We start from the raw sequence: 111,131 nt of genomic DNA, 5'->3' as shown, positions 1-111,131 counted from the left end.
GGGGCCCGCATAGACGTGGAGGTTGCGCATCTGCCGGCGGCCGAGCGGGCCGCGGGTGATCATGCGCTCCACCGCCTTCTCGATGACGCGCTCCGGGTGCGCGCTCTCCAGCCGCTGGCGGAGGGTGCGGCCCTTGATGCCGCCGGGGTAGCCGGTGTGCCAGTAGAACACCGACTGGTCCGCCTTCCTGCCGGTGACGCGCACCTTGCGGGCGTTGATGACGACGACGTGGTCGCCGCAATCCACGTGCGGGGTGAATTGCGGCTTGTGCTTGCCGCGGAGGCGGTTGGCGACGATCGAGGCGAGCCGGCCGAGCACGAGCCCGTCGGCGTCGATCACCACCCAGTCCTTCTGCACCTCCGCCGGCTTGAGCGAGCGGGTCTGTATGGAGAGCATGTTGTCCGGACGCTGCTGGAACGGGCGCGTCTTATGGCCGCGACCGGCGGGAAGGTCAAGCCGGAACGCGGCCTCGGGCCCTGTGGTATCCAGTTACCACATTGCCCGCCGCCCCCGCCGCCCCCTAGGCTGGCCCTGACAGGAGGGCCCGCGCCATGGACGACGCGACCAGCAGCAACCAGCCGCCCCGCGGCCTCGGCCGCAACGCGGCGAACTACGGCGACCGCGACTTCGCGCTCTACCTCCGCCGCAGCTTCGCCAAGTCCATGGGCTATTCCCAGGCGATGCTCGACCGCCCCGTGATCGGCATCGCCGACACCGGCAGCGACTTCAACAACTGCCACCGCACCGCGCCCGAGCTGGTCGAGGCCGTCAAGCGCGGCGTGCTGGCCGCCGGCGGCCTGCCGCTCGCCTTCCCGACCGTCTCGCTCTGCGAGCCCTTCCTGCACCCCTGCTCCATGCACTACCGCAACCTGATGGCGCTGGACACGGAGGCGCTGCTGAGGGCGCAGCCGATGGACTCCGCCGTGCTGGTCGGCGGCTGCGACAAGACCGTGCCGGCGCAGCTCATGGCCGCGGTCAGCGCCGACATCCCGGCGGTGCAGCTCGTCGTCGGCCCGATGCTCGCGACCAGGTTCGAGGGCGAGCGGCTCTCCGCCTGCACCGACTGCCGGCGCTACTGGGCGCGCTACCGCGCGGGCGAGGTGGACGCGGCGCGGATCGGCCGGATCGAGGGCAACCTCGCCACCACCGCCGGCACCTGCGGCGTGATGGGCACCGCCTCCACCATGGCCTGCCTCGCCGCGACGCTCGGCTTCATGCCGCTCGAGGCGGCGAGCGTGCCGGCGGTGCACGCCGACCGGCTGCGCCTCGCCGAGGAGGCCGGCGCGCTCGCGGTGCGGCTGATCGCGCAGCCGGTGCGCCCGCGCGAGATCGTCACGCCCGAGAGCGTGGAGAACGCGCTCCGCGTGCTGCTCGCCCTCGGCGGCTCGACCAACGCGCTGATCCACCTGACCGCGATCGCCGGGCGCTGCGGCGTGAAGGTGGACCTGCGCCGGCTCGACGCGCTGTCCGAGGAGACGCCGGTGCTGGTGGACCTCAAGCCCACCGGCGAGGGCTACATGGAGGACTTCCACGCCGCCGGCGGCCTGCGCGCCCTGCTGCGCGAACTGCGCGACCTGCTGCACCTCGGCTGCAAGGACCTCTACGGCCGCACGTTGGAGCAGCGGATCGCCGAGGGCCCGGAGTTCGTGGACCGCGCGATCATCCGCGCACGGGCCGAGCCGGTCAGCCCGGTCGGCGGCCTCGTCGCGCTGTTCGGCTCGCTCGCCCCGGCGGGGGCGATCCTCAAGCGCAGCGCGGCGACGCCCGCCCTGTTCGAGACCGAGGCCCGCTGCGTCGTCTTCGACGGCCTCGAGGACCTCGCCGCGCGCATCGACGACGAGGCGCTGGACGTGACGCCCCGCGACATCCTCGTGCTGAAGAACGCGGGCCCCAGGACGCCGGCGGGGATGCCCGAGGCCGGCTACCTGCCGATCCCGCGCAAGCTCGCGCGCGCCGGCGTGAAGGACATGGTGCGGATCAGCGACTGCCGCATGAGCGGCACCGCCTTCGGGACCATCGTCCTGCACGTGGCGCCGGAGGCCGCGGCCGGCGGTCCGCTGGCGCTGGCCCGCACCGGCGACCGCATCCGCCTCAGCGTCCGCGAGCGCCGGCTGGACCTGCTGGTGGAGGAGAGCGAACTGGCGCGCCGCCGCGAAGAGTGGCGCCCGCCGCCGGCGCCGGCGCGCGGCTGGGACCGGCTGGTGCACGAGCAGGTGCTGCAGGCGACGGAAGGCGCCGACCTCGCCTTCCTGCGGCCGGAAGGGCGGTAGCGGCGCCGTCGTGATCGCCGTCCTCGGCGCCTCCGGCCGCTCCGGCGCCGCGCTCTGCCGCGCCCTCGCCGCCGCCGGCGAGGCCTACGTCCCGGTGGTGCGCGATGCCGCGAAGTGGGCCGCCCTCGGCCTCGGCGCCGCGCCGCGCGTCGCCGACCTGCGCGACCCCGAACGCCTGCGCGCCGCGCTCGCCGGCGCGCGGCGCGTCGTCTCCTGCGCCCACGCCCGCTGGGCGCCCGCGATCCTCGCCGCCGCGCCGGCCGAGGCGCGCCTCGTCCTCATGGGCTCCACGCGCCGCTTCTCGCGCTGGCCGGACGCGCATGGCGACGGCGTGCGCGCGGGCGAGGCGGCCTTCCTCGCCGGCCACCGCCCCGGCGTCATGCTGCACCCGACGATGATCTACGGCGCCGAGGGCGAGGACAACGTGCAGCGCCTCGCCGCCCTGCTGCGCCGCCTGCCCGTCGCGCCTTTGCCGGGCGGCGGCCGCGCCCTGGTGCAGCCGATCCACCAGGAGGACGTCACGCGCTGCCTCCTCGCCGCGCTGCGCCACCCCTGGCGGCGGGCGGAGGCCATCGTGATCGCGGGGCCGGAGCCCCTGCCCTACCGCGACTTCCTCGCCGCCGTCGCGCGCGCCGCGGGGCTGCGGCCGCCGCCCGTGCTGGCGGTGCCGGGCGCGCCGCTGCGCCTGCTCGCGCCGCTGACGCGCCTCCTTCCCGGCGTCCCGCGCATCCGCGCGGACGAGGTGCGCCGCCTGCTGGAGGACAAGGCCTTCGACATCGGCCCGATGCGCCGCACCCTGGGCGTGACGCCGATGCCGCTCGCGGAAGGGCTTGCGCGCACCTTCGTCGCGGCCCGTTGAGGCGATGGGGCGGGAAGCGCATCCGGCCGCCGCGCGCCGAGCGCGACGCCGCGGCAGGCCCCACCGGGAACGCGAGCCGGCCGGCCTCCGCATAGAGCTCGGCACGCGTCCGGCCTCCGCCATCGCCGCCGCGACCGCGCCGGCCGCGCCGGCGCGGTCGCGCGCCTTGGTCCGCGCCAGGTTGCGGCGGTCGCACGCCTGGCCCTCCTCGCGCATGGCGATGGCGATCGCCTGTTTCGGGTTGCGCGCCTTCCGCATGCCGCGCGCGGTGCGCAGTTCGCCGTGCTTGAACTCGTGCATGACCCGCTGGACGGTCTTGCGCTGGCCGGGGCTCTGTTCCGGACACGATGCCATGGCGCGGCTCCTCGCTGTGGCCATCCATCGCCGCGCGAAGCGCGCGGCGCGGCCATGCGTTCCCGGGGCGGCGGCGGTTCCGGGAATCGCCCCATCGCTCAGCCGCGTCGCGCGGCCGAGGCCTCCTTCAGCAGCGCCACGACCTCCGCGTCGTCGAGCTGGTGGAAGTCGCGGTAGTAGGCGCCGACGGCGCCAAGCGCCTGCGGCTCGGACAGGGCGACGAGTTCCGTCCCCTCGGCGCGGAACCGCGCGGCGGCGTCGGCCGCGATGACGGGCACCGCCAGCACCGCGCGCGCGACCCCCGCGCGGCGCAGCCCGGCAAGGGCCGCCGCGGCGGTCGCGCCGGTGGCCACGCCGTCGTCCACCACGATCGCCACGCGACCGGCAAGGGGCGGCGGAACGGCCCCCGGCGCCGCGCCGAGAAGCGCCGCGCGGCGGCGCTCGATCTCGGCAAGCTGGCGCTGACGCTCACGCTCGATCGTCTCCTCGTCCACGCGGAGCGCGGCTATGATGTCGCGGTTCAGCACCGTCTGCGGCGGCGTGCCGTCGACCACGGCGCCGATCGCCAGCTCCGGATTGACCGGCGCGCCGAGCTTGCGGACCAGGAGCAACGCCAGGGGCGCGTCGAGGGCGCGCGCGATCGGCGCCGCCACCGGCACCCCGCCGCGCGGCAGGGCCAGCACCACCGGCCGCTCGGGTGCCAGTTGGACGAGGCGCTCGGCGAGCCACGCGCCGGCCTCCTCGCGGTTCCGGAAGATCCTGGTTCCCTTGAACATGTGCGCCATCGCTTGCCGTCCGCTCTCCCGCGCGCAGGGTCCGCGCGCCGATCCGACCTGGCGGCGGCGCCCGGGGCGTGCCGCTCCGGCGGCACGCCGCGGAGCCGCGTCCGGGCCGCGGCGTTCGCGCGCTGCCGCGCGCACGCTCCGCATACGGTCCCGGCGCCGTTGCGTCCGTCGCGCGACACGCGTACGGCGAGCCCGGCCCGGAACCATGGAACACCCCCGGATGGCCAGGCGCCAGGGCGTTCACGCATCGCGCCGCGGTCGTTCCCGGAACGCGCCGGACCGGGCGGCAGGCCGGGACGCGGCCGTGCGATCTCAGGGCCGTGGTGGCGCCGCCTCGAGCGCGCCGATCAGCAGGTCCAGCGCGGCGATCGCGAAGGCGCGCATGTTGGCGACCCGGTCCGCGCTGCCGGTCTCCAGCGTGATCGCGCGCGCCCCGCCGGGGCCGGCGACCGCGATGCAACCGTGCCCCGCGGGATCGCCATAGCGGTTGCCGGTCGGTCCCGTCGCTCCGCTCTCGCCGAGGCCCCAGACGCTGCCGCCCATCCGCTCCCGCGCGCGCTCCGCGAGCAGCACGGCGTAGCGCTCGGTCGAGGGGCGGAACCCGGCGAGGTCCGCATCCCCGATCCCGAGCAGCCCGGCGCGCGCCGGGCGCGTATAGATCACGCCGCCGCCACGGAAGTAGGCCGAGGCCCCGGGCTGGGCGAGCAGCGCGGCGGAGATCAGCCCGCCGGTCGAGGACTCGGCCACGGCAAGCGTCTCGCCGCGCGCCTTGAGCAGCGCAGCGGCCTTCGCGGCGCGGGGCAGCAGGATCTCCATCGGCGACGTTCCTCCTCGGTCACTGCGGTTCGACGGTCCGGACGGGGACGATGCGGGTCCGGGGAGCGCCTCCGGGCCAGCAGCGGGCAGGGTACACGTGGCTCCCCGGCGGTCGTGGCCGACCGGCCGCTTGGGCGTCGGCGGCGAGCGTCCGCCCGTTGCGGCCGCTCCGTCGCGCACGCGGCCCTTCTCCCCGCATTCGTGCACCAGCTTACGCCCCGCGGCACGCGGGCGGTCAACGGCCCCGTCGGTGCAGCGCTTGACTTGCCCTGCAGCCGCTTCCCATGTTCCATGCGGCGAGCGCCCGCTCCCAAGGGCGCCATGCGGAGGAGGAACGTCGAGCGATGTCGAGCACGCCAGCGCGCCGCGCGGGCGCGGTCTTCCTGCACCGGCGCGACCTCGCCGTGCTGCTCGCCGGGGGCGCCGCGTTCGGCGCGAGGCCGCGCGCAGGGCACGCCCAGGCGGCGAACTATCCCACCCGTCCCGTGCGGATCGTCGTCCCCTTCGGGCCGGGAGGTCCGACCGACGTGATGGGCCGCGTCGTCGCCAACGGGCTGAACGCGGCGCTCGGTCAGCCGGTGGTGGTGGAGAACCGCCCGGGCGGCGGCGGGAATGTCGGCGTCTCCTACGTCGCGCGCCAGGCGCCGGACGGCCACACGCTGCTCGTCACCTCCACCGGCTTCGTCGTCAACGTCAGCCTGTTCCGCAACCCGGGCTACGACCCGGTCCGCGACTTCGCGCCGATCACCGAGCTCGGCGCCTCGCCCAACGTCATCCTCGCGCATCCCGGCTCCGGCATCCGCACCATGGAGGAGCTGATCGCCAAGGCGAAGGCGACGCCGGAGAAGCTCAACTTCGCCAATCCCGGGCTCGGCTCCACGCCGCACCTCACGGCGGAGCTTCTGCAGATCCGCGCCGGCATCGAGTTCGTGCAGATCCCCCACAACAGCGCCGCCCTGGCGATCCAGTCGCTGCTCAGCGGCACGACGCCGGTCGGCGTCACCGCGCTGCCGCCGGCACACCCGCAGATCCGCTCCGGCGCGCTGCGCGCCCTCGCGGTCACCGGCGAACAGCGCTGGCACGACCTGCCGGACGTGCCGACGATGCTGGAACTCGGCTATCCCGGCTTCGTCTCGGAGACCTTCCAGGGCCTGCTCGCGCCCGCCGGCACGCCCGCCCCGATCGTCGACCGCCTGGCGCGCGAGACGATCGCCGCGCTCAACGAGCCGGCGACGCGGACGCGGCTGCTCAACGCCGGCTTCGAAATCCGCGCCGCGGGCCCGGCAGCCCTCGCCGAGCGGATCGCGCGCGAGGTGCCGATGTGGCGCGACCTGATCCAGCGTGCCGGCATTCCGATGGAGGGATAGCGGCGCGGCCACCCGCGCCGCTCAGGCCGCGGTCGTCTCCTCCGGGGGGAAGTTCAGCTCGACCGCGACGCCGTCGGGATCGTGGAGGAAGAGCTGGGTCTGGCGGTCGCGCGGGATCACCCGCTCCTCGAACCTCACATCGTTCTTGCGCAGCCTTTCGCGAATCTCCGCGAGGCCCGTGCACGAGAAGGCGATGTGGTCGAGCAGCCCGGTCTCGCCCGGCCGGCGCGGCGGTCTGCCCTCGTCCTGCGCGCGCGGACCGATCAGGTGCACCGTCGGCTGGCCGCCGCAGTACAGCCAGTAGCCGGGGAAGGCGAGCGGCGGGCGGTAGCCGACCTCGAGGCCGAGGACCTCGACGTAGAAATTCTTCGTCCGCTCCAGGTCCGCCGGCCGGATCGTGTAGTGGTTCAGCGCGTTGAGGCCCATCGCGACCTCCTTCCTCCCCTCGTCGGCATCACAGGAACCGCATGCGGGGCGTGAGCCCCACGAAGTACTGGCCGCACAGCTCGATGTGCGCGGTGCGCCCCTGGAGCTGCTGCGCCGCGGCGTGCATGTCGCGCATGCGGCGCTCGAACGGGTTGTCCTCGAAGATCGCCGTCGCCCCCGCCTCGTGGTAGGCGACCTCCGCCACCTCCTTGGCGCGGTGGATGGCGGAGGTGGAGGAAAGGCGGATCATCACCCGCCGCTCGAGCGAGAGCTCCTCGCCGCGCTCGGCCTCCTCCCAGGCCTCGCGCAGCGCCTCCTGCAGGAAGGCGCGGGCGGAGCGGAGCTTGGCCTCGCACTCGGCGATCTGGTGGCGCAGCACCTCGCTGTCGCGTAGCAGGCGGCGGGTGACGCGCGGCGTCTTCTCCCGCGCCAGCGCGATCAGCGCATCGAGCATGCCGCGCGCGATGCCGAGCGCGACGCCGGCGAAGCCGGAGCAGTAGAGATGCGTCGAGGTGAACTTGTAGAGCGGGTTCGGCAGCACCCGCTCCTCCGGCAGGTCGCGCCCGACCGAGTATTCCTCCGGCACGAACAGGTCCTTGACCGAATAGGTGTCGCTGCCGGTGCCGCGCAGCCCGACGACGCGCCAGACGTCCTTGAGCGGCGCCGTGCCGGCGGGGAACATCATGGTGCGCTCGATCGGCACGCCGTCCTCGCCGAGGCGGAGCGAGCCGTCGGGCTCGCGCAGGTGGCAGTGGCCGCCGAACCAGGTGGCGTGGTGGCCGCCGCTCGCGAAGTGCCAGGTGCCGGTGACGCGGTAGCCGCCGGGGACCGGCACCGCGATCGCATCGCCGAACTGCGCCCCCCAGGCGACGACGGCATCCGGCGGCCCCCAGATCTCGCGCGCGATCTCCGGCCGCATGTAGGCCGCGGCGAGGGAGCAGCCGGAGGCCTGGCCGATGCACCAGGCGGTGGAGGCGTCGGCGCTCGCGATCGCCTCGGTGATCCGCACGTACTCGTGCGGCGGCAGTTCGTCGCCGCCGAGGCCGCGCGGCAGCAGGGTGCGGAACAGCCCGTTCTCGTGCAGCGCGGCGAGCAGGTCCGGCGGCAGGCGCCGCTCGGCCTCGATGCGCGGCGCGGCGGCCGCGATCGCGGGCAGCAGGGCGCGCGTGCGTTCCATTGCGTGGGGCCGCGCCCGTGCGGCGGCTGCGGCCACCGCTGCGCGGGCTCCGCCGAGTTCGCGTACGGCGCTCATCCTCGCCCTGCCTCCCTGTCGCACGGCATGGGGCCGCCCATGCCGCGGCCCCGAAATCTAGATCAGGCGACCGACCAAGAATCGGGCGGCCGCCGCACGCCTGTCAAGCGGCAAGGCCTCCCCGCGCCTCCGGACGCGGCGCGGCGCGGATTGTGCCGCTTCGTCGCGCCGACTAAGGTCGCACCGATCACGCGAACGCGCGCGGCCGAGTGCAGGGAAGGAAGGGCGACAGGGGTGAAGGCGAGCGCTGAGACCGCGCCGAGCGTGCGCGACCGCATCCTCGCCGTCGCCCAGACGCTGTTCGCGGAGCAGGGCTACGCCGCCACCTCCACCCGCGCCATCGCCCAGGGCGCGGGCGTGAACCTCGCCCAGGTCCACTACTACTTCGGATCGAAGCGCGAACTCTACATCGCCGCCTACCGTCGCGGCGCCGAGCCGGTGACCGAGGCCCGCCGCCGCGCGCTGGAGGAGGCCAAGGCGCGCTGGCCCGAGGGCGACATCCCGCTCGAGGTCCTGGTGCGCGCCTTCGTCACGCCCTTCATGCTCAACGGCCGCACGCCCGAGGGCCGCGCCACCATGGGCATGCACGCCCGCCTGCACACCGAGCCCGACGACATCGCCCGCGAGGTGCTGAGCCAGGTCTACGACGCGACCACCCTCGCCTACACCGAGGCGTTCCGCCGCGCCCTGCCGCACCTGCCGCCGGAGACGCTGTACTGGCGCCTCTACTTCATGATGGGCGCCTACCGCTACACGCTGCTGCGCACCGGACGGCTGGAGGCGATGTCGGGCGGCGCCTGCGACTCGGGCGATTTCGAGACGGCGGTGGAGCGGATCGTGCCGTTCCTCTGCGCCGGCCTGTCGGCCCCCGCGTGAGGGCGGCACGCCGCCCTTGCCCTTCCCCGCGCGACGCGGAAGGCTTGCGCCGCGAGGCGCGGCACCGCGCCAGCCGCTGACAGGAGCATCCGGCCCATGACCCTGCCGCCCGGCCGCGCGCGGCCCGAGCCCACGCCCGAGACGAGGCACTTCTGGGAGGGCACGCGCGCCGGCGAGATCCGCCTGCAGCGCTGCGCCGACTGCGCGCGGCCCTACTTCCCGCCGCGCCCCTTCTGCCCGGCCTGCGGCTCGCGCAAGGTGGAGGTCTTCGCCGCGAGCGGCCGCGCGCGCCTTTTCAGCTACGTCATCCACCACCGCCCGGTGCCCGGCTTCACGCCGCCCTACGCCATCGCCGTGGTGGAGCTGGAGGAGGGGCCGCGGATGATGACCAACATCGTGGACTGCCCGCAGACGCCGGAGGCGCTGGTCCTCGACATGCCGCTCGAGGCGGTCTTCGTGCCGATGGACGAGACCATCACCCTGCCGCTGTTCCGCCCCGCCAGGGACGCCGCCCCCCGATGATCCCGCCCGGCTCCATCGCCATCGTCGGCGCCGCCGAGACCACGGAGCTCGGCGTCATCCCCCACCTCTCGGAGATCGGCCTGCACGCCGACGCCGCGCTGAACGCGATGGCGGAGACGGGGCTGAGGCCGGGGGACATAGACGGCCTCGCCTGCGTCGGCCCGATGCGGCCGCAGATGCTCGCGCACTACCTCGGCCTCACGCCGAGATGGGTGGACGGCACCGGCGTCGGCGGCTGCTCCTTCATGCTGCATGTCCGCCACGCGGCGGCGGCGATCCACGCCGGCTACTGCTCCACCGTGCTGATCACGCATGGCGAGAGCGGCCGCTCGCGCGTCGCGGCGATGCCCCGCCTCATCGAGCCCGGCAGCCTCGCGGGGCAGTTCGAGATGCCCTTCGGCCCGATGGGCCCGCCGACGCTCTTCCCCATCCCCGTGCTGCGCTACATGAAGACCTACGGCGTCACGCACGAGCAGCTCGCCATGGTCGCCGTGATCCAGCGCGAATGGGCGGCGCGGAACCCGCGCGCCATGTACCGCGACCCGATCACGGTCGAGGACGTGCTGAACTCGCGCATGATCGCCTACCCCTTCCGCCTGCTGCAGTGCTGCCTGGTCACCGACGGCGGCGGCGCGCTGATCCTGACGAGCGCGGACCGCGCCAGGGACTTCCCGACGCGGCCGGTGTACATCCTCGGCTCCGGCGAGAGCGTCGAGACGCCGATGGTGAGCCAGATGCAGGACTTCACCTCCTCCCGCGCCTTCCGCGTCGCGGGGCCGGAGGCCTTCCGCACGGCCGGCATCGCGCACAGGGACGTGGACCACCTGATGATCTACGACGCCTTCGCGCACCTGCCGCTCTACGGGCTCGAGGACCTCGGCTTCGTCCCGCGCGGCGAGGCGGCGCGCTTCATCTGGGACCGCAACACCGCGCCCGGCGGCAGGCTGCCGGTCAACACCAACGGCGGCGGCCTCAGCTACACCCACACCGGCATGTACGGGATGTTCGCCCTGCAGGAGAGCGTCCGCCAGGTGCGCGGCACCGCGCCGGCGCAGGTGCCGGGCGTGCGCATCAGCGTCTGCCACGGCGTGGGCGGCATGTTCGGCGCCAGCGGCACGATCGTGCTCGGCCGCGAGCGGCCCTGAGCGGGCGGGCGCCGCGCCCTACCCGATGCGGATGCCCGCCTGGCGGATCACCTCGCGCCACATCGGCACCTCGCGCTCCACGCGGGCGCGCAGCGCCGCGGGGCCGCCGCCGGTGACGGGCGTCCCGGTCTGGCGGAAGCGTTCGCGGATCGCCGGGCGGCGCAGGATCGCCTCGACCTCGTTCGCCAGCCGGACGAGAATCGGCTGCGGCGTCCCCGCGACGGCGAAGAGGGCGAGGAAGGTCTCCGACACCGCGTCGCGGATGCCGAGCTCGCCGAGGGTCGGCACGTCGGAGAGGTCCTCCATGCGCTGCGCGCCGGTCTGCGCCAGCACGCGGAGCTGGCCCGCGCGCACCTGCTGGCCGATCGAGCCGAAGGCGGTGAAGTAGATCGGCACCGTGCCGGCGAGCACCGCCTGCGTCGCCGGCCCCGCGCCCGAGAAGGGCACGTGCTCCATCTCGATCCCGGTGCGCAGCTTGAACACCTCGCCGGCGAGATGCGGCGTCGTGCCGACGCCGGAGGTGGTGAAGTTCAGCTTGCCCGGGTTGGCGCGCGCATGGGCGATGATGTCGGCGACGCTCGCGAAGGGCGAATCCGGCCGCACCGCGATCACGTTCGGCGCCGCGCCGAGCTCGCCGATCGGCGCGAAGTCGCGGAACGGATCGTAGGGCGTGTTGGGATAGAGGCTCGGGTTGACGACGTAGGCGCTGGAGGTGGCGAGGAGGGTGTAGCCGTCCGGCGCCTGGCGCGCGACGTAGCCCATGCCGATGTTGCCGCCCGCGCCGCCGCGGTTCTCCACCACCACGGGCTTGCCGAGGGCCTCGCCGAGCGGCTGGGCGACGATGCGCGCGAGGATGTCGGTCGCCCCGCCCGGCGGGAAGCAGACGACGATGGTGACGGGGCGCTCCGGCCAGTTCCCCTGCGCGTGGCCGCGGCGCGCGGCAGCCAGACCGATGCCCGTGGCGGCGGCAAGCATCGCCCGGCGCGTGAGCCGTTGCGCCATCGTCCGTTCCTCCCCGATTGCGATGGCGGCAACGATGCGAAGACCGCGCAGCGGCTGTCAAGCAGCCGAGGCTCAGGGCGAAGCTTGCAGCGCCTCCCGCTGCGCCAGCAGGTGCCGCGCCGCCTCCAGCCGCGTTCCGGTCCAGACTTCCTCCGGCGCGGCGGCGCGCACGCGGCGCATGATCTCGTCGAACACCCAGGCGCCGGCCGGGCGGCCGTACACATGCGCGTGGATCGTCACGTCGAGCATCGCCGGCCGCGTCTCGCGCCCGATCAGCGCCGCGAAGGCGTCCTCGAACGCCTCCAGCATCGCGCGCGCGGTGTTGCCGTAGCGGACCGCGCTGGGGAGGTCGTTGACGTCCATCGTCAGCGGCACCCCGACGATCTCCGCCCCGCCCCCGAATCGCTCCAGGTGCGGCAGGTCGTCGTCGTTGCAGTCGCCGTGGTGCAGGTAGCCGGCCTCGGCGAGCAGCCGCGCATGGATGGCGCTGCCGGTGCCGCGCGGGCTGATCCAGCCCCGCGGCGCCTCGCCGGTGAGGTCGGCGATCAGCCCGGTGGTGCGGCGGATGTTCTCGCGCTGCTGCGCCTCGTCGAGATAGGCGGGGATCACGTCCATCCCGTAGGAGTGCGCGACGACCTCGTGGCCCGCGCGGTGGATCGCGCGCACCGTCTCGGGCCACTTCTCGGCGAGCACCCCGTTGGTCATGACGGAGAGCCGCACGCCGTGGCGCGCCGCGATCTCCAGCCCGCGCCAGATCCCCTTCACCGGTCCGTAGAGCGCCCAGGAGGCGGCGTTGGCGTCGAACACGCCGGGCCGCAGCGGATTGCCCATCGGCCCGATCCCCGGCGCCTGGCCCTCCGACCAGCCCTCATAGGCGACGTTGAAGACGATCGCGACGCGCGCCCCGCCGGGCCAGCGGAACGCCTCCGTGGGGCGCAGGACGCGGTCGGCCTCGACCGTCATCGCGGCGGCAGCGGCGCGAGCGGCGGCGCCACCCCCTCCGGCAGCGGCACCTGGGCGACGTTCAGCACCATCGCCACCGCGACGTAGTAGCCGCTGACCCCGATCAGGTCCACCACGCCCTGCTCGCCGAACCGCGCCTTGGCGCGCTCGAAGGTCGCGTCCGAGACGGTGCGGGTGCGGTGCAGCTCGGTGCAGAAGTCGTAGACCAGCGCCTCGTCCTCGCTCATCCCCTCGGGGCGGCGCCCCTCGGCCACCGCCTGCGCGATCGCGGGCGACAGGCCGGCCTGCATGGCCAAGCGGTGGTGTGCGTACCACTCGTACTGGGCCGACCACTCGCGCGCCGTGATGAGGATGGCGAACTCGTTGAGTGCGGGGGGGATGGAGCTGTTGAAGCGGAGGTATTCGCCGACGCGCTGGAAGCGGTCGGCCAGCACCGGGCTCCGCAGCAGCGTGTTGAACGGCCCGCGCAGCCCGCCGCGCGGCCCGCCGGCGATCGCCTCGGCCACGCTGCGTTGCTCCGGGCTCATGCGTTCGGGCGGGATCGGCGGGAAACGGCCCTCGGAGGGATTCGGGGCGGCGCTGGCGCTGCTCATGCGGATGTGTCCTCCAACCGCCGCGCCGGGGCGCGGCCGTGCGCCGAGGCTACCCGCCCCTTCCGCGCGCGCCAACCCGACCTCGGGACGGTCCGCCCGGCGGCCGCGCAAGGCGCCGCGCCACCGCGAGCGGCGCATCCGGCGTGCGACCGTGTTCCGCATCCGCCTTGCCGTCGTGCCGGCGACGCTCCGCGTCCTCCTCGGCTTCCTCCTCGGCTTCGTTGGACCCGCCGCCGCTCCCCGCTCCGCTGCGCGATGCGCGCCCAGCACAAAGGCCTCCCCGATGGCTCCGCAGCGGACGCCCTCGCTCGCCCTTTCGGCTGGTCGCGCGCCGGGCCTTCGCGACGACCCCCAGGCGGAAGCAGCGCACCGCGCCGGCCGCGCAGACGACGGCACGGCACCGACGCAAGGGGCGCACGGCGCCTGTCCCGATGAGGCCGCCGAATCGTCCTGCGCTTGGCGGCACGCCGTCCTCGCCCCACATCGCCGCCATGACGCGCCGACGCCCCGCCGCCCTGTCGTTGCTCGTCCCGCTCGCCCTCGCCGCCTGCGCCACGGCGGCCGGGTTCGACGCGCGCATGCGCGCGCTGGTCGGCCTCGAGGAGGCGGAGCTGGTGCGCGCCATCGGCATCCCCGACGGAGAGTACCGCACCCCGGACGGCCGGCGCTTCCTGCAGTACGAGAGGCTCGGCGTGCGCGGGCCGGTGCAGGTCGAGCCGGTCTTCGGCCTCGGCTTCGGCTACGGCTTCGGCGGCTGGCGCGGCACGGGCGTCGGCGTGGGGACGGGCCTCGCCTTCTCGCCCGCCTATATCCACCCGCCCCCCGGCTGCAGCGTGACCTTCGAGATCGCGGGCGGCCGCGTCGCCGGCTACACTTGGCGCGGGGGCGGCTGCGTCGCGGTCCCACCACCGGCCTGATTCGCGTGGCCTCGCGCCGCCGCCGCGTGATAGCGTCGGCCGGCCGGCCACCGGACGGGTCGGAGGGAGGCGCGCCGAGACATGTCCATCTCCCGCCGCACGGCGCTCGCCGCGTCGCTATCGCCCGTCGCCGTCGTGTTGCCGGCCCGGCGCATGGCCCGCACCCAGCCCGCCTTCCCGTCCGGTCCGATCCGCTTCGTCGTCGCGTTTCCGCCCGGCGGACCGACCGACATCCTCGGCCGCATGGTCGCGCAGAAGCTCGCCGAGCTGCGCGGCTGGACCGTGGTGGTGGAGAACCGGAGCGGCGCCTCCGGCCTGATCGGCATGGGCGAGGTCGCGCGCGCCGCGCCCGACGGCCACACCGTCCTGATCAACGCGCAGGCGCAGACGACGTTGCCCGCGACGCACGGGGCGAGGATCGGCTACGACGTCGCGAGCGCCTTCATCCCCGTCACCTCGCTCGGGCGCACGCCGCTCTTCGTCACCGTCACGCCGTCGCTGCCGGTACGCAGCATCGCCGAGCTGCTCGACCATGCGCGCGCCCATCCGGGGCGGCTGAACTACACTGCGGGCTCGCCGGGCGGCGGGCCGCACCTCGCGGCCGAGCAGTTCCGCCTGCTGACCCGCGTGAGCCTCCAGTTCGTGCCCTACCGGGGATCGGGACCGGGGCTGCAGGACCTCGCCGCCGGCAACGTGCAGGTCGGGTTCGATTCCATGACCTCCGCCTCGCCCCTGGTCCGCGGCGGTCAGATCCGGCCCATCGCGGTGACGGCGCCGCGCCGCGTCCCCTCCTTCCCCGACGTCCCGACGGTGGCCGAGACGGTGCCGGGCTTCACCGCCGAGACCTGGGTCGGCGCCTTCCTGCCCGCCCGCACGCCGGAGCCCGTCGTCGCCCGGCTGCACGCCGCGCTGGCCGAGGCCCTCGCCGCTCCCGACCTGCGCGAGCGCATCATCGCCTCCGGCTCGGCGCCCGGCGGCGAGCCGCGCGAGGCCTTCGCCGCCTTCGTCGCCGAGGAGATGGCGACCTGGGCCCGCGTCGTGCGCGAGGCCGGCATCCGCATCGCGTGAGGCTCGGCCGCTACCGGCGGACGAGCGCCAGCGGGAAGCTCCTCAGGTCCCGTTGCGCGGTGCGGAACACCGCGTTCTGCCGGTGCTGCTTCTCCGCCGCGAGCTGCGGCACCCGCCGCGTCACCCACTCGCCGAGCGCGAGCGCGCTCACCCGCCCGTCCGAATCCACCGCCGCCCTGCCGCGCAGCCCCTCCCGCACGGCGTAGGCGAACACCCCGTTGCGGTCGTCGTAGCTGTCCAGCGCTTCCTGGACGCTGGTGCTGGCGGCAAGCAGGAACCGCCCCGTCTCGTTGCCCACGGCGGCGAGCGAATCGACCGCCACCTGGCCCGCATAGCAGGTGTCGATGAACAGGAAGCCGTCGCGCGCGCGGATGCGCGCGAGCGCGGAGACCAGCGTGTCCTCGTCGAGCGAGGCGCGCCGCAGCGCCTCCCAGTTGGACACGTCGCCCACGTTGGAGGGCAGGAAGAGGAACCGCCGGTCCGTGTCCGTCAGCACCCCGTGGCCGGCGAGGTAGAGCACGAAGGTGTCCTCCGGCCGCACGCCCTGCGCCGCCTGCGCCAGCGCCGCCAGCACGCCCTCGCGCGTCGCCTCGCGGTCGGTCAGCAGGGTCACGGACACGTCGCGGAACAGCCCGCGCCCGGCGGTCCGCAGCGTCTCGGCGACGCCGCGCGCGTCCGCCACCGCGAAGCGCAGGTTGAGCCGCTCGTCGGCGTAGCGGTCCACCCCCACGGCGACCATCACCAGGCGCCCGGCCCCGGCGGGCGGTTCGGGATCGCCGGGGCGGCGCAGCTCCAGCGTCGGCCCCTCGGCGAACAGCGTGCGGTCGTCGGCGTAGAGCCGGGTCACGATCCGGTTGGGGCCGGGATCGAGCGGCACCTCCACCTCGGTCTGTCCGGCGCCGGGCGCGGCGCGCACCGCGATGCGGTCGTTCACCATCACGTCGAGCGGCCCGAGGCCGAGGCCCCGGTCCTGCGCCACGAAGGAAAGGCGGAGCGCCGTCGCCTCCGCCGGCAGCATGGTCGCGTCCCAGGCCAGCGGCACGCAGGCGCCGTCCGGCAGCACCGCGCATGCCGCGCCCCCGCGCAGCACCGGCGCGCGGCCGATCCGCGCCCGCACGTCGCCGAGCTGCGCGATCCGCTCGCGCGCCGGCGCGGCGTCGCCGGCGATCCGCGCCCGCACTGCCGCCGGCGCGTAGAGCGCGCGATAGGCCTGGGCGAAGCTCGCCCATTCCGGCGTCTGCGCCCGGCCGTTGTTGAGGTGCACGCCGACCAGCTCCTGCCCGCCCTGCGGCGCATGGTCGAACAGGCCCTCCGGCGTCCACAGCACCCAGCGGCGTCCGTCCGCGTGCACGAACAGCGCCGCGCGCTCGGCGATCTGGCCGCCCACCAGGTCGTACCAGCGCACCGTCCCGTCGCCCTGCATCGTCACCGCCACGGTGCCGACGATGGTCAGCCCCCATACGGCGCCCGAGGTCGGCGCGGCGTCGAGCAGGCGGCCCGCCGCGTCGAACAGCCGCAGATGGTTGTCGGTGCCGATCAGGATGACCTCGTCGCCGGCCGAGATCGCCGCGCTGCGCGCGAACTCCCCGAGGCCGAGCCGCAGCGGGGTCTGGCCGAGCCGCGGACGGTTGGAGTTGCGCCAGTCCGCCAGCGGCAGCCTCGGGCTCTGCGTCCGCGCCGGGATGAAGCCGGCGCCGTCGGCGGCGTCGGGCTCGAGCCGGCCCCAGCCGGCGTCGAATACCAGCGGCGGGGCGTCGGGACGCAGCCGGAAGCGCACGCGCAGCGCGTCCTGCGAGGCGGCGAGCGTCGCCCCCGTGTTGCGGAAGTCCCCGACCGGGGGACGCGGCGCAAGCGCGAGCGTTCCGTCGGGCGCGATCCGCCCCCAGCCCGGATCGGCCGCGGCGAAGGCGAGGCCGCCCTGCGGCAGCGCCAGAAGCTGGGCGATCGCGTCGCGTGCGGCAGGGATGTCGGTCGGCGGGCCGAGGCCGAAATCCGCCCACCGCCGCACCACGAACTGCTGCCCGGCCCCGCCCTGCGCGGCGGCGCGCGTCCCTGCGACGCGCACCGCCCCCCGGGTTCCGCCCTGCGCGGCGGCGGCGCCCGCGGCCTCGCCGCCGCTTCGCGCGTAGCCCGCGGCGTACAGCTGCACGCCTCCCCGCCCGTCGGAGGCCCAGGCGACCGCCGGCAGCCCCTCGCCGCGCAGGCCGGCGACGTCCGGCGCCAGCACGCCGCGCAGGTCGGAGGCGGCGAGGACCTCCACCCGCAACCGGTCCTCGAACCCGACGGCCAGCAGCGTGCCGTCCGGCGACCAGGCGATGCCGAAGGGCCGCGCGCCCTGTGTCGGGGCGCGCTCCGCGGTCTTGCGCCCCTGCGCGTCGTAGATCCGCACGCGCCCGTCCGCCGCGCTGGCGGCGAGACGCCCGCCCGCCTCGAACGCCACCATGCGCACCGGCGCCTCATAGGCGGTGTCCTCGAAGACGAGGCGCCCGGTGCGCGCGTCCCACGCCTTCACGCCCGCGCGCCCGCCCATGGCGGCGGCGAAGCGGCCGCCGTCCGGGGAGACGGCCAGATGCACCACCGGCGCCGGCAGGCCGCCAAGCCGCGCCGTCAGCCGCCCGCCCTGGATGTCGAAGACGTAGATCGCGAAGGCGCCGTCCCAGGCGTGCGCGGTGAAGCCGCCGGCGAAGGCCCGGCTGCCGTCGGGCGAGAGCGCGACGGCGTAGAGTTCGCCCTCCGCCTCGGGGCCGATGGGCGGGCGCAGCACGCCGCGCGGCGTCCCCTCCGGCAACGACCAGAGGCGGAGGGTCTTGTCGTCCGAGACGCTGGCGAGCAGCCGCCCCGCGGCATCGGTGGCGAGCCGCGCCACCGGCGCGATGTGCGCCCCCGCCTCGACGCGCAGGAAGGGCCGCGCCGGCGGCGCGCCGGCGGCGCCCTGCGCCCGCGGCACCCGCGCGGCGGACAGCGCCGGCAACAGCAGGCCGAGCGCCAGGGCGGACCGCCGCGTCAGCCCGGCGGGCAATTCCCCGCCCGCGCCCGCCCGGCCGTCAGATCGCCGTCTCGAAGCCCCGGGTGGCCAGGCTCTCGGCATTGCGGACGCTCTCGATGAAGTTATCGCGCCGCGCGATGTTGGTCGCGGCGAGCGAGCGCAACCGCCCTGCCGGGGCCGCGGCGCCCGCCTCCGGCGCGGCGGCCGCGGGCGCGGCCGCGCCCGGCGGCAGGGCGAAGGGCGAGGCCGGCGCGGCCAGCCGCACCGGCGCTGCCGAACCGGCGCCGCGCGTGGCGAACGCCTCGACCGGCGCGTAGCCGAGCCGCTGCCCGCTCTCCGTCTCCACCACGGCGAAGCCAGGCGTCCGCGCCGGGCGCACCTGCACCGGCTGGCGCGGCGGCACCTGCGCGACGGCCGGCGCGACGGGATCGGGCCGCACGCGCACGGGCACGGGCGCGACCGCCACCGCCGGCACGACGACGGCCTGCGCCGCGGCGTTCGCGCTGGCGACCTGGGGGCGCACCTCCGGCGCCAAGGCGTCGATCGCGGTGTCGAGGTCGCTGCCGCGTTCGCCGACCCGGGCGGTGACGCGCTTCGCCAGCTCCACGTCGCGCCGCGTGCGCTCCTGGATCTCGGCGAGCCGCGCCTGTGCCTCCGGCGCCGGCAGGGCGCCGCTGCGCGCCGCCTCGCGCACCTCCTGCGCGGTGCGCACGCGGCAGTCGAGGAGATCGTCGAAGGCGCGCTGGGCCTGGTCGAGGCCGGCATTCTCCCGCTCGAGATCGCTGGCGACGAGGCGACTGAGCGCCGCCTCATCCTCGCCGGCCTCGCGCCGGCGCTGCTCGAGGTAGCTCCCCACCGCCGCACCCGCCGCCGCGCCCACGCCGGCACCGACGGCAAGCCCGATCAGGGCGCTGATCGGACCGGTGCGCGGGAACGCCGCCGCGGCGCCGGCCCCGGCGGCGGCGCCGAGCGCGGCGCCGGCGATGATCGGCCCGGCGAAGAACTCGCCCGCACTGTCGAACCGCACGAGCTGCGGACGGCAGGCGTCGCGGCCGTCGTCGGGGCCGATCCGCTGCTCGCGCGTCTCGCGCGCCGCCGTCGCGTCGCCGCCGCCCGGCGGATCGGCCTGGGCGCAGGCGTTGAGCACGAGCGCCGCCGCGGCAGCGCAGGCGATGGTCGGTCTACCGCGGCGCGAACGATTCCGCTCCAGGCCTTCGGTCGACATCGAGCACCCCCGTCGTGATTGCGACGGCAGGGTAACAGCGCCCGCGCGGCGTCGCCAACCCGTTCGCGCCCCGGCGCCCGCGCTCCGCTCCGCCGCGCGCTCCGCGGCGGCGTCAGGTCGCGAGCTCGAACCCGCCGCCGCCGCGGAGCGCGGCCTCGGCGGTGCCGACGCTCTCGGCGAAGTTGTCCCGCCGCGCGATGTTGCTGGCCGCGAGGGAGCGCGCATCGGTGGCGCCGGCCGCCGGCGGCGGCACGGGGGGAGCCGCGCCGAGGCGAACCGGCGCGCCGGTGGCGCGCGTGCCGAAGGCGTTCGCCGGCGCGTAGCCGATCACCTGTCCGGACTCGGTCTCGACCTTGGCGAAGCCGGCGGTGGCCGGGCGCAGCCGCACCGGCTCGCGCGCCGCGACGCGGGCGACCTCCGGCGCGTTCGGGTCGGGCCGCAGGCGCACGACCACGGGCTGGCGCGCCTGGGCGCTGACCACGGTGCGCTGCGCGGCCGCCTTGCGCGCCTCGTAGTCGGCCTTGACGTCGGGCGCGATGGTCGCGATCGCGGTGTCGAACTCCGCCCCCCGCGTCGCGATGCGCTGGTTGACCAGGCGCGCCAGCGCGATGTCGGCCTGCGCCTGCTCGCGTAGCCGCGCGAGCTGGGCCTGCGCCGCCGGCGTCGGCAGCGCGCCGCGCCGGTGCGCCTCGCGGATGGCCGCGGCCTGCTGGAAGCGGCAGTCCATCAGGAGGTCGAAGGCGAGCTGGGCGCGCTCGAGCTCCGCGTTCTCGCGCGCGAGGTCGTTGCCGATCAGCGCGGTGAGCTCCGCCTGGTCGCGCGCCTGGCGTTGCCGCGCCGTGAGGTAGCCGCCGACCGCGCCGGCCGCGCCGCCGGCCAGCGCCCCGATCCCGGCGCCCGCCGCGACGTCCCCGCCCCGGCCGCCGCGCGCCGCCGCGATCAGCCCGCCGAGGATCGCCCCGCCGGCCGCGCCGATCACCGCCCCGCGAATGATGTCCTCGGCGAAGAAGTCGCCGGTGCTGTCGAGCTGCACCCGCCGCTGGTAGCAGGCGTCCGAGCCGTCGTCGGCGCCGATCCGCATCTCCCGCGTCGTGCAGGCGGTGAGCAGCAGCGAGGCTGCGGTCAGGGCGGCGAGGGGGCGGCGCAGGCGCGGCATGGGACGCTCCGCTGGGAAGGGGCTCGGCAGAAGGCGCACTCTACCAACGGTTGCGCGTCGCGGCAAAGCGAACGTTGCTTCGCCGGCGCCGGCCGCGATGCGCGGGTCAGCAGGCGGCGCGCGGCCGGCCCCGACGTCGCCCGACGCGGCGGGCAGGCGCCGAGGCGAGGCGGACCCCGGTGCCCCTCCGCCGGCGGGCGACGGTTTGCGCCCTCGCTGCGGGGTGCGTAGTCTCGGCGCATGGAGGACGGCCGCACCGCCACCCTCGTCACCGGCGCGACCCGCGGCATCGGCCGCGCCATCGTCGGCCGCCTGCTGGCGCGCGGCGAAGCGGTGATCGGCGTCGCCAGGAACGCCGACCCGAGCTTCCCGGCGCCGCTGTTCACGGCCGACCTCGCGGACGCCGCGGCAACGGCGGCGATGCTCGCCGCGCTGACGGCGCGCCACCGCGTCACGCGCCTCGTCAACAACGCCGGCCTCAGCGAGATCCAGCCGCTCGGCGAGGTCGCGCTCGACGCCTTCGACCGCGTGGTCGCCGTCAACGCGCGCGCGGCGCTGCAGTGCGCGCAGGCCGTGCTTCCGGCGATGGAGGCGGCGGGAGCGGGGCGCATCGTCAACATCGCGTCGCGCTCGCTGCTCGGCCGCCCGGGCGCCACGTCCTACGCGGGCGCGAAGGCGGCGCTGGTCGGGTTCACCCGCACCTGGGCGCTGGAGCTCGCCGCACGGAACATCACCGTCAACTGCGTCGCGCCCGGACCGGTGGAGACCGCGATGTTCCGCCGCGACAACCCGCCCGACGCGCCGCACACGCGGGCCCTGCTCGCCGCGGTGCCGATGGGCCGCATGGGCCGGCCGGAGGAGGTGGCGGCGGCGGTGGACTACTTCCTGTCCGACGACGCCGCCTTCACCACGGGCCAGACGCTGTTCGTCTGCGGAGGAGCGAGCGCCGGCCAGCTCCACCTCTAGCCGACCCGCGCCCCGAACGAAGGGTAGGAGGGAGGAAACGGATGCGGATCACGCGAAGGGCGCTTGCCGCGGCGATCGGCAGCCTGCCGATCGCCGCGCGGGCGCAGCAGGGCACGGCGAACTGGCCGACGCGGCCGATCCGGATCGTCGTCGGCTACCCGCCCGGCGGCACCACGGACATCCTCGCCCGGCTTCTGGCCGAGCGGCTGCATCCCGCGCTCGGCCAGCCGGTCGTGGTGGAGAACCGCAGCGGCGCCGCCGGCAACATCGGCGCCGAGGCGGTCGCGAAGAGCCCGCCCGACGGCCACACGCTGCAGATGGGCACGGCGGGGAACATGACGATCAACCCCTCCGTCTACGCCAACATGCCGATCGACACGGTGAGGGACTTCCAGGCGATCAGCATGGTCGCCCAGGTGCCGAACGTGATGGTGGTGCATCCCTCGGTTCCGGCGCGCACGGTGCGGGAGTTCATCGACTGGGCCAAGGCGCGGCCGGGGCAGGTGTTCTTCGGCTCCTCCGGCACCGGGAATTCGCCCCACCTTTCCGGGGAGCTGTTCGCCCAGCGGGCGGGGCTGCAGCTCGTGCACGTGCCCTACCGCGGCAGCGGCCCGGCCCTGGCCGCGCTGGTCGCGGCGCAGGGCGTCCAGGTGATGTGGGACAACCTCCCCTCCGCGATCGGCCACATCCGCGACGGCCGCCTGCGGGCCCTCGCGGTGACCGGGCCGCAGCGGGCGGTGGCGCTGCCGGACCTGCCGACCATGCGCGAGGCCGGGCTGCCCGACTACGAGGTGGTGGCCTGGTTCGGCCTGTTCGCCCCCGCCGGCACGCCCCGTCCGATCGTGGACCGCCTCCACCGGGAGACGGTGGCCGCGCTGCGCACGGCCGAGATGCGGGAAAGGATCATCCAGCTCGGCGCCGAGCCGGTCGGGAACACGCCGGAGGAGTTCGCTGCCATCGTGGTGCGCGACATCGAGAAGTGGAGGCCCGTGGTCCGCGCGGCCGGCGTCAGGGTGGAGTAGCCGCGCAAGGCCCGTCCCGCGCGTCGGTCGGCACGGGTCGGTCGGGAAGGGCGGCCGCCGGGGCGTATGACGCTGAGCATGACCCGATCCTGTCGGGCGAAGCGGGCGACCGCGTCAACCCTGCCGGCCGGCCCGCGCCCAGTAGTCCGCCCGGGCCGGTCAGAGCGGCTTCAGGCCGCGCTCGATCTCCGCCCGCCGCGGTTCGAGGAAGGGCGGGAGCGAGAGCCGCTCGCCCAGCGCCTCGAGCGGCTCGTCGGCGGCGAAGCCCGGACCGTCGGTCGCGATCTCGTAGAGGACGCCGTTGGGCTCGCGCACGTAGAGGCTGCGGAACCAGTAGCGGTCCACCGGTCCGCTCGAGCGCACGCCGAGGCGGCGCAGCCGGTCCACCCAGTGGCCGTACTCCTCGTCGCGCGTGCGGAAGGCGACGTGGTGGACGCCGCCCGCGCCGAGCCGCGCCCGCGGCAGGTCCGGCTCGACGCGGAGGTGGAGCTCCGCCGCGGGGCCGCCCTCGCCCATCGCATAGACATGCACCGCAACGTCCGGCGCGTCGGGCGCGGCGAATTGCCGCGCGCGGCGCATCCCCATCACCTCGGTGAGGAAGGCATCGGAGGGCGCGGCATCGGGAACGCTGAGCGTGACCGGCCCGAGGCCGCGGATCTGGTGCGCCTCCGGCACCGGGCTGCGCGCCCAGGGATGGAAGGGGCTGCCACCGGCAGCGCCGTCCGCGTCCGCCACCAGCGCCAGGCGCTGTCCCTCGGGGTCCTCGAAGTCGAGCGACAGCCGCCCGTCCACCTCGCGGGCCGCCCCACGCACCAGGCCGGCCTCGCCGAGGCGGGCACTCCACCAGGCGAGGGCGGCCTCGCCGGGAACCCGCAGGCCGGTGCGCACGATCGCGCCGGTGCCGCGCCGCTCCCGCTCCATCGGCCAGTCGAAGAAGGTGATGTCGGTGCCGGGGCTGCCGGCGCCGTCCGCGTAGAAGAGGTGGTAGGCGGAGACGTCGTCCTGGTTGACGGTCTTCTTGACCAGCCGCAGGCCGAGGATGCGCGTGTAGAAGGCGTGGTTGCCGCGCGCGTCCGCCGTGACCGCGGTGAGGTGGTGGATCCCGTGCAGCTGCATCGCCTCGTCCTCTGCCGGCTGGCGCGCCGGGGGCGCCCCGGCGTGCCGCGGTGGGAATCCCGCCGGGCATGGCAACGCCCGTCGCCCACCCCCGGCTGCCGGCGCGATCGAATTGGGCGCAGGGGCGGGCGACGGGAAGGCGGGGTCGGCGCGGCCGCCGCGGCGCCCTGCCCGCCTCGCGGCGCACCGCGGGCTTGCCCTGCTGGCCGGCAGGGAGCAAGCAATGGCGGGAACGATACGGAGGTCGTCCGGATGAGTCCGCTTCCCTTCCCCCTGCCGCGCCGCGGCCTGCTGGCGGCGGGCGCCGCCGCCGCGCTGGGCGCCGCGCCGCGCCGCTCGCATGCTGCCGCCTGGCCCTCGCGCGACATCACCTTCATCGTGCCCTACGGCCCCGGCGGCTCCACCGACCCGATCAGCCGGGCCTTCTGCGCGCAACTCGAGAAGATCCTCGGCGTCAACATCGCGGTGGAGAACAAGCCGGGCGGCGCCGCCACCATCGGCACCGGCACGGTCATCCGGGCACGGCCGGACGGGCACACGATCGGGCTCGGCTCCAACTCCTCGCTGATGTTCCAGCCCCTGATCAACCAGGGCCTCGCCTGGAGCAGCGCGGACGACTTCACCTCCGTGGTGAAGCTCGTGGACCTGCCCGCCGTGCTCGCCGTGCGCGCCGACGCGCCGTGGCGCAACTTCGAGGAGTTCATGGCGCATGTGCGCGCCAATCCCCGGCGCGTGCGGGCCTCGGTCTCGGGCCTCAGGACGATGCCCGACCTCACCATCCAGCAGCTCAACCGCAAGGCCAACGTGCAGATCTCGACCGTCCCCTTCACCGGCGGCGGCGGCGAGGCGCTGCTCGCGCTGCTCGGCGGACGGGTCGAGGCGAATTGCGGCTACGGCCCCTCGGTCAGGGGACAGGTGGAGGCGGGGAAGGTCCGCGTCCTCGCCGTCTTCCAGCGCGGCAGGTACGAGATGTTCCCGGACGCGGCATCCTCGGTCGAGGCCGGCTACGACGTGACGCTGCCCGCCGCCTACTACGTGATCGCGCCGAAGGGCCTGCCGGCCGAGGTGCAGGAGAAGCTGACCAGGACCTCGCGCGAGGCGGTCGCGACGCCGGAGTTCATCGCCTTCGCGCGCAACAACGGCTACACGCTGGACCCCAAGGTGGGCGACGCGATGAAGGCGGAGCTGGTCGAGTACCACGACACCTTCCGCGAGCTGCTGGCCTTCCTGAACCAGCGCTCCTGATCGGCCGTGACCGCTTTGACGCAGCGCACCGGGCGGGCCGCGATCGGCCTGCTCGGACTGCTGCTGGCGGCCGGCTACACCGCCGCCGGCCTCGGGCTGCCGCTGGGCAGCGCGGACATGCCGGGGCCCGGGCTGTTCCCGCTGGTGGTCGGCCCGCTGCTCGCGCTCGTCGCGCTCGGCCTGCTCAGGGAGGGCTGGGCGATGCGGGACGACGGCACGCCGCTCGACCTGCCGGCCGGCGAGGAGGCGCGGCGGGTCGTGCTCGTGCTTGCCGCGCTTACGCTGCACTTCGTCGCGATGCCCTGGATCGGCCACCTGATCTCGGCCTCGCTCCTCGCCACGGCCGTGATCCGGCTGCTGCGCGGCGGGTGGGCGGCCTCCGCCGTCGCGGGGGTAGCGCTCGCCGTCGCGGCGCAGTTCCTCTTCGTGCGCCTGCTGCAGGTGCCGCTGCCGCGCGGCGAACTCGGCTACTGGTTGGGGATGTAGCGCGATGGGCGCCCTCGAGGGTCTGATCTTCGGCCTCTCCGTCGCGGTGCAGCCGCAGAACCTGATGGCGGCCCTGGCGGGGGCGCTGGCCGGCACGGCGATCGGCGTGCTGCCGGGGCTCGGGCCGGTCGCCGGCGTCGCGCTGGTGCTGCCGCTGACCTTCGCCTTCGATCCGACGACCGGCCTGATCATGATGGCCGGCATCTTCTACGGCTCGATGTACGGCGGCTCGACCACCGCCATCCTGATGAACATCCCGGGCGAGAGCGCCTCCGTCGTCACCGCGATCGACGGCTACAAGCTGACGAAGAAGGGGCGCGCCGGGGCGGTGCTCGCGATCGTCGCCGTGGGGTCCTTCGTCGGCGCGACCCTTGCGATCGTCGGCGTGCTGGTGGCCGCGCCGGTGCTCGCCTCCGTCGCGCTGCTGTTCGGCCCGGCGGAGTTCTTCGCGCTGACCGCCGGCGGGCTGCTGGTGCTCTCGCGCATCTCCGGCGGGTCGTTCGCGGCGGCCGGGTTCTCCTGCCTGCTGGGCGTGGCGCTCGGCACGGTGGGGCAGGAGGCGGTCACCGGCCAGAACCGCTACACCTTCGGCGTCCTGGAGCTGACCGAGGGCATCGGGCTGGTGCCGGTCGTCGTCGGCCTCTACGGCATCGCCGAGATCCTCAACCTGGTCGAGACGTCGCTCCGCCGCCCCGAGCTGGTGAAGGTCCGGTTCCGCGAGCTGTTCCCGCGGCGCGACGAATGGGCGCGGGCGGTGCCGCCCTGGCTGCGCGGCACGGGCGTCGGCTTCTTCTTCGGCCTGATCCCCGGGCCGGCGGCGACCCTGTCCTCCTTCGCCTCCTACCGGCTCGAGCAGGCGGTGAGCCGCCACCGCGCGGAGATCGGCCACGGCGCGATCGAGGGCGCGGCGGGGCCGGAGACGGCCAACAACGCGGCGGCGACCAGCGCCCTGGTGCCGCTGCTCTCGCTCGGCCTCCCCTTCACGCCGATCGGGGCGCTGATGATCTCCGCCATGATGGTGCAGGGGGTGCAGCCGGGGCCGCTCCTCGTGCAGCAGCATCCCGACATCTTCTGGGGCCTGATCGCGAGCCTCTACATCGGCAACGTGATGCTGCTGGTGCTGAACCTGCCGCTGGTCGGCGTGTGGGTCTCGCTGCTGCGCATCCCGGTCTGGTTCTTCGTGCCGATGCTGCTGATCGTGGCGAGCATCGGGGCCTATTCCGTGCACAACAGCATGCTCGACCTGTGGGTGCTGCTGGGCGCGGGGCTGGTGGGCTACGCCTTCAACAAATGCCGGGTCCCGCTGGCGCCGCTGGTCGTGGGGCTGATCCTCGGGCCGGAGGTCGAGAAGCACCTGCGGGAGGGCCTGTTCCTGTCGCAGGGCGACCCCTTCTATTTCCTCGAGGGCCCGATCGCGCCGGCGGTGTGGGGCGTGGCGCTGCTCGTCGCGGTCGTCGGCGCGCTGCGCCGGCGCGGGCGGCCGGAGCCGGCCGTGGCGGACGGGTAGGAAGATCGGAACGCGGGACGCCGGGCAACCGAAGGCGCACCCCCACCGGGTGCGCCGGTCGCGCCGGCCGGCGTCCCCCCGGGAACCTTCGTGGGCCGCCGGGGGCCGACCTGCGACGGCGGGGGTTCGCCGCGCGGTCAGCCTCGCGGCACGCCGGGCCGGGCCTAGATCCCGGCGCGCCGCGGCAGGGAGGCGGCGACGGCGACGCCGAGCGCGTTCCCGGCCACCGCGATCATCACCGCCCCTGCGTAGCCGCCGCTGAGGTCGAACAGGCGGCCGGCGACGACGGGCAGCGTGACCGCCGCCGCGCACCAGGCGACGTAGAGTCGCCCGGCGATCCGGCCGTACTGCGCGGCACCCCAGTACACGGCGACCGCCGCGGCGGTGCTGCCGCTGACGAGGCCGTAGCCCATGCCGATCATGGCCAGCGTCGCGACGGACGCGAGCGCGCCCGGAGCGGCGAGGAGCAGCAGGCCTCCGCACAACGCCAGCACATGCGCCCCGACCATGACCCCCGGCGCGGAGAAGCGGTCGGCGAGCCAGCCGCCCCCGATGCGCGCCGCCGCGATGCAACCGGTGATCGCGGTCGTCGCGAACAGCGCCAGCGCCTTGCTGCCCCCGTAGGCCTCCACCATGCCCGCGGCCTGGCCGAGCACCATGAGGCCGGCGGCGGCGGCGAGGAAGAACGCGGCCCACAGCCGCAGGAAGACGGAGGCCTTGCGTTCGGGCGGCGCGGCGGATCCGCCCGCGGGCGCGGTCACGGCCATGCCGGAGGCGGCGACCAGCGCCGCCGCGACCGCCCCGGCCGCGGCCAGCGCAGCCGCGAGCCCGCCGAGGGTCGCGCGCAGCCCCCAGGCGCCCAGCGCCCAGCCGAACAGCGGCGCCCCGATCATGGCGCCGATCGGGAACAGGCTGACGATGAAGCCGTTGGCGAGTCCCTGGCGGCGGTGGCCGCTCAGCATCAGGTTCACGCCCTGCACCAGCAGCACGTAGGCGCCGCCGCCGCCGAGGCCGAACAGCACGCCGTAGCCGACGGCAAGCCCGGCGGTTCCGGCCGCGGACGCCGCGAGCCCCATGCCGGCGCTCGACACCGCCATGCAGCCGACGACCAGGACCCACGCCGGCGCCAGGCGGTAGAGCGCCGGCGCCAGGTTCATGCCGACGGTGAAGGCGACCAGCGCGAGGCCGAAGACGAAGGAGAGCTCGGCGCGGCTCGCCGCGAGCTCCGCCTCCATCGGCCGCAGGAACACGCTGAAGGCGTAGACCGTGCCGAGCGGCAGGTTCAGCACCACCACCGCGAGCAGGGCGGCGGCGACGTGGCGGCGTGCGGCCGGGGCCGTGCGGGCGCTCATCGCGGGGCGATCGTCGCGAGGCCGAGGACGGCGCGGAGCGGCGCCGTCGCCGGAGGCCGGGGCGAAGCCGCAACGGCGCCGGACCGCGGACGACCGATCGCCCGCGGCGGCGGACTGCGGCGACTCCCGGCCGGTGTCGTCGGGCGCAGTGCTCAGGCGGCCGGCGAGAGGACGTGGATGACGCGGCTGGCGATCATGTCCCTCGTCCTCGCGGCGTAGGCGGCCATGTGCGGCGCCGCGGCGTGGGCCTTCAGCGCCTCCGGGCTCTCCCACTTCTCGATCACCACGAAGGTGTCCGGGCCGAAGCGGGTCTGGAAGCTGCCGATGCCCTCGGCGTCGATCGCGGGACCGTACTCGATGCAGCCCTGCTCGGCGTGGACGGCCGGCATGTTGGCGCGGAATTCCTTCAGGACCGCGTCCCGCATGCCGGGCTTCGCGGTGATGATGGCGATGACGTGGATCACGGCGGACGTCCCTCGGTCGCTGACGGCGCGAGGCCGCCGCGTCGCGGAGCCGCCCCGCGCCCGGTGGCGTGCGGCGGGAAGCATAGGCCGGTCGCCCCGCTTCGCCAACCGCCCGCGCGCGGGCCCCGGCCGCGCGACGCCGCCTGCCGGCGGCGACGCTTGACGGGGCGGGCAGGCCGCGCCGATCGTCCCCGCACAGGAGGCCCGCGCCCATGCTGACGATCTACGGCGTCTATCGCTCCCGCGCGTCGCGCGCCATCTGGCTCGCCTACGAGATCGGCCTGCCCTTCCGGCACGTGCCGGTCATCCAGGCCTACCGGCTCGCCGATCCCGCGGCGCCCGGCGCGCCGCTGAACACGCGCTCGCCCGAGTTCCTCCGGATCAACCCGAACGGCCGCATCCCCTCGATCGAGGACGACGGGCTCGTGCTGCACGAGTCGCTGGCGATCAACCTCTACCTCGCGAAGAAGTACGGCGGCGCGCTCGGCCCCGCCGACCTCGCCGAGGACGGGCGGATGACCATGTGGGCGCTGTGGGCGGCGACGGAGGTCGAGCCGCACGCGCTCCAGGTGCTCTTCCACCGCGCCGCGAGGCCGCCGGCCGAGCGCGACCCCGCCGTCGCGCGGGCCGCGGTCGAGGCGCTGCGCGCGCCCTTCGCCGTGCTGAACCAGGAGCTGGCGGGGAGCGGCTTCCTGGTCGGCGGCCGCTTCACCGTGGCGGACCTCAACGTCGCCGAGGTCGTGCGCTACGCGCTCCCCGCCCCGGAGCTGTTCGAGGCCGCGCCGGCGGTCCGCGCCTGGCTCGAGACGTGCCACGCCCGTCCCGCCTTCAAGCGGATGATGGAGGAGCGCGAGCGCGAGCCGGCCTGAGAGCCGCCGGCGCGCGGCCTGCGCGGCGGCCGGCCCGACGACGGGATGGAGGGGAACGGCGAGGACCATGACAGCATCCGTGCCCGACCGGAGGCCCGTGCCGCTCCCCTCCCCCGCGGCGCGCCGCGCGCCAGGCGGAAGGACGCCGGCATGACGCGCATCTGCTTCCTCGGCGGCGGCGCCATCGGCGGCATCCTCGCCGGCCACCTCGCCACGGTGGAGGGGCTGGAGGTCTCGCTCGTCGGCCGGCGGCCGATGGTCGAGGCGATCCGGCGCGACGGGCTGCGCGTCCTCTCGACGGCGGGCGAGATCCGCTCGCGCCCGCACGCGGTGGAGCGGGCGGAGGAGCTGGGGCCGCAGGACTACGTCTTCCTCACCGTCAAGGCGCAGCAGATGGACGCCGCGCTGCCCTCGCTCGCGCCGCTGCTCGGGCCGGAGACGGTGGTGCTGCCGCCGACCACGGGCATCCCCTACTGGTTCTTCCACGGCGTGGAGGGCGCGTTCCGCGACCGCCGGCTGGCGCGCATCGACCCGGGCGGGCGGCACTGGGCGGCGATCGCGCCGGCGCGCGTGCTCGGCGTCGTCTACTGGACCGCGGCCGAGGTCGTCGCCCCCGGCGTGGTGCGCCACCACCGCGCGCGCCCGAACTGCCCGATCGGCGAGCCGGACGGCAGCCTCTCCGAGCGCGCGCTGCGGCTCGGCCGGGCGCTGGAGGCGGGCGGCGTCGCGGCGCCGGTCAGCCCGCGCATCCGCGACGAGATCTGGATCAAGATGGTCAACAGCCTGTGCTGGAACCCGGTCGCCTGCCTCACCCTGGCGCGCAACCGCGAGATCGCGGCGGCGCCGGAGGCCTTCGCGACGGTGCGGCGCATGATGGAGGAGGCCGACGCGGTCGGCGAGCGCCTCGGCCTGAGCATCCCGGTGCCGATCGAGCAGCGCCTCCGCCACACCGGCGCGACGGAGCATCGCATGTCCATGCTGCAGGACCTGGAACGCGGCCGCCCGCTGGAATTCGACGTGCTGGCGGCGAGCCACGCCGAGATGCGCGACCTCGCCGGGCTGCCGACGCCGACGCTCGATGCCGTCTATGGGCTGATGGCCCTGCGCGCGGCGGCGCACGACCGCGCCCGCGCGGCGCGGGCCGGGGCAGGTTGACGCGCCTCGCTACCTCGCGGGACCCGTGGCGGAGGGCGGCATCGCCGGCGCCGGCTGGGCAGCCGCCCGCCGCCGCCGCTCCGCGGCGACCATGTCGGCGACGGCCCGCAGGACCTCCGGCACCCCCTCCCCGGTCGCGCCGGAGATCAGCATGACCTGCCGCCCGGCGGCGCGCTCCAGCGCCCTGCGCCGGCTGGTCCGGGCCTGCGGCGTCATCGCGTCCACCTTGTTCAGCGCGACGATCTCCGGCTTCTCCGCCAGGCCGTGGCCGTAGCCGGCGAGCTCGGCGCGTACGGTGCGGTAGGCCTTGGCGACGTCGGGCTGGGTGCCGTCCACCAGGTGCAGCAGCACGGCGCAGCGCTCGACGTGGCCGAGGAAGCGGTCGCCGAGGCCCGCGCCTTCGTGCGCGCCCTCGATCAGGCCGGGGATGTCGGCGAGGACGAACTCCTCGCCGGAGCCGAGGCGCACGACGCCGAGCTGGGGGTGCAGAGTGGTGAAGGGATAGTCGGCGATCTTCGGCCGCGCGGCGCTGACAGCGGCGAGGAAGGTGCTCTTGCCGGCGTTCGGCAGGCCGATCAGCCCGGCATCGGCGATCAGCTTGAGGCGCAGCCAGATCCAGCGCTCCTCGCCCGGCCAGCCCTTGTCGGCGCGGCGCGGGGCGCGGTTGGTGCTGGACTTGTAGTGGGCATTGCCGAAGCCGCCGTCGCCGCCGCGCGCGATCACGACGCGCTGGCCCGGCGCGGTGAGGTCTGCGATCAGCGTCCGCCTGTCCTCGGCGAGGATCTGCGTGCCGACCGGGACCTTGAGCACCACGTCGGGCGCGTGCGCGCCGGTGCGGTTGCCGCCCGCGCCGTTGCCCCCCTTGCGGGCGCGGAAATGCTGCGTGTAGCGGTAGTCGATCAGGGTGTTGAGGCCCTCGACCGCCTCGGCGACGACGTCGCCGCCCTTGCCGCCGTCGCCGCCGTCCGGGCCGCCGAACTCGAGGAACTTCTCGCGCCGGAAGGCGACGGCGCCGTCGCCGCCGTCGCCGGCCTTCACCCAGACCTTCGCCTCGTCGAGGAATTTCATCGCAGGGGATCCGCCCGAAACGGCGACGGGGGCCTCGCGGCCCCCGCCCGATCGGTCCGGCGTTGCCGGGCGGCCGCGCTACTCGGCCGCCGCGACGGCGCTCGGCGGGAGCGGGTACACGCTGACCTGGACACGGCCCTCCGCCTTGCGCTCGAAGCGCACATGGCCGTCGATCACCGCGTGCAGCGAGTGCGTGCGTCCGACCAGAACGTTGTGCCCGGGCCGCATCTTGGTGCCGCGCTGCGTGACGATGATGTTGCCGGCCTTCACGAACTGCCCGTCGGAGCGCTTCACGCCGAGCCGCTTGCCCGCCGAATCGCGCCCGTTGCGCGACGAGCCGCCGGCCTTCTTGTGTGCCATCTCTGCTGCCCTCCGATCTCAGGCGGCCGCCGTCGCCCCGCCGCCGTTGATGGCGGCGATGCGCAGCACGGTCTGGTGCTGCCGGTGGCCCTTCTTGCGCCGGTAGTTCTTGCGGCGCTTCTTCTTGAAGACGATGATCTTGTCGCCGCGGTTCTGCTCCACCACGGTCGCGGTGACGGTGGCGCCGGCCACGGTGGGTGCGCCGACGACGAGCGCGCCTTCGCCGCCCACCATCAGCACCTCGTGGAAGGTGACGGTGGCACCGGGCTCGGCCTCGAGCTTCTCGACGGTGAGCACGGCGTCGGGCGTGACGCGGTACTGCTTCCCGCCGGTGCGGATCACTGCGTAGGTCATGGGGTCCTGCGTCGGTCCGGCCGTGCCGGGTATGCACCAAACGACCGCCGGCGGCCCGCAGGGCGGGTCGCCGGAGAGGCGCGGCTATAGCGGGTGCTGGCTCGGGCGTCAACGGCGCGGCCGGGGACCGCGAGGGGGATCGCGCGTGACGGATGCGGATCGGCTGGCCGGGGGAGCGTCCGGCGGACCCGCGCACCGGCGGCGCGACCCGGCACGAGCGGACTTCGCCGGTTCCGCCCGCGGCCGGGAGGCGCCGTTCGCAAGCTCCCCACCCTGGCGCGGGTCAGCCCGCGGAAACGGCCGAGGTCGCGCTCAGAGAAGGAAGTCCGCGGCCTCGAGGCTCGCGGCGGCGACGTTCTTCAGCACGAGCACCATGTTGGCGACGCCGTCGGCGTCGGTGTCGAGCATCACCAACGTATCCGCCTCGACCTGCTGCACGCGCACCTCGCCGCGGGCCGCGCCGGCGCCGGTGAAAGCGGCGGTGCCGATGAAAACGAAGGAGTCGTCGAGCGCCCCGTTCGGCGTGTAGGCATCGACCGGACGCAGGTTGATCCGGTCCATGAACGGTTCCCCCTCGGCCAGGTCCACCGCGAAGTCCGTGATCGTATCGGGCGCCGACGGGGTGCTCTCGCCGGCATTGCGGTACTCGAAGATGTCCCTGCCGCTGCCGCCTGTCAGGATGTCCGCCCCGGGGCCGCCGACGAGCCGGTCGTTGCCGTTGCCGCCCTCCAGGGTGTCGTCGCCTGCCCCACCGAGCAGGGTGTCGGCGCCTCGCCCGCCGAGGAGGAGGTCGGCGCCGGCGCGCCCGTCGAGGCGGTCGGCCTGCAGCGTGCCGAAGAACCGCTCCGCGCCGTCGAAATACGCCTTGCCGCGCAGGATCTGTTCGAAGGCCGGCGGCGCGCCGAGGAGGTCGGAGCCGGCCCCGGCGTGCAGGACCTCGCGGGCCGCGAGCGCCCCGGGGTCGAGGAAGTCGAGCCCGCCCGGGAACTCGGTCCGCGCGACGACGAGGTCCTGGACCGATCTGAAGTAACTGGCCATCTCGTGGGCGCCACCCACGCCGTCGGAGAGGTTCCAGTCGAGCCTGACCACCGCGCCCGACGTCCTGTAGTGCAGCACGCTCTCCAGCGCGATCTCGCCGAGCTCGGCGACGACGGCGCCGAGCGGCAGATAGGCGGTGGCGGCGAGCGCCGCGAGATCGTCGAGCTTGGCGGGGGCGCGGGCGAGGTCCGGCGCGAGCGGCACCGGGTCGTAGATGTGCTCGAAGTGCACCATGCGGGCGTCCGGCGCGTTCGGCTTGGCCCCCGGCGAGCCGAAGGTGACGCCGAGGTAGCGCGGATCGCCCGGGACCGCCTTCTGCATGAACATCTGCGCCATCGCGCCGCCGAGGCTGTGGCCGCTCACCCAGACCTGCTGGATCCTGGCGCCGTCCACGTACCCGCCGTTGTTCACATAGGCCTTCACCGCCTCGATCAGCGGGGCGAAGTTCGCGTAGTGCGTATCGGCGTTCGGCCAGTCCGGGACATCGTCGAGGCCGTCGGTGCCGCGGAAGGCGATCGAGAGCGTCGTCCTGTTGCCGACGACGCCGAACAGCACGTGCGCCGCGGCGTTGCCGGCCGTGTAGACGCCCTCCCGGAACGTCCAGGCCGTGCCGTCCCTGGTGGCGCCCGCCACGTCCATGCCCAGCTCGAGCGCCCGAAGCGGCGCCCAGCCGCGGGCCGTCGCCGCGTTGACGGGGGCCGTGCCAGCATCGACATCGTCGGCGTAGCTGTTCAGCGCCAGCCTCGCCATCTCGAGCACGGGCGGCGCCTTGGCCACCTGGTTGTTGCGCAGCGCGTCGAAGAGGCCGAGCTCGACCTCGTGCAGCTCGAGCGACTGGCCGGCGCCGGAACGGGCGATGGTGGTCCAGCCCTCCGGCCTTCCCGTGCCTTCCACGTCGGCGATCCAATCGGTCCAGGCCCAGTCGGAGGGGCGGCCCGCGAGCCTGATCACGTCCCGGTCGTTGGCGACGGCCCCCCCGAACCGCTGGCCGCCCCAGATGACCTTGTCGCCCGTGGCGTCGCCGATCTCGAACACGTCGTTGCCGGCGCCGCCGACCAGCGAGTCGTCTCCGTCACCGCCGACCAGCAGGTCGTCGCCGGCGCCGCCGAACAGGATGTCCGCGCCCGAGAGGTTCGGCGAGGTCGCGCTGCCGCCATGGAGCGTGTCGGCTCCGTCGCCGCCTTCGAGCCGGTCCGCGCCGCCGCCGCCGGCCAGCAGGTCGTCGCCCGCGCCGCCGAGCAGCGTGTCGCGTCCGCCCCCGCCGGTGAGCGTGTCCCGTCCTTCGCCGCCCCCGATGAGGTCCCGCGCCGCGGAGCCGACGATCGAATCGTCCCCGGCGCCGCCTTCGAAGCCGCGGCTCCTGTCGAACACGACCCCGAAGGGATAGTCCGCGCGGGGCGCGACGAGGACCTCATCGGAGGGCAGCACGACGGTATCGTTGCCGGCGCCCGCGGCGTAGATCCGTTCCGGCGCGCCCTCCACCGCACGCCGCTGGGCGGCGGTGAGCAGGTCGAAGCGGACGCGGTCGGCATCCGGGGTGAACAGCGGCGGCGTCGGCTCCACCGGGATGTCGGCGTCGTCGAAGCGCAGCAGCTCGACACCCCGCAGCCAGTCGAGCCAGTCGATGCCCAGCGCCTGGACCGAGGCGACGCCGCTCGCCTGGATGGCGATCAGGTACTGGCCGCTCATGCCGTCGAACACGGCGATGTCGAAGCCCTCGCCGCCGTCGATCAGGTCGCTGCCCGCGCCGCCCTTCAGCGTGTCGTCGCCCGCGCCGCCGAGCAGCGTGTCGTTGTCGCCCTCGCCGACCAGCACGTCGTTGCCGCCGCGGCCGTTCAGCCAGTCGTCGCCGCTGCCCCCGACCAGGAGGTCGGCACCGGCATCGTAGAGGGGAAGGCCGGCGAAGTGCGCCTGGAGGCCGTTCCGCGCGATGAAGGCGGCGATCTCGGAGGCCGTGGTGTCGTCGAGGCCGGTCAGGGTGTCGTCGCCCTGTCCGCCGTCGACCGCACTGTAGTAGAAGAGCCAGGCGTTGGTGGAATTCCACTGGATCTGCCACTTGCTCTCCAGGGTCTGCCCCACGCCCAGCGGGTCGCGGAAGTCCGCTTCCGAGTATGCCCAGCGGAATTCGACCCAAATGCCGCCCAGGGACTTCACGTTGTAGAATTCAAGCCAAAATTCGCCGTTGCTTACCTGATGGAGCGAGTACTGGCTGATCGGCATGAGCCTGCTCCGGAGGGACCGATGGCGCAACCGGCGCTCGCGGCGCGCCATGCCCGCGAGAAGGGATCGGGAATGACCCAGAGGGTGTCTTGCCGATCGGCAGAGAGCTGCGCCGGCGGCGATGGGCCGAGAAGATCTCGCATGCCGCGCCGAACGTGTCGATATCGAATCCGGATTGCGCTCGGCGCGGGTACGGGATTTCACGGTCGGCCGTGGCGCCGCGCGAGCCCGAAGGGCAGAGCCGGCGGCGCGGGCAGGGACTGCCGCCACAGGCGGGCCTCCCTGCTCGGCGCCGTCCGCCCCGCCCGCGGCGTCGGGCGGGCCTCGCGCGGCCGGCGGCCAACCAGCACGCCATGAACCTGCATCTCGCCGGAATCAGCCGGGGCGCGCCCGCTGCGCGCGCCGTGGCGGTCTTGGACAGTGCGGACCAGGCCCGAAGGCGCCCCCCACATCACCCCGCCCTGCCGCCGCCCCGCGCCGGAGCCGACCCCCGTCGGGAACGTCCGGGCCTTCCGGCGCGCCAACCAGCCCGGCACCCGCGCACTTCACGCCCACAACGACATCGTCAACGCCCGCCGCGGCACACGGAACGGGCCCGCAAGCCGACCACAACGCATCACCGCCGTCGCATCCAGAGCCTGCGCACGGACCGGCATCCGATGCGGGGCGTATCGGCCCCGCGCTCGCTCATGCCGGTAGCGTGACCAGCACGCTCAGGCCGCGTCCGCCGCGGCGGTTGCGCAGCACCACGTCGCCGCCATGCGCGCGCAGGATGTTGCGCGCGATCGGCAGGCCGAGGCCCGCGCCCCCGGTCTCCCGGTTGCGGCTCGTCTCCAGCCGGCGGAAGGGCGCGAAGACATTCTCGAGCTCGCAATCCGGAATGCCGGGCCCCTCGTCCTCGACCGTGAGACGGACCGTGCCGTCCTCGGGCGGCGAGAGCGCGATGCGCGCCGATCCGCCGTAGGCGAGCGCGTTGCGCACCAGGTTGGCGATCGCGCGCTTCAGCGCCACGGGGCGCGCGCGCACCGTCAGCCGCTCCGGCCCCCCGTAGGCGATGCGCTCGGCGGCCTCGGGGTGCGCGTCCGCCGCCTCGTCGAGCACGGTGCGGCAGAGCGCGGCGAGATCCAGCGGCGTCGCCGGCTCGGCCGCCGCGTCGTCGCGGGCGAAGGCGAGGGTCGCCGCGATCATCGCCTCCATCTCGTCGAGGTCGGCGAGCATCTTGCGCCGCTGCTCCTCGTCCTCGAGGAACTCCGCGCGCAGCCTGAGCCGCGTGATCGGCGTGCGCAGGTCGTGGCCGATCGCGGCCAGCATCTGGGTGCGGTCGGCGACAAAGCGGCGGATCCGCTCGGCCATGGTGTTGAAGGCGCGGGCCGCGGTGGCGACCTCGCTCGGCCCGCCCTCGTCGAGCGGCGGGGCGTTCACATCGCGGCCGAGCCGCTCCGCCGCCTCGGCCAGCACCCGCACCGGCCGCATCAGGCGCGCCACCGCCCAGACGATCAGCAGCGCGGCCGCCAGGGTCATGGCGAGGAAGGCGAGGAGGAAGCTCTCCGAGTGCCAGGGCCGCGGCGGCGGCGGCGCCACGCGCAGGTTCAGCCACTCCCCGTCCGGCAGGCGGAGCGAGGCGACGAAGCCGTCCGTCCCGTGTCCCGCCACGCGGATCTCCCGCGGGCGCATCCGCAGCGGGCCGAGGGCGAGGAGGTCCACCCGGAACATCCGGACCACCTGCGGCGAGGGCGGCGGCATCGGCCCGCGCACCAGGGGATGCTCGTCCACCTCCACGCTGAGCCCGACCGGCAGATCGAGGTCGGCGAGCAGCGTCGCCCGCCGATCCGAGGGCGCGAGCAGCGCCGTGCGCCAGGCGACGAAGGTGCGCGCCGAGATCTCGCGCGCCTGCACGATGCGCTGCAGCCCGACGCGGTCGAGGGCGTGGATGGTGAGCCCCGCCGCCTGTACCAGCGCGAGTCCGAGGATCAGCACCAGCGCGGTGCGCGCGCCGAGACTGCGCGGAAGCCAGCGGCGCATGCCGGACCGGCGCTTCGCCGTCTCCCGCCCCATCTCAGTGGACCCGCTCGACGCTGGCGGCGAGGACGTAGCCGCCGCCGCGCACGGTCTTGATGAGCTGCGGGTTGCGCCCGTCGTCCTCCAGCTTCCGGCGCAGCCGCGAGACGGCGACGTCGATCGCCCGGTCGAACGGGCCGGCCTGGCGGTTGTGCAGCAGGTCCATCAGCATGTCGCGCGTCAGCACGCGGTTGGGCCGCTCGAGCAGGATCACGAGCAGCTCGTACTCGCCGCCGGTGAGCGGCACCTCCGTCCCCTCCGGGTCGAGCAGGCGGCGGCGCGCCGGCTCCAGCGTCCAGCCGGCGAAGCGCACGGCCTTGGGCGGCGGCTCCTTGCGCGGCGCGCCGGGCTCGCCGCCGGTCCGGCGCAGCACGGCGCGGATGCGCGCCAGCAGCTCGCGCGGGTTGAAGGGCTTGGCCACGTAGTCGTCGGCGCCCAGTTCCAGGCCGACGATGCGGTCCGTCTCCTCGCCCATCGCCGTCAGCATCACGATCGGTACCTCCGACTGCCCGCGCAGCCAGCGGGCGAAGTCGAGGCCGGATTCGCCCGGCAGCATCAGGTCCAGCACCACCAGGTGGTAGCGGCCGAGCGGCCAGAGGCGCCGCGCCTCGCGCGCGTCGCGGGCGGCGGAGACGCGCATGCCCTGGCGCTCCAGGAACTTCGAGAGCAGGTCGCGGATCTCGCGGTCGTCGTCCACGACGAGGATGTGCGGCGGCGGCGCCTGCGGCGGCGGTGGCGGCGGCTGGGGCGTCGTCTGCGGGTCCATGGCGCCTGTTACATAGCGCGCGCCGGCGCCGATGCAGCGGCGCGTGTTGCGGACTGTTGCGGGGCCGGCCGGCTGTTGCGGAGCGTTGCAATTCCCCGGCTCCCGGGGGCCTTTCAGAGCGCGATCGCGCACACCAGATGATGGCACAGGAGCCATCGGCGCGACTGCACGGCCTCCCCCCGGCCGGCGCCGATGCGCTACTGGCGGCGGGGATGATCCCCCCCCAATCCACATCCCCGCCGCCTCCCCCTTGGGCCCGCGCCGGCCTCGCCGCGCTGGTCGAGGCCGATCCGGACCTCGCCCGCGTCGAGCCGGCCGCCGGCCCCCTGCCCTGGCGCACGCGCGATCCGGGCTTTCCCGGCCTGTTGCGCGCGATCTGCGGCCAGATGATCTCCAACCAGGCCGCCGCCGCGATCTGGGCCCGGCTGAGCGCCCTGCCGGGCGCGCTGGACCCGGCCGGGCTGCTCGCCCTGCCGGAGGAGGCGCTGCGCGGCGCCGGCCTGTCGCGCCCGAAGGTCGCCCATGCGCGCGCCCTGGCCGAGGCCTGCGCGACGGGCCGCCTCGACCTCGCCGCGGTGGCGCGGATGGAGGACGAGGCGGCGATCGCCCTCCTTTCCACGGTCAGGGGTCTCGGCCGCTGGACGGCGGAGATCCACCTGCTGTTCGGGCTGCAGCGGCCGGACGTGTTCCCCGGCGGCGACCTCGCCCTCGCCGCCGGCGCCGCGCACCTCAAGGGCCTCGCGGCGCGGCCGGAGCCGAAGGCGCTGCGGGCGATGGCGGAGCGGTGGCGTCCCTGGCGCGCCCTGGCGGCGCGGCTGCTCTGGCACCATTGGCGCTTCGTCACCGGCCGCCCGGCCGGCGAGGCGCCCTGATCGTCCGATGGACGCGCCGCGCCGCCGGTGCGAAACGGGCCGCATGGACGCCGCCGCCGCAGCCCCGCCGCTCTCCCCGCGCATCCGCGCCACCGCCGCGCCGCCGATCCCCGCCGCCCGCGCCTGGGCGGCGCGCTACGGCGGCGCGGCCGGGCCGCTGCTCGACCTGACCCAGGCGGTGCCCGGCTACCCGCCGCATCCCGACCTGCTCGCCCGGCTCGCCGCCGCCGCGGGCGACCGCGCCTGCGCCGGCTACGGCCCGATCGACGGCGAGCCGGCGCTGCGCGAGGCCCTCGCCGCCGACATCGCGCGCGCCTACGCCGCGCCGATCGCGGCCGACGACGTGGCGATCACCGCCGGCGGCAACCTCGCCTTCACCATGGCCATGACGGTGCTCGCCGGCGAGGGCGAGGCGGTGCTGCTGCCCGCGCCCTGGTACTTCAACCATCGCATGGCGCTGTCCATGCTCGGCATCGCGGCGATCCCGCTGCCCTGCCGCGCCGAGGACGGGTTCGTCCCCGACCCCGACCGCGCCGCCGCGCTGCTGCGCGAGCATCCCCGCGCCCGCGCCGTCGTGCTCGTCACGCCCAACAACCCGACCGGCGCGACCTATCCGCCCGCCGTGATCGCGCGCTTCGCCGCGCTGTGCCGCGACCGCCGCGCCTGGCTGGTGCTGGACGAGACCTATCGCGACTTCCTGCCGGAGGAGGCGCTGCCGCCGCATCCGCTGTTCGCCGAGGCGGGCTGGCGCGAGGGCGGCGTGGTGCAGCTCTACTCCTTCTCCAAGGCCTATTGCGTGCCGGGGCACCGGGTCGGGGCGATCCTCGCCGGGCCGGGGTTCCGCGCGGCGCTGATGAAGGCGCTCGACACCATGCAGATCTGCGCCCCGCGCGCGGCGCAGGCGGCGCTCGCCTGGGCGGTGGAGGCGCTGCGCGGCTGGCGCGCGGGGAACCGCGCGCTGATGGCGGAGCGCGCCGCCGCCTGTCGCCGCGCCGTCGCGCCGCTGCCGGGCTGGCGGCTCGACGCGCTCGGCGCCTATTTCGCCTATCTGCGCCTGTCGGAGGGCGCGCCCGACGCGCTCGCGGCGGCGGAGCGCCTGGCGGTGGAGGCCGGGCTGCTCGCCCTGCCCGGACCGTTCTTCGGGCCGGGGCAGGAGCGGCATCTGCGCCTCGCCTTCGCCAATGCCGGCCTGGAGGCGATCGAGACGGTGCCCGCGCGGCTGCGCGCGGCGCTCGGCTGAGCCGGCCGAGGCGTGGCGGACGGTCGGAGCAGGAAGCGGCACGGCAAAGCGCGCGCGGAGAACCGGTTGCTCCGTCCGGTGCGCGGCGGAGCAGCGTCTCGCGCCGCCGCGGATTGCGCTTGCCCATGGGATGCGGTGCGTTATCTGGCGGGTTCCCCGCGCGGCGGGCGCATGGCGGAAAGCCTCGCCCGCCGGCACGAACGGACGGAGCCGACCTCATGCCGCATGACGGCCACGCCCACCACGACATCCCACCCGATGGCTGGAAGCACACCGGCGTCCGCGTGATCCCGGGCGACAGCCTGGACACCAACACGCCGCAGACGCCGGGGATGAACCGCGCCGCCGCGATCAACTACGCCCGCGTCGGCGCGCAGAGGATCTGGGCCGGCACGGTGCACATCCATCCCAACGCCAGGACCGGCGCGCACCACCACGGCCCGCTGGAGAGCGTGATCTACGTGATCCGCGGCCGCGCCCGGATGCGCTGGGGCGAGAAGCTCGAATACGTCGCCGAGGCCGGCCCGGGCGACTTCATCTACGTGCCGCCCTACGTCCCGCACCAGGAGATCAACGCCAGCACCGACGAGACGCTGGAATGCGTGCTGGTGCGCAGCGACAACGAGGCGGTGGTGGTCAACCTCGACATCGAGCCGGTGGAGAGGCCCGAGGAGGTGCTCTGGGTGGACCCCATCCACAAGGCGCCGCCCGCCGCCGGCTGACCGCGCGACCGCCGCCGGCGGGTTCACCCCGCCGCGCCGGCCGGGCGCCGCCCCCCGTTCGCGCCGGGGCATCGGGCATGCTATGGGCGGCCCCGTGCGCATCCTGTTCGTCACCGCCAGCCGCCTCGGCGATGCGGTGCTGTCCACCGGGCTGCTGGACCATCTGATCCGCAGCCACCCCGAGGCGCGGATCACCGTCGCCTGCGGCCCGGTCGCCGAGGGTGTCTTCGCGCGCATGCCGAATCGCGCGCGCACGGTAGTGCTCGCCAAGCGCCGCTACCGCGCCCATTGGCTCGGGCTGCTCGCCGCGGCGGCGCCGGTGCGCTGGGATCTGGTGGTGGATCTGCGCGGCTCGGCGCTGGCCTGGATGCTGTGGACGCGCCGGCGCGCGGTGATGCGCGGCGGCCGGCGGCCCGGGCACCGGATCGGCCACCTCGCCGCGGTGCTGGGGCTGCGGCATGCCCCGCCGCTCCCCGTCGCCTGGACCGCCGAGGCTGATCGCGCCCGCGCGGCCGCGCTGCTGCCGGAGGGTGCCGGGGTCCCCTGGATCGGCCTGGGGCCGACGGCGAACTGGCCGCGCAAGGTCTGGCCGGCGGAGCGCTTCCTCGCCCTGTTTCGCGCGCTGAGTGCGCCCGACGGCCCGCTGCCCGGCGCGCGCGCCGCGGTCTTCGGCGGGCCGGGCGAGGCCGAGCGCGCGCTCGCCGCGCCGCTGCTCGCGGCCCTGCCGCCCGGATCGGCGGACCTGGTCGGCCGGCTGCAGGTTCCGGAGGCCGCGGCCGCGCTCGGCCGCTGCGCGCTGTTCGTCGGCAACGATTCCGGGCTGATGCACCTCTCCGCCGCGGTCGGCACGCCGACGCTCGGCCTGTTCGGCCCCACCTCCGCGGAGGAGTACGGCCCGGTCGGCGCGCGCGCCGCCGCCGTGACGGCGCCGGGCGCGCCCGGTGCGGGCGAGATGGCGGCGATCACCGTCGCCGACGCGCTGGCCGCCGCGCGCCGGCTGCTGGACGGGCCGCCGCGCGCCGCCCTGCCCGGCCTCGCGCCTGTCCCCTCGGCGGCCGCCGCATGACCGCGCCGTCCCCGCCCCGCCTCTCGGCCCTCGTCGTCGCGCGCAACGAGGCGGCGCAGCTCGGCGACTGCCTCGCCACCCTCGCCTTCGCCGACGAGATCGTCGTCGTGCTCGACCGCACCACCGACGCCAGCGCCGAGATCGCGCGCGCGCACGGCGCGCGGGTCCTCGAGGGCGCCTGGGAGATCGAGGGCGAGCGGCGCAACGCCGGCCTCGACGCCTGTACCGGCGACTGGATCCTCGAGGTGGACGCCGACGAGCGGGTGCCGCCCGCCCTCGCTGCCGAGGTGCGGCGCGTGATCGCCGCCTCCGCCCACGCCTGGCACCAGGTGCCGGTGGACAACTACGTCGGGACGCGGCTGGTGCGCCACGGCTGGGGCGGAAGCTTCGGCACCACCTCCGTGCCGCGCCTGTCGCGGCGCGGTGCAAAGCGCTGGAAGCCGCAGCGCGTGCATCCGGGCCTCGAATGGCGCGGGAGCGAAGGGCCGCGCCTCGCCCACGCGCTGGTGCACCACGTGGACCGCGACATCTCGGACATGCTGCGGCGGCTCGACCGCTACACCGACGCGCGCGCGGCGGACCTCGTCGCGCGCGGCGAGGTCGGTTCCACCGCGGCCAACCTGCGCCGCTTCGTCTCCCGCTTCTGCAAGTGCTACTTCGCGCGCGGCGGCTGGCGGGAGGGCGGCTGGGGCCTGCTGGTCTCGCTCTGCGCCGGGCTCTACCCGCTGCTCGCGCACCTCAAGGCGAAGCTCGAGCCGGAGCGGCACGGCGCCGCCCCGCGCGAGGCGGGCGATGCGCCGGGCGAGGAGGCCGCCGCGCCGGCCGGCACCGCGGCCCGATGAGGATCGCGCAGGTCATGGCCGGTGCGCCGCAGGGCGGGGCGGAGGCGTTCTTCGAGCGCCTGAGCGCGGCGCTGCACCGTGCCGGCGAGACCGTGCTGCCGGTGATCCGCCGCGATCCCGCGCGCGCCGCGCGCCTCGCGGCCGCCGGGCTCGCGCCGCTGGAGCTGCGCTTCGGCGGGCCGCTCGACCTCGCCACCGGGCCGCGGCTGCGCGCCGCGCTGCGCGGCTTCCGCCCCGAGGTCGCGGTCGCGTGGATGAACCGCGCCGCGCGCTTCGCCCCCCGCGGCGCCTGGACGCTGGTCGGCCGGCTCGGCGGCTACTACGACCTGAAGCACTACCGCCGCTGCGACCATCTGGTGGGCAACACGCGGGCGCTGCGCGAGTGGATCGTCGCCCAGGGCTGGCCGGCGGAGCGGGCGCACGTCGTGCCGAATTTCGCCGCCGACCACGGCGGTGCCGCGCCGGCGGCGATGCCTCCCGCGCCGGCGGGGACGCGCTGGCTGCTCGCGCTCGGCCGGCTGCACGCGAACAAGGGGTTCGACGTGCTGCTGCGCGCGCTCGCGCTGCTGCCGCCGGGGGCGCGGCTCGCGCTGGCGGGCGAGGGTCCGGAGCGGGCGGCGCTGGAACGGCTCGCGCGCGAGCTCGGCGTGGCGGAGCGCGTCGCCTTCCTCGGCTGGCGCCAGGACGTCGGCGCGCTGCTCGCGGCCTGCGCGGTCTTCGTCTGCCCGTCGCGGCACGAGCCGCTCGGCAATGTGGTGCTGGAGGCCTGGTCCGCGGCCCGGCCGGTGGTGGCGGCGGCGGCCCAGGGGCCGAGCGAGCTGATCGCGGACGGCGTGACCGGCATGCTGGTGCCGCGCGAGGCCCCGGCGGCGCTGGCCGCCGCCCTTGGCGCGCTGCTCGCCGACCCGGCGCGCGCGGCGGCGCTCGCCGCCGCCGGGCGGGCAGAGTTCGAGCGCGCCCACGCCGAGGCGCCGGTCCTCGCCCGCTGGCGCGAATTCCTGCGCGCCGTGGCGCCGCCGCTGCCGCAGGCCCGCGGCGCCGCGCGCGCCCTCGAGGCCGGCTGATGTGCGGCCTCGCGGGCCTGGCGCTGAGGCCCGGCGCCGCGGCGGACCCGGCGGTGCCGGAGGCGCTCGCCGGCGCGCTCGCGCATCGCGGGCCGGACGGCGCGGGGCGCTACGAGTCGGGGGGGGTGGCGCTCGTGCACACCCGCCTCGCCATCATCGACCTCGCGACCGGCGACCAGCCGATCCGCGTCGGGCCGGCGGCGCTCTGCGCCAACGGCGAGATCTACAACTACCGCGAGCTGCGCCGCGACCACCGGCTCGCCTGCGCCACGCGGAGCGACTGCGAGCCGCCGCTGCACCTCTGGCGGCGCGAGGGCGCGGGCTTCGTGGACCGGCTGCGCGGCATGTACGCGCTGGCGCTGCACGACCGCGCGGCGCGGCGGGTGGTGCTCGCGCGCGACCCCTTCGGCATCAAGCCGCTCTACCTCGCCGAGGTCGCGGGCGGCCTCGCCTTCGCCTCCGAGCCGCAGGCGCTGATCGCCGCCGGCCTGGTCGCGCCGCGCCTCAGGGCCGAGGCGCGGGACGAGCTGCTGCAGCTCCAGTTCACCACCGGCGCCGAGACCATCTTCCAGGGCATCCGCCGCGTCCTGCCGGGCGAGACGGTGGTGATCGCCGACGGCGCCGTGGTCGAGCGCCGCCGCCGCCCCGCCCTGCCCGAGGGCCCGCCGGAGGCGATCGGCGAGGAGGCGGCGCTCGAGCGGCTCGACGCCGCGCTGACGGAGAGCGTCGAGCTGCACCAGCGGAGCGACGTGCCCTACGGCATGTTCCTCTCGGGCGGCACCGACAGCGCGGCGATCCTCGCGCTGATGGCGCGGCTCAACGAGCGGCCGGTGCGCGCCTTCACCGCGGGCTTCGATGCGCCCGGCGCGGCCGACGAGCGCGCCCGCGCCGCCGCCGCCGCCCGCGCCGCCGGCGCGGAGCACGACACGATCCTGATCGGCGCCGCCGACGTCTGGCGCCACCTGCCCGCGATCGTCGCCTGCATGGACGACCCGGCGGCCGACTACGCCATCATCCCGACCTGGTTCCTCGCCCGGCGGGCGCGCGAGGCGGGGATCAAGGTGGTGCTGTGCGGCGAGGGCGGGGACGAGATCTTCGCCGGCTACGGCCGCCACCGCGCGGCGATGCGCCCCTGGTGGCTCGGCGGCAAGGCGCCGCGGGCGCGCGGCACCTTCGACCGCGTCGGCCCGGTGCTGCGCGAGGCGCCGCGCGGCTGGCGCGACGGCATCGCCGCGGCGGAGGCGGCGGTGGGGACGGGCGGGCGGAGCCGGCTGCAGGGCGCGCAGGCCCTAGACGTCGCCGACTGGCTGCCGAACGACCTGCTGACCAAGCTCGACCGCTGCCTGATGGCGCACGGCGTGGAGGGGCGCACGCCCTTCCTCGATCCCGGCGTGGCGGCGGCGGCGTTCCGCCTGCCGGACCCGCTCAAGGTGCGGGGCCACGCGGGGAAGTGGATCCTGCGCCGCTGGCTGGCGCGGCACTTCCCGGCCTGCGAGCCGTTCGCGCCCAAGCAGGGCTTCACCGTGCCGATCGGCGCCTGGATCGCCGCGGAGGCGGAGCGGCTCGGCCCGCTCGTCGCGGCGCAGCCCGGCGTCGCCGAGGTGGCGCGGCTGGAGCGCGTCGCGGCGCTGTTCGCCCAGGCGGAGCGGAGCCGGCACGCCGGCAAGGCGGCCTGGCACCTGCTGTTCTACGCCCTGTGGCACCGCCGGCACGTCGAGGGCCGGCGCGACGTCGCAGGGATGGACACGCTCGCCGCCCTGGCCGAGCGGTAGCGCGGCGGCCGAAGCGGCGGGGCCCGGCCGCGCGCGACGCGTTCAGCGGGCCTCGGACGGCAGGCGGAAGAAGCTTGCCGCGGCGCTGGCGCGGGCGATCAGGGCGCACATCGCCGGGTCCTCGTGGCCGCGTTCGGCGATCAGCGCCTCGACCGGACAGAAATACTCGTGCGGATGCGGCACCTGGCCCGCGGCGAAGCCCTCATAGTGCCGCGCGCGCAGTCCGAAGAGCACCCGCATGTCGCGCACCGGCAGTACCAGCGGCGCGGTCGGCTCGGCGCGCAGCAGCCGGATCAGGCGCCAGCGCGGCGTGGGGTCGTCCTCCTGCGCCGGGGCCAGCAGCCAGGCCACCGGGCAGACCGCGAGCAGCGATCCGGTCGTCGGCGCGAAGCGGGAGCGCTTGTCGAGCAGATTCTGCAGCGACCCGCAGGCCTCGATGCAGAGGATGTCGCAGTAGGGCTCGTCCGGATCGGGGCTGAAGTGCAGCCACAGCCCGTCCGGCAGGGTGCGCAGGCGGTTGGAGCCGGGCAGCTTGAGGAAGGGCTGGCAGGGAGAGGCGGGCGGCCCTGGTCGTCCGCGCAGCCAGGTGCCCTGCGGGCCGAGCACCTTCGCCCCGGGCGGCCGCTGTGGCCAGGTGCGCAGCCGACGGCGCACGAGTTGGTCGAGGCTGCCGCCAAAGCCGGTCCCCGCATGCGCGCGCATGAGATGAATATTTCCCCCTTATATTCAACCAACAGGCGAAATAGAGGGCAAGCGACACGCGGCATCAAGCGGTCCGGACACGGCTGCGGCGAATTAACGAAATTAACGATAGGGCCGCACCGGATGGCCGGCGCGGCCCGTGATCGCGCGATGGAATGCGCCGCGGCGCACCGCGGCGTTCCGTCCGGCCGCGCTGCGCGCCGCCCGGCGTCGCGGCCGCGCAGCCCCTTCGGCTCAGCCGCGCGCCTCGATCGGCCGGTAGTCCCGCTGGGCCGGTCCCGAGTATACCTGTCGCGGACGGCCGATGCGCTGCGACGGGTCCTCGATCATCTCCTTCCACTGGCTCACCCAGCCGACGGTGCGCGCCACCGCGAAGATCACGGTGAACATCGAGGTCGGGATGCCCATCGCCTTCAGGATGATGCCCGAATAGAAGTCCACGTTCGGATAGAGCTTGCGGCTGACGAAGTACTCGTCCTCCAGCGCGATCCGCTCGAGCTCCATCGCGAGGTCGAGCAGGGGCTCGTCCTTGATGCCGAGCTCGGCCAGCACCTCGTGGCAGGTCTGGCGCATGATCTTCGCGCGCGGATCGAGGTTCTTGTACACCCTGTGCCCGAACCCCATCAGCCGGACGTTGCTGTCCTTCGCCTTCACCCTGCGGATGAAGTCCGGAATGTTCTTCGGGTGCCCGATCTCGCCGAGCATCTTGAGGACGGCCTCGTTCGCCCCGCCATGCGCCGGACCCCATAGCGCCGCGATGCCCGCGGCGATGCATGCATAGGGGTTGGCACCGGTCGAGCCGGCGAGGCGGACCGTGGAGGTCGAGGCGTTCTGCTCGTGGTCCGCGTGCAGCACCAGGATGCGGTCCATCGCGCGCGCCAGCACCGGGCTGACCCGGTAGTCCTCGGCCGGCACCGCGTTCAGCATGTAGAGGAAGTTCTCCGCGTACTTCAGCTCGTTCCGCGGGTACATGAAGGGCTGGCCGTTGGCGTACTTGTAGGCCCAGGCGGCGATCGTCGGCACCTTGGCGATCAGCCGGAAGGCGGCGATGCGCCGCTGCTCCGGATCGTTGATGTCGAGGCTGTCGTGGTAGAAGGCGCTCATCGCGCCGACCACGCCGCACATCACCGCCATCGGATGCGCGTCGCGGCGGAAGCCGTCGTAGAAGCGGCGGATCTGCTCGTGCAGCATGGTGTGCCGCGTCACGCCGCGCTCGAATTCGGCGAGTTGCGCCTTGGTCGGCAGCTCGCCGTACATCAGCAGGTAGGCGACCTCGATGAAGTCGCTCCGCTCGGCGAGCTGCTCGATCGGATAGCCGCGGTAGAGCAGCACGCCGGCGTCGCCGTCGATGTAGGTGATCTGGCTCTCGCAGCTCGCCGTCGCGCCGTAGCCGGGGTCGTAGGTGAAGATCCCGAGCTCGTTGTAGAGCTTGCGGATGTCCACCACCTGGGGTCCGAGGGTGCCGCTCAGCAGCGGCAAGGTCGCGCTCCGGTTCGTGCCGTCCAGCGTGACGGTGACGGACCCCGTGGTCCTGCTGCTCATGGCGCGCTCTTTCCTGAACGATGTCGGCGACGGACACGCGCGCGTCTCGCGCGGCGATGCGAGGGCCGCGGCGCGAGCCTCGCGGGCCCGTCATGATGCGGTGCAAGATACCGGCGCCTGCCCGGGCTTTGCAACGCTCCCCGGGGGCGATGCAACGCTCCCCCGGGGCGAGAGGATCACCGCCGGCCGCGCCAGGCTTCCGGCCAGGCCGGCGCGCCGCCGGCCCAGAGGCCGCGCCCGGCGCCGCGCGCCGCGGCCTCGGCCGAGCGCAGCTCCGGCAGCGCGTCGCCGCTGGCGACCGCCCAGCCCCCGGAAACCATCGCCAGGTTGAGCGGGACCGGCCCGGCCGCCGCCGGGGCCAGCGCGGCGGCCGCCGTCCGCGCCTCGCACACGCCGAGGCGGTGGCCGGCGCGGTCGCGCCCCTCCAGATGGCAGGCGACCACGCGATCCGCGACCAGGCGGGCGAGCGCCGCCGCCGCGGCTTCGCCGCAATCGAAGCCCGCACCGGCCGTGCCGTCCCCCGCGCCGCAGCGCGTGCCGCGCCCCGGCGCGCCGAGGCCGAGCAGCCGCACCGTCCGGTCGCGCAGGCGCAGCGTTTCGCCGTCCACCACGCGCACCTCGGCGGCGGCGGCGAGCACGACCTGCCCGCCCGGCGCCGAGCGGAGGATCTGCGTCGTCGGCAGGCCGAGACCGAACAGGCCGAGGCCGAAGACGCCGAGGGCCACCGCGATCAGGGCGCCGCGCCCCGGACGGATCGCGACGCGCCGGGACCGGAAGATGCGTCGGCGAGGCAGCACAGAAGGTGCCTAGCCCAGCCGCGATGCCCGCTTCAACACCCGCTTGGCGCCCGATCCCGGCCGGCATCCGACGCGGCCGCCGCGGGGTTCGCCGCGATCCCTCAGCCGCGCTGCCAGAAGGGCGCGCGCCGCAGCAGCGCCTCCCAGGCGCGCAGCGCCCGCCTGCGGACCCGCCGCGCCCGCGCCAGCGCGAAGCCCTCCGCCAGCCCGATCGCCCAGGCCCTGCGGCGCTCGCCGCGGTCCGCGCGCCTGTCCCGGTCCGCACCGGGTCGCGACGGCGGCATGGGCGGCTCCAGCCCGGCGACGAGCCGGCGCGCGGTGGCGGCGTCGTTGGCGAGGCCGAGCGCCTCCTGCAGCGCGGCGAGCCGCCGCACGAAGCGGCGCGACGGCTTGCCGGGCCACAGCGGCGCGAAGAGCTCGGCGGCGTAGCGCATGCGCTTGCCCTCGAGCCGCAGCGCGTGCAGTGCCTCGTCATCGAGCGAGACCGACATCGCCTCGCCGCGCGCGCACAGCCTGCGCCAGCGCCGGTCCAGCGCCGCGGCGGCGAAGTGGCCGAGCGGCTCGGGCGGCGGGGAGGCCGCCTCGTCCGGCGGCGGCGCGCCGGACGCCGCCTCGCCACCCTGGCGCAGCGGCGCGGCTCCCGATCCCGCCGCGAGGAAGCGCATCGCGAGCGCCATCGCGTCGCAGGCCAGTACGCGGAACTCCGGCCCGTCCACGGCCCGGCGCAGCGTCGCGTAGGCTTCGGCGCGGCGCGCCTCAGCCGCCCGCAGCAGTTCCGCAAGCCGCGGCTCCTGCGGCAGCGCGGCGGCGAGCTCGGCGCCGAGCCCGCCGAGGAACACGTCCCAGTCGCGCGCCGGACCGAGCGTGCCGGCCAGATCCCGGAGCCGCGCCTCGAAGGCGCGCAGCACCGGCGCCTCGCCCGCCGTCGCGACCGGGCGGAACAGGCGCAGGACCGAGCGCATGCGGCGCAGCGCGACACGCATCTGGTGCACGCCTTCCGGCCCGGCCTCGGGCCGCGCGAGCGGCGCGTGGTAGAGCAGCGCCTCGGCGAGGTGGCCGAGGGCGAGGCCGAGCGCCCGGCGCGCATCCCCCGCGCCGGCCAGCGCCGGCGGGCCGGCGCGGCGCGGTCGCACCGGCTCGTCCAGCGCCAGGGCACGGGCCTCCTCGGCGAGGGTGGCGCGCGGCGGCAGGACGGGCAGCTCGGCGGCGAGCGCGCGGGCCAGCGCCAGCACCGGCGCGCAGGGCCCCTCCAGCGTGAGCCGCGCCACCGCCCGCTCCCCCCCGACCGCGCGCAGCCGACCGGTCAGCAGCTCGGCCAGGATCGGCGGTGCGTCGGGCGCGTCCTCGGCGCTCGCGAGAGCGAAGCGGGCGCGGCGGCCCTCGAAGGCGGCGAACGGGCGGAGGGGCATCCTCCGCTCCGCGCCATCGAGGCCCGCGGCGTCGGGCAGCGGGGCGCCGGGATCGTCGAGCACCGCGACCGGCTCGGGCGGCGTTCCGGGACGCCACGCCGTCTCCGGTCCCGGCAGGCTGCGCAGCAGCACGCGCGGACCGCGCTGCGGCACCTCGAGCGCGAGGCCGCGTCGCGCGAGAGCGCCGGAGGCGGTGTCGTGCCAGCCCAGCGCAACCGCGACGGGCCGTCGCCTGCGCGCCCCGGGACCGGTGGCGGCGGTCGCGGCGCGCCGCCACGCCGCCTGACGGACCAGCCGTGCCGCCGCGCCCGGTTCGGCGAATGCGAGTTCGACCGTGACCGGCCCGATGGCGCCGTCGTCCCCCTCACGGGCGAGGCGGCCGCCCGGCACGGCCGGCACGGCCTCGGTCGCGGCGCCGGATTTCACGATGCGGCCATCTCCGGCAGGTCGCCCGGCACGAGGAAGCGCACCAGGCGTCCGCCTCCCGGCTCGAGCAGCCGCCAGGGCGTGGCGATGGCGAATTCCGCCAGCGCGCCCGTGGGGAAGGCCTCCGTCAGGCGGCGCACCGCGTCGGCGGCGCCGGGAGGCGGTGCGGCCACGCCGGCGGCGCCGACCAATGCCAGGGCCAGCTCGTGCAGCCCGGGGTTGTGGCCGATCAGCAGCACGCTCCGCGCGGTTTCCGGCACGCGCCGGAGGGTGGCGAGCAGGGTCTGCGGCGTCGCCAGGTAGAGCGCATCCAGCGGCTCGACGATCGGGCTGTCCGGCAGCGGGGCGAGCGCCTCGAGCGTCTGCAGCGTGCGCCGCGCGGAGGAGACGAGCACCACCTCGGGCGCCAGGCCGAGCTCGCGCATCGTCCGCGCCATCGCGGCCGCGCCGCGGCGGCCGCGCGCGTTGAGCGGGCGCGCGTGGTCGGGCAGTCGCGGATCGTCCCAGCAGGACTTGGCGTGCCGCAGCAGCAGGAGCTGGCGCATGGGATTGTCTCGGTGCCATCCTGGCACGGCGCGGGGGACGTGTCGCGGGGGGCGGCTTCACGAGGGCGCAGGAGGCCGCCCGCCCTGGCGCCGGCGCGCCTTTCCGCCGTCCGCGCGTCGGCCTGTGCCGGCCGTGCTCGGCAGCCGGACTCGTCGGGGACGCATCGGGCGCATGGAGGGCGAGGGAGGAACCGGAGGGGCGGCGGCGGGCCGACGCGCGCTGTTGCGCGCCGCGGCCGCCATGGCGCCGCTGCCGGCCATGCCGGTCCTGGTCCCTACCGCCGGCGGCGCGGCGCAGGCCGGGCCGGGCCCGGTGCGCTTCCGCATCATGCGCGCGGGCAGCGCGATCGGCGTCCACGAGGTCGCGCTGGAGGCGTCGAGCGGCGGCCGGGTGGCGCACACCTCGGTCGAGATTGCGGTGCGCATCGCCGGCATCGTCGTCTACCGCTACCGGCACCGCTTCGCGGAGACCTGGTCGGGCGAGGGCCGGCTGCTCTCGGTGAGGTCCCATCTCGACCGCAACGGGACCGTCCGGACGCTCGAGGGGCGGGCCGAGGCGGGCGGCTTCGTGGTGAACGGGTCGGAGGGCGCCGGCCGCCTGCCGGCGGAGGCGGCGCCGCTCACCTGGTGGGACCCCGCGATCTTCCGCCGTCCGCTGCTGTTCGACCCACGCACCGGCCGCGCGCTCCACCTGCGCGTCGAGCGGCGCGACCTGCCGGGCGGAGCCTTCGTCGTCGCGGTCGCCGGCGACAGCGACGGCACCGCGACCTACGACGCCGCCGGGCGCTGGATCGCCCACGCGCTGACGGGCGACGACGGCAGCACGGTGACCTACGAGCAGATCGGCTGAGCGCCGGTCGGCGCTCCGGCCCGCGCCGCCGCGCCCCCTTCGGGCAACCGGTTCGCTGCAACATCGTTGACATCCGTGCTGCGACCGACTCGGGCCGGCGCCGCGGCGGCGCGGGCCTGTCCACGGGAGGGGGTTGGCGATGCGACGCGCACGGTGGATCGGGCCGGGCCTCGTGCCGGCGGTCCTGCTCGGGGCATCGCTTCCGCTCGTCGCGGCCTGCACACCCTATGCGACCGCCTCGTCCGCTCGGCTCCGCGCGGCGGCGACCGAGGATCTGTGCGCGCAGCGCGACGCGCCGATCGGCGGGGCGCGCATCCGGCGCGAATTGCGGCTGCGCGGCGCGGACTGCTCGGCGTTCGAGGCGGCGCTGGCGGGAGAGCGGCGATTCGACCTCGCGCAGCCTTTCGTGCCGTCGGCGCCGCCGGACCGGGCGGGGGCCCTTTCCGGGGCGATGGCGCTCGCGCCGCCAGGGTCGCTGCCGCCGCCGGTGCCGTTCGGCCGGGGGCTGCCGCCGCCGGGATCGCCGCCCGCGGCGCCTTACGGGGGATTCGGCTCGGCGCCGCCGCCAGAGCCGGCCTGGCCTCCCTCCGCCCAATTCGGCTCCGCGCCGTCGCCCTTGCCCGGATCGGCGCGGCCGCCGCCGCTCCCGCAGTTCGGTGCGGCGCCGCCGGCATGGTTCGCCGGTCCCGAGGCGGGGGCGCAGACCCATGGCGGCGGGCCGGCGCCGGGGGAGCGCTGGGGCGGCGGCGCCTTCGCGGCGCTTCCGATGGCGCCGGGCTGGTCGGAACCTCTGCCACGGTATCCGCCGGCGGACATGCGCCGGGCGCCTGAAGGTCGCGTGGCCCTGGCGCCGCCCCCTTCCGCCGAGACCGACGAGGCGGCGGCGCCGACAGCCGTCGGCCGGGGCGTGCTCGCGCCGCTGATCGCGCCGGGCTGCGCCGAACGCCTGGTCGAGCCCCCGCATGGTCCCGGCCAGCAGGGCACCGTCGCGTTCCGCAACGAATGCGGCGTGCCGATCCGCGTCCGCTTCGCGGCACGGCCCGGCGTCGCGCTGACCGAGGTGACGCCGCTGCTGCGACCCGGCGAGACCTCGGATCCGGTGACCCTCGCCGGCGGCTTCGCGCATCCGGGCTACATCGTGTGCAGCTACGAGCGGGTGTCGGAGCGCGCGCTCTGCCAGTGAGTCGCGCGCCCCTCGCCTCGTGCCCCGCCGGCTTGACCGCGTGCGGCGGCGGGGCACGATCCGCGCGCGCCAGCGAGGAGGAGGACGCGCGCGATGGCCGAGATCGAATGGATGCGCCTGACCGCGGCGGAGCTGAACGGGCGCGCCGCCGCGGGCGCGCTGGTGATCGTGCCCGTGGCCTCGCTCGAGCAGCACGGGCCGCACCTCGCGACCGGGGTGGACATCGTCTGCGCCACCGCGGTGGCGCAGCGCGTGGCGCGGCTGCTCGACGCCGCCGGCGCGCCGGTGGTCGTCACGCCCTGCGTCTGGACCGGGCTCGCCGAGCACCACGTCGCCTTCGGCGGGACGGTGACGCTCGACTACGCCGCCTTCGCGGCGGTGCTGCGCGGCGTCGTGCGCTCGGCCGCGCGCGCCGGGTTCCGGCGCGTGATGCTGCTCAACGGGCACGGCGGCAACGCCGAGGCCGTGGCGGTGGCGGCGACCGAGCTCTCGGTCGAGCTCGGCATCGCCGTGGCGGCGGGCACCTACTGGCACCTGGCGCCGGAGGCGATCGCGCCGGTCCTGGAGCGCCAGCCCGGCCTGATGCACGCCTGCGAGGCCGAGACCTCGATGATGCTGGCGCTGATGCCGGAGGCGGTGCGGCGCGAGAGGCTGGCCGAGGCGCACGGGCCGCACTCGACGCGCACGGAGGGGCAGCCGCCGGCGCTCCACCGGCGCAGGTCGTTCAAGGAGGTGACGCCGAGCGGCGTCATCGGCGACGCGCGGGCGGCGAGCGCGGAGAAGGGCGAGCGGCTGCTGGCGGCGGTGGCGGAGCGGATCGCGGGGATGCTGCGCGACGAGGCGCTGTGGCGGTAGCGGCGCGCCGGGCGTCGTGGCGCCTGCGTCACGCCGCGGGCAGGTCCACCCACGCCAGGTGCCCGCCCTTGCCCGCGCCGAGATCGAGGAACACCGCCCGGCCGCCCAGCGCGCCGACCTGCTCGTAGGGCCGCCCGTCGGCCGAGCGCCGGTCGTGGCCGCAGTAGACCGTCAGGCCCGCCGGGATGCGGTCCACCCAGCCGTGCACGCGCTCCGGGTAGCCGTCCGGCCGCAGCCGGCCCGTCACCTGGCCGAACAGGGCGCGCGTGACGATGCCCTCCGGCTTGCGCGCGCCGGCATCGGGCGGCGGCGGGCGCAGCAGCATCGCGTCGTGGAAGGCGGCGTGGACGAAGAAGCGGTCGCCGTCGCGCAGCCAGGCGGGGGCGCGGGCGATCTCCTCCACGGCGCGCGCGCGCAGCGCCGCGCCGTCCGGGGCGCGCGCGAGCTGCTCGAGGGTGGCGCCGAGGCCGTCCGCCGCCACCCGCACCGGCACGCCGAGCAGCGCGCGGCGCAGCTTGTGGTCGTGGTTGCCGAGCAGGAACAGGCCCCGGCGCTCGTCCATCAGCGCGAACATGCGCCGCAGCACGCCGGGCGAATCCGGACCGTAGTCCGTCAGGTCGCCGAGCTGGAGAACGAACAGCCCCGCCGCGCGCGCGCCCTCGACGGCGTGGGCGAAGGCCTCCGCCTCGCCGTGCACGTCGGCGACCACGCGCAGGCCGGCGAAGCCGCGGCGCCAGGGCGGCTCGATCATGCCGGCGCCGCTCCGGCGCGGCGGCGCATGGCGGCGAAGGCGGCGAGCGCGCGGGCGCGTCCCTCGGCCGGGTCCGCCAGCGGCCGCGGATAATCGCGCCCGAGCACGACGCCGGCCGCGCGCAGCACGGGCTCCGGGGCCTGCCATGGCCGGTGCAGCCAGCGGTCGGGCAGGCGGGCGAGTTCGGGGACGAAGCGCCGGACGTAGCGGCCCTCGGGATCGAAGCGCTCGCCCTGCAGGACGGGATGGAAGATGCGGAACCAGGGGGCGGCGTCGGTGCCGCTGCCCGCGACCCATTGCCAGTTCGCGCTGTTGCTCGCGAGGTCGGCGTCCACCAGGGTGTCCCAGAACCAGGCGGCGCCGTCCTGCCAGGGCTGCAGCAGGTGCTTGACCAGCACGGAGCCGGCGATCATCCGTACCCGGTTGTGCATCCAGCCGAGCCGCCAGAGCTGGCGCATCCCGGCATCCACGATCGGAAAGCCGGTCCGGCCGCGCTGCCAGGCGCGCAGCAGGCGCGCGTCGGGTGCCCAGGGAAAGCCGTCGAAGGCGGGGCGCAGCGCGCGCTCGGGCATCTCCGGCCGGTGCCACAGCAGGTGGTGGCAGAACTCGCGCCACAGCAGCTCGCGCAGGAAGGGCTCGGCCGAGCCGGCGCGATCGCCGCTCGCCGCCGCGTCCCGCACCGCGTGCCAGACCCGGCGCGGCGAGATCTCTCCCCAGTGCAGATGCGGCGAAAGGCCCGAGGTGCCGTCCGCCTCGCCGGGCCGGTCGCGCGCGGCGGCATAGGCGCGCAGCCGGTCGGCGGCGAGGAAGCGCGCGAGCCGGGCCTCGGCCCCGGCCTCGCCCGGCCGCCACAGGGTGGCGAACTCCGCCGCCCAGTCGGGAGCGCCCGGCGCGAGGCGCCAGCCCGCCACCGTCTCGCCCTCGGGGGCGCCGGGCACGGGCACCAGGCGCCCCGGCGCCGGCAGCGGCGGCGCCAGGTGCTCGAGCCGGGAGCGCAGGGCGCGGGCGAAGGGGGTGAACGCCTCGTAGGGGCGGCCCGAGCCGGCGCGCAGGTCCGCGGGGTCATGCAGCAGCGGCGAGCCGTGCAGGCGGAGCCGCGCGCCGGCCTCGGCGAGCGCCGCCGCGACGCGCCGCTCCTGCGCCCGTGCCCAGGGCTCGCAGAGGCGGTTCGCGTGGACCTCGTCGGCGCCGACGGCGCGGGCGAGCGAGGGCAGGACTGCCTCCGCGCGCCCGCGCGCCAGATGCAGCCCCGCCCCTTTCGCCTGCAGCGCCGCCGCGAGGGCGGCGAGGCTGTGGTGCAGCCACCAGCGCGCCGCCCCGCCCGGCGCCCAGCGCCCGGCGGCCGCCTCGTCGAGCACGTAGACCGGCAGCACGGGGCGGTCCCCGGCGGCGGCGAGGGCGGGGTTGTCGGCGAGACGGAGGTCCTGGCGGAACCAGACCAGGACCGGGGGCGGGGCTGTCCGACGCGGCATCGGGTTCGATATGGGGATGCGGCGCCGGTCGCCATGCGAGGCCGGTCCGCCTCCCGATCGGACGGGGGCGCCGCGGCGCCGCCGGTCGGGGCGCGAACCGGGCCGGCGTCGGCGCGTTGCCCGGGCAGTGGGCGCGCCTTCGCCCGGCCGGCTCGCCGCGATGCGGGAGCGCGCCCGGTCCCTCCGCGAAGAAGAAGAGGACCCGTGCGATGGCGTTCTGGCACCGGCGCAGGCTCCTCGCCGCGGCGGCGGCGGGGGTTGGCGGCGCGACCCTGCTGACGGGCGGGGGCCGTGCGGGGCGCGCGCAGACGGTGGTCGCGCCGCCCGGCTCGACCGTGGTCATCACGCCGCCGCCGGCGGCGGCGTCCGCGACCGGGCGCAACGTCGCCGACACGCTGGCGGCCGACGGCCGGTTCGGCCGTTTCCTCGACCTCCTCAGCCGGGCCGGCATGGTGGAGGAGCTGCGGGGCGCCGGGCCTTTCACCGTCCTCGCCCCGACCGACGCGGCCGTGCAGGGCGCCCCGTCGGCGATGCTGCAGGATCTGGTCGGCACGCCGGGCTCCGGCGACAGCGCCGGCGGCGGCGACCGCGACCCGGTGCGGCTGCGCGCGCTGGTGCAGTATCACGTCATTCCCGGCCTGCCCTACGGTGCGGCCCTGCCCGCGGCGGGCGAGCACCGGCTCCGGACGCTGAACGGCAACGAGGTGCATGTGCGGTCGAGCGGCGGCGAGGACGTCGCGGTCAGCAATCCGGCGCCCGGCCTGCAGTCGGCCGGGTTCGGCGCGGCGGGCGCGAACGTGATGCCGGCGGCGCGGCTCGCCGGGCCGGCGATCCCCGCGAGCAACGGCGTGATCTGGCCGCTCACGGGAGTGCTGTTCCCGTAGCGCCCGTGGCCGGCCGGCGGGGGGCGGGCGGCGCGGGCAGGCTGTAGAGGCGATCGCGCCCGAGCAGGAACAGCCGCGCGCCGCGCGGGAACAGCGCGGCGATGGCGGGATCGCGCGCGTCGAGGCCGCCGGTGTAGGCCCCGAAGGCGGGCAGCAGCACCCGGCGCGCGTCCGCGACGAAGCAGGGGCGGGTGACGCCGCCGCAGCGCGTCGGGGCGGTGGCCCTGGGGTGGAAATGGCCCGAAACCTCGGGCGTCGTCGCGCCGCCGATGTGGCGGAAGGCGATCGGGCCCTCCCGCCATTCCGCCACGGCCTGCCCGGGAAGCCCCTCCGGCGCGACCGGATCGTGGTTGCCGAGCACCCACACGACGTCGGCGCCGTCGAGCAGGCGCCGGAGCAGCGCCGCGTCGGCAGGGGCGAGGCGGGCGTGGCCCTCCGCGTCGTGGAAGCTGTCGCCGAGCGCGACGAGGCGCGCCGGGCGGTAGCGGCGCAGCAGCGGGGCGAGGCGGGCGAGCGTCTCGCGCGTGTCGTAGGGCGGCAGGAAGCGGCCGCCGCGGGCGGCGAAGTGGCTGCCCTTCTCGAGGTGCAGGTCGGCGACGGCGAGCAGCCGGCGCGCGGGCCAGAACAGCGCGCCGGAGGGATCGAGCAGCAGGCGCTCGCCGGCGAGGTAGAAGGGAGCGGGACTCATCGATGTTCCTGGAATGCGGGGACGCTAGGGGCGGGCGGCGCCGCGCGCGGCGGAGCGGACGCTGCCCGAGCGGCGGGGCGCCTTCCCGCGCGGCCGTCGCGGGCGGTCCACCATGCCGGCGCGCACATGCACGCTCTCGGCGACGGCGGCGAGGGTCCCGGCGAAGATCTCCGCCCCCTCCGTCGCCTCCTCGACCAGCGCGGCGGCCTCGGCGAGCAGCGCGTCCTCGGCGCCGCCGGCGACCCATTCGTGGCCGTGCTCGATCAGCGCCGGCACGGCGAGGGGCGAGACCCGGTCCAGCCGCATGTGCCGGATGCGCCCGCGCGCGCGCGCGAGCAGCCGCGCGATGCGGCCGACGTCGGTGAGGCCCGCGGCGGCCTCCCGGCGCGTCGCGCGCAGCAGGACGTGGTCGGGCTCGTGCCGGCGCAGCACGTCGTAGATCAGGTCGGCGTTCATGCTCATCTGCCGGCCGGACTTCGCGGCGCCGGGGTGGCGCTTCTCGATCAGGCCGGCGATGGTGGCGATGGTGCGGAAGGTGCGGCGGAGCATGGAGCTCTCCGCCATCCACTCCTCGAGGTCCTCGCCGAGGATGTCCTCCTCGAACAGCGCCTCGACATCCGTCGGCTCGAAGGCGGACCAGGTCGCGAGGACGTAGTCGGTGGCGAGGTAGCCGAGCGGGCCGTGGCCCATCCGCTCCATGCGCCTCGTCACCAGCATGCCGAGCGTCTGGTGGGCGAGGCGCCCCTCGAAGCAGTAGGCGACGAGGAACCATTGCCCGCCGCGCGGGAAGGTCTCGATCAGCAGCCCGTCCGGCTCGGGCAGGGCCGAGTAGCGCCGCTGCAGGCGCAGCCATTCGCGCACCGGCGGCGGCAGCGCCTTCCAGCGGCGCGGGTCGTGGATGATCTCGCGCACCCGCGCGGCGAGGTAGGTGGAGAGCGGCATGCGCGCGCCGGCATAGACGGGCACGCGCAGCTCGCCCTCGGCGCCGCGCGAGACGACGCAGGTGAGCCCGTCCAGCCCCTCGAAGCGCAGCGCCTGGCCGGCGAACAGGAAGCCGTCGCCGGGGGAGAGGGTGGAGACGAACCACTCCTCCACCTCGCCGAGCACCGGGCCGCCGCGCAGCCGCACCTTCAGCATCGGCGTCTCGACGATGGTGCCGAGGTTCATGCGGAGCTGCCGCGCCACGCGCCGGTCGCGCACATGGACCAGGCCCTGCGCGTCGCGGAACAGGCGGCGGAAGCGCTCGTAGGCGCGCAGCGCGTAGCCGCCGTCCTCGACGAAGCGCAGCACGTCGTCGAAGTCGCGGCGCGGGAGGTCCGCGTAGGGCGCGGCGCGCCTGACCTCGGCGTAGAGCTCGTCCGGGTGGAAGGGGCCGTGGCAGGCCATCGCCAGGACGTGCTGGGCGAGCACGTCGAGGCCGCCGGGCCGCGGCGGGTCGCCGTCCAGCTCGCCGGCGGCGATGGCGCCGAGCGCGGCGGCGCACTCGATCACCTCGAAGCGGCTGGCGGGGACGAGGACGGCGCGGGAGGGCTCCTCCATGCGGTGGTTGGCGCGGCCGACGCGCTGCAGCAGCCGCGCCACGCCCTTCGGCGCGCCGACCTGGATCACCTGGTCCACGTCGCCCCAGTCTATGCCGAGGTCGAGGCTCGAGGTGGCGACGACGGCGCGCAGCCTTCCCGCCGCCATCGCCGCCTCCACCTTGCGCCGCTGCTCGACGGTGAGGCTGCCGTGGTGCAGGGCGATCGGCAGGGTGTCGTCGTTGAGGCGCCAGAGCGCCTGGAAGATCAGCTCCGCCTGCGCGCGGGTGTTGACGAAGACGATGGTGACGCGGGCCTCGCGGATGCGGCGGTGGATCTCCGGCGCGCTGGCGAGGCCCATGTGGCCGCCCCAGGGCAGGTGGCCCTCCGGCAGCATCACGGAGATCTCCGGCGCCGCGCCGCCGCGGGCCTCGATCAGGCGCACCGCCTCGGCGCGGCCGGTGGGGGAGAGGAAGGCGCGCAGCGGCTCCGGGTGCGCCACCGTGGCCGAGAGGCCGACACGGCGCGCGCGCGGCGCGAGGGCGCCGAGGCGCGAGAGGCAGAGGGCGAGCTGGTCGCCGCGCTTGGTGCCGGCGAGCGCGTGCACCTCGTCCACCACCACGGCGGCGAGGCCGCCGAACAGCGCGCGCGCCTCCGGCAGGGTGAGCAGCAGGGTCAGGCTCTCCGGCGTGGTGAGCAGGAGGTGCGGCGGGTCGGCGCGCTGGCGGGCGCGGCGGTTGGCGGGCGTGTCGCCGGTGCGCGTCTCGACGCGGACGGGGAGGCCCATCCCGGCGATCGGCGCGGTGAGGTTGCGCGCGATGTCCACGGCGAGCGCCTTGAGCGGCGAGACATAGAGCGTGTGCAGGCCGCGGCGGGGGGCGCGGTGCAGGTCGAGCAGGCTGGGCAGGAAGCCGGCGAGGGTCTTGCCGCCGCCGGTCGGGGCGACGAGCAGCGCCGATTCGCCGGCCTCGGCCGCGCGCAGCAGGGCGAGCTGGTGCGGGCGTGGGGTCCAGCCGCGGGCGGCGAACCAGCCGGCGAAGGGTTCTGGCAATGTTCCCATCGGCGCGGCACTATGGCGGGGCGGCGGCGCGGCGGGAAGGTGCCGCCGCACCCCGGCGTGGCCCTCGGATTGCGCCGGGCCGCCGGCCATCTGAGCGAGAGTGATGCCCCATCCCGAGACCTGGCTCCGCGTCACCCCCGCGGGGCTCTGGTGCGAACCCGGCGATTTCTTCGTGGACCCGACGCGTCCGGTGGCGCGCGCGGTGATCACGCACGGCCATTCCGACCACGCCCGGCCGGACCACGGCGCGGTCCTCGCCACGCCGGAGACGCTGGCCATCATGCGCGCGCGCCTGGGCGACGGGCGCGCAGGGCGGCGGCAGCAGCCGCTCCGGCCCGGCGAGGTGGTCGTGCAGAACGGCGTGCGGATCTGGCTGCGCCCGGCCGGGCACGTGCTCGGCAGCGCGCAGGTCTGCCTGGAGTGGCGGGGCAGCCGCGCGGTGGTCTCCGGCGACTACAAGCGCACGCCCGACCCGACCTGCGCGCCCTTCGAGGTGGAGCGCGGCTGCGACGTCTTCGTCACCGAGGCGACCTTCGGCCTGCCGGTGTTCCGCCACCCAAGGCCGGAGGAGGAGATCGCGAAGCTGCTCGCCTCCGTCGCCCTATTCCCGGAACGGACGCATGTCGTCGGCTGCTACGCGCTCGGCAAGTGCCAGAGGCTGATCGCGCTGCTGCGCCGCGCCGGCTGGGAGGCGCCGATCTGGCTGCACGGCGCGCTGCTGCCGCTCTGCCGGACCTACGAGGCGCTGGGTGTGCGGCTCGGCGACCTCCGGCCGGCGACGGCGGCGCGGAAGGAGGCGCTGCGCGGGGCGATCGTGCTGGCGCCGCCCTCCGTGGTGGCGGAGCGCTGGGCGCGGCGGCTCACCGATCCGGTGGCCTGCCTCGCCTCCGGCTGGATGCGGGTGCGCCAGCGCGCCAAGGCGCGCGGGGTGGAGCTGCCGCTCGTCCTCTCCGACCACGCCGACTGGGACGAGCTGAACGCGACCATTGACGAGACCGGCGCGCCGGAGGTGTGGGTCACGCACGGCCGCGACGACGCGCTGGTGCATGCGATGGGCCGGCGCGGCATCCGCGGCCGCGCGCTGCACCTGGTCGGGCTCGGCGAGGAGGACGAGGGAGAGGCGGAGACCGGGGCCGCGGAGGGCGCAGCGTGAGCATCCCGGCCTTCGCCGCGCTGCTCGAGCGCCTGGTGTTCACGCCGGGCCGCAACGCCAAGATCGCCCTGCTCAAGCGCTGGTTCGCCGAGCAGCCGGACCCGGACCGCGGCATCGGCCTCGCCGCGCTGACCGAGGAGCTGGTCTTCACCACCGCCAAGCCCGCGCTGCTGCGCGAGCTCGCCGCCGCGCGCGTGGACCCGGTGCTGCTGGCGCTGAGCCGCGACTATGTCGGCGATTCCGCCGAGACCATCGCTCTGGTCTGGCCGCCGCGCGCCGGTGCGAACGCCCCGCCGCCGACCCTCTCCGAGGTGGCGGAGGGGCTGGAGCGCACGCCCAAGGCCGAGCTGCCGGCGCTGATCGCGGGCTGGCTCGACGCGCTCGACGCCGGCGGGCGTTTCGCGCTGATCAAGCTGGTCACGGGCGGGTTGCGCGTCGGCGCCTCCGGCCGGCTCGCGCGCATCGCCCTCGCCGAATGGTCCGGCAGGCCGGTCGAGGAGATCGAGGAGGTCTGGCACGGCGTCGCGCCGCCCTACCTGCCGCTGTTCCGCTGGCTGGAGGGCAAGGGGGAGAGGCCCGATCCGCGCGGGACGCCGGTGTTCCGCCCGCTGATGCTCGCCCATCCGCTGGGGGATTCCGATCTCGCCGTCCTGCAGCCGGAGGATTGGCGCGCCGAGTGGAAATGGGACGGCATCCGCGTCCAGCTCTGCGCCGGCCCCGGCGGACGCCGGATCTGGAGCCGCGGCGGCGAGGACGTCTCCGCCGCCTTCCCGGAGATCGTCGAGGCGATGGACTTCCACGCCGTGCTCGACGGCGAGCTGCTGGTGATCCGCGACGGGGGCGAGGTCGCGCCCTTCGCCGACCTGCAGCAGCGGCTCAACCGCAAGACCGTCGGGCCGAAGCTGATGCGCGACTACCCGGCGGGCGTGCGGCTCTACGACCTGCTGTTCGAGGGCGAGGAGGACCTGCGGGCGCTGCCCTTCGACACCCGCCGCGCGCGGCTCGAGGCCTGGATCGCGCGCGTGCGGCCGGCGCGGATGGACCTCTCGCCGCAGATCGCCTTCGCCTCGGTCGCGCAGCTCTCGGCGATCCGCGCCGGGGCGCGGGCGGCCTCGATCGAGGGGCTGATGCTCAAGCGCGCGGACAGCCCCTATGTGGCGGGGCGGGTGAAGGGGCTGTGGTGGAAGTGGAAGCGCGAGCCGCTCTCGGTGGACGCGGTGCTGATGTACGCGCAGCGCGGCAGCGGCAAGCGCAGCTCCTATTACAGCGACTACACCTTCGGCCTGTGGCGGCCGGACGGGCGGGGCGGCGAGGAGCTGGTGCCGGTGGGCAAGGCCTATTCCGGCTACACGGACCAGGAGCTGCTCTGGCTCGGCCGCTGGATCCGCAACCACACCGTGGCGCGCTTCGGGCCGGTCCGGGAGGTGGAGAAGGCGCTGGTGCTGGAGGTGGCCTTCGACGCGGCACAGCGCTCCATGCGGCACAAGTCCGGCGTGGCGCTGCGCTTCCCGCGCATCCTGCGCATCCGCCGCGACAAGCCGGCGAGTGAGGCGGACCGGCTGGACACGCTGATGGCGCTGGTCGGGAACCGCGAGGCGAAGGCCGCGGCGGATTGACCCCCGGCGGCGCGCATGGTGCGCTGGTGCGTCCTGCCATACCGGAGGAGGCGCCCGCCATGCCGCTCGTCCCCAACCGCGCCAAGCAGAAGCTCGCCGAGGGGAGGCTCGCCCTCGGCTTCGGGGTGAACCACCTGCGCGGCCCCGCCACCGGCATGATCGCCGCCGCCGCCGGCTACGACTGGCTGTTCATCGACATGGAGCACGGCGCGATGAGCGTGGACGACGCCACGCGCATCGCGATCGCCGCGCTCGGCCAGGGCGTGACGCCGATCGTGCGCGTCTGCAAGGACGCGCTGTTCGAGGGCACGCGCTGCCTCGACAACGGGGCGATGGGCGTCGTCGTGCCGCATGTGGACACGGCGGCGGAGGCGAAGGCGGTCGCCGACGCCTACCGCTACCCGCCGGTCGGCCACCGCTCCTGGGGCGGGGCGCCGGCGCAGTACGGCTACCTCGCGCCGGGCAACGCCGAGGCGCAGCGGGAGCTGAACGAGGCGGTGCTGGTCGCGGTGATGATCGAGACGCCGCAGGCGGTGGAGAACGCGGAGGCGATCGCCGCCGTGCCGGGAGTGGACGTGCTGCTGATCGGCACCTCCGACCTCACCGCGACGATGGGCATCTCCGGCCAGATCGCGCACCCGGAGGTGCGCCGCGCCTATGAGCGCGTGGCCGCGGCCTGCGCGAGGCAGGGCAAGACGCTCGGCATGGGCGGCGTGTACGACGAGACGACGGCGAAGGCGTATATCGGGCTCGGCGCGCGGTTCCTCCTCTCGGGCAACGACCATTCCTTCCTGATGGCGGGGGCGACGGCGCGGGCGAAGTTCCTGCGCGGGCTGGAGGGCTGACGGCGCCGGGGCAGGCGGCGACCGGATTGGGCCGCCGCTGCCGGGCGGGCGCGGCGGGCTTCCGGCGGAGCCCCGCGTGCCGCGCGCGGCGGGGTCGCGTCCGATGGACTTGCGATTCACTCGCAATTTCGATAGAGAGTTGCGAACCATTCGCAACACGGGGGCCTCCATGCGACCCAGCCGACGTCGTCTGACCTTCCTCTCGGCATTCGGCGCCGCGGCGGCGCTCCTGCCGGCGGTCACGTGGGGCGGCGCCCAGCAGGGGAACGGCAGCGACGGCGGCGAGGTCGCCATCTACTCGGCCCGCCACTACGACACCGACCGCCAGCTCTATGACGCCTTCACCCGGGAAACCGGCATCCGCGTCCGGCTGATCGAGGGCAACGCCGATCAGCTCATCGCCCGCATCCAGTCGGAGGGCCGCAACAGCCCGGCCGACGTGCTGATCACCGTGGACGCGGCCCGCCTCGCCCGCGCCAAGGAGGCCGGCCTCACCGCCCCGCACGGCTCCGCCCTGATCGCGCAGCGCGTGCCGGCGGGGCTGCGCGACCCGGACGGGCACTGGTTCGCCGTCTCCCAGCGGGCCCGCGTGATCATGTACGACCGCGAGCGGGGCGCACCGGAAGGCCTGTCGCGCTACGAGGACCTCGCCGACCCGCGCTTCCGCGGGCAGGTCTGCGCCCGCTCCGGCAGCCATCCCTACAATGTCGGCCTCGTCGCCTCGGTGCTGGCGGCGAACGGGCCGGAGCGGACGGAGGAGTGGGTGCGCGGCCTCGTCGCCAACATGGCGCGCCCGCCTCAGGGCGGCGACCGCGACCAGTTCCGCGCCATCCCCGCGGGACAATGCCGCCTCGCCATCGCCAACACCTACTACCTCGGCCATTACGGCCGGTCGGAGAAGCCCGAGGACCAGGCGCTGTTCCGCCGCATCGGCGTGATCTTCCCCAACCAGGCGCCGGGCGACCGCGGGACGCACGTGAACATCTCCGGCGCCGCGCTGGTGCGCACCGCGCCGCACCGGGAGGCGGCGGTGCGCTTCCTCGAGTACCTCACCGACGCGAAGGCGCAGGAGCTGTTCGCGCTCGGCAACATGGAATACCCCGCGGTGGCAGACGCGCCGCTGCATCCGGCGCTGGCCGCGATGGGCGCCTTCCGCGCCGAGCCGATCGACACGACGGGCGGCGCAGCGCGCGCCGCGGAGGCGCTGCAGATCCTGCAGCGCGCGGGCTGGCGCTGAGGCGCCGAGGCAGGGGCAGGGGCGCCGCGCGGGATGTACATCTGCCTGTGCAACGGCCTGACGGACCGGCAGATCGCCGCGGCGATCGCGGCGGGCGCCGACCGGCCGAAGGCGGTCTATGCCGCCTGCGGCGGACGCGCCCAGTGCGGCGGCTGCACGCGGACCATCCTCGCCGCGATCCGCGCGGCGGCGGCACGGCGGCCGGGGCCGCTCGGCGGCGTCTGGTTCGCGAAAGCGTGTCCGGCCGTGGCCTGAGCGCCTGTGCGCGTGGCGCGCTGGAGTCGCGGCGCTGCGAAGGGAGATCGGCGCGGTGAAGGGCGACCCGAAGGTCATCGACCACCTCAACACCCAGCTCACCAACGAGCTGACGGCGATCAACCAGTACTTCCTGCACGCGCGCACGCTGCAGCACTGGGGCGTCACCCGGCTCGGCGCGTTCGAGTACGGGGAATCGCTCGGCGAGATGCGCCACGCCGACTGGCTGATCCAGCGCATCCTGTTCCTCGGCGGGCTGCCCAACGTGCAGCGGCTCAACAACATTGCGGTCGGGCAGACGGTGGAGGAGATCCTGCGCGCCGACCTCGCCCTCGAGCAGAAGGCCATGGCCGACCTGCGCGAGGGCATCGCGCATTGCGAAACGGTGCGCGACTACGTCTCGCGCGACCTGCTCCGCCGCATCCTGGAGAGCGAGGAGGAGCACGTGGACTTCCTCGACCGCCAGTTCGACCTGATCCGGCAGATCGGCATCGAGCGCTACATCCAGCTCAACGCCGCGCCGGCGCCCGAGCAGGAGCCGGGCAAGGGCTGACCCTCCGCCGGGCGGCGCCGCCTGCCCTGGCGCTTCGCGCCCGGCATGGCGGCGCGGCGGCGCGCGCGGTTCAGATCCGCCCGAGTACCGTGGCCGCGGCGAGGCCGAGGCCGGTCACGGCGAAGAACATCGAGAGCCCCGGCCAGGCCGGCCTCGGTCCGCGCTGGGCGATCAGCGCGTTGACCGCGAGCGACGCCAGCAGGGCAACGAGCGTCGGCAGGATTCCGAGATGCACGACCCCCCAGACCAGCATGCCGAGCCAGGCCAGGAACGCCGCCCTGCCCAGGAGCTTCCAGACCCTGTCCGCCGTCGCGTTCGCCGGCCGCATCTCCGGCACGGCCGAGCGCGTGTGGATGAAGGCGGCACCCGAAAGCAGCACCACCGAGAGGAGGAAGGGTTGCATGCCCGAAGGATAGTGCGGTTCGGGCCGCGATTCCATTCAACCGTTGACGGGGTTGCGGGGGGCCTCGGCAACCTCGGCGCAACCCGGCCCCCTGGACCGGACCCTGCCACCGAGGCTAACCACCGCGCCGGTGTCCCCCGATCGCGCGCCTGCCCCCGCCGTGCTGCAGGTTCTGCCTGCCCTGGTCTCCGGGGGGGTCGAGCGCGGCACGCTGGAGATCGCCGAGGCGCTGGTGGGCGCCGGGTTCCGCGCCCTTGTCGCCTCCGCCGGCGGGCCCATGGTCGAGGCGCTGGAGCGGCTGGGAGCCCGCCATGTCGCCCTCCCGCTCGACCGCCGCACCCCGGCCGCGCTCTGGCGCAACGCGGGCGCCCTCGCGGCGCTGGTGCGGCGGGAGGGGGTGGCGGTGATCCATGCCCGCTCGCGCGCACCCGCCTGGTCGGCGCTGCTCGCCGCGCGGCGGACGGGCGCGCGCTTCGTCACCACCTACCACGGCAGCTACAACGAGGGCGTCCCGGGCAAGCGCCTCTACAACTCGGTCATGGCGCGGGGCGAGCGGGTGATCGCGATCAGCCGCTTCATCGCCGGGCTGATCGCCGAGCGCCACCGCACCGACCCGGGCAGGGTGCGGCTGATCCCGCGCGGCGTGGACCTGCGGGTGTTCGATCCCTCGGCGGTGGCGCCGCGGCGCCTCGCCGCGCTGCGCGCCGCCTGGGGCCTGCCGGATCCGCGGCCGCCCGTGATCATGCTCCCCGGCCGGATCACCCGCTGGAAGGGCCAGGCGGTGCTGGTCGAGGCGATGGCGCGGCTGCGCGGCGAGGCCATCGCCCTGCTCGTCGGCGGGTCCGAGGGCCGGGCCGGCTTCCGGGCCGAGCTCGAGGCGCTGATCGCGGCGCGCGGCCTCGCCGGCCGCGTGCGGCTCGTCGGGCCGTGCGACGACATGGCGGCGGCGCTGCTCCTCTGCGACGTGGCGGTCAACGCCTCGACTGACCCCGAGGCCTTCGGCCGCACCGTGATCGAGGCCCAGGCCATGGGCCGGCCGGTGATCGCCGCCGACCATGGCGCGGCGCGCGAGACGGTGGCCGAGGGCGAGACGGGCTGGCGCGTCCCGCCCGGCGATGCGGCGGCGCTGGCCGCGGCGCTGGCCGGCGCTCTCGCCCTGCCGGCGGAGGCGCGCGCGGCGATGGGGGCGCGGGCGCGCCGGGCGGTGGTGGAGGGCGGCTACACCACCGAGGCGATGCAGCGCGCCACCCTCGCCGTCTACAGGGAACTGCTGTGAATCCGGCCGCGAGCCCGCCGCCGGCGCCGTCCGCCGAGGCTGGGCGGATCCTCGTCATCAAGCTCGCCGCGCTGGGCGATTTCGCCCTCGCCTTCGGTTCCTTCGCGGCGATCCGCGCCCGTCACCCGGCCGCGCGCATCACGCTGCTGACCACGCACCCCTACGCCGAGCTGGCGCGGCGCAGTCCCTGGTTCGACGAGGTCTGGAGCGACGGCCGCCCGGCCTGGACCGACCTCGCCGGCCTGTGGCGGCTGGCGCGGCGGCTGCGCGCGGCGCGGTTCGACTTCGTCTACGATCTCCAGACCTCGGGGCGCTCCTCGCGCTACCGCCGGTTCGTGGGGCGGGCGGCAGGCTGGTCCGGAATCGCGCGGGGCTGCTCGCATCCGCACGCCAACCCGCGGCGCGACGAGATGCACACGGTCGAGCGCCAGCGCGAGCAGCTCGAGATGGCCGGGATCACCGAGTTCCCCCCGCCCGACCTGTCCTGGCTGGACGGCGACCTCGCGCGGTTCGAGCTGCCCGCGCGCTTCGCGCTGCTGGTTCCCGGCGCGTCGCCGGGTCGCCCGGCCAAGCGCTGGCCGGCCGAGCGCTATGGCGAGCTCGCGGCGATGCTGGGGGACCTGCGTTGCGTCGTCGTCGGCGGGGCGGCCGAGGCGCCGCTCGCGGCGACGATCCTGGCGCGCGCGCCGGGAACGGTGGACCTGACCGGACGGACCGGCTTCGCCGATCTCGGCGCGTTGGCCCGGCGGGCGGCGCTGGCGGTGGGCAACGACACCGGGCCGATCCACCTGATCGCGACCTGCGGCTGCCCGACCCTGGCGCTGTTCGGCGAGGACAGCGATCCCGCGCTCTGCGCCCCGCGCGGCCCGGCGGTGGCGGTGCTGCGCCAAGCGCCGCTGGCGGCGCTGGAGCCCCGGCAGGTCGTGGCGGCGCTGGCGGGGTTGACCGCAGGCGCGCCGGGCGGGCGGGACCGCGGCGCCACGGCTGCGGCGCCTTGACCGCCGGGAGCGCGGTCCCCATGGTCCGGCCCCCCGCCCCGTTCTCTCCGCCCGGGGCGGAGTTCCCGCGCGCAGCAGCGAAGACAGGAAGGACATCCGGCCCCATGCCTGCGATCACCCTGCCCGACGGATCCGTGCGGCGCTTCGACGGGCCGGTCACGGGCACGGAGATCGCCGCCGCGATCGGGCCCGGCCTCGCCAGGGCGGCGCTCGCCATGAGCGTGGACGGCAAGGTCGTGGACCTCGCCACCAGGCTCGACCGGGACGCCAGCGTCCGCTTCATCACCCGCAAGGACCCCGAGGCGCTGGAGCTGATCCGCCACGACGCCGCCCATGTGCTGGCGGAGGCGGTGCAAGAGCTGTTCCCGGGCACGCAGGTGACGATCGGCCCGCCGATCGAGAACGGCTTCTACTACGACTTCGCCCGCAACCAGCCCTTCACCCCGGACGACTTCCCGGCGATCGAGGCGAAGATGCGCGAGATCGTCGCCCGCAACGCCCCCTTCGTGCGCGAGGAATGGCCGCGCGAGGAGGCGATCCGCTTCTTCGAGGCGAAGGGCGAGCGCTACAAGGCCGAGATCATCCGCGACCTGCCGCCGGACGAGGTGATCTCGATCTACCGCCAGGGCGAGTGGCTCGACCTCTGCCGCGGCCCGCACATGCGCACGACCGGCGATGTCGGCACCGCCTTCAAGCTGATGAAGGTGGCCGGCGCCTACTGGCGGGGCGACCATCGCAACCCGATGCTCCATCGCATCTACGGCACCGCCTGGCGCGACCAGAAGGAGCTGGAGGCCTATCTCCACCAGCTCGAGGAGGCGGAGCGGCGCGACCACCGCAGGATCGGCAAGGAGATGGAGCTGTTCCACCTCCAGGAGGAGGCGGTCGGCAGCGTCTTCTGGCACCCGAAGGGCTGGCGGCTCTACCGCACGGTGGAGGGCTACATGCGCCGGCGCCTCGAGGCCGCCGGCTACCAGGAGGTGCGCACGCCGCAGCTCCTCGACCGCCGGCTCTGGGAGGCCTCCGGCCACTGGGAGAAGTTCCGCGAGCACATGTTCATCGCCACCGTCGAGGACGAGGGCGAGAAGGACCGCGTGCTCGCGCTGAAGCCGATGAACTGCCCCTGCCACGTGCAGATCTTCAACCAGGGGGTCCGCTCCTACCGCGAACTGCCGCTGCGCATGGCGGAGTTCGGCTCCTGCCACCGCTACGAGCCCTCCGGCGCGCTGCACGGGATCATGCGCGTGCGCGCCTTCACCCAGGACGACGCGCACATCTTCTGCGAGGAGCACCAGATCGCGGAGGAGACGGCGCGGTTCGTGGACCTCCTCGCCTCGATCTACCGCGACCTCGGCTTCCCGGAGTTCACGGTGAAGTTCTCCGACCGCCCGCCGGTGCGGGCCGGCGACGACGCGACCTGGGACCGGGCGGAGGCGGCGCTGAAGGAGGCCTGCCGGATCGCCGGCGTCGCCTATGCGCTGAACCCCGGGGAGGGCGCCTTCTACGGGCCGAAGCTCGAATTCGTGCTGCGCGACGCGATCGGGCGGGAATGGCAGTGCGGCACGCTGCAGGTGGACTTCGTACTGCCCGAGCGGCTCGGGGCCGAGTACGTCGCCGAGGACGGCAGCCGCAGGCGTCCCGTCATGCTGCACCGGGCCATCCTCGGCAGCTTCGAGCGCTTCCTCGGCATCCTGATCGAGCAGCACGCCGGACGTTTCCCGCTCTGGCTCGCGCCGGTGCAGGCGGCCGTGGCGACCATCGTGGACGATGCCGCGTCCTTCGCGCGCGAGGCGGCGGAGGCGCTGCGCAAGGCCGGGCTGCGGGTGGAGCTCGATCTGCGCAACGAGAAGATCAACCGCAAGGTCGTGGACCACATCGACCGGCGGGTGCCGGTGCTGGCCATCGTCGGCCGGCGCGAGGCGGAGGAGCGCAGCCTGGTGCTGCGGCGCCTGCCCGGGCGGGAGCAGGAGACGCTCGGGCTGCAGGAGGCCGTTTCACGCCTTGCGGCGGAGGCCGCGCCGCCTGATCTCAAGGTTGCGACGGGCTGACGCGCCGTCCATATTATGCGTTATCGTTTCCACATCCGAAGGAGCTGAGCCATAGCCAGAGCACCGATGCCCGCCCAGATGCCGACCCGCGAGGGCCCGCGGGTCAACGAGGAGATCCGCGTCCCCCAGGTCCGCCTGATCGACCAGGACGGTCAGATGATCGGGGTGGTGAGCACCCGAGAGGCGCTGCAGCGCGCCTACGACGCCGGCCTCGACCTGCTCGAGATCAGCCCCAATGCCGTGCCGCCGGTGGCCAAGATCCTCGATTACGGGAAGTACAAGTACGAACAGCAGAAGAAGGCCAACGAGGCGCGCAAGAAGCAGAAGATCGTCGAGGTCAAGGAGATCAAGGTCCGCCCGAACATCGACGAGCACGACTACGGCGTGAAGATGCGGGCGATGCGGTCCTTCCTCGAGGAAGGCGACAAGGTCAAGGTCACCCTCCGCTTCCGCGGGCGCGAGATGGCGCACCAGGACCTGGGCGCCAAGGTGCTGGAGCGCATCCGCAACGACCTCGGCGACGCGATCAAGGTCGAGCAGTTCCCGCGGATGGAGAACCGCCAGATGATCATGGTGCTGGCGCCGAAGTAGCGTCGGCCAATGGGCGGCCCGGGACGCCGGTCCCATGGCGCCTGCGCCGCAGCGCCGGTGGCGGCCGGACGGCCGCCGCAGGCGCGGGCATCGGGAGCGGATCGCTTGACCGGGCGGCCTGCGGGGCGTAGCTACCCCCCCTTCTCGGGCCACCCCCGAACCCTCGGCCCCCGTGGGGGCTCCGCCGCTCCGCGAAGGCTCGCGCAGCGGCGCGTTCGGTTTTGGGGCGTCCGCAACGATACGGGAGCACACGGACCGCCGATGTTCGAGGCGCTGTCCAGCCGACTGACCGGGGTCTTCGACAAGCTGCGCCGCCGCGGCGCGCTCTCGGAGTCCGACGTCAACGACGCGCTGCGCGAGGTCCGCGTCGCGCTGCTCGAGGCCGACGTCGCCCTGCCCGTCGTCAAGGAGCTGATCGCCAGGGTGCGCGAGCGCGCGGTGGGGCAGGAGGTGATCCGCTCCGTCTCGCCCGCGCAGCAGGTGGTGAAGATCGTCCACGACGCGCTGGTCGAGGCGCTCGGCGGCGGCGCGGGCGACGACGGCAGGCGCGGCCTCGACCTCAACGCGCCGGCGCCGGTGCCGGTCCTGATGGTCGGCCTGCAGGGCTCGGGCAAGACCACCACCGCGGCGAAGATCGCGCTCCGGCTCCGGACGCGCGAGCGGAGGAAGGTGCTGCTCGCGAGCCTCGACGTGCAGCGCCCGGCGGCGCAGCTCCAGCTCGCCCAGCTCGCCGAGCGCGCGGGGGTGACGAGCCTGCCGATCGTGGCCGGGGAGGGACCGCTCGCGATCGCGGCGCGCGCGATGGACGTCGCGCGGCGCGAGCTCTACGACGTGGTGATCCTCGACACCGCCGGCCGCCTCGCCATTGACGAGGCGCTGATGGCCGAGGCCGCGGCGGTGAAGGCGGCGACGCGCCCGCACGAGACGCTGCTGGTCGTGGACGCCATGACCGGCCAGGACGCGGTCAACACCGCCAGGGCCTTCCAGGAGAAGGTCGGCGTCACCGGCATCGTGATGACGCGCGTGGACGGCGACGCGCGCGGCGGCGCCGCCCTCTCCATGCGCGCGGTCACCGGCGCGCCGATCAAGCTGCTCGGCGCCGGCGAGAAGCTCGACGCGCTCGAGGACTTCCACCCCGACCGCATCGCCTCGCGCATCCTCGGCATGGGCGACATCGTCTCGCTGGTCGAGAAGGCCGCCGAGACCATTGATCGCGAGCAGGCCGAGAAGCTCGCGGCCAGGATGCAGAAGGGGCAGTTCGACCTCGAGGACTACGCGGCGCAGCTCAAGCAGATCGGCAGGATGGGCTCGCTCTCCGGCATCCTCGGCATGCTCCCCGGCATCGGCAGGATGAAGGAGCAGATCGAGCAGGCGAACCTCGACCAGTCCGTCCTCAAGCGCCAGGCCGCGATCATCAGCTCGATGACGCCGCAGGAGCGGCGGCGGCCGGAGATCATCAAGGCGAGCCGCAAGCGGCGCATCGCCGCCGGCTCCGGCACCTCCGTCCAGGAGGTGAACCGTCTGCTCAAGCAGTTCGACGACATGTCCGCGATGATGAAGCGGATGAACAAGCTCGGCCAGAAGGGGCTGATGCGCGGCGGGCTCGCCGCGCTGCTCCCCGGCGGCGGCCGCCAGCGACCCTACTGACCACCACCGACAGGGACCAAGCAGGAGCACCGAAGGAACCGATGGGCCTCAAGATCCGCCTCGCCCGCGCCGGCGCGAAGAAGCGCCCCTACTACCACATCGTGGTGGCCGACAGCCGCTCGCCGCGCGACGGCCGCTTCGTCGAGAAGGTCGGCAGCTACAACCCGATGCTGCCCTCCGACCACCCGGACCGCGTGCGCCTGTTCGCCGAGCGCATCCAGCACTGGAAGGGCCAGGGCGCGCAGCCGACGGAGCGCGTCGCGAAGTTCCTCGGCAAGGCCGGCCTCGCGCCGATGCCGGAGATCCGCGAGCAGCCGAAGAGCGCCGCGCCGAAGAAGAAGGCGCAGGAGCGCGCGGCGGCGAAGGCGGCCGCGGCGGCCGGCTGAGGTCGGACGCGCGGCCGGCGGCGGGCGGACCACAGGCGATGGCGGGCGCCAAGCGCATCCTGGTGGGCGAGATCGGCCGGCCGCACGGCGTGCGCGGCCTGGTGCGGCTGCGCAGCTTCACCGCCGACCCGGCCGCCATCGCCGCCTATGGCCCGCTGACCGACGAGAGCGGGACGCGGCAGTTCCGGGTGACCCTGAAGGGCGACGGGCTGGCCGAGATCGAGGGCGTCAGCGACCGCGACGCCGCGGCGCGGCTGACCGGCACGAGGCTCTATGTCGAGCGCGACCGGCTGCCGCCGCCGGAGGAGCCGGAGGAGTTCTACTGCGCCGACCTGATCGGCCTCGTCGCCGAGACGGCCTCGGGGGAGAAGCTCGGCCGCGTGCGCGCGGTGGAGGATTACGGCGGCGGCCCCTTCCTGGTGCTCGACGGCGCGCCGGGCGGGGGCGAGCGGCTGGTGCCCTTCACCAGGGCGGCGGTGCCGGTGGTGGACCTCGCCGCCGGCCGGATCGTCGTGGAGCCGCCGGCCGAGATCGAGGTGCGGCCGGAGGACGCCGCGTGATGGCCTGGCACGCCTCCGTCCTCACCCTCTTCCCGGAGATGTTCCCCGGCCCGCTCGGCTTCTCCCTCGCCGGCAAGGCGCTGCGCGAGGGGCGCTGGCGGCTGGAGGCGACGGACATCCGGGCCTTCGCCACCGACCGCCACCGCAGCGTGGACGACGCGCCCTTCGGCGGCGGGGCGGGGATGGTGATGCGGCCCGACGTGGTGGACGCGGCGGTGGGCGCGGCGCTCGCCGGCGGCGACCCGGCCCGGCCGCTGATCTACCTGACGCCGCGCGGCGTGCTGCTCGACCAGGCGATGGTGCGCGATCTCGCCGCCGGGCCGGGCTGCATCCTGCTCTGCGGCCGCTACGAGGGCGTGGACCAGCGCGTGATCGAGGCGCGCGGCATGCGCGAGGTCTCGATCGGCGACTACGTGCTCTCCGGCGGGGAGCCGGCGGCACTGGTGCTGCTCGACGCCTGCGTCCGCCTGCTGCCGGGCGTGATGGGCCTGGCGGCGAGCGCCGAGGAGGAGAGCCACGCCGCGGGCCTCCTCGAATACCCCCACTACACCCGCCCGGCGGAGTGGCAGGGCCGACGCGTGCCGGAGGTGCTGCTCTCCGGCCACCACGCCGAGGTCGCGCGCTGGCGGCGGGCGGAGGCGGAGCGGATCACCCGCGAGCGCCGCCCCGACCTGTGGGCGCGATACGAGGCGGCGCGCCGGCAACGGCCGGACGCGTCGCCCGCCGACGCCGCCCGCGGCGGGCCGGGGGCGGGGATCACCCGATTGCCACGGGCGGCCGGAGCCGCCTAAACGAGACGCGAGGAAGGACCAGACCGATGAACCTGTTGCAGCAGTTCGAGGCGGAGCAGATGGCCCGCCTCGCCGCCTCCCGGCCGGTGCCCGAATTCGGCCCCGGCGACACCGTGCGCGTGATGGTGAAGGTGGTCGAGGGCGAGCGCATCCGCACCCAGGCCTACGAGGGCGTCGTCATCGCGCGCTCCAACCGCGGCCTGAACAGCAACTTCACCGTGCGCAAGATCAGCTACGGCGAGGGGGTGGAGCGCGTGTTCCCGCTCTACAGCCCGAACGTCACCGAGATCCAGGTGGTCCGCCGCGGCCGGGTGCGGCGCGCGAAGCTCTACTACCTGCGCGGCCGCACCGGGAAGTCGGCGCGCATCGCCGAGCGTCTGGGCGGCGCGGCGGCCGCCCGCGCCAAGGGCGGCGCCGCGGTGGTGGCCGAGGGCGCGGCGGCGGGCGAGCAGCCCGCCGAGCAGCCGCAGGGCTGAGCGGGCGGAGGAGAGGACGATGCCGGAGCGGAAGCCGCGCACGCTGTTCGACAAGATCTGGGACGCGCACGTCGTCGAGACGCTGCCGGACGGCACGGCGCTGCTCTACATCGACCTCCACCTCACCCACGAGGTGACGACGCCACAGGCCTTCGACGGCCTGCGCGCGGCGGGGCGCAGGGTGCGCCGCCCCGACGCGACGCTCGCGGTGGTGGACCACAACATCGCCACCGACGAATCGCGCCGCACCGGCATCACCGACCCCGAGAGCCGGCTGCAGGTCGAGACGCTGGAGAGGAACGTCAGGGAATTCGGCGTCCCCTACATCCCGCTGCTCGACGAGCGGCAGGGCATCGTGCACGTCATCGGCCCCGAACTCGGCCGCTCGCTGCCCGGGATGACGATCGTCTGCGGCGACAGCCACACCAGCACCCACGGCGCGATGGGCGCGCTCGCCTTCGGCATCGGCACGTCGGAGGTGGAGCACGTGCTGGCGACGCAGACGCTGCTGCAGAAGCCGGCGAGGAACATGCGCGTGCTGGTCGAGGGCAACCTCGCCTTCGGCTGCACGGCGAAGGACATCATCCTCGCCATCATCGGCCGCATCGGCACGGCGGGCGGCACCGGGCACGTGATCGAGTACGCGGGCGATGCCATCCGCGCCCTCGACATGGCCGGGCGCATGACGGTGTGCAACATGTCCATCGAGGCCGGCGCGCGCGCCGGCATGATCGCGCCGGACGAGACCACCTTCGAATACATCCGGCGCACCCCCCTCGGCCCGAAGGGCGAGGCGTTCGAGCGCGCCCTCGCCTGGTGGCGCACCCTGCCCTCCGACCCCGGCGCGCGCTTCGACAGGGAGGTGCGGCTCGCGGCGCACGAGATCGCCCCGCAGGTGACCTGGGGCACCAATCCGGAGGCGGTGCTGCCCATCACCGGCACGGTGCCGGACCCGGAGGAGGAGCCGGACGAGGCGAAGCGCGCGCAGATGCGCCGCATGCTGGAGTACATGGGCCTGACGCCGGGGCAGCGGCTCACCGACCTCAAGGTGGACGTCGTCTTCATCGGCTCCTGCACCAACAGCCGCATCGAGGACATCCGCGCCGCCGCCGCCATCGTGAAGGGCCGCAAGGTCGCCGAGGGGGTGCGGGCGATGGTCGTGCCCGGCTCGGGCCTGGTGAAGAAGCAGGCGGAGGCGGAGGGGCTCGACCGCATCCTCCGGGAGGCCGGGTTCGAGTGGCGCGAGGCCGGCTGCTCCATGTGCCTCGGCATGAACCCGGACAAGCTCCGGCCCGGGCAGCGCAGCGCCAGCACCTCGAACCGCAATTTCGAGGGCCGGCAGGGACCCGGCGGGCGGACCCACCTGGTCTCGCCGGCGATGGCGGCGGCCGCGGCGATCGCCGGGCACTTCGTGGACGTGCGCGACTACCAGCCGAGGGAGGCGCTGGCGTGAAGCCCTTCACCACCCTGACGGGGATCGCCGCGCCCCTGCCGCGGGCGAACGTGGACACCGACCAGATCATACCGGCGCGGTTCCTCAAGGCCATCACGCGCGCGGGCTTCGGCAGGCACCTCTTCGCCAATTTCCGCTACCGCGAGGACGGGTCGGAGAACCCCGACTTCGTCCTCAACCAGGAGCCCTACCGCAGGGCGGAGATCCTGATCGCCTTCGAGAATTTCGGCTGCGGCTCCTCCCGCGAGCACGCGCCCTGGGCGCTGCTCGACTTCGGCATCCGCTGCGTCATCGCGCCCTCCTTCGCGGACATCTTCCACAACAACTGCTTCAAGAACGGCATCCTGCCGGTGAAGCTGCCGCGCGAGGTCTGCGAGAGGCTGATGGAGGACGCGCGGATGGGCGGCAACGCCCGCCTCACCGTGGACCTCGAGCGCCAGGTGGTGGTGCGGCCGAACGGCGAGGAGATCCCCTTCGAGGTGGACCCGCTGCGCCGCCATCTGCTGCTCAACGGCCTCGACGACATCGGCCAGACGCTGCAGCACGCGGCGGCGATCGACGCCTTCGAGGCGAAGCAGCGCGCCGCCCAGCCCTGGCTCTACGCCTGACCCGACCAGCCCGAGGGGGACCCGTCCGCGATGCCCGCCAACAAGAAGCTCCTGGTCCTCCCCGGCGACGGCATCGGGCCCGAGGTGATGCGCGAGGTGCTGCGCGTCATCGACTGGCTCGACCGCCGCCGCAAGGTCACCTTCGACCTGGAGGAGGGCCTCGTCGGCGGCGCCGCCATAGACGCCGAGGGCGCGCCGATCTCCGACGCCACGCTCGCCAAGGCGAGGGCGGCGGACGCGGTGCTGTTCGGCAGCGTCGGCGGGCCGAAGTGGGACGGGCTGCCCTTCGAGAAGCGCCCCGAGCTCGGCATCCTGCGGCTGCGCAAGGAGCTCGGCCTGTTCGCCAACCTGCGCCCGGCGATCGTGCTCGACGCCCTGGCCGACGCCTCCTCGCTCAAGAAGGAGCTGGTCCGGGGCCTCGACATCATGATCGTCCGCGAGAGCACGGGCGGCATCTATTTCGGCGAGCCGCGCGGCATCGAGACCATGCCCGACGGCAGGCGGCGCGGCGTGGACACCGAGGTCTACACCGAGGACGAGATCGCCCGCGTCGCCCGGATCGCCTTCGAGCTGGCGCGCAAGCGGGGCAACAAGCTCTGCTCGGTGGACAAGGCGAACGTGATGCAGTCGGGCCGCCTCTGGCGCGCCGTGGTCGGCGAGATCGGCCGGAGCGAGTTCCCCGAGGTCGAGCTGACCCACATGTACGCCGACAACTGCGCCATGCAGCTCGCCTCGCGCCCGAAGCAGTTCGACGTGATCGTGGCCTCCAACCTGTTCGGCGACCTGCTCTCGGACCTTGCCGCGGCGCTGACCGGATCGCTCGGCATGCTGCCCTCGGCGACCCTCGGCGCCCCGGATTCCGCCGGCCGGCGCCATGCGCTGTACGAGCCGGTGCACGGCTCCGCCCCCGACATCGCCGGCAAGGGCATCGCCAACCCCTGCGCGCAGATCCTCTCCTTCGCGATGCTGCTGCGCTGGTCCTTCGGCCTGGAGGAGGAGGCCCGGCTGGTCGAGCGCGCGGTGGAGCGCGTGCTCGCGGGGGGCCTGCGCACCGCCGACATCATGCAGCCGGGAATGGCGCGCGTCGGCACCACGGTGATGGGCGAGGCGGTGGTGCGGGAGCTGGAGAAGCTCGCCGCCTGAGGCGACGGCGGGGGTTGCGGAGCGCGGCCGGCTCCGCTATCTCCCCGGCCTCCCGACCGGCGGCGGCAGCCGACGCCTTGGGCGCCCGTAGCTCAATTGGATAGAGCATCAGACTACGGATCTGAGGGTTAGGGGTTCGAATCCTCTCGGGCGCGCCACTCCCGTCCCGCAAGCCGTTGGCTTTCCCGCGAGTGCTCAGGGTTGGAAACCGCCGGCCCGATGCGGGCGAGTCCGGCCCGATCAGCCGAGCACGTGTACACCTCCGCCAGCGCCGTGCAGCCCGCCTCCGCCAGGCGGCGCCCGCACGCCTTGCTCCGCCCGTGCGGCGAGCGGTGGCGCGGCATGCCGGCGGCAGCGCACCATCCCCGGGACGCGTGTAGGATCCGGCCACGCTGAACGGCACGCCGTAATCCGTCGGCAGGAAGGTCATCCGCTCGGCGCACCCGCCTCGCCCTGGCGGCAGGGCCCGGCCGCGCCTGGCAACGCCGGGCCGCAGGGAACCGGGCGGGTGGCAGCGCCCCGCCCCGGTCCGGTCGCAACGAGCGCCGACGCCGGCCGATACAGGGCACGGACGGTGGCCGAGGTCCTGTGGCCGACGCCGTCCTGCTGCCACGCCCTGGCCCGACCACCGCATCCTCGCGCCGGGGTCCGGCGACCAGGCAGCGACGGCTCACGCTGCCGCGCGAACGGACCACAACAGCGCGATGCGCCTCGGCCGTGGCGCGACCGTGCGGATCCGGGGCGATGCGCCCGATGCTCTGCGACGGTTTCTCCGGCGCCCGCCCCGGCCGACGCGTCAGGCGCCGAGCAGCGCCCTCAGCTTCCGCACCGCGCTCTCCGGCGTCGTCAGCACCGGCCTGCCGGTCGCCGCCGCGACCAGCGGCGCCGCGCGCGCCAGGCTGAACTGGCCGAGCGCGATCGCGTCGCAATCGGCCAGCGCCTTCGAGGCCTCCGCCGCCAGGCGGTCGTGCTCCGCCGCATCGCCGCGGTCGAGCGCCGCCAGCGCCCCCTCGGCGAGCCTCGGCACCACCGTCACGCCGGGCGGGAATTCCGGCGGCATGGAGTCGAGCGTGGCGGGGAAGGTCGCGAGCAGGCCGATGCGCGTGCCGAGTTTCGCCGCCTCCTCGATCATCGCCTCGTTCGGCTTGAGCACGGGCAGCGGCGCGAGGTCGCGCGCGCAGGCCTCGATGCAGGGGCCGAAGGCGGAGCAGGTGAACAGGATGCCCTGCGCCCCCGTGCCCGCCGCGTAGCGCGCAAGCGTCAGGAACCGCCGCGTCATCTCCTCGGTCAGCCGCCCGTCGCGCGCGAGGTCGGCCGAGAGGCTGTCGTCGAGCAGGTTCATCAGCCGCGCCTCAGGCCAGAGCCTGGCGAAGGCGGCCTCGATCGGCGGCGGCGAGTGGCGGAGGGCGTGGATCAGGGCGATGCGCATGGCGGTGGCGGGCCTCAGGGCTCGGTGGTGCAGCGGCGCAGCGGCGAGGGGAACTCGGCGCAGTCGGTGAAGGCGATCTCGTCCGGCCCGCGGCGCTCCACGCGCAGCAGGTTCGGGTTGCCGGAGCAGCCGAAGCCGAGGTCGGGCGGCGTCCGCCCGCCGAAGCCGCTCACCCCCGGCAGCGGCACGAGGCGGATCTCGAGCGAGCCGTCCGCACGCCCCGCCACGGTCTCGATCAGCCGCTGGCGGTAGGCGATGTCGAGCAGGGAGACGCGGAAGACCACGTCGCGCGTGAAGATGACCGTCGGCTGCTCGAAGCAGCCCGGCCCGCGCGTCGCGATCGGCGGGAAGAGGCCGCCGGTCCAGGCGCCGAACAGCCAGGCATGCGGCATCGGGCCACGGCCGCCCGCCGGTTGCGCCGCCGCCTGCCGGCCGACGCCGAGCGCCGCCGCGCCCAGCAGAAGCCCGCGTCGCCCGAGCCCGTAGGGCACCATCATTCCCCTCCCCTCCCTCCGTCCGCCGGCGAGTCCGTGCCGGTGCGGAGGTGTAGCGCGGATGCGCGCCGAACCCTAGGCCGTCGCCGGGGCCGGCGCCGCGACGCGCGGCCCGTCGCGCACCGGCAGGTGCACCAGCGCGGCGAAGGCGGCGGCGAGGATGCCGATGATCCACATCAGGTCGTAGCTGCCGGTGCGGTCGAAGACCACGCCGCCGAGGAAGGCACCGCTGAAGCCGCCGATCTGGTGGCCGAGGAACACCAGGCCGAAGATCGTCGCCAGCCAGCGCGTGCCGAAGTTCCGCGCGCAGAGCGCCACGGTCGGCGGCACGGTGGACAGCCACAGCACGCCCATCAGGGCGGAGAAGACCAGCACCGTCTCGGTGGTCTTCGGCGCGAAGAAGAACGCGGTCATCAGCACGCCGCGGCAGGCGTAGATGCCGACCAGCAGCTCGCGCCGCTTCCAGCGCCCCGCGAGCTCGCCCGAGACCAGCGAGCCCGCGACGTTGAACAGCCCGATCAGGCTGATCGCTGCCGCGCCGACGGTGATCGGCAGGTGGCAGGCGGCGATGAAGCCGGGCAGGTGCACCGTGAGGAAGCTCACATGCAGGCCGCAGACGAAGAAGCCGAAGAACAGGAACCAGAAGCTGCGATCGCCCACGGCCTTGCCCAGCGCCGCGCGCGCCGTCTCGTCCGGCGCGGCGGGGGCGGCAGCGCCGGCGGCGGGGGCGGCCTGCGCGGCGCCGGTCCCCGGCCGGTCGTTGATCGGCAGGGCGAGCGGGATCATCAGCAGCGACGCCGCCGCCATGGCGAACAGCGCGCCCTGCCAGCCCCAGAGCGCGATCGCCGCGCCGGAAAGCGGCACCACCAGGAACTGCCCGAAGGAGGACCCGGCCGTCCCCGCGCCGACCGCGCGGCTGCGGAGCGTCTCCGGCAACTGCCGCGTGAGCGAGGCGATGATCACCGGCATCCCCGCCGCCGAGACCGCCACTCCCATCACCAGCCCGGCGAAGAAGGTGAAGAGCGGCAGCCCGTCCGACAGCGCCATGCCGAGAATGCCGACCAGGTAGAGCAGCGCCCCGCCGACGATCACGGGCCGCCCGCCGATGCGGTCGGCGATCTGGCCGCAGATCGGCTGGAACACACCGTTGAGCAGCACCTGGAGGGCGATGGCGAAGGCGAAGCCGGAGGCGGACCAGGCATGGGCCGCGGTCATCGGCGCGAGGAACAGGCCGAAGCTCTGGCGCAGCCCCATCGCGAGCGCGGCGCAGACGACGGCGGCGGCGATCAGCACGCCCGCGCTCACGCGCAGGGCGCGGCCGCCCGGGGTGGTCTCGGCCATGGGCTGGGAACTCCCGACGGAGATGCTCAGAAAAAGATCCCACCCGGGACGGCGTCGCAGCAAGATCCGCGCCGGTCCGGGATGGCGCGTCGGGCCATGCGCCAGACGCGGGGCAGGCGCATGGCCCGACGCGCCCGCCGGCGCAGGATGCCGCCGATCCGCACGCGGACCGCCGGCGCCCCGTCGCCGAGCGGGCGGAGCCCGCCGGGGGTCGTCGCGATGCGGCGCGCGCTATCCGCCCCGCCGCCGCGCCGCCTTCGCCTCCCGCCGGCGCGCCGTCAGGACGAACTCCGTGTAGCCGTTCGGCTGCGCGCGCCCCTCGAACACCAGGTCGCAGGCCGCCCGGAAGGCCGGCCCGTGGAAGCGCGGCGCCATCGGCGTGTAGGCCGGATCGCCCGCGTTCTGCCGGTCCACCACCGCCGCCATGCGCCTCAGCGTCTCCTCCACCTGCGCGCGCGTGGTCACGCCGTGGCGCAGCCAGTTGGCGATGTGCTGGGAGGAGATGCGGAGCGTGGCGCGGTCCTCCATCAGCGCCACGTCGTTGATGTCGGGCACCTTGGAGCAGCCGATGCCCTGGTCCACCCAGCGCACCACGTAGCCGAGGATGCCCTGCGCGTTGTTGTCGAGCTCCGCCTGCACCTCCTCGGGCGCCCAGTTGGTGTTCCCGGCGAGCGGGATCGTCAGCAGGTCGTCGAGATTCGCCCGCCGCCCGCCGCGCGCGATCTCCTCCTGCCGCGCGGCGACGTCCACCTGGTGGTAGTGCAGCGCGTGCAGCGTCGCGGCGGTCGGCGAGGGCACCCAGGCGGTGTTCGCCCCCGCCTTCGGATGGGCGATCTTCTGCTCGAGCATCGCCGCCATGGCGTCGGGCGCGGCCCACATGCCCTTGCCGATCTGCGCCCGCCCGCGCAGGCCGCAGGCGAGGCCGACATCCACGTTCCAGTCCTCGTAGGCCCTGATCCAGGGCGTGTTGCGCATGTCGTTCTTGCGCACCATCGCCCCGGCCTCCATCGAGGTGTGGATCTCGTCGCCGGTGCGGTCGAGGAAGCCGGTGTTGATGAACACCACCCGGTCCTTCGCCGCGCGGATGCACTCCTTGAGGTTGACCGTGGTGCGGCGCTCCTCGTCCATGATGCCCATCTTGAGCGTCTCGCGCGGCAGGCCGAAGGCGTCCTCGACGCGCGCGAACAGCTCGTTGGCCCAGGCCACCTCCTCCGGCCCGTGCATCTTCGGCTTGACGATGTAGATGCTGCCGGTGCGGGAGTTCATCCGCCGGCCGCGGATGTCGTGCAGGGCGATGGCGACGGTGCACATCGCATCCAGGATCGTCTCCGGCGTCTCCCGCCCGTCGAGGAGCACGACGTCGGTCATCATGTGGTGGCCGACGTTGCGCACCAGCATCAGGCTGCGCCCGCGCAGCGTGATGCCGCCGCCGGCCGGGCGCTGGAACACCCGGTCCGGGTTAAGGCGGCGCGTCATCGTCCGCCCGCCCTTCTCGAACGTCGCCTCGAGGTCGCCCTTCATCAGGCCGAGCCAGTTGCGATAGACGGCGACCTTGTCCTCGGCGTCCACCGCGGCGACCGAGTCCTCGCAGTCCATGATCGTGGTGACGGCGGACTCGATCACCACGTCGGCGATGCCGGCCGGATCGTCCCTGCCGACCGGATGGTTCCGGTCGATCCGCACCTCGATGTGCAGGCCGTGGTTGACGAAGACGAGCGAGGCTGGCGCATGCGGATCGCCGAGGTAGCCGACGCACTGGCCCGGGCGCGCGAGACCGGTCTCGGCGCCGTCGCGCAGCGCCACGACCAGCGCCCCCTGCTCGAAGCGGTAGCCCGTCGCGTCGCGGTGGCTGCCGCGGGCGAGCGGCACCGCCTGGTCGAGGATGCCGCGCGCGCGCTCGATCACCTTGCGCCCGCGCTCGGGGTCGTAGCCGGGCCTGGGCGGCCCCTCCTGCGGGATCGCGTCGGTCCCGTAGAGCGCGTCGTAGAGGCTGCCCCAGCGCGCGTTCGCCGCGTTCAGCGCGTAGCGCGCGTTGGAGACGGGGACGACGAGCTGCGGCCCGGCGATCTCGGCGATCTCAGGGTCCACGCCGGTGGTGCCGATGTGGAAGTCGGGACCCTCGGGGACCAGGTAGCCGATCTCCTCGAGGAAGGCACGGTAGGCGGCGAGATCGATCGGCCGGCCGGGATGGTCGTGGTGCCAGGCGTCAATGCGCGCCTGCAGCTCGTCGCGCTTGCGGAGCAGCGCCGCGTTGCGCGGGCCGAGGTCGCGCAGGATCGCCTCGTAGGCGCCCCAGAACCGGGCGGGCTCGACCCCGGTGCCGGGCAGGGCCTCCCGCTCCAGGAACTCGCGCAGGATGCGTGCGACCGCGAGGCCGCTGCCGATCGGGTCCATGCCTGAGCCTGCCACTGTGTCCTCCGGCGCCTTCCCTGCTGTGCCGGGCGCGCCGCGCCGTCCGATCCCGCGGAAGGCCGCCGTGCGCCCCGCGTCGTGTCTAGGCGCAAACCAGCGGGGCGGCAAAGGGGCCCGGCGGCGCGGTCGGCCCGCAACCGGAACGCGCATAACCAAGGTTAGGGTCCAACGCAGGGTCGCGCGGAACCTTCCGGTTCGCCAAGGCCAGGCCCACGGACCGGCGTTCCGACCGCGACCCGCGCATCGGCGCAAAATTGGGTCGCAACGCCGTCGCAACATGCTTCCTAAACCAATAGATTGAATTTAGAGTGCCGGCGGCCCCAAGCGGATGGCGGCGAAACGACATGGTGATGGACTTGACCCCTGCCCCGAGCGCTGCCGCGCGGGACGACGGCGCGGCGGATTCGCCCTCGCCCGCCGCCCGTGACACCGCCGCCGTGCGCCGGCTCCTTCCCGTGCAGCCGCGCACGATGGTCGAGCAGGCCGCGGAGGCCGTGGTCGCCGCCGCGGCGCGCGGCGTCTTCCTGCCCGGCGACCGCCTCGTCGAGGCGGAGATCGCGCGCGACCTCGGCATCAGCCGCGTCCCCGTGCGCGAGGCGCTGCGCCTGCTGGAGAGCCAGGGCATCGTGGTCAGCACGCCCTACAAGGGCATGCGGCTGATGCAGGTCACCAACCGCGGCGTGGCCGAACTGATGCGGGTCCGGCTCGCCCTCGAATCGCTCGCGCTGCGCGACGCGCTGGAGAACGGGCTCGCCGAGGAAAGCCTTGCCGCGCTGCGCCGCGCCGCGGAGCACATGCGCCACGCCGCCGCGCAGGCCGACACCGTCGCCGCGGTCGCCGCGGACGAGGCGTTCCACGGCGAGCTCTGCCGCGCCTCCGGCAACGCGACGCTGCACGCCGTGTGGCACAGCCTGGCGCGGCAGCTCACCGTGCTCTGGGGCCTCGCCGCGCCGCACCGCGACCTGGCCCGCCTCGCGCGCGAGCACGAGGCCCTGGTGGCGAAGCTCGCCGCGGGCGACGGGGCGGGCGCCGAGGCGCTGCTCGCCGCGCATGTCGGCTGGCACCTGAGCTTCGACTTCGAGGCCGCCGTGGAGCAGCGCCGGCGCCAGCGCAGCGCGGCCTGACCGCGCCGCGCCGCGCGCCGGGAGCGCCTCCGCCTCGGGGCCGCCGGGGCCGCGCATCTCCTCCGCCACCGCGAAGCCGGGCCGCGTCGGCACAGGCCGGGGCGTTGGCGGTCGCCCCCCAGGGTCGGGCAGAAGGCGCGGCCGGGTCGGCCGCCGTCAGAGCGCCTCGCCCCACCGGCCGAGGAAGCCGAATTCCTCGATCGGGCGGCGGATGCGCGGGCTGGTCTCGCGCGTCCGGTAGGGCTCGGCGAGCGCGTCCGGGCTGCCGGGATGGCCGAGGGCGATCGCCGCGACCGGCTCGTAGCCCTCGGGGACGGCGCAGGCGGCGCGCGCCTTCGCGGCGTCGAAGCCGGCCATCTGGTGCGCCTGCAGCCCCAGCGCCGCCGCCTCCAGCGCGAGCAGCGTGCTCGCGGCGCCGAGATCGTGCCAGGCGTGGCGGTTGGGGCTGCCGTTCTGCGGGAAGTCCATGCGGGCCACCGAGATCATCAGCACCGGCGCCCGCGCGCACCAGGTGCGGTTGCCCGAGGAGAGGCAGCCGAGCAGGGCGGCGAAGGCCTCCGGCTCGCGGTGCCGGCGGGCGATGACGTAGTGCCAGGGCTGCGCGTTGTAGCAGCTCGGCGCCCAGCGCGCCGCCTCGAGCAGGCGCCGCAGCATCTCCTCCGGCACCTCACGGTCGAGGAAGCTGCGCGGGCTCCAGCGGGAGGCGAGCAGCGGCGCGATCGGGTGCGCGGCGGGCGCGGTGCGGTCGGGCGGCACGCCGGTCGCGGCGGGAGCGTCCGTCATGGGCCTCTCGTCTCCTGCGGCTGGGCATGCCAGTCCGTTGCGGGCGGCATGCGGACTCGTACCGCTCTGGTCAAGGGCGGCGGGACAGGGCGGGCGCGGCCGCGTTCCGCCGCCGCCCTGCCCGCCGCATCCGCGCCGGTCAGCCCCCGAAGGTCGCCAGCAGCTCCTCCACCTGCCCCGGCGTCAGCGTCCGCGCGCCGGCCCCGCGCAGCAGCAGGGCGAGCCGCGCCGCCTCCTCCAGCTCCTCCGCGGCATGCACCGCCTCGTCCAGCGTCCGGCCGCACACCACCGGGCCGTGGTTGGCGAGCAGCACCGCCTTCGCCCCGCCGCGCGCGGCCCCGGCGATCGCGGGCTCCATCGCCGGGTCGCCCGGGCGGAAATACGGCACCACCGGCAGCGTCCGCCCGACGCGCATGACGAAGTAGGGCGTCAGCGGCGGGATCGGCGCGGTCTCGCCCGGCGCCGCCAGGCAGGCGATCGCCGTGGCGTGCGTCGAGTGCAGGTGCACCACCGCGCCCGCCTCCGGCCGCGCCTCCAGGAAGGCGCGGTGCATGAACACCTCCTTCGAGGGCGGATCGCCCGAGACGTGCCGCCACGCCCGGTCGAGCCTGCTGATCCGCTCCGGCTCCAGCCGGCCGAGGCAGGAATTGGTCGGCGTGATCAGCACGCCGTCGGGCAGGCGCGCGCTGATGTTGCCCGCCGAGCCGACCGAGAAGCCGCGCGCGAAGAGCGACCGCCCGTGCGCGCAGATCGCCGCGCGCAGCGCCTGCTCGTCCATCGCCCTCAGCCCTCCGCCGGCAGCATCGCGAACGCCTTGAGGAAGAAGTCGCGCGCGCCGAAATTGCCGCTCTTGAGCGCGAGGTGCAGCCCGGCGGGCTCGGCGTAGGTCCAGGGCACGCCGGGGTCTATCTCCGCCCCGATGCGCAAGGCGCGCACGCCGAGGCGCGAGACCACCGCGCCCGCCGTCTCGCCCCCCGCCACCACCAGCCGCCGCACGCCGCGCGCGACCAGCCCCTCGGCCACCGCGGCGAGCGCCTGCTCGACCAGCGCGCCCGCCGCCTCGCGCCCGAGCCGCGCCTGCAGCGCCGCCACCTTCTCCGGCGGCGCCGAGGCGGCGATCACCACCGGCCGGTCGGCGGCGAGCCTCCCCGCCGCCCAGGCGAGCGCCTGCTCGGCCAGCGCGGCGGCGTCCGGCGTCGCCAGCGGGTCGAGCTCGAGCGTCGGCACCGCGTCCCGCACCAGGCCGATCTGGCCGAGCGTGGCGCGCGAGCACGACCCGGCCACCACCGCGGCGAGGCCGCGCCCGGGCGGCAGCGCGGCGGCCGCGGCGCCGCGCTCCGGCAGCAGCCCGGCGCGGCGGAAATTCGCGGGCAGCCCCATCGCCACGCCCGATCCGCCGGTGATCAGCGGATGCCGCTCCGCCGCCTCGCCGATGGCGAGCAGATGCGCGTCCGTCAGCGCGTCCACGATCGCGTAGCGCCGGCCGGACTCCCTGAGCCGCGTCATCTCGCGCCGGATCGCCGCCGCGCCCTGCTCGACCACCGCATAGGGCACGAGGCCCACCGCGCCGTCGGTCTGCCGCCCCAGCACGCGCACCAGGTTCGGATCGCGCATCGGCGTCAGCGGGTGGTTCTCCATCCCGCTCTCGTTCAGCAAGACGCTGCCGACGAAGAGGTGCCCCTGGTAGATCGTCCGCCCGTTGGTCGGGAAGGCCGGGCAGGCCAGGGCGAAGCCGGCGTCGAGGCGCCGCAGCAGGGCATCGGCCACCGGGCCGATGTTGCCCTCGTCGGTCGAATCGAAGGTCGAGCAGTACTTGAAGAAGACCTGCCGCGCCCCGGCGGCGAGCAGCGCCTCGCAGGCGGCGAGGCTCTCCGCCACCGCCTCCCGCGGCGGCGCGGTGCGCGACTTGAGCGCCACGATCACCGCGTCGGCCTCGGGCAGGGCCCCCTGCGGCACGCCGATCACCTGCACCGCGCGCATCCCCCCGCGCACGAGGGTGTTGGCGAGGTCCGTCGCGCCGGTGAAGTCGTCGGCGATGCAGCCGAGCAGGAGGGGCATGGCCGGGCACTCCCTAGAGCGGCGTCCCGTCCTTGCGGCTGTAGCGCCACTTGCCGTCGGCGCCCATCTCCGCGCGCAGGTCGTCGTCGGGATAGGTCACGCGGTCGCCCGGCGAGCGGTCGCCGATCTCGAGATAGACCACGTCGCGCGCGGTGCGGTTGACGAGGTGGTGCGCATCGCCGGTGCCCGCGGGGAAGCCCGCGCACATGCCGGGCTGGAGCGGCGTCTCGCCGGCATCGGTGACGAGCGTCGGGCTCCCCTCCAGCACGTAGACGAACTCGTCCTGCGTGGCGTGGGCGTGGCGCAGCGCGGAGGCCGCGCCGGGGGCGAGGCGGGTCAGGTTGACGCCGAAATTCCTCAGCCCGAACGGGTCGCCGAGCGGCCGCTTCTCCCGCCCCTCGACCTTGCGCGCGAGGTCGGGCGGGTAGCCCGTGGCGCGGGCGCGCGGCGGCGCCTCGGCGGCGCGCAGGGCGATGGGGCGGTCCGGCGCGGATGGCACGGGGCGGTCCTCCTGTCACGGCGATGGCGGCGGCTGACGCGCCGCCGCCGCGCCCCTAGCATCCTTCCCGCCGCGCCGCGAGGAAAGAGGAGAGGAGCTTCGCCATGGACAAGCAGGTCATCCGCACGCCCGCCGTGCCCGAGACCGGCGGGCCGTTCAATCTCTGCGTCCGCCACGGCGACATGATCTACGTCTCGGGCCTGCCGCCCTTCGAGGAGGACTATTGCGCCCGCCTGCGCGCCGCCCGCGCCCGCGGCGAGCCCCCGCCCCCCTTCCCCGACCTGCCCTTCGAGCGCCAGGTGCGCATCGTGATGGACCACCTGAAGGCGCTGGTGGAGGCCGCCGGCTCGAACATGGACTGCCTGCTCAAGGTCATCGTCTGGCTGAAGGACCAGCGCCAGCAGGAGGCGTTCGACCGCATCTACCGCACCTACTTCTCCTCGGCCGAGGCGCTGCCGGCCCGCACCCGGATGCAGGCCGGGCGCACGCCGATGGACTGCGCGTTGGAGGTCGAGGCGATCGGCTACGTCCCGCGCCGCGGCGGCTGAGCGGCGGGGCGCCCCGAACGCCAGCCGGTGCGGAGGGGGGCCCCCGCGGCGGCGGCCGTCGGCTTCCCGGCGGCGAGTCCGGGCAACCCGATCGGCACGGCAGGCGCCGGCGATCCGCAAGGTCCGTCGCCGGCCGGCCCCGGCGGTCGCTCGCGCCGATCCGGCGGCAGCAGCGTCGCCATCAGCGCGTCGAGATCTCCGCCGGCATAGAGATGGCCGCGGATGCCGGCGGCGGCCGCGGCGGCGAGGTCGCTCTCGCGATCGCCGACGAGCAGGCTGCGCGACAGGTCGATCGGCCAGGCGGCGGCGAGATCGAGGATCATCCCGGGCCGCGGCTTGCGGCAAGGGGACTCGCGCCGGTAGGCCTCGATCACGGCCTCCGGATGGTAGGGGCTGCACCGGAACTCGTCCACATGGGCGCCGATCGCGGCGAGATCCTCGTCCATGCGGGCGTGGAAGCGATCGACCTGGTCGAGGTCGTAGTAGCCTCGCGCGACGCCGGACTGGTTGCTCACCACGAAGGCGAACAGCCCCGCGCGGTTGATCCGCCGCACCGCCTCGCGCGCGCCGGGCAGCCAGCGCAGCGCCTGCGGGCGGTGGGTGTAGCCCTCGTCGTGGTTCAGCGTGCCGTCGCGGTCGAGGAACACCGCCGGGCGACGGCGCCGCGCGATCGTCGCCCCGGCGGCCGCGTAGTCCTCCGGCACGCCGATGTCGACGAAGGCGCCGTCGAGCGGCACGCCCTCGATCCCGCCGGCCGCGGCGAGCGGCGGAAACACGTCGGTCTCCAGCGAGCAGGGCGAGACGCCGATGCTCTCGATGACCGCCCGCCGCATCACGTAGATACCGGCATTGACCTCCCCCGGCGTGGCGGCCGCGCCCCGGGGCGAGAAAGCGCGCACCAGCCCGCCCTCCCGCCGCACCGCGCCGTAGCGCCCGGCGTCCGGCGCGCGCCGCAGCGCCATCCGCACCAGCGCGCCGGCGGGCAGCGGCGGCGCGGCGAAGGCGCGCAGGTCGATGTCGAACCAGGAGTCGCCGTTCATGAGCAGGAAGGCGTCCTCCGCCACGTCGGCCAGGTGCCGCAGCGCCCCGCCCGTCCCTGCGGGCTGCGGCTCGACGGCGACGGCGATGGCGATGTCGCGGCCGGCGATGCGGCGCATACCCGCATAGCGCTCCGCCACCTGCCCGCCGAGGTGGCCCGCGAGCAGCACGACCCGCGTAAATCCGTGCCGGGCCGCCTCCTCCAGCAGCAGATCGAGGAACGGACGGCCGCCCACGGGCAGCAGCGGCTTCGGCGTCGCGCGCGTCAGCGGCCCGAGCCGGGTGCCGAGGCCGCCGACGAGGATCCCGCACTGGCGGATCATGGCGTTCAGCCCGGCCTGGGACAGACCGCCGCCTCGACCAGGGCGCAGATCACGTGTCCCGCCACGATGTGGCCCTGCTGAACCAGCGGCGTGCTGTCGGACGGCATGCGCAGCTCGATGTCGCACAGCGCGGCCATCGGCCCGCCGTCGCGGCCGGTGAGGCCGATGGTCGTCATGTCCCGCCGGCGCGCCGCCTCCATCGCCCGCAGCACGTTCGGGGACCGGCCGGAGGTGGAGATGCCGACCAGGACGTCACCTGCCCTGCCCAGCGCCTCCACCTGCCGGGCGAAGACCTGCTCGTAGCCGTAGTCGTTGCCGATCGCGGTGAGGACGGAGCTGTCCACGGTGAGCGCCAGCCCCGCCATGCCCGGCCGGTCGTAGTGGAAGCGCGAGACCAGCTCGCCCGCCAGGTGCTGGGCGTCGGCGGCGCTCCCGCCGTTGCCGCAGAACAGCACCTTCCCGCCCGCGGCGATCGCGCGCGCGCAGGCCGCGGCCGCGGCCTCGATCCGTCCGGCCAGGGCGGGGTCGGCGCGCATCCCGGCCAGCAGGGCCTCGGATTCGGCCAGGTGGCGCGCGATCGCCGATGCCGCGTCGCTCACGCCGGCGCCACCCAGCTCTCGGCGCCCGTGCTCGTCAGGGAGCAGGGCAGCAGGGAGAGCCCTTCGGCGAGCAGCCGCCGCGCGATCGCGGGGCGCCGCTCGTGCGGCGCGAGCAGCATCAGGAAGCCGCCGCCGCCAGCGCCGGAGATCTTGCCCGCCCAGGCGCCGGCCTCCATCGCCATGCCGTAGATCCGCTCGATCTCGGTGTTGGACACGCCTTCGGCGGTGCGCTTCTTCGCCTCCCAGGAGCTGCCGAGCACGCGGGCCATGCCGCGGATGTCGCCGCGCAGCAGGCAGAGCTTCATGTCCACGGCCTCCTGCTTGATCTGGTGCATCGCGGCGAGCGCGTCCTCGGCGTGCCGGGTCAGGCCGCGCGTCTGCTGCTCGATGATCTGCGACGAGATGCGGGAGCGGCCGGTGTGGCAGACGAGAAGGCTGCCCTCGAACTCGCGGCTGTGCGCGTGGTGGACGCGCAGCGGATTGACGATGACGCGGTCGCCCGGCAGGAACTCGATGAAGTTGAAGCCGCCGAAGGCCGCGGCGTACTGGTCCTGGCGCCCGCCCGCCATGCCGAGATCCACGCGCTCGATCACGTAGGCGAGGCGCGCGATGTCGTAGTCGCCGAGCGGCAACGAGAGGAACTCGGCATACGCCTTGACCAGCGCGACCACCAGCGCCGAGGAGGAGCCGAGGCCCGAACCGGGCGGCGCGTCCACTGCCGTGTGCACGCTGACGGCGAGCGGCCGGCCGCCGCAGAACTCGCGGAAGATCCGGTTGTACACGCCGCGGTGCAGCGCGAGGCCACCGTCCAGCGGCAGCTCCGGGAGGGGCATCGCCTCGTCCACCGCTTCGATGTCGTTGGCGGAGAAGGAGACGCACCAGTCGAAGCGCTCCTCGACCACGGCGTGGGCGTACACACCGATCGTGCAATTCAGCACGTTGCCGCCGAACTCGTCGCAGTACGGCGACAGGTCGGTCCCGCCGCCGGCCAGGCCGAGACGCAACGGCGCGCGCGCGCGTGTCTTGCGTCCGGCCACGGGCGCCGCGAACGCCCGGTGGAGCAGGCGTGCGCCCGACGCCGTGTCGGGGCGCAGATCCGTCGCCACGATGTCCCTCCGCATGTCAACCATGCCGGCTCCGGACGATTGGCGGGCCGTCATAGTGGCGCACGGCGCCGTCGGTGGTGAGTCCGGCATCCGCCGGAAGCCACGGGCTCATCGCTTGTTGATGGCGGGCGCCGCATCGCGGGCGCGCTCGCCGCTCCCGCGCGGGCCGATGGCCGAAGCCGGGAAGCGCGCCGCGCGGGCATCCGTGGTTGTGCGCCGCGTCGTGCGCGGCATGTGCGGGTGGAGGCGCGAGGTCACGGGAGCAGCGGCCATGGCAGCGCGAGGCGCGCAGCCTCTCGGACCGCCAGGGCGGCGCGGAACCTCCGGGCGCGGGAAGACGCGCCCGCTCAAGGCGGCGCGATCGCCGGCAGCGCCGCAAGCCGTCCGAGCAGCGCTCCCGCCGCCCGGGCCCGGGCACCGCGCCGCCGCCGATGAGCGCGATCCGTCCCCCCGTGTCGGCGGCCGAGAGCCCGAGGTCGCGCGCGCCGCCCCGATGGCCGCCGCGGCGGCGGACGCGGGGTTGCCGGCCACCGCGACCCGGGCGAAGCCGTGGACCGTCCGCCGCACCGGAGCCGCCCCGCAGTCGCACAGGCAGCCTCGCCGCCCGTCGCGTGCGGATCGCGGCGGCAGGGCCGGGATCGCCAGGATGCAGGTCGGCTGCCGCGGCGCTTCGGTTCCAGGTGCGCACGGCAACGACGCCGCGCCTCCGAAGGTTCCTGGCCGCGGCGTAGCGGCACCCGGCGTGCCCGGAACCCGTTACCGCCCGGCGGCGCGACGCTGCGGGGGGCGCAAGGGGCCGGTCGGCGCCGCCAGGGGTCACCCCCTTGTGTCATTCCCGGTCCCGGCTTCCCAGTAGGAGTCGTTCCGCGCCGCAACGGTTCGGCAGCGGCTTCGGAGGGCGAGGGACGTGCGGCAGGACCGGACGACGCCACAAGGCGAAGGGAGGGCGGTGCGACCGATCGACGCGCCCCTCGTCTTCGTCACTGTGGAGCTGCCGCGGCCGGGGGAGGCCGGGCACCTCGCCGGCAACCACGCGATCCTGTCCTACCTGGTCGCGCGCGGCCACGAGGTCGTGCTCATGCTCGCGCGGCCGCAGATGCCCTGGCCGCTGCAACGCTTCGGCCGGGCGCTCGATCCCGACCACGTGCGCGTCGAGGGGCCCGGTCTCGTCGGCGGCCGCGGCTGGGTGGCGACGGTCGCGCCGCGGCACGCCGCGCGGATCCTCGCGCGCCGGGCGATCGGCATCCTGCCCGGCCCGGCGCGCGAACGCGTCCGCCGCCGCGCCAGGGCCGGAGACTACGGCGTGGTGGACGCCGTGCTCGGCCGCTTCATCGACCAGCGCTCCGTCGACTGGGCCGCCGCGCGGATCGCCGCGCTGCGCCCCCGCGCGGTGCTGATCGACACCATCTTCCGCGCGCCGCTGCTGCGCGCCGCGGCGCTCGCGCGCATCCCCTCGATCCTGATCGCGCACGACGTGTTCCACCAGCGCCACCAGTCGCTTTCGGCCCGCGGGCTGCGCCTCTATCCGCCCAGCCTCACGCGCGACGAGGAGCTGGACCTGCTGCGCCTGGCGGATGTGGTGGTGACGGCGCAGCCGGAGGAGGCGGCACTGCTGAGCGGGCTCCTGCCAACGCGGCGGGTGCTGTCCGCGCCGATGCCCGTCCGTCCCCGGCCCCGTCCGGCGGGCGTCGCGCGCGAGCCGGGGCTGCTCGCCTTCGTCGGTTCGGACAGCGTGCACAATGTGGATGGGATGCGGTGGTTCCTCGCCGAGGTGTGGCCGCGGATCCGTGCCGCGCTGCCGGCGGCCCGGCTCGAGGTCTGCGGCACGGTCGGCCGCGCGCTCGGCGCCAAGGTGCCGGAGGGCGTGACGCTGCGCGGGGTGGTGCCGGACCTCGGCGCGGTGCTGCACCGGAGCGCGGCGGCGGTGGCGCCGGTGCTCGCTGGCTCGGGCCTCAAGATCAAGGTGCTCGACTGCGTGTCGCACGGGCTGCCGGTGGTGACGACGTCGGTGGGCGCGGAGGGCTTCGTGCGCGAACCGTGCCGCCCGCTCACCGTTGCCGACGGTGCCGAGGACTTCGCGTGCGCGGCGGTGCGCCTCGCGGGTGATGCGGCGGGCCTCGCCGAGCGGGAGAGGCGCGCGCTCGACTACTGCCGCCACTACGCGCCCGAGCGGGTGTTCGCCGGTCTCGCGGAGATCCTCGACGCGCTTTGAGCCGCCTCCGTCAGCGCAGGCCGGCCGCGGGCGGTGCGTCCGCGCGTTGCGTCGGAGGGAGCCGCGACGATCTCCGGCCCCTGCCGAAGCCTCGCGCCTCGCAGCCTGGCGCTGTCTCGCAGCCCCCCGGGCCGGTCGGCCGGGGGATGGCCTCCCTCGCCGAGCGAGGCGGGGGATCGTCCAATTCCCGAATCATCATCTGGAAATTGAAACTCGAAGTTGATATTCTCCTGATCGAGCTTCGCTCGTCCGGTCCCCCCCACTCGGCGAGTCCCAGGCCCCCCGATGCCCGCCCACCGCGCTCGCGCCGCCAGCGCGACCACATCGCCGCTCCACAGGTCGCCGCGCGAGGCGGCGACCGGCACCCCGGCCGATCGGCCGGCGCGCGTGCTGCTGGTCGAGGACGAGGCCGTCGTCGCGATGGTGCTCGAGGAGGCCCTCGAGCGCGCCGGCCATGACGTCGTGACGGCGCCCGACCCCGACGCCGCCATCGCCGCGTGGGAGGCAGCCGAGGCCGCCGGCACGCCGATCGGCATGCTCGTGACCGACCTCGGCTCGCCGCAGGGCGGGCCGTTCGGCGGCGTGTGCCTGATCCGGCGCCTGCGCGCGCGGCGCCGCAGCCTCCCCGTCGTGGTGGTCACCGGACACGAGCTGACGGACGCCGAGCTGCGAAGCCGCCTCGGCCGTCGCGACGCCGGCCGGCGTGGCGAGACCATCCTGCTGCGCAAGCCCTTCGATCTCGGCAATTCGCTGCCCGAGGCCCTCTCCCGCGCCAACGCGGCCGCGATGCCCCGCCGCGTCGTGCTGCCGGCGCGCGCGCCCGCCGCCGGAGCCGATCCGGCCACCGGCGATCAGGGCGCGGCACGGGCGCGCTGAACGGGCCGATGTTCCTGGCCAGCGCGCCGGCCCGGCTCCCGGGGCGCCAGCCGGCACGCGGCGCTTCCGGCACCGGGCAAGGCGTCGCGACCGCAACGCCGCGATTCAGCGCCTGCGTGCCCGTTTCGCCCGCAGCGCCTCCCAGTGCCTCAGGCGCTCGGCGATCGCCGCCTCCGCGCCGCGGTCGGTCGGGCGGTAGAAGCGCTGCCGGCGCATCCCCTCCGGGAAGTAGTCCTGGCCGGAGAAGCCCTCCTCCTCGTCGTGGTCGTAGGCGTAGCCGCTGCCGTAGCCGAGCTCCCTCATCAGCCGCGTCGGCGCGTTGAGGATGTGTTTGGGCGGCATCAGGCTGCCGGTCTCGCGCGCCGCGCGCATCGCCGCGCCGAAGGCGACATAGACGGCGTTCGAGCGCGGCGCCGTCGCCAGGTGCACGACGAGCTGGGCGAGCGCCAGCTCGCCCTCCGGCGAGCCGAGCCGCTCGTAGGTCTCCCACGCCGCGATCGCGAGCGGCAGCGCGGCGGGATCGGCCATGCCGACGTCCTCGGCGGCGAAGCGCGTCAGGCGCCGGGCGATGTAGCGCGGGTCCTCGCCGCCCTGGAGCATGCGCGCGAGCCAGTAGAGCGCCGCGTCCGGGTCCGAGCCGCGCAGCGACTTGTGCAGCGCGGAGATCAGGTTGTAGTGCTCCTCGCGGTCCCTGTCGTAGAGCGCGGCGCGGCGGGCGAGCAGCGCCGACAGCGCGGCGGTGTCGAGCGGCGGCTGGTCCTCCGGCAGGGCGAGGAGCTGCTCCGCCATGTTCAGCAGGTAGCGGCCGTCGCCGTCGGCCATGGCGCGCAGCGCGGCGCGCGCCGCCTCGTCCACCGGCAGGGCACGGCCGGTCGCGGCCTCGGCGCGGGCGAGCAGCCTCTCCAGCGCCTCGTCGTCGAGCCGGCGCAGCACCAGCACCTGGCAGCGCGAGAGCAGGGCGCCGTTCAGCTCGAAGGAGGGGTTCTCGGTCGTCGCGCCGACGAGGGTCACCGTGCCGTCCTCGACGACGGGCAGGAATCCGTCCTGCTGGGCGCGGTTGAAGCGGTGGATCTCGTCCACGAAGAGCAGCGTGCCCCGGCCCGCGGCGCGGCGCCGGCGCGCCTCGTCGAAGGCGCGCTTGAGGTCGGCCACGCCGGAGAACACCGCCGAGAGCGGCACGAAGGCGAGCCCCGCGCGCTCGGCGAGCAGGCGCGCGATGGTGGTCTTGCCGGTCCCCGGCGGCCCCCAGAGGACCAGCGAGGCGAGGCTGCCGCGCGCCAGCATGCGCGTCAGCGCGCCCTCCGGGCCGACCAGGTGGTCCTGGCCCACCACCTCCTCCAGCGCGCGCGGGCGCAGCCGGTCGGCGAGGGGGCGGCGCGCGTCGTCCGGCGGGGGCGGCGCGCCAGGCGCGGCGGCGGGCGGCCCGAACAGGTCGGGCGGGGCGGCGGGATCGGCGGGGACGCGGCGCGGCGGCATGGGAAGCGCAGCATACCGCGCCGGCGCGCCGATGCGATGGCGCCCGCCGGCGCCCGCGAGGCGCGCCGGGGTGGCATCGGCGCATGTCCGGGCTAGGGTGGCGGCACCGCTAGGAGGAACCATCGCCGTGCCCGATATCCCGCCTTCGTTGCAACGTCGTGCCCTCGCCGCCGCGCTCGCCGCCGCCGCGGCGACGCCGCGCCGCGCCGCCGCCCAGGGCGCCGCGCCCTGGGCGCCGACGCGCCCGATCCGCCTGATCGCGGGCTATCCGCCCGGCGGCGGCGTGGACACCACGGCGCGCCTGCTCGCCGGCCCGTTCTCCACCCTGCTCGGCCAGCCCGTGGTGGTCGAGAACCGTCCTGGCGCCGGCGGCTCCCTCGCCGGGCACGAGGTCGCGCGCGCCGCGCCGGACGGCCACACGCTGTTCGTGGACGCGAGCCCGCAGACGGTGAACCACGTCCTGCTGAAGAACCTGCCCTTCGACTACGCCACCGCCTTCACGCCGATCAGCCAGGTGATCGTGCTGCCGCAGATCATGATCGTGCACAACGGCCTGCCGGTGCGCACGCTGGCCGAGTTCGTCGCCTACGCGAAGGCGCGGCCGGGGCAGCTCGCCTACGGCTCCTCCGGCAACGCCACCGCCTCGCATCTCGGCACCGAGCTGTTCCTGCGCCGCGCCGGGCTCAACGTCGTGCACGTGCCCTATCGCGGCGGCACGCCGGCGCTGCAGGACCTGCTCGGCGGCAATGTCGCCTTCGTGTTCGGCACCGTCTCCTCCTCGCTCCAGCTCGCCCGCGAGGGGCGGGTGCGGCCGCTCGCCGTCACCACGGCGCAGCGCATCCCGCCGCTGCTGGAGGTGCCGACCTTCGCCGAGCAGGGCTTCCCCGGCTACGAGCTGAACGAGTGGAACGGCCTGTTCGCCCCGGCCGGGCTGCCGGCGCCGATCGTCGCGCGGCTGCACCAGGCGGTGCTGGCGGCGCTCGCCGATCCCGTCGTGCGCCAGCGCATCGAGGCGCTGGGGGCGATCCCGGTCGGCAGCGACCCGGCGAGCTTCGCGCGCTTCATGACCGAGCAGCGCGAGGCGATGGGGCGCCTGGTGCGCGAGATCGGGCTGGAGGCGGGGTGAGCCGGGAGCGGGCCTCGCCGGCGCGGAGGATGGCCTGCCGCCGGCCGGGCGCGGCCCGCCTCCTGCGTGCGCTGATTTGCGCCGCGCTGTCGCTGGCCGCTCCACTCGCCCCCTCCGCCGGCCCCGCCGCGCCGCAGACCGCGGACGAGCCGCCGGGGGCGGTCGCCGCATCGGCGCTGATCGGCCGCCCCGTCGCCGCGCTGCTCGGCCAGCCGGGCGTGGCGATGAACCTCCGCATGGCCGGCGGCGGCTGGCAGCGCGCCCTCGCGCAGGCGGTGCGCCTGCCCGGCCCGCCCCTGCGCCTCGCGGACAACGGGCGGCACCTCTACGGCTGGGGCTGCGCGCCCGCCGGCTGCAGCGAGGCGGGCGTGTTCCTCGCCTGGGATCCGCACGGCGAGCAGATCTTCGCGGTGCTCATGGACGACCGGCGGCCCGTGCTGTTCGTGCCGCCGCGCGCGGGGCGGAGCTGGCCGGCGGCGCTCGCCGCGCCGCTGCGCGAGTTCGACGCCGAGGCGGCGGGCATGATCCGCTTCGCCGCGGGCGCGCTGCGGTGATGAGCCGGCACCGCAGCCGCCGCCGCGCCCGTCGGGAGACTGGCGACGCGGCGGCACCCGGCTCCGCCACCGCCGCGCGTCCTGCCGGATCTCGCGGATCGCGACCGATCCGCGCCCGGACCTGGGCACCGCGATCTGGCGGCTCGGCTCGCCGCGCAGGCGGCAGCGCCCGTTCGGGCGCGCGTCGCGCTCGTGGGGATCCGGCGTTACCGCCCGGCGCCGATGGCCGCCTCGCCCGCCGGAGTGAGGCGCAGCACCTCGCTGTCCTCGTGTTCGGTCAGCAGCCGGACCGAGCCGTCGCGGTGCACCGTCACGTCGCGGATGCGGCAACCGAACGCGATCACCTCCCGCTGCTCGACGGAACCGCCGGCCACCGCCATGCGCACCACGCCACGCTTGGCGAGGCCGCCCACAGCATGCGGCCCCGCCAGTCCGGCAAGGCGTCGCTCCGCTGGAAAGCGAGGCCGGAGGGCGCGACCGTCTCCTCGAAGACATGGAGGGGCGATCCCATGCCTTCCGGCTCCGCGCCGACGCCGATCGGCGCCCCGGAATAGTCCACGCCGCCCGTGAGGAAGAGCCAGCCGTAGTTCCGACCGGCCTTGATCCGGTTGATCCTGTCCCCGCCCCGCGGGCCGTGATCCGCGACCCAGATCTCGCCGCCGTCCGGGTGGAAGGCCATCGCCTGGATGTTGCGGTGGCCGTAGGACCAGATGTGGTCGTCCTCGTCGGCCTCGCCCGCGAACGGATTGCCGTCGGGGACCGCGCCGTCGTCGCGGATGCGGATGATCGAGCCGCGGTGATCCCGCGGATCCTGCGCGGTGCCGATGTTGCGCCGCTCCCCCATGCTCAGAAACGGCGTTCCGTCCTCGGAGCGGAAGGCTAGGCGGCCGCCGAAGCGCAGGCCGCTGCCGTCGCGGTTGTTCCGGGGGAAAACCTCCTCGACGTCCTCGAGCCGCGCCGGACCGCCCTCGCCCTCGACGAGCCGGCCGCGGACCACGGCGGTGCCGCCCCTCCTCCGTCCAGCGCGCGAGGCTGAGAGAGACGAGGCGGTTCCGCTCGAAGCCGGCCGGGGTGCAGGGCCGTCGAACGGGCCGCCCTGGCTGCGGCTGGTCGGCCCCCGGTAGCGGTAGATCGCCGGCACGCCCTGCAGCGGCGGCGAGAGGCGGCCGTCCGGCAGGACGGCAAGACCCCTGGATGCGCCAGGCCCTGCGCGATGGTCTCCACCCGCAGCCGGCCGGCCTCGGTCCCGATGGTCCGCGCGGCGGAGCGTTGCGGCTGCGGGGCTTGCTGGTCCCGGAGCTGCCGCTCCTCGGCCGGTGCGGGCGCCTGCTGGCCTGCGCCGGGGCCGGCACCGACGCGAGGCCGCACTAGGCGGTCGCGAGCAGCGCGGCACGGAACGTCGCCGCGAAGGGAATGCGCATCGGCGATCCCCTCCGCTTCGCGGCGAGCGCGGAGGCCGGGCACGCCGCAGGCCGAACGCGGCGCAGGGAGGTTCTTTCCGGCAGGCCGACGGCCGCCGCGCGGCGCCCGCCCGAGCGGGGTCAGGCCCGCAGCACCGCCCCGGTCGCCTTCGCCACCGCCTGCACCACCTTGTCGGCCACCGCCTCGATCTGGGTGTCGGTCAGCGTCGCCTCGCGCGGCTGCAGCGTCACCTGGATGGCGAGGCTGACCTTGCCGCGCGGCACCCGCTCGCCGGCGTAGCGGTCGAACAGCGTCACGTCGCCGATCAGCGCGCGGTCGGCGGCGCGGGCGGCCTTCAGCACCGCCTCGGCCGGCACCGTCTCGTCCACCAGGAAGGCGAAGTCGCGCCGCACCGGCTGGAAGGGCGGCAGGTCCGGCGGGCCGCGCCGGCGGCGCTTCGGCTCGGGGATGGCGTCGAGGAACACCTCGAACGCCGCCGCCGGGCCGTGCAGGTCGAGCGCGGCGAGCACCTGCGGGTGGATCTCGCCGAAGGTCGCGAGCGCCTGCCTGCCCTGCCGCACCACGCCGGAGCGGCCCGGGTGGTAGAAGCCCGGCGCGTCCGCGGTGACCGTCAGCGCCGGCATCGGCACGCCGAGCGCGGCGAGCAGCGCGAAGGCGTCGCCCTTGGCGTCCATCGCGTCCATCGGGCGCGAGGGCTCCGCCCAGTGGCGCGGCGTCGCGCCCACGCGCACGCCGGCGGCGATCTGGAGCTGCCCCTCGGGCGTCGGGTCGCGGTAGCCGCCGCCGACCTCGGCCAGCGCCACGTCGCCGAAGCCGCGCGCCGCGTTGCGCGCGGCGGCGAGGAGCAGGCTCGCCACCGGCGTCGGCCGCATCTGGTCGAGGTCGGAGGCGATCGGGTTGTCGAGCCGCAGCGCCCCGGGCGCCTCGCCGAACAGCGCGGCGATGCGGGAGTCGAGGAAGCCGAAGCTCACGCAGTCCAGCATCCCGCGCGCCGCCAGCACCCGCCGCGCCAGCGCCGTGCGCGCCTGCTTCGGCGTCAGCGCCGGCGGCGGCACCGGCGAGGCGACCGGCAGCGAGACCGGCGGCACCCGGTCGAGGCCGCGGATGCGCAGCACCTCCTCGATCAGGTCGCATTCCGGCTCGATCGCGGCGCAGCCCTCGGCGGCGGCGCGCGCGCGCTCCGCGGGCAGGCCGGGCGCCTGGTCGAGCGCGCCGGGCTGGGCGATGTCGTTGCGCCAGGAGGGGACGGCGACGGTCACGCTCTCCGCGTCGCGCCGCTCCACCGCGAAGCCGAGCCGCTCCAGCACGCCCACCGCCTCCTCGGGCGGCACCTCGGCGCCGCCGAACTCGGCGAGGCGGCGGAAGCGCAGCGTGGCGCTGCGGCGCCAGGCGGGCTCGGCGCCGGCCGCGACCACCTCGCTCGCCTCGCCGCCGCAGAACTCGAGCATCATGCGCGTCGCCGCCTCGAGCGCGGGCGGCATCAGCGCCGGGTCGACGCCACGCTCGAAGCGGGCGCGCGCGTCGGTGCGGATGTCGTGGCGGCGGCCGGAGAGGGCGATGCGCACCGGGTCGAACAGCGCGCACTCGATGAAGGCCTCCGTCGTGTGCTCGTCGCAGCCGGTGTGCTCGCCGCCGATGATGCCGCCGATCGCCTCCGCCCCGGCGGCGTCGGCGATCACGCCGTCCTCCGCCGTCAGCGCGTATTCCCTGCCGTTCAGCGCGAGCAGCCGCTCGCCCTCGCGCGCCATGCGCATGGTGAGCACCTGGCCCTTCACCTTCCGCACGTCGAAGACGTGCAGCGGGCGGCCGAGGTCGTAGGTGAACCAGTTGGTCACGTCCACCAGCGCGTTGATCGGCCGCAGCCCGATCGCGGTGAGCTGGTCCTGCAGCCACTTCGGGCTCGGGCCGTTGGAGAGGCCCCGGAGCGCGCGCCCGAGCACCCAGGTGCAGGCGCGCGGATCGGCGATCTCCCAGCGCAGGGGGCTCGCGAAGCGCGCCGGCACCGGCTCGGGGCGCCACGGCCGCAGCGTGCCGAGCCCCGCCGCCGCCAGGTCGCGGGCGACGCCGCGCACGCCGAGCGCGTCGCCGCGGTTCGGCGTGACGTTGATCTCGATCACCGGATCGTCGAGCCCGGCCCAGCGCGCGTAGCTCTCGCCGACCGGCGCCTCCTCCGGCAGCTCGACGATCCCGGTGTGGTCCTCGCCGAGCCCCATCTCGCGCGCGGAGAGCAGCATGCCGTTGCTCCGCACGCCGCGGATCTCGCCGACCCTGAGCGTGATCCCGGTGCCCGGGATGAAGGAGCCGGGCGGCGCGAACACGCCCTTCATGCCGGTGCGCGCGTTGGGGGCGCCGCAGACCACCTCGACGATCCTCCCCTCGCCCGCGTCCACCTTGCAGACGCGCAGGCGGTCGGCGTTCGGGTGCGGCACCGCCTCCACGACGCGCGCGATGCGGAAGGGGGCGAGCGGGGCGGCGCGGTCCTCCACCCCCTCGACCTCGAGGCCGATGGCGGAGAGCGTCCCGGTGATGCGCGCGAGCGGCGCGTCGGTGTCGAGGTGGCGGCGCAACCAGGAGAGGGTGAACCTCATCGCCTCACACCCCCTCCGCCAGCGAGGGCGGGGAGAGCGGATCGGCGCGGTAGTGGCGCAGCCAGCGCACGTCGCTCTCGAAGAAGGGCCGGAGGTCGGTCATGCCCTGCTTGAGCATGGCGATGCGCTCGATTCCCATGCCGAAGGCGAAGCCCTGCCAGACGCGCGGGTCGAGCCCGCAATTCGCCAGCACCTTCGGGTGCACCATGCCGCTGCCGAGGATCTCCAGCCAGTCCTCGCCCTTGCCGAGCTCGCCGGTCCTGCGGTTCCAGCTGATGTCCACCTCCATCGAGGGCTCGGTGAAGGGGAAGTAGCTGGCGCGGAAGCGCACCGGCAGGTCGCGGATGCCGAAGAAGGCGCGCAGGAAGTCGATCAGGCAGCCCTTGAGGTGGCCGAGGGTGATCGCGCGGTCGATCACCAGCCCCTCCACCTGGTGGAACATCGGCGAGTGGGTCGCGTCGTGGTCGGCGCGGTAGGTGCGCCCCGGCACGATGGCGCGGATCGGCGGCGCCTGCGTCAGCATGGTGCGGATCTGCACCGGGGAGGTGTGGGTGCGCAGCACCGGGCGGCGGCCGTCGGGGCCGGGGGGCAGGTAGAAGGTGTCGTGGTCCTGGCGCGCCGGGTGGTGCTCGGGGATGTTGAGGGCGCCGAAATTGTGCCAGTCGCTCTCGATGTCCGGGCCTTCGACGACGGCGAAGCCCATGGCGCCGAAGATCGCCGTCAGTTCCTCGACGGTGCGGCTGATCGGGTGGATGCCGCCCTCGGCCGCCGTGCCGGGCGCGGTCGGGCGCGGCGGCAGGGTGACGTCGAGCCGCTCGGCCTTGAGGCGCGCCTCCAGCTCCGCCTGCTCGAGCGCGAGGCGGCGCGCCTCGATCGCCGCCTCCAGCTCGGCCTTCAGGCGGTTCAGCGCGGCGCCGCGCTCCTTGCGTCGCTCCGCCGGCACCTGGCCGAGGCCCTTGAGCAGCGCGGTCAGCCGCCCGCTCCGCCCGAGCGTGGCGACCCGCACCGCGTCCCAGGCGCGCAGGTCGGCGGCGGCGGCGAGCGCCGCCTCCGTCTCGCGCCGCAGGGCTTCGAGGTCCTCTCCCCCGGCCGTCGTCATCGTGGTCGCGTCGGTCATCGTCCGGTCCCGGATGCGAAAAGGGCCGCCCCTCGCGGAAGCGGCCCTCTGCTGAACGCCTTCGCGCGGGGGCGACGATCCCCCGCGGTGGCCGCCTACCGCGCCGCCAGCGTCGGCTGCGGGCGGGCCGCCCGCGCCTTCTCGACCAGCGCCGCGAAGCCGCGCGGGTCGTCGAAGGCGATCGCCGCCATCACCTTGCGGTCCAGCCCGATGCCCGCCGCCTTCGCGCCGGCGATGAACTGGCTGTAGGTCATGCCGTGCTCGCGCACCGCGGCGTTGATCCGCTGGATCCAGAGGCCGCGGAAGTCGCGCTTCTTGTTGCGCCGGTCGCGGTAGGCGTAGCGCAGCGCCTTCTCCACGCGCTCCAGCGCGATCCGGTAGGAGGTGCTGCTGCGCCCGACATAGCCCTTGGCGAGCCTGAGGATCTTCTTGTGGCGGGCGTGCTTGGTGACGCCCCGCTTGACACGCGCCATCGCTCAGCCCTCCTTCAGCGCTCGATGCCGTAGGGCATCCACTGCTTCACCGTCCGCGCGTCCTGCGGCGTCAGCACCTGGCTGCCGCGGTTCTGCCGCTTCGCCTTCTGGCTGCGGGCGATGAGGTTGTGGCGCTTGTTGCCGGGCCCCGCCAGGACCTTGCCGGTGGCGGTGAGCCGGAAGCGCTTCTTGACGCTCGACTTCGTCTTCATCTTGGGCATTTCGGACCTCCGGGTCGGAAGCGCCCCGGATCGGGGCGCGGAGCCGCGGCCGGGCATGCCCGTCCATCGCACCGGCGCGCGGGAGAGGCGCGGCGTATAGCGGCGGGGAAGCCGGGCCGCAAGGGTTTCCCCGCGGCTCCGCCATCCCCAGAATAGGGCGGGAGCGGGCGAGCGAGGGCGGGGCATCATGACGGCGGCGGCGCGGCAGGCGATCCTGATCGGTTGGGGCGAGCGCCCCTGCGAGCTGCTTCTCTCCCGCGCCAACCGGCACGGCCTGATCGCCGGCGCCACCGGCACCGGCAAGACCATCACGCTCCAGGTCCTCGCCGAGGGCTTCTCGCGCGCCGGCGTCCCCGTCTTCTGCGCCGACGTCAAGGGCGACCTCGCCGGCCTGAGCCAGCCCGGCACGCCCAACCCCAGGATCGAGACCCGCGCGCGGGAGCTGGGGATCGCCGATTTCGCCTACGAGCCCGCCCCGGTCGTCTTCTGGGACCTGTTCGGCGCGCAGGGCCACCGCCTGCGCGCCACCGTCGCCGAGATGGGCCCGCTGCTGCTCGCTCGCATGCTGGAGCTGAACGAGACGCAGGAGGGCGCGCTCACGATCGCCTTCCGCCTCGCCGACGACGAGGGCCTGCTGCTGCTCGACTTCAAGGACCTCCGCGCGATCCTGAGCCACGTCGCGGAGCGGACCGACGAGATCGGCGCCGTCTACGGCCGCGTCGGCAAGGCCACCATCGGCACCATCCAGCGCCGCCTGCTGATGCTCGAGGAAGCCGGGGCGGACCACTTCTTCGGCGAGCCGGCGCTGGCGCTGGAGGACATGATGCTCCTCACGCCGGACGGGCGCGGCGCGGTGAACGTGCTCGCCGCCGACAGGCTGATCCACAGCCCGCGCCTCTACGCCACCTTCCTGCTCTGGCTGCTCTCCGAGCTGTTCGAGGAGCTGCCTGAGGTCGGCGACCTCGACCGGCCGAAGCTGGTGTTCTTCTTCGACGAAGCGCACCTGCTGTTCCGCGACGCGCCGAAGGCGCTGGTCGAGAAGGTCGAGACGGTGGTGCGGCTGATCCGCTCCAAGGGGGTGGGCGTCTATTTCGTCACCCAGAACCCGCTCGACCTGCCGGCCGGCGTGCTCGGCCAGCTCGGCAACCGGGTGCAGCACGCGCTGCGCGCCTTCACCCCGGCGGAGCAGAAGGCGGTGCGCGCCGCGGCCGCGACCTTCCGGCCCAACCCGAGGCTGCGCGTCGAGGAGGTGATCGGCCAGCTCGGCGTGGGCGAGGCGCTGGTCTCGACCCTCGCCGCGGACGGCACGCCGACGCCGGTGGAGCGCGCGCGGATCTGCCCGCCGCGCTCGCGCATCGGCGCGATCACGCCGGAAGAGCGGGCCGCGATCCTCGTCCGCAGCCCGCTCGCCGGCCGCTACGACGAGGAGATGGACCGCGAGTCGGCCTACGAGCTGCTGACCGGCCGCGCCACCATGGCGATGGCCGATCCGGGCCCGCATCGCGTCGAGACCGGTTCAGCGCCGGTGCGCGGCGGCGACCCCTGGGGTGGCGTCAGGGTGCCCCCCCAGGGTCCTAGCGCCCGGGGCCGGATCCCCGACATCGTGCCGCAGGCCCGCCGCGTCCCTGCGCCGGGGCAGCCGGGGCGCGCCCCGACCGGGGGGGGGCTGCTCGGCGACATCCTCACCGGCGACCGCGGCCGGCGCCAGGGCGTCGCCGAGGCGATGGCGAAGTCGGCGGCGCGCAGTATCGGCTCCGCGGTGGGGCGCCAGATCGGCAACGCGGTGCTGCGCGGCGTGCTCGGCACGATCCTTCACCGGCGCTAGGCTACGGCCCGCCCGCCGCTGCCTCCGCCTCAGGACTTGCGGAACAGCGCGTCGGCCGCGCCGCGCTGCGCCTCGCGGGCGGCGATCGCGGCTTCGGTGCGGACAATCTCGGCACGCAACGCCGCGACATAGTCCCGCATCTCGGCCACCGACCAGCCGTCCAGGACCGCCGGTTCCAGCCCTCGCCGCCCCTTCGCGGAGGCCGCGGCCTGGCGCCGCAGCCGTTCCTCCTCGTCGTCGAACATCGGTCCTGCCTTGCCCGTTCCTGTCGCCCGGGCGCGGGCTTTGACCCGCCCGGGACCCCACTCTATATCCTTGGCAGCCGCTGCCAGAGGAGGGAGGCGCGCCGGCCGGCCCTCCCCCCCACGACCGCCCGGCCCGACCCTGAAGGTCCTCCCATGCCGCTGCCCCTGATGCCGAAGGCCACCGCCGTGTGGCTGATCGAGAAGACCTCGCTGACCTTCGACCAGATCGCCGACTTTGTCGGCATGCACCCCCTCGAGGTCCAGGCCATCGCCGATGGCGAGGTGGCGCAGGGCATCGTCGGCTTCGACCCGATCGCCAGCGGCCAGCTCACGCGCGAGGAGATCGCCCGCTGCGAGGCCGACCCGAATGCGCGGCTGCGGCTCAGCGAACCCTCGGTCCCGCTGCCCAAGCCGCGGACCAAGGGCGCGCGCTACACCCCGGTGGCCAAGCGCATCGACCGGCCCGACGCCATCGCCTGGCTGCTGCGCCACTACCCGCAGTTGCCGGATGCGGCGATCGCCAAGCTGCTCGGCACGACCAAGGAGACGATCCAGAAGGTGCGCGACCGCACCCACTGGAACAGCCCCAACATCAAGCCGCGCGATCCGGTGATCCTCGGCCTCTGCACGCAGTCGGACCTCAACGCGGCGATCGCCGCGGCCGGCATCAATCCGGCCACGCCGCCACAGCTCTCCGAGGACGCGGCCTGAGCGGCGCGGAGGTCAGCTCGATCCCGCCAGCAGGCGGCTGAGCTGCCGCCGGGTCAGCTCGCCGGTCTGCGGCTGGCCCAGGCTGCGCTGGTAGGCGCGGATCGCCTCGCGGGTCCGCGGCCCGGCGATCCCGTCCGCCGTGCCGGCGTCGAACTCGAGCGCGTTCAGCGCGCGCTGCACCTGCATGACCGTCGGCCGGTCGAGCTCCGCCACCTCGTCGGCCGCCGCCGCGACCTCCGGCCCGGGCGCCGCGGCGAGGGGCGGCGCGAGCGCGGCGTCCTCGACCTGGCGCAGCTCGGCGGCGAAGACCACGCGGTGCGGTTCGGTCTCGTACGCCCAGATCTCCGCGGTGGTCCGGCGGAGCGAATCCGGGCGCGCCAGACGCACCGCCCGCACCGCGTATCGCCACTGGCCCGCGTTGCGAACCAGCCCCGCGGCGCCGCCCGCGGCGGCCGCGAACGCCCGGCCGCGCTCTCCCTCGACGAGCCGGGCCAGCTCGATGACCGGGCACGCGCCGCGCTCGGTCTGCCAGCGCCCGCGCGGCGGCAGGCCGGCGACAAGCTCGCGCGCCTGGGTGTGGGACACCGGCTCGAACACGCCGCGGTTGCCATAGGCGCCGAGCGCCTCCGCGACCGGGATCCCCGCTGCGTCCAGGCTGCGGCCGCGGAACTGCAGGTCCACCTCGACCGCGCGCAGCGCGAGGGGCCCGGTGTTCGCGATCTCGGCGCACAGCGCCGCCGGGCCGCCCTGCGGCAGCCCTCGCGGCCCGGGCCGCGGCCAGCCGGGGGCGGGGCGGGAGGCGATGGCGACGAAGCGCTGCGCATAGTCCGCGGCGAGCGCCTCCGCGAAGGCGTCGCCGGCTGCCGCGGCGGCCGCCTCCGCCTGCTCCGCCCGCGCGGCGGCCGCCTGCGCGGCCGCCTGCGCAGCCGCCGTCCCCGGCACCTCGGCCTCGAGCGCGGCGGCGTAGGCGGCCTCGACCGCCGCGAGTTGCGTCCGCGCCGCCTCGAGGCGCGCCTCCGCCGCTTCCAGCGCGTCCCGACGGGCGGCAGCCAGCGGTCCGGCGATGGCGAGGAACTCGGCGGCGCGCGCCTGCAATGCCTGATCGGCGCCGTCGTGCTCGGCGCGCGCGCGGTCCAGGTCCGCGCGGGCGGCGGCGATCGCCTCGGCAGCCCGCACGCGCTGCGCCTCCGCCTCCTCCGCGGCCCTGGTCTCGCGGGCGACCACCTGGCGCAGCGCCTGTGCGCGCAGGGTCACCACGGCGAGCCGCTCCTGCGCGTTCTCCGCCAGGGCGCGCGCCACCGAGGCGGGGTCGGAGCACCGGGCCTCGCGGAAATTGTTGAGCGAGTCCTCGCCCAGCCAGACCAGGGCGCCGCTCAGCATGCTGGCATCGGTGCCGCGCAGCGCCACCGTCGCCTGCAGGCCGAGGATGGCCGAGGTGAAGTAGGCCTCGAGCCGCTCGCGCTTGTCGGCGCAATAAAGGAAGCGGTCCATCCCCTCGGCCTGCTCCTTCAGCCGGATCAGCACCGGCAGGCGCTGGAGGAGGACAGGCCGCAGGGCGCGCTTCGCCTGCTCGAAGACCGGGGTGAACTCGGCCTCCAGCGCCACCAGGCGGCGTTCCTCCTCGCGGGCGGCGCGCAGGTGCTCCTCGCGGATCCTGGCGCCGGGAGCGAGCAGCGCGGCGCGCTGGCGGGCGATCTCGGCGATCGCCTCCTCGTTGCGACCGAGCTCGGTCCGGGCAGTGCGGGCGCGCTCGGCGGCGGCATCGCGTGCCCGCTCTCCGGCGGCCTGCACCTCGGCCGCCGCGGCGAGCCGCCGCTCCGCCTCGGCGATCGTCCGTTCGGCCGCGACGCGGCGGGCGAGCAGGCGGCTCTGTTCCGGCGGGATCTCCGGCATGCGCGCTGCCGCCTCGCGCTCGGCCCGCGCCGCCTCCAGCGCGGCGCGCTGGGTCGCGAGGGGGACGGCGAAGCGGGCTTCGACCGGCACCCGCGCGGCCGCCGCGCGCTGCTCCGCGACGGCGAGTGCCGCCGCTGCTTCCTCCCGGGCGGCGCGCGCCGCCTCCCGGGCGCGGACGGCCTCGGCGAATGCCGCGGCTTCCTCGGTGGCCGCGACGCTCGATGCCGCGCCCCCGCGGGGCGGGTCGCGCTGCTGCGCCAACCCCGGCGTCGCGCCGCCGAGGAGCGCCACCCCGGCGGCGAACGCCGCCGCCACGCCGAAGACGGACAGGCGCCGGGCCTGGAGCGGGACGCCGCTGGCGCGGAACCCGGGGTGATGCCGAAGCCAGGGCTGCGGCGGCGCGTCGTGCATGGATCTCGTCGGGCGGGACGGCGGGCGGATGCAACTCTAGCGCGATTTTGCCACGCCGGCCATCGGCAGCGAGACCGCAGGCACCGGGATCCGGCACGGCAACCGATCCCGTCCCGGCGAGTTTGACCGCGATGCGACGGGAGACGACCCGATTGGCCGCACGCTTCACCGTCTATCGCTACGAGGTGCGGCGCCCCGCGCCGGTGCCCGATGCCCCCTCAGGCGCGGGCGGCGCCGGTACGGTCGAGACGCACTGGACCCTGGTTCCGATGCGGGCCGCCGGCTACGCCGGCAGCGATGCGCCGGTGGATGCCCACCCTCTGGGCCAGGAGGAGGCGGAGCTCGGCACGCCGGTCCGCTACGGCGAGGTCGAGGTGCCGGAGGGCACCCGCGTCGTCTCGCTCGACCCGCCGATCCTCGATGTTCCCGGTCGCGGACGGGTCGCGCTGCTCGCGGTGATGGACGTCGGCGAGGGCGAAGCGACGCGGGATTCGCCGGGGGCCGAGGTGCGCTTTCGACGCGCCTGATGCGCCTTGCCGACGCAGTCTCGTCCCCCGGGCGGATGACGGTCCCTCCCCACGGGGCGCCGTTCCGCCTCCATCCCTGGACCGTTCCGGGCCGCTCGGCGAGGGCGGGGTGCCCGGCATCAGGGGTCGCGGTGCCGCCCTTGCAGCGCCCGTGCACCAGTCGGGCAGCAGCCGTAGCGGAGGCTGCGCGCGCGGGGGGGGCGGCGCAATGCGCGTCGGGGTGCGAACCCCGTGATCAGGACGGATACGCCCCTTGCCGTGCCTGCGACGCGGTCCGGCCCTTCCTGGCGCGAGAGCCTCCAACGGTTCAGGAGCCGCACACGCCGTCGCGTGCCCGTGGGCCTTGGAACGGCGACGCACGTCAGCGCGTCGCGGGCGGCCGGCGGTTTGCGTCCGCGGCCGGCGCGGCGGTCGGCGGAGGGTCTTCGCGCTCCAGCGCCGCGGCGAGTTCGGCGAGGAGGTCCGCCGGGCCGGGCAGCGAACTGGCCGACGCTGCGGCGAGCGGACACGGGCGTGCAGAGCCGGACATCGAAACCTCAGGCACGGGCAGCGGGTGCTGAACCTGATCCATGGTTGTGGCGTCGGGAAAACTATGCAACTTCTCGTTGGATAGGGGGGTCGGAGTTTTCTTGCCGGCGCCCCGTCCGGGCTCGGCGCATCCGGCGCCGCACCGTGCGTCCGGCCGCGGGGCTTGCGCATGCGCGGATCCCCTGCCGGGTGAGGGATTCGAACCCCCGGCCTTCGGTTTACAAAACCGATTCGATCCCCTGCGCA

General features: G+C 75.4%; 101 protein-coding genes, 1 tRNA gene and 1 pseudogene (1 of these 103 running past the window's edge). 54 read left to right on the top strand and 49 right to left on the bottom strand.

The window, feature by feature from the left end:
• A protein-coding gene (gene rplM / locus IEX99_RS15720) for a 50S ribosomal protein L13 (RefSeq protein WP_188901977.1) crosses the window boundary here: on the bottom strand, positions 1-396 show its 5' portion. The gene continues 75 nt to the left of window position 1, outside the view; 396 of the gene's 471 nt are visible here — the first part of the coding sequence; it begins with the start codon at positions 394-396; the stop codon falls past the left edge of the window.
• A gap of 155 nt (positions 397-551) precedes the next feature.
• Between rplM and IEX99_RS15715 the strand changes: the two genes are divergently transcribed.
• Positions 552-2,270, top strand: coding sequence for a dihydroxy-acid dehydratase (locus IEX99_RS15715; RefSeq protein WP_188901975.1), 1,719 nt, complete (start codon positions 552-554; stop codon positions 2,268-2,270).
• A 10-nt stretch (positions 2,271-2,280) separates the two neighbouring features.
• Positions 2,281-3,129, top strand: coding sequence for an NAD(P)H-binding protein (locus IEX99_RS15710; protein WP_188901973.1), 849 nt, complete (start codon positions 2,281-2,283; stop codon positions 3,127-3,129).
• A gap of 452 nt (positions 3,130-3,581) precedes the next feature.
• Here IEX99_RS15710 and IEX99_RS15705 read toward each other — a convergent pair whose 3' ends face one another.
• Positions 3,582-4,259: a phosphoribosyltransferase gene (locus tag IEX99_RS15705; RefSeq protein WP_229678069.1), complete on the bottom strand. Its 678-nt coding sequence runs from the start codon at positions 4,257-4,259 to the stop codon at positions 3,582-3,584.
• A 321-nt stretch (positions 4,260-4,580) separates the two neighbouring features.
• Entirely contained in the window at positions 4,581-5,084 is a 504-nt protein-coding gene (locus IEX99_RS15700; protein WP_188901969.1) for a CinA family protein, read from the bottom strand.
• 344 nt (positions 5,085-5,428) lie between these two features.
• On the opposite strand from IEX99_RS15700, the gene IEX99_RS15695 reads away from it, so the two are divergent.
• Positions 5,429-6,451: a Bug family tripartite tricarboxylate transporter substrate binding protein gene (locus IEX99_RS15695; protein WP_188901967.1), complete on the top strand. Its 1,023-nt coding sequence runs from the start codon at positions 5,429-5,431 to the stop codon at positions 6,449-6,451.
• 21 nt (positions 6,452-6,472) lie between these two features.
• On the opposite strand, the gene IEX99_RS15690 is transcribed toward IEX99_RS15695, so the two are convergent.
• Positions 6,473-6,877: a VOC family protein gene (locus IEX99_RS15690; protein WP_188901965.1), complete on the bottom strand. Its 405-nt coding sequence runs from the start codon at positions 6,875-6,877 to the stop codon at positions 6,473-6,475.
• A 28-nt stretch (positions 6,878-6,905) separates the two neighbouring features.
• The gene (locus IEX99_RS15685; RefSeq protein ID WP_188901963.1) at positions 6,906-8,054 is read right to left on the bottom strand and encodes an acyl-CoA dehydrogenase family protein; all 1,149 of its coding nucleotides are present in this window, start codon (positions 8,052-8,054) and stop codon (positions 6,906-6,908) included.
• Positions 8,055-8,363: 309 nt separating this feature from the next.
• Here IEX99_RS15685 and IEX99_RS15680 point away from each other — a divergent pair, with 309 nt between their 5' ends.
• The 3 genes from IEX99_RS15680 (at position 8,364) to IEX99_RS15670 (ending at position 10,672) form a co-directional block, all read left to right on the top strand.
• Positions 8,364-9,005, top strand: coding sequence for a TetR/AcrR family transcriptional regulator (locus tag IEX99_RS15680; RefSeq protein ID WP_188901961.1), 642 nt, complete (start codon positions 8,364-8,366; stop codon positions 9,003-9,005).
• Positions 9,006-9,101: 96 nt separating this feature from the next.
• Complete coding sequence (locus tag IEX99_RS15675; protein ID WP_188901959.1) at positions 9,102-9,527, top strand: Zn-ribbon domain-containing OB-fold protein; 426 nt, start codon at positions 9,102-9,104, stop codon at positions 9,525-9,527.
• Positions 9,524-10,672 carry a thiolase C-terminal domain-containing protein gene (locus IEX99_RS15670; protein ID WP_188901957.1) on the top strand — a complete coding sequence of 383 codons (1,149 nt, stop codon included), beginning with the start codon at positions 9,524-9,526 and terminating at the stop codon, positions 10,670-10,672. Before IEX99_RS15675 ends, IEX99_RS15670 begins: the two co-directional genes overlap by 4 nt.
• Before the next feature lie 18 nt (positions 10,673-10,690).
• On the opposite strand, the gene IEX99_RS15665 is transcribed toward IEX99_RS15670, so the two are convergent.
• The 3 genes from IEX99_RS15665 to IEX99_RS15655 all read right to left on the bottom strand — a co-directional run bounded on the left by IEX99_RS15665 (position 10,691) and on the right by IEX99_RS15655 (position 13,230).
• Positions 10,691-11,674 carry a Bug family tripartite tricarboxylate transporter substrate binding protein gene (locus tag IEX99_RS15665; protein ID WP_188901955.1) on the bottom strand — a complete coding sequence of 328 codons (984 nt, stop codon included), beginning with the start codon at positions 11,672-11,674 and terminating at the stop codon, positions 10,691-10,693.
• Between the two features lie 72 nt (positions 11,675-11,746).
• Positions 11,747-12,637 (bottom strand): polysaccharide deacetylase family protein, encoded by an 891-nt coding sequence (locus IEX99_RS15660; RefSeq protein ID WP_188901953.1) that lies wholly within the window; start codon positions 12,635-12,637, stop codon positions 11,747-11,749.
• Complete coding sequence (locus tag IEX99_RS15655; RefSeq protein WP_229678068.1) at positions 12,634-13,230, bottom strand: carboxymuconolactone decarboxylase family protein; 597 nt, start codon at positions 13,228-13,230, stop codon at positions 12,634-12,636. Before IEX99_RS15655 ends, IEX99_RS15660 begins: the two co-directional genes overlap by 4 nt.
• A 491-nt stretch (positions 13,231-13,721) precedes the next feature.
• On the opposite strand from IEX99_RS15655, the gene IEX99_RS15650 reads away from it, so the two are divergent.
• Complete coding sequence (locus tag IEX99_RS15650; RefSeq protein ID WP_188901951.1) at positions 13,722-14,147, top strand: hypothetical protein; 426 nt, start codon at positions 13,722-13,724, stop codon at positions 14,145-14,147.
• An 81-nt stretch (positions 14,148-14,228) separates the two neighbouring features.
• Positions 14,229-15,215: a Bug family tripartite tricarboxylate transporter substrate binding protein gene (locus IEX99_RS15645; protein ID WP_188901949.1), complete on the top strand. Its 987-nt coding sequence runs from the start codon at positions 14,229-14,231 to the stop codon at positions 15,213-15,215.
• A gap of 10 nt (positions 15,216-15,225) precedes the next feature.
• Here the strand turns inward: IEX99_RS15645 and IEX99_RS15640 are convergent, their stop codons facing one another.
• From IEX99_RS15640 to IEX99_RS15630, 3 genes are all read right to left on the bottom strand, one after another.
• Positions 15,226-18,234 (bottom strand): caspase family protein, encoded by a 3,009-nt coding sequence (locus IEX99_RS15640; RefSeq protein ID WP_188901947.1) that lies wholly within the window; start codon positions 18,232-18,234, stop codon positions 15,226-15,228.
• 25 nt (positions 18,235-18,259) lie between these two features.
• On the bottom strand, positions 18,260-19,426 hold the full coding sequence (locus IEX99_RS15635; protein WP_188901945.1) for a hypothetical protein: 1,167 nt from the start codon (positions 19,424-19,426) through the stop codon (positions 18,260-18,262).
• 112 nt (positions 19,427-19,538) lie between these two features.
• Positions 19,539-20,582: a hypothetical protein gene (locus IEX99_RS15630; RefSeq protein WP_188901943.1), complete on the bottom strand. Its 1,044-nt coding sequence runs from the start codon at positions 20,580-20,582 to the stop codon at positions 19,539-19,541.
• A 240-nt stretch (positions 20,583-20,822) separates the two neighbouring features.
• Between IEX99_RS15630 and IEX99_RS15625 the strand changes: the two genes are divergently transcribed.
• Entirely contained in the window at positions 20,823-21,548 is a 726-nt protein-coding gene (locus IEX99_RS15625) for an SDR family oxidoreductase (protein ID WP_188901941.1), read from the top strand.
• Positions 21,549-21,589: 41 nt separating this feature from the next.
• Positions 21,590-22,570, top strand: coding sequence for a Bug family tripartite tricarboxylate transporter substrate binding protein (locus tag IEX99_RS15620; RefSeq protein WP_188901939.1), 981 nt, complete (start codon positions 21,590-21,592; stop codon positions 22,568-22,570).
• A gap of 159 nt (positions 22,571-22,729) precedes the next feature.
• Here IEX99_RS15620 and IEX99_RS15615 read toward each other — a convergent pair whose 3' ends face one another.
• Positions 22,730-23,686, bottom strand: a complete 957-nt coding sequence (locus IEX99_RS15615) for a ring-cleaving dioxygenase (protein ID WP_188901937.1) — start codon at positions 23,684-23,686, stop codon at positions 22,730-22,732.
• Between the two features lie 252 nt (positions 23,687-23,938).
• Between IEX99_RS15615 and IEX99_RS15610 the strand changes: the two genes are divergently transcribed.
• From IEX99_RS15610 to IEX99_RS15600, 3 genes are read left to right on the top strand one after another with little or no spacing between them, the layout of a single operon-like run.
• Positions 23,939-24,931 carry a Bug family tripartite tricarboxylate transporter substrate binding protein gene (locus IEX99_RS15610; RefSeq protein WP_188901935.1) on the top strand — a complete coding sequence of 331 codons (993 nt, stop codon included), beginning with the start codon at positions 23,939-23,941 and terminating at the stop codon, positions 24,929-24,931.
• Between the two features lie 6 nt (positions 24,932-24,937).
• Positions 24,938-25,417, top strand: a complete 480-nt coding sequence (locus tag IEX99_RS15605) for a tripartite tricarboxylate transporter TctB family protein (RefSeq protein WP_188901933.1) — start codon at positions 24,938-24,940, stop codon at positions 25,415-25,417.
• A 4-nt stretch (positions 25,418-25,421) separates the two neighbouring features.
• A complete protein-coding gene (locus IEX99_RS15600) occupies positions 25,422-26,924 on the top strand; it encodes a tripartite tricarboxylate transporter permease (RefSeq protein ID WP_188901931.1) in 1,503 nt (500 codons plus the stop codon).
• Positions 26,925-27,088: 164 nt separating this feature from the next.
• Here the strand turns inward: IEX99_RS15600 and IEX99_RS15595 are convergent, their stop codons facing one another.
• Together IEX99_RS15595 and IEX99_RS15590 are read right to left on the bottom strand one after the other, a co-directional pair.
• Positions 27,089-28,276 (bottom strand): MFS transporter, encoded by a 1,188-nt coding sequence (locus IEX99_RS15595; protein ID WP_188901929.1) that lies wholly within the window; start codon positions 28,274-28,276, stop codon positions 27,089-27,091.
• A gap of 152 nt (positions 28,277-28,428) precedes the next feature.
• Positions 28,429-28,740, bottom strand: a complete 312-nt coding sequence (locus IEX99_RS15590) for a putative quinol monooxygenase (RefSeq protein WP_188901927.1) — start codon at positions 28,738-28,740, stop codon at positions 28,429-28,431.
• Between the two features lie 212 nt (positions 28,741-28,952).
• Here IEX99_RS15590 and IEX99_RS15585 point away from each other — a divergent pair, with 212 nt between their 5' ends.
• Both IEX99_RS15585 and IEX99_RS15580 read left to right on the top strand, forming a co-directional pair.
• Complete coding sequence (locus IEX99_RS15585; protein ID WP_188901925.1) at positions 28,953-29,609, top strand: glutathione S-transferase family protein; 657 nt, start codon at positions 28,953-28,955, stop codon at positions 29,607-29,609.
• Positions 29,610-29,759: 150 nt separating this feature from the next.
• Positions 29,760-30,764, top strand: coding sequence for a 2-dehydropantoate 2-reductase (locus IEX99_RS15580; RefSeq protein ID WP_188901923.1), 1,005 nt, complete (start codon positions 29,760-29,762; stop codon positions 30,762-30,764).
• 9 nt (positions 30,765-30,773) lie between these two features.
• On the opposite strand, the gene obgE is transcribed toward IEX99_RS15580, so the two are convergent.
• The 6 genes from obgE to IEX99_RS15535 form a co-directional block, all read right to left on the bottom strand.
• A complete protein-coding gene (obgE, locus tag IEX99_RS15575) occupies positions 30,774-31,832 on the bottom strand; it encodes a GTPase ObgE (RefSeq protein WP_188901921.1) in 1,059 nt (352 codons plus the stop codon).
• Positions 31,833-31,910: 78 nt separating this feature from the next.
• The gene (rpmA, locus tag IEX99_RS15570; protein ID WP_188901918.1) at positions 31,911-32,192 is read right to left on the bottom strand and encodes a 50S ribosomal protein L27; all 282 of its coding nucleotides are present in this window, start codon (positions 32,190-32,192) and stop codon (positions 31,911-31,913) included.
• 18 nt (positions 32,193-32,210) lie between these two features.
• Entirely contained in the window at positions 32,211-32,546 is a 336-nt protein-coding gene (gene rplU / locus IEX99_RS15565; RefSeq protein ID WP_188901916.1) for a 50S ribosomal protein L21, read from the bottom strand.
• Between the two features lie 312 nt (positions 32,547-32,858).
• On the bottom strand, positions 32,859-35,804 hold the full coding sequence (locus IEX99_RS15560; RefSeq protein ID WP_268237500.1) for a M10 family metallopeptidase C-terminal domain-containing protein: 2,946 nt from the start codon (positions 35,802-35,804) through the stop codon (positions 32,859-32,861).
• Positions 35,805-36,491: 687 nt separating this feature from the next.
• On the bottom strand, positions 36,492-37,826 hold the full coding sequence (locus tag IEX99_RS15540) for an ATP-binding protein (RefSeq protein WP_188901914.1): 1,335 nt from the start codon (positions 37,824-37,826) through the stop codon (positions 36,492-36,494).
• Positions 37,827-37,860: 34 nt separating this feature from the next.
• A complete protein-coding gene (locus IEX99_RS15535; protein ID WP_188901912.1) occupies positions 37,861-38,628 on the bottom strand; it encodes a response regulator in 768 nt (255 codons plus the stop codon).
• A gap of 212 nt (positions 38,629-38,840) precedes the next feature.
• On the opposite strand from IEX99_RS15535, the gene IEX99_RS15530 reads away from it, so the two are divergent.
• From IEX99_RS15530 to asnB, 7 genes are all read left to right on the top strand, one after another.
• Positions 38,841-39,500: a DNA-3-methyladenine glycosylase family protein gene (locus IEX99_RS15530; RefSeq protein ID WP_188901910.1), complete on the top strand. Its 660-nt coding sequence runs from the start codon at positions 38,841-38,843 to the stop codon at positions 39,498-39,500.
• Between the two features lie 43 nt (positions 39,501-39,543).
• Entirely contained in the window at positions 39,544-40,740 is a 1,197-nt protein-coding gene (locus tag IEX99_RS15525) for an aminotransferase (protein ID WP_188901908.1), read from the top strand.
• A gap of 218 nt (positions 40,741-40,958) precedes the next feature.
• Positions 40,959-41,462 carry a cupin domain-containing protein gene (locus IEX99_RS15520; protein WP_188901906.1) on the top strand — a complete coding sequence of 168 codons (504 nt, stop codon included), beginning with the start codon at positions 40,959-40,961 and terminating at the stop codon, positions 41,460-41,462.
• Between the two features lie 82 nt (positions 41,463-41,544).
• Positions 41,545-42,528, top strand: coding sequence for a glycosyltransferase family 9 protein (locus IEX99_RS15515; RefSeq protein WP_229678067.1), 984 nt, complete (start codon positions 41,545-41,547; stop codon positions 42,526-42,528).
• The gene (locus tag IEX99_RS15510) at positions 42,525-43,370 is read left to right on the top strand and encodes a glycosyltransferase family 2 protein (protein ID WP_188901904.1); all 846 of its coding nucleotides are present in this window, start codon (positions 42,525-42,527) and stop codon (positions 43,368-43,370) included. Before IEX99_RS15515 ends, IEX99_RS15510 begins: the two co-directional genes overlap by 4 nt.
• A gap of 14 nt (positions 43,371-43,384) precedes the next feature.
• Positions 43,385-44,434, top strand: coding sequence for a glycosyltransferase (locus IEX99_RS15505; protein WP_229678066.1), 1,050 nt, complete (start codon positions 43,385-43,387; stop codon positions 44,432-44,434).
• The gene (gene asnB / locus IEX99_RS15500) at positions 44,434-46,206 is read left to right on the top strand and encodes an asparagine synthase (glutamine-hydrolyzing) (RefSeq protein WP_188901900.1); all 1,773 of its coding nucleotides are present in this window, start codon (positions 44,434-44,436) and stop codon (positions 46,204-46,206) included. The genes IEX99_RS15505 and asnB overlap by 1 nt, the downstream gene beginning before the upstream one ends.
• A gap of 42 nt (positions 46,207-46,248) precedes the next feature.
• Here the strand turns inward: asnB and IEX99_RS15495 are convergent, their stop codons facing one another.
• The 5 genes from IEX99_RS15495 to IEX99_RS15475 all read right to left on the bottom strand — a co-directional run bounded on the left by IEX99_RS15495 (position 46,249) and on the right by IEX99_RS15475 (position 51,627).
• Complete coding sequence (locus IEX99_RS15495; RefSeq protein WP_188901898.1) at positions 46,249-46,908, bottom strand: hypothetical protein; 660 nt, start codon at positions 46,906-46,908, stop codon at positions 46,249-46,251.
• 234 nt (positions 46,909-47,142) lie between these two features.
• Positions 47,143-48,450, bottom strand: coding sequence for a citrate synthase (gene gltA / locus IEX99_RS15490; protein WP_188901896.1), 1,308 nt, complete (start codon positions 48,448-48,450; stop codon positions 47,143-47,145).
• A gap of 176 nt (positions 48,451-48,626) precedes the next feature.
• Entirely contained in the window at positions 48,627-49,247 is a 621-nt protein-coding gene (locus IEX99_RS15485) for a thermonuclease family protein (RefSeq protein WP_188901894.1), read from the bottom strand.
• A 101-nt stretch (positions 49,248-49,348) separates the two neighbouring features.
• Positions 49,349-51,082 carry a CHAD domain-containing protein gene (locus IEX99_RS15480; RefSeq protein ID WP_188901892.1) on the bottom strand — a complete coding sequence of 578 codons (1,734 nt, stop codon included), beginning with the start codon at positions 51,080-51,082 and terminating at the stop codon, positions 49,349-49,351.
• Complete coding sequence (locus tag IEX99_RS15475) at positions 51,079-51,627, bottom strand: SixA phosphatase family protein (RefSeq protein ID WP_188901890.1); 549 nt, start codon at positions 51,625-51,627, stop codon at positions 51,079-51,081. Before IEX99_RS15475 ends, IEX99_RS15480 begins: the two co-directional genes overlap by 4 nt.
• Positions 51,628-51,868: 241 nt before the next feature.
• Between IEX99_RS15475 and IEX99_RS15470 the strand changes: the two genes are divergently transcribed.
• The 3 genes from IEX99_RS15470 (at position 51,869) to IEX99_RS15460 (ending at position 54,515) form a co-directional block, all read left to right on the top strand.
• Entirely contained in the window at positions 51,869-52,477 is a 609-nt protein-coding gene (locus IEX99_RS15470) for a DUF6134 family protein (protein WP_188901888.1), read from the top strand.
• Between the two features lie 838 nt (positions 52,478-53,315).
• A complete protein-coding gene (locus IEX99_RS15465; protein WP_188901886.1) occupies positions 53,316-53,660 on the top strand; it encodes a hypothetical protein in 345 nt (114 codons plus the stop codon).
• Between the two features lie 93 nt (positions 53,661-53,753).
• Positions 53,754-54,515 carry a creatininase family protein gene (locus IEX99_RS15460; protein WP_188901884.1) on the top strand — a complete coding sequence of 254 codons (762 nt, stop codon included), beginning with the start codon at positions 53,754-53,756 and terminating at the stop codon, positions 54,513-54,515.
• A gap of 28 nt (positions 54,516-54,543) precedes the next feature.
• Here IEX99_RS15460 and IEX99_RS15455 read toward each other — a convergent pair whose 3' ends face one another.
• A complete protein-coding gene (locus IEX99_RS15455) occupies positions 54,544-55,266 on the bottom strand; it encodes a metallophosphoesterase (protein WP_188901882.1) in 723 nt (240 codons plus the stop codon).
• The gene (locus IEX99_RS15450; protein WP_188901880.1) at positions 55,263-56,738 is read right to left on the bottom strand and encodes a cryptochrome/photolyase family protein; all 1,476 of its coding nucleotides are present in this window, start codon (positions 56,736-56,738) and stop codon (positions 55,263-55,265) included. Before IEX99_RS15450 ends, IEX99_RS15455 begins: the two co-directional genes overlap by 4 nt.
• Before the next feature lie 209 nt (positions 56,739-56,947).
• On the opposite strand from IEX99_RS15450, the gene IEX99_RS15445 reads away from it, so the two are divergent.
• Positions 56,948-57,622, top strand: coding sequence for a fasciclin domain-containing protein (locus tag IEX99_RS15445; protein ID WP_188901878.1), 675 nt, complete (start codon positions 56,948-56,950; stop codon positions 57,620-57,622).
• Here IEX99_RS15445 and pdeM read toward each other — a convergent pair.
• Positions 57,600-58,310 carry a ligase-associated DNA damage response endonuclease PdeM gene (pdeM, locus tag IEX99_RS15440; protein WP_188901876.1) on the bottom strand — a complete coding sequence of 237 codons (711 nt, stop codon included), beginning with the start codon at positions 58,308-58,310 and terminating at the stop codon, positions 57,600-57,602. The genes IEX99_RS15445 and pdeM overlap by 23 nt on opposite strands.
• 24 nt (positions 58,311-58,334) lie before the next feature.
• A complete protein-coding gene (locus IEX99_RS15435; protein ID WP_188901874.1) occupies positions 58,335-60,887 on the bottom strand; it encodes a ligase-associated DNA damage response DEXH box helicase in 2,553 nt (850 codons plus the stop codon).
• Positions 60,888-60,990: 103 nt separating this feature from the next.
• Between IEX99_RS15435 and IEX99_RS15430 the strand changes: the two genes are divergently transcribed.
• From IEX99_RS15430 to bfr, 6 genes are all read left to right on the top strand, one after another.
• Positions 60,991-62,040: a ligase-associated DNA damage response exonuclease gene (locus tag IEX99_RS15430; RefSeq protein ID WP_188901872.1), complete on the top strand. Its 1,050-nt coding sequence runs from the start codon at positions 60,991-60,993 to the stop codon at positions 62,038-62,040.
• A 2-nt stretch (positions 62,041-62,042) separates the two neighbouring features.
• A complete protein-coding gene (locus IEX99_RS15425; RefSeq protein ID WP_188902056.1) occupies positions 62,043-63,656 on the top strand; it encodes a cisplatin damage response ATP-dependent DNA ligase in 1,614 nt (537 codons plus the stop codon).
• A 59-nt stretch (positions 63,657-63,715) separates the two neighbouring features.
• Entirely contained in the window at positions 63,716-64,501 is a 786-nt protein-coding gene (locus tag IEX99_RS15420) for an HpcH/HpaI aldolase family protein (RefSeq protein ID WP_188901870.1), read from the top strand.
• A gap of 169 nt (positions 64,502-64,670) precedes the next feature.
• Entirely contained in the window at positions 64,671-65,738 is a 1,068-nt protein-coding gene (locus IEX99_RS15415; RefSeq protein ID WP_188901867.1) for a Fe(3+) ABC transporter substrate-binding protein, read from the top strand.
• Between the two features lie 33 nt (positions 65,739-65,771).
• A complete protein-coding gene (locus tag IEX99_RS15410) occupies positions 65,772-65,993 on the top strand; it encodes a (2Fe-2S)-binding protein (protein ID WP_188901865.1) in 222 nt (73 codons plus the stop codon).
• 55 nt (positions 65,994-66,048) lie between these two features.
• Positions 66,049-66,546 carry a bacterioferritin gene (bfr, locus tag IEX99_RS15405; protein ID WP_188901863.1) on the top strand — a complete coding sequence of 166 codons (498 nt, stop codon included), beginning with the start codon at positions 66,049-66,051 and terminating at the stop codon, positions 66,544-66,546.
• 70 nt (positions 66,547-66,616) lie between these two features.
• Here bfr and IEX99_RS15400 read toward each other — a convergent pair whose 3' ends face one another.
• Complete coding sequence (locus tag IEX99_RS15400) at positions 66,617-66,949, bottom strand: multidrug DMT transporter permease (protein ID WP_188901861.1); 333 nt, start codon at positions 66,947-66,949, stop codon at positions 66,617-66,619.
• 130 nt (positions 66,950-67,079) lie between these two features.
• Here IEX99_RS15400 and IEX99_RS15395 point away from each other — a divergent pair, with 130 nt between their 5' ends.
• The 13 genes from IEX99_RS15395 (at position 67,080) to IEX99_RS15335 (ending at position 79,084) form a co-directional block, all read left to right on the top strand.
• The gene (locus IEX99_RS15395; RefSeq protein ID WP_188901858.1) at positions 67,080-68,225 is read left to right on the top strand and encodes a glycosyltransferase family 4 protein; all 1,146 of its coding nucleotides are present in this window, start codon (positions 67,080-67,082) and stop codon (positions 68,223-68,225) included.
• A complete protein-coding gene (locus tag IEX99_RS15390; RefSeq protein ID WP_188901856.1) occupies positions 68,222-69,223 on the top strand; it encodes a glycosyltransferase family 9 protein in 1,002 nt (333 codons plus the stop codon). Before IEX99_RS15395 ends, IEX99_RS15390 begins: the two co-directional genes overlap by 4 nt.
• A gap of 104 nt (positions 69,224-69,327) precedes the next feature.
• On the top strand, positions 69,328-71,271 hold the full coding sequence (gene thrS, locus IEX99_RS15385; protein ID WP_188901854.1) for a threonine--tRNA ligase: 1,944 nt from the start codon (positions 69,328-69,330) through the stop codon (positions 71,269-71,271).
• 78 nt (positions 71,272-71,349) lie between these two features.
• Positions 71,350-71,862 carry a translation initiation factor IF-3 gene (gene infC, locus IEX99_RS15380; RefSeq protein ID WP_229678065.1) on the top strand — a complete coding sequence of 171 codons (513 nt, stop codon included), beginning with the start codon at positions 71,350-71,352 and terminating at the stop codon, positions 71,860-71,862.
• A 261-nt stretch (positions 71,863-72,123) separates the two neighbouring features.
• Positions 72,124-73,509, top strand: a complete 1,386-nt coding sequence (gene ffh, locus IEX99_RS15375; protein ID WP_188901850.1) for a signal recognition particle protein — start codon at positions 72,124-72,126, stop codon at positions 73,507-73,509.
• Positions 73,510-73,550: 41 nt separating this feature from the next.
• Positions 73,551-73,895, top strand: a complete 345-nt coding sequence (gene rpsP / locus IEX99_RS15370; RefSeq protein ID WP_188901848.1) for a 30S ribosomal protein S16 — start codon at positions 73,551-73,553, stop codon at positions 73,893-73,895.
• 38 nt (positions 73,896-73,933) lie between these two features.
• A complete protein-coding gene (gene rimM, locus IEX99_RS15365; protein WP_188901846.1) occupies positions 73,934-74,455 on the top strand; it encodes a ribosome maturation factor RimM in 522 nt (173 codons plus the stop codon).
• Complete coding sequence (gene trmD / locus IEX99_RS15360; protein ID WP_188901844.1) at positions 74,455-75,246, top strand: tRNA (guanosine(37)-N1)-methyltransferase TrmD; 792 nt, start codon at positions 74,455-74,457, stop codon at positions 75,244-75,246. The genes rimM and trmD overlap by 1 nt, the downstream gene beginning before the upstream one ends.
• A 26-nt stretch (positions 75,247-75,272) precedes the next feature.
• Complete coding sequence (rplS, locus tag IEX99_RS15355) at positions 75,273-75,722, top strand: 50S ribosomal protein L19 (RefSeq protein ID WP_188901842.1); 450 nt, start codon at positions 75,273-75,275, stop codon at positions 75,720-75,722.
• A gap of 19 nt (positions 75,723-75,741) precedes the next feature.
• The gene (gene leuC / locus IEX99_RS15350; protein ID WP_188901840.1) at positions 75,742-77,175 is read left to right on the top strand and encodes a 3-isopropylmalate dehydratase large subunit; all 1,434 of its coding nucleotides are present in this window, start codon (positions 75,742-75,744) and stop codon (positions 77,173-77,175) included.
• Positions 77,172-77,783 (top strand): 3-isopropylmalate dehydratase small subunit, encoded by a 612-nt coding sequence (gene leuD, locus IEX99_RS15345; RefSeq protein WP_188901837.1) that lies wholly within the window; start codon positions 77,172-77,174, stop codon positions 77,781-77,783. Before leuC ends, leuD begins: the two co-directional genes overlap by 4 nt.
• Positions 77,784-77,813: 30 nt before the next feature.
• Entirely contained in the window at positions 77,814-78,926 is a 1,113-nt protein-coding gene (leuB, locus tag IEX99_RS15340) for a 3-isopropylmalate dehydrogenase (RefSeq protein WP_188901835.1), read from the top strand.
• Between the two features lie 81 nt (positions 78,927-79,007).
• Positions 79,008-79,084, top strand: a tRNA-Arg gene (locus tag IEX99_RS15335).
• 638 nt (positions 79,085-79,722) lie between these two features.
• Here the strand turns inward: IEX99_RS15335 and IEX99_RS15330 are convergent.
• The 4 genes from IEX99_RS15330 to IEX99_RS15315 all read right to left on the bottom strand — a co-directional run bounded on the left by IEX99_RS15330 (position 79,723) and on the right by IEX99_RS15315 (position 84,584).
• Entirely contained in the window at positions 79,723-80,355 is a 633-nt protein-coding gene (locus IEX99_RS15330; protein WP_188901833.1) for an aspartate/glutamate racemase family protein, read from the bottom strand.
• 14 nt (positions 80,356-80,369) lie between these two features.
• Positions 80,370-80,852: a hypothetical protein gene (locus tag IEX99_RS15325; RefSeq protein WP_188901831.1), complete on the bottom strand. Its 483-nt coding sequence runs from the start codon at positions 80,850-80,852 to the stop codon at positions 80,370-80,372.
• Between the two features lie 72 nt (positions 80,853-80,924).
• Positions 80,925-82,190, bottom strand: coding sequence for an MFS transporter (locus tag IEX99_RS15320; RefSeq protein ID WP_188901829.1), 1,266 nt, complete (start codon positions 82,188-82,190; stop codon positions 80,925-80,927).
• Between the two features lie 231 nt (positions 82,191-82,421).
• Entirely contained in the window at positions 82,422-84,584 is a 2,163-nt protein-coding gene (locus IEX99_RS15315; protein WP_188901827.1) for a malate synthase G, read from the bottom strand.
• Between the two features lie 368 nt (positions 84,585-84,952).
• Here IEX99_RS15315 and IEX99_RS15310 point away from each other — a divergent pair, with 368 nt between their 5' ends.
• A complete protein-coding gene (locus IEX99_RS15310) occupies positions 84,953-85,726 on the top strand; it encodes a GntR family transcriptional regulator (RefSeq protein WP_188901825.1) in 774 nt (257 codons plus the stop codon).
• A gap of 156 nt (positions 85,727-85,882) precedes the next feature.
• On the opposite strand, the gene IEX99_RS15305 is transcribed toward IEX99_RS15310, so the two are convergent.
• The 4 genes from IEX99_RS15305 to IEX99_RS15290 form a co-directional block, all read right to left on the bottom strand.
• Positions 85,883-86,509: a nitroreductase family protein gene (locus IEX99_RS15305; RefSeq protein ID WP_188901823.1), complete on the bottom strand. Its 627-nt coding sequence runs from the start codon at positions 86,507-86,509 to the stop codon at positions 85,883-85,885.
• Positions 86,510-86,648: 139 nt separating this feature from the next.
• Complete coding sequence (gene otnC / locus IEX99_RS15300; protein ID WP_188901821.1) at positions 86,649-87,287, bottom strand: 3-oxo-tetronate 4-phosphate decarboxylase; 639 nt, start codon at positions 87,285-87,287, stop codon at positions 86,649-86,651.
• A gap of 5 nt (positions 87,288-87,292) precedes the next feature.
• Positions 87,293-88,567 (bottom strand): 3-oxo-tetronate kinase, encoded by a 1,275-nt coding sequence (otnK, locus tag IEX99_RS15295; RefSeq protein ID WP_188901819.1) that lies wholly within the window; start codon positions 88,565-88,567, stop codon positions 87,293-87,295.
• Between the two features lie 13 nt (positions 88,568-88,580).
• Positions 88,581-89,066, bottom strand: a complete 486-nt coding sequence (locus tag IEX99_RS15290; RefSeq protein ID WP_188901817.1) for a cupin domain-containing protein — start codon at positions 89,064-89,066, stop codon at positions 88,581-88,583.
• A 104-nt stretch (positions 89,067-89,170) separates the two neighbouring features.
• Between IEX99_RS15290 and IEX99_RS15285 the strand changes: the two genes are divergently transcribed.
• The gene (locus tag IEX99_RS15285; protein WP_188901815.1) at positions 89,171-89,614 is read left to right on the top strand and encodes a RidA family protein; all 444 of its coding nucleotides are present in this window, start codon (positions 89,171-89,173) and stop codon (positions 89,612-89,614) included.
• Here the strand turns inward: IEX99_RS15285 and IEX99_RS15280 are convergent.
• The 3 genes from IEX99_RS15280 to IEX99_RS15270 are packed head-to-tail and all read right to left on the bottom strand — an operon-like array spanning position 89,590 to position 92,704.
• Positions 89,590-90,975 carry an HAD-IIIA family hydrolase gene (locus tag IEX99_RS15280; protein ID WP_188901813.1) on the bottom strand — a complete coding sequence of 462 codons (1,386 nt, stop codon included), beginning with the start codon at positions 90,973-90,975 and terminating at the stop codon, positions 89,590-89,592. The genes IEX99_RS15285 and IEX99_RS15280 overlap by 25 nt on opposite strands.
• Positions 90,976-90,980: 5 nt before the next feature.
• A complete protein-coding gene (locus IEX99_RS15275) occupies positions 90,981-91,574 on the bottom strand; it encodes a D-sedoheptulose-7-phosphate isomerase (protein ID WP_308421498.1) in 594 nt (197 codons plus the stop codon).
• On the bottom strand, positions 91,571-92,704 hold the full coding sequence (locus tag IEX99_RS15270) for a GHMP family kinase ATP-binding protein (protein ID WP_229678064.1): 1,134 nt from the start codon (positions 92,702-92,704) through the stop codon (positions 91,571-91,573). The genes IEX99_RS15275 and IEX99_RS15270 overlap by 4 nt, the downstream gene beginning before the upstream one ends.
• A 925-nt stretch (positions 92,705-93,629) precedes the next feature.
• On the opposite strand from IEX99_RS15270, the gene IEX99_RS15265 reads away from it, so the two are divergent.
• The gene (locus tag IEX99_RS15265; protein WP_188901811.1) at positions 93,630-94,892 is read left to right on the top strand and encodes a glycosyltransferase family 4 protein; all 1,263 of its coding nucleotides are present in this window, start codon (positions 93,630-93,632) and stop codon (positions 94,890-94,892) included.
• A 285-nt stretch (positions 94,893-95,177) separates the two neighbouring features.
• Entirely contained in the window at positions 95,178-95,768 is a 591-nt protein-coding gene (locus tag IEX99_RS15260; RefSeq protein WP_188901809.1) for a response regulator, read from the top strand.
• A 105-nt stretch (positions 95,769-95,873) separates the two neighbouring features.
• Here the strand turns inward: IEX99_RS15260 and IEX99_RS15255 are convergent, their stop codons facing one another.
• A complete protein-coding gene (locus IEX99_RS15255) occupies positions 95,874-97,244 on the bottom strand; it encodes a replication-associated recombination protein A (RefSeq protein WP_188901807.1) in 1,371 nt (456 codons plus the stop codon).
• A 127-nt stretch (positions 97,245-97,371) separates the two neighbouring features.
• On the opposite strand from IEX99_RS15255, the gene IEX99_RS15250 reads away from it, so the two are divergent.
• The gene (locus IEX99_RS15250) at positions 97,372-98,370 is read left to right on the top strand and encodes a Bug family tripartite tricarboxylate transporter substrate binding protein (protein ID WP_229678063.1); all 999 of its coding nucleotides are present in this window, start codon (positions 97,372-97,374) and stop codon (positions 98,368-98,370) included.
• A gap of 29 nt (positions 98,371-98,399) precedes the next feature.
• On the top strand, positions 98,400-98,924 hold the full coding sequence (locus tag IEX99_RS15245; RefSeq protein ID WP_188901805.1) for a hypothetical protein: 525 nt from the start codon (positions 98,400-98,402) through the stop codon (positions 98,922-98,924).
• A gap of 206 nt (positions 98,925-99,130) precedes the next feature.
• Here the strand turns inward: IEX99_RS15245 and IEX99_RS15235 are convergent.
• The 5 genes and pseudogenes from IEX99_RS15235 to rpmI form a co-directional block, all read right to left on the bottom strand.
• Positions 99,131-100,065, bottom strand: a pseudogene (locus IEX99_RS15235) (PQQ-dependent sugar dehydrogenase).
• A 400-nt stretch (positions 100,066-100,465) separates the two neighbouring features.
• Positions 100,466-102,934: a phenylalanine--tRNA ligase subunit beta gene (pheT, locus tag IEX99_RS15230; protein WP_188901799.1), complete on the bottom strand. Its 2,469-nt coding sequence runs from the start codon at positions 102,932-102,934 to the stop codon at positions 100,466-100,468.
• A 4-nt stretch (positions 102,935-102,938) separates the two neighbouring features.
• The gene (gene pheS / locus IEX99_RS15225) at positions 102,939-104,033 is read right to left on the bottom strand and encodes a phenylalanine--tRNA ligase subunit alpha (protein ID WP_188902048.1); all 1,095 of its coding nucleotides are present in this window, start codon (positions 104,031-104,033) and stop codon (positions 102,939-102,941) included.
• 113 nt (positions 104,034-104,146) lie between these two features.
• Positions 104,147-104,524, bottom strand: a complete 378-nt coding sequence (gene rplT / locus IEX99_RS15220) for a 50S ribosomal protein L20 (RefSeq protein WP_188901797.1) — start codon at positions 104,522-104,524, stop codon at positions 104,147-104,149.
• A gap of 14 nt (positions 104,525-104,538) precedes the next feature.
• Positions 104,539-104,745, bottom strand: a complete 207-nt coding sequence (gene rpmI / locus IEX99_RS15215; protein WP_188901795.1) for a 50S ribosomal protein L35 — start codon at positions 104,743-104,745, stop codon at positions 104,539-104,541.
• A gap of 187 nt (positions 104,746-104,932) precedes the next feature.
• Between rpmI and IEX99_RS15210 the strand changes: the two genes are divergently transcribed.
• Positions 104,933-106,570 (top strand): helicase HerA-like domain-containing protein, encoded by a 1,638-nt coding sequence (locus IEX99_RS15210; protein ID WP_188901793.1) that lies wholly within the window; start codon positions 104,933-104,935, stop codon positions 106,568-106,570.
• A 29-nt stretch (positions 106,571-106,599) separates the two neighbouring features.
• Here IEX99_RS15210 and IEX99_RS15205 read toward each other — a convergent pair whose 3' ends face one another.
• Positions 106,600-106,815: a DUF1192 domain-containing protein gene (locus IEX99_RS15205; protein WP_188901791.1), complete on the bottom strand. Its 216-nt coding sequence runs from the start codon at positions 106,813-106,815 to the stop codon at positions 106,600-106,602.
• 153 nt (positions 106,816-106,968) lie between these two features.
• On the opposite strand from IEX99_RS15205, the gene IEX99_RS15200 reads away from it, so the two are divergent.
• A complete protein-coding gene (locus tag IEX99_RS15200) occupies positions 106,969-107,526 on the top strand; it encodes a DUF1013 domain-containing protein (RefSeq protein ID WP_188901789.1) in 558 nt (185 codons plus the stop codon).
• 12 nt (positions 107,527-107,538) lie between these two features.
• Here the strand turns inward: IEX99_RS15200 and IEX99_RS15195 are convergent, their stop codons facing one another.
• On the bottom strand, positions 107,539-109,830 hold the full coding sequence (locus IEX99_RS15195; RefSeq protein ID WP_188901787.1) for a peptidoglycan-binding domain-containing protein: 2,292 nt from the start codon (positions 109,828-109,830) through the stop codon (positions 107,539-107,541).
• A gap of 152 nt (positions 109,831-109,982) precedes the next feature.
• Between IEX99_RS15195 and IEX99_RS15190 the strand changes: the two genes are divergently transcribed.
• Entirely contained in the window at positions 109,983-110,357 is a 375-nt protein-coding gene (locus IEX99_RS15190) for a hypothetical protein (protein WP_188901785.1), read from the top strand.
• The last annotated feature ends 774 nt before the right edge of the window (positions 110,358-111,131 follow it).

The organism is Caldovatus sediminis (assembly GCF_014644455.1).
Lineage (GTDB): Bacteria > Pseudomonadota > Alphaproteobacteria > Acetobacterales > Acetobacteraceae > Caldovatus > Caldovatus sediminis.
The sequence above is the reverse complement of the archived record's forward strand: the minus strand, read 5'-3'. Positions and strand labels throughout refer to the sequence as shown.

Bases quoted from the DNA above. Each gene is read 5' to 3' on its own strand.
- IEX99_RS15685 (WP_188901963.1), bottom strand. From the start codon at position 8,054: ATGGAACGCACGCGCGCCCTGCTGCCCGCGATCGCGGCCGCCGCGCCG.
- IEX99_RS15430 (WP_188901872.1), top strand. From the start codon at position 60,991: ATGCCCCATCCCGAGACCTGGCTCCGCGTCACCCCCGCGGGGCTCTGG.
- IEX99_RS15285 (WP_188901815.1), top strand. From the start codon at position 89,171: ATGGACAAGCAGGTCATCCGCACGCCCGCCGTGCCCGAGACCGGCGGG.
- IEX99_RS15600 (WP_188901931.1), top strand. From the start codon at position 25,422: ATGGGCGCCCTCGAGGGTCTGATCTTCGGCCTCTCCGTCGCGGTGCAG.
- gltA (WP_188901896.1), bottom strand. From the start codon at position 48,450: ATGAGCAGCAGGACCACGGGGTCCGTCACCGTCACGCTGGACGGCACG.
- IEX99_RS15715 (WP_188901975.1), top strand. From the start codon at position 552: ATGGACGACGCGACCAGCAGCAACCAGCCGCCCCGCGGCCTCGGCCGC.
- IEX99_RS15630 (WP_188901943.1), bottom strand. From the start codon at position 20,582: ATGCCGCGCCTGCGCCGCCCCCTCGCCGCCCTGACCGCAGCCTCGCTG.
- IEX99_RS15510 (WP_188901904.1), top strand. From the start codon at position 42,525: ATGACCGCGCCGTCCCCGCCCCGCCTCTCGGCCCTCGTCGTCGCGCGC.
- pdeM (WP_188901876.1), bottom strand. From the start codon at position 58,310: ATGAGTCCCGCTCCCTTCTACCTCGCCGGCGAGCGCCTGCTGCTCGAT.
- rplT (WP_188901797.1), bottom strand. From the start codon at position 104,524: ATGGCGCGTGTCAAGCGGGGCGTCACCAAGCACGCCCGCCACAAGAAG.
- IEX99_RS15315 (WP_188901827.1), bottom strand. From the start codon at position 84,584: ATGGACCCGATCGGCAGCGGCCTCGCGGTCGCACGCATCCTGCGCGAG.
- IEX99_RS15695 (WP_188901967.1), top strand. From the start codon at position 5,429: ATGTCGAGCACGCCAGCGCGCCGCGCGGGCGCGGTCTTCCTGCACCGG.
- IEX99_RS15665 (WP_188901955.1), bottom strand. From the start codon at position 11,674: ATGGCGCAACGGCTCACGCGCCGGGCGATGCTTGCCGCCGCCACGGGC.
- rpmA (WP_188901918.1), bottom strand. From the start codon at position 32,192: ATGGCACACAAGAAGGCCGGCGGCTCGTCGCGCAACGGGCGCGATTCG.
- IEX99_RS15595 (WP_188901929.1), bottom strand. From the start codon at position 28,276: ATGAGCGCCCGCACGGCCCCGGCCGCACGCCGCCACGTCGCCGCCGCC.
- IEX99_RS15415 (WP_188901867.1), top strand. From the start codon at position 64,671: ATGCGACCCAGCCGACGTCGTCTGACCTTCCTCTCGGCATTCGGCGCC.
- IEX99_RS15210 (WP_188901793.1), top strand. From the start codon at position 104,933: ATGACGGCGGCGGCGCGGCAGGCGATCCTGATCGGTTGGGGCGAGCGC.
- IEX99_RS15535 (WP_188901912.1), bottom strand. From the start codon at position 38,628: ATGGACCCGCAGACGACGCCCCAGCCGCCGCCACCGCCGCCGCAGGCG.
- obgE (WP_188901921.1), bottom strand. From the start codon at position 31,832: ATGAAATTCCTCGACGAGGCGAAGGTCTGGGTGAAGGCCGGCGACGGC.
- IEX99_RS15495 (WP_188901898.1), bottom strand. From the start codon at position 46,908: ATGCGCGCGCATGCGGGGACCGGCTTTGGCGGCAGCCTCGACCAACTC.
- IEX99_RS15325 (WP_188901831.1), bottom strand. From the start codon at position 80,852: ATGATGGTGCCCTACGGGCTCGGGCGACGCGGGCTTCTGCTGGGCGCG.
- IEX99_RS15410 (WP_188901865.1), top strand. From the start codon at position 65,772: ATGTACATCTGCCTGTGCAACGGCCTGACGGACCGGCAGATCGCCGCG.
- IEX99_RS15610 (WP_188901935.1), top strand. From the start codon at position 23,939: ATGAGTCCGCTTCCCTTCCCCCTGCCGCGCCGCGGCCTGCTGGCGGCG.
- rplS (WP_188901842.1), top strand. From the start codon at position 75,273: ATGAACCTGTTGCAGCAGTTCGAGGCGGAGCAGATGGCCCGCCTCGCC.
- IEX99_RS15650 (WP_188901951.1), top strand. From the start codon at position 13,722: ATGACGCGCCGACGCCCCGCCGCCCTGTCGTTGCTCGTCCCGCTCGCC.
- otnC (WP_188901821.1), bottom strand. From the start codon at position 87,287: ATGGACGAGCAGGCGCTGCGCGCGGCGATCTGCGCGCACGGGCGGTCG.
- IEX99_RS15450 (WP_188901880.1), bottom strand. From the start codon at position 56,738: ATGCCGCGTCGGACAGCCCCGCCCCCGGTCCTGGTCTGGTTCCGCCAG.
- IEX99_RS15260 (WP_188901809.1), top strand. From the start codon at position 95,178: ATGCCCGCCCACCGCGCTCGCGCCGCCAGCGCGACCACATCGCCGCTC.
- asnB (WP_188901900.1), top strand. From the start codon at position 44,434: ATGTGCGGCCTCGCGGGCCTGGCGCTGAGGCCCGGCGCCGCGGCGGAC.
- IEX99_RS15445 (WP_188901878.1), top strand. From the start codon at position 56,948: ATGGCGTTCTGGCACCGGCGCAGGCTCCTCGCCGCGGCGGCGGCGGGG.
- IEX99_RS15245 (WP_188901805.1), top strand. From the start codon at position 98,400: ATGGCCTGCCGCCGGCCGGGCGCGGCCCGCCTCCTGCGTGCGCTGATT.
- IEX99_RS15205 (WP_188901791.1), bottom strand. From the start codon at position 106,815: ATGTTCGACGACGAGGAGGAACGGCTGCGGCGCCAGGCCGCGGCCTCC.
- pheS (WP_188902048.1), bottom strand. From the start codon at position 104,033: ATGACGACGGCCGGGGGAGAGGACCTCGAAGCCCTGCGGCGCGAGACG.
- thrS (WP_188901854.1), top strand. From the start codon at position 69,328: ATGCCTGCGATCACCCTGCCCGACGGATCCGTGCGGCGCTTCGACGGG.
- IEX99_RS15305 (WP_188901823.1), bottom strand. From the start codon at position 86,509: ATGACGGACGCTCCCGCCGCGACCGGCGTGCCGCCCGACCGCACCGCG.
- IEX99_RS15435 (WP_188901874.1), bottom strand. From the start codon at position 60,887: ATGGGAACATTGCCAGAACCCTTCGCCGGCTGGTTCGCCGCCCGCGGC.
- IEX99_RS15645 (WP_188901949.1), top strand. From the start codon at position 14,229: ATGTCCATCTCCCGCCGCACGGCGCTCGCCGCGTCGCTATCGCCCGTC.
- IEX99_RS15270 (WP_229678064.1), bottom strand. From the start codon at position 92,704: ATGGTTGACATGCGGAGGGACATCGTGGCGACGGATCTGCGCCCCGAC.
- IEX99_RS15670 (WP_188901957.1), top strand. From the start codon at position 9,524: ATGATCCCGCCCGGCTCCATCGCCATCGTCGGCGCCGCCGAGACCACG.
- ffh (WP_188901850.1), top strand. From the start codon at position 72,124: ATGTTCGAGGCGCTGTCCAGCCGACTGACCGGGGTCTTCGACAAGCTG.
- IEX99_RS15615 (WP_188901937.1), bottom strand. From the start codon at position 23,686: ATGCAGCTGCACGGGATCCACCACCTCACCGCGGTCACGGCGGACGCG.
- rpsP (WP_188901848.1), top strand. From the start codon at position 73,551: ATGGGCCTCAAGATCCGCCTCGCCCGCGCCGGCGCGAAGAAGCGCCCC.
- rplU (WP_188901916.1), bottom strand. From the start codon at position 32,546: ATGACCTACGCAGTGATCCGCACCGGCGGGAAGCAGTACCGCGTCACG.
- leuC (WP_188901840.1), top strand. From the start codon at position 75,742: ATGCCGGAGCGGAAGCCGCGCACGCTGTTCGACAAGATCTGGGACGCG.
- IEX99_RS15330 (WP_188901833.1), bottom strand. From the start codon at position 80,355: ATGCGCATCGCCCTGATCCACGCCCTCCGCCACTCGCCGCCGCCGATC.
- leuB (WP_188901835.1), top strand. From the start codon at position 77,814: ATGCCCGCCAACAAGAAGCTCCTGGTCCTCCCCGGCGACGGCATCGGG.
- IEX99_RS15660 (WP_188901953.1), bottom strand. From the start codon at position 12,637: ATGACGGTCGAGGCCGACCGCGTCCTGCGCCCCACGGAGGCGTTCCGC.
- IEX99_RS15560 (WP_268237500.1), bottom strand. From the start codon at position 35,804: ATGCCGATCAGCCAGTACTCGCTCCATCAGGTAAGCAACGGCGAATTT.
- IEX99_RS15625 (WP_188901941.1), top strand. From the start codon at position 20,823: ATGGAGGACGGCCGCACCGCCACCCTCGTCACCGGCGCGACCCGCGGC.
- rimM (WP_188901846.1), top strand. From the start codon at position 73,934: ATGGCGGGCGCCAAGCGCATCCTGGTGGGCGAGATCGGCCGGCCGCAC.
- IEX99_RS15690 (WP_188901965.1), bottom strand. From the start codon at position 6,877: ATGGGCCTCAACGCGCTGAACCACTACACGATCCGGCCGGCGGACCTG.
- IEX99_RS15200 (WP_188901789.1), top strand. From the start codon at position 106,969: ATGCCGCTGCCCCTGATGCCGAAGGCCACCGCCGTGTGGCTGATCGAG.
- IEX99_RS15505 (WP_229678066.1), top strand. From the start codon at position 43,385: ATGGCCGGTGCGCCGCAGGGCGGGGCGGAGGCGTTCTTCGAGCGCCTG.
- IEX99_RS15320 (WP_188901829.1), bottom strand. From the start codon at position 82,190: ATGGCCGAGACCACCCCGGGCGGCCGCGCCCTGCGCGTGAGCGCGGGC.
- IEX99_RS15515 (WP_229678067.1), top strand. From the start codon at position 41,545: ATGGGCGGCCCCGTGCGCATCCTGTTCGTCACCGCCAGCCGCCTCGGC.
- IEX99_RS15460 (WP_188901884.1), top strand. From the start codon at position 53,754: ATGGCCGAGATCGAATGGATGCGCCTGACCGCGGCGGAGCTGAACGGG.
- IEX99_RS15705 (WP_229678069.1), bottom strand. From the start codon at position 4,259: ATGTTCAAGGGAACCAGGATCTTCCGGAACCGCGAGGAGGCCGGCGCG.
- IEX99_RS15530 (WP_188901910.1), top strand. From the start codon at position 38,841: ATGATCCCCCCCCAATCCACATCCCCGCCGCCTCCCCCTTGGGCCCGC.
- IEX99_RS15400 (WP_188901861.1), bottom strand. From the start codon at position 66,949: ATGCAACCCTTCCTCCTCTCGGTGGTGCTGCTTTCGGGTGCCGCCTTC.
- IEX99_RS15620 (WP_188901939.1), top strand. From the start codon at position 21,590: ATGCGGATCACGCGAAGGGCGCTTGCCGCGGCGATCGGCAGCCTGCCG.
- IEX99_RS15420 (WP_188901870.1), top strand. From the start codon at position 63,716: ATGCCGCTCGTCCCCAACCGCGCCAAGCAGAAGCTCGCCGAGGGGAGG.
- IEX99_RS15255 (WP_188901807.1), bottom strand. From the start codon at position 97,244: ATGCCGCCGCGCCGCGTCCCCGCCGATCCCGCCGCCCCGCCCGACCTG.
- IEX99_RS15455 (WP_188901882.1), bottom strand. From the start codon at position 55,266: ATGATCGAGCCGCCCTGGCGCCGCGGCTTCGCCGGCCTGCGCGTGGTC.
- otnK (WP_188901819.1), bottom strand. From the start codon at position 88,567: ATGCCCCTCCTGCTCGGCTGCATCGCCGACGACTTCACCGGCGCGACG.
- pheT (WP_188901799.1), bottom strand. From the start codon at position 102,934: ATGAGGTTCACCCTCTCCTGGTTGCGCCGCCACCTCGACACCGACGCG.
- IEX99_RS15525 (WP_188901908.1), top strand. From the start codon at position 39,544: ATGGACGCCGCCGCCGCAGCCCCGCCGCTCTCCCCGCGCATCCGCGCC.
- IEX99_RS15470 (WP_188901888.1), top strand. From the start codon at position 51,869: ATGGCGCCGCTGCCGGCCATGCCGGTCCTGGTCCCTACCGCCGGCGGC.
- IEX99_RS15655 (WP_229678068.1), bottom strand. From the start codon at position 13,230: ATGAGCAGCGCCAGCGCCGCCCCGAATCCCTCCGAGGGCCGTTTCCCG.
- IEX99_RS15675 (WP_188901959.1), top strand. From the start codon at position 9,102: ATGACCCTGCCGCCCGGCCGCGCGCGGCCCGAGCCCACGCCCGAGACG.
- rpmI (WP_188901795.1), bottom strand. From the start codon at position 104,745: ATGCCCAAGATGAAGACGAAGTCGAGCGTCAAGAAGCGCTTCCGGCTC.
- IEX99_RS15280 (WP_188901813.1), bottom strand. From the start codon at position 90,975: ATGATCCGCCAGTGCGGGATCCTCGTCGGCGGCCTCGGCACCCGGCTC.
- IEX99_RS15310 (WP_188901825.1), top strand. From the start codon at position 84,953: ATGGACTTGACCCCTGCCCCGAGCGCTGCCGCGCGGGACGACGGCGCG.
- trmD (WP_188901844.1), top strand. From the start codon at position 74,455: ATGGCCTGGCACGCCTCCGTCCTCACCCTCTTCCCGGAGATGTTCCCC.
- IEX99_RS15475 (WP_188901890.1), bottom strand. From the start codon at position 51,627: ATGCGCCAGCTCCTGCTGCTGCGGCACGCCAAGTCCTGCTGGGACGAT.
- IEX99_RS15195 (WP_188901787.1), bottom strand. From the start codon at position 109,830: ATGCACGACGCGCCGCCGCAGCCCTGGCTTCGGCATCACCCCGGGTTC.
- IEX99_RS15580 (WP_188901923.1), top strand. From the start codon at position 29,760: ATGACGCGCATCTGCTTCCTCGGCGGCGGCGCCATCGGCGGCATCCTC.
- IEX99_RS15700 (WP_188901969.1), bottom strand. From the start codon at position 5,084: ATGGAGATCCTGCTGCCCCGCGCCGCGAAGGCCGCTGCGCTGCTCAAG.
- IEX99_RS15520 (WP_188901906.1), top strand. From the start codon at position 40,959: ATGCCGCATGACGGCCACGCCCACCACGACATCCCACCCGATGGCTGG.
- IEX99_RS15585 (WP_188901925.1), top strand. From the start codon at position 28,953: ATGCTGACGATCTACGGCGTCTATCGCTCCCGCGCGTCGCGCGCCATC.
- IEX99_RS15540 (WP_188901914.1), bottom strand. From the start codon at position 37,826: ATGCGCCGCTGGCTTCCGCGCAGTCTCGGCGCGCGCACCGCGCTGGTG.
- infC (WP_229678065.1), top strand. From the start codon at position 71,350: ATGCCGACCCGCGAGGGCCCGCGGGTCAACGAGGAGATCCGCGTCCCC.
- IEX99_RS15635 (WP_188901945.1), bottom strand. From the start codon at position 19,426: ATGTCGACCGAAGGCCTGGAGCGGAATCGTTCGCGCCGCGGTAGACCG.